Origin of the sequence: Dactylosporangium sp. CA-152071, from assembly GCF_050936335.1 — a bacterium.
GTDB lineage: Bacteria > Actinomycetota > Actinomycetes > Mycobacteriales > Micromonosporaceae > Dactylosporangium > Dactylosporangium maewongense.
In genome coordinates this window covers 670,523-782,394 of the sequence record NZ_JBNJMZ010000002.1, presented here as the reverse complement: position 1 = coordinate 782,394, position 111,872 = coordinate 670,523, and the positions used below count along the sequence as shown (strand labels likewise).

Annotated in this window: 103 protein-coding genes and 2 pseudogenes (2 of these 105 running past the window's edge); 62 read left to right on the top strand and 43 right to left on the bottom strand. The window is 73.7% G+C overall.

From position 1 onward, the window contains the following. A protein-coding gene (locus ACQEVZ_RS43775) for a PLP-dependent aminotransferase family protein (protein ID WP_344505238.1) crosses the window boundary here: on the top strand, positions 1-238 show its final stretch. Its footprint begins 1,178 nt before the window's first position; only the last 238 of its 1,416 coding nucleotides appear in the window; its start codon lies beyond the left edge, outside the window; the stop codon is at positions 236-238. 40 nt (positions 239-278) lie between these two features. Then, positions 279-2,087, top strand: a complete 1,809-nt coding sequence (locus ACQEVZ_RS43770) for a DUF6461 domain-containing protein (RefSeq protein ID WP_433378988.1) — start codon at positions 279-281, stop codon at positions 2,085-2,087. Between the two features lie 289 nt (positions 2,088-2,376). Here the strand turns inward: ACQEVZ_RS43770 and ACQEVZ_RS43765 are convergent, their stop codons facing one another. From ACQEVZ_RS43765 to ACQEVZ_RS43755, 3 genes are all read right to left on the bottom strand, one after another. Further along, positions 2,377-3,474, bottom strand: a complete 1,098-nt coding sequence (locus ACQEVZ_RS43765; RefSeq protein WP_433378985.1) for a hypothetical protein — start codon at positions 3,472-3,474, stop codon at positions 2,377-2,379. Between the two features lie 75 nt (positions 3,475-3,549). Further along, entirely contained in the window at positions 3,550-3,819 is a 270-nt protein-coding gene (locus ACQEVZ_RS43760; RefSeq protein WP_433378982.1) for a hypothetical protein, read from the bottom strand. Positions 3,820-4,010: 191 nt separating this feature from the next. After that, positions 4,011-5,795: a putative bifunctional diguanylate cyclase/phosphodiesterase gene (locus tag ACQEVZ_RS43755; RefSeq protein ID WP_433378979.1), complete on the bottom strand. Its 1,785-nt coding sequence runs from the start codon at positions 5,793-5,795 to the stop codon at positions 4,011-4,013. 254 nt (positions 5,796-6,049) lie between these two features. On the opposite strand from ACQEVZ_RS43755, the gene rph reads away from it, so the two are divergent. The 4 genes from rph to ACQEVZ_RS43735 all read left to right on the top strand — a co-directional run bounded on the left by rph (position 6,050) and on the right by ACQEVZ_RS43735 (position 11,837). Continuing rightward, positions 6,050-8,593, top strand: coding sequence for a rifamycin-inactivating phosphotransferase (gene rph, locus ACQEVZ_RS43750; RefSeq protein ID WP_433378976.1), 2,544 nt, complete (start codon positions 6,050-6,052; stop codon positions 8,591-8,593). A gap of 58 nt (positions 8,594-8,651) precedes the next feature. Then, entirely contained in the window at positions 8,652-10,001 is a 1,350-nt protein-coding gene (locus ACQEVZ_RS43745; protein ID WP_433378973.1) for an FAD-binding oxidoreductase, read from the top strand. A 69-nt stretch (positions 10,002-10,070) separates the two neighbouring features. Further along, positions 10,071-10,748, top strand: coding sequence for a GNAT family N-acetyltransferase (locus ACQEVZ_RS43740; protein WP_433378970.1), 678 nt, complete (start codon positions 10,071-10,073; stop codon positions 10,746-10,748). A 264-nt stretch (positions 10,749-11,012) separates the two neighbouring features. Further along, complete coding sequence (locus tag ACQEVZ_RS43735) at positions 11,013-11,837, top strand: hypothetical protein (protein WP_433378967.1); 825 nt, start codon at positions 11,013-11,015, stop codon at positions 11,835-11,837. Here the strand turns inward: ACQEVZ_RS43735 and ACQEVZ_RS43730 are convergent. Next, complete coding sequence (locus ACQEVZ_RS43730) at positions 11,807-12,412, bottom strand: hypothetical protein (RefSeq protein ID WP_433378964.1); 606 nt, start codon at positions 12,410-12,412, stop codon at positions 11,807-11,809. The genes ACQEVZ_RS43735 and ACQEVZ_RS43730 overlap by 31 nt on opposite strands. Between ACQEVZ_RS43730 and ACQEVZ_RS43725 the strand changes: the two genes are divergently transcribed. The 5 genes from ACQEVZ_RS43725 to ACQEVZ_RS43705 all read left to right on the top strand — a co-directional run bounded on the left by ACQEVZ_RS43725 (position 12,375) and on the right by ACQEVZ_RS43705 (position 15,784). Beyond that, positions 12,375-12,602 carry a hypothetical protein gene (locus ACQEVZ_RS43725; protein WP_433378961.1) on the top strand — a complete coding sequence of 76 codons (228 nt, stop codon included), beginning with the start codon at positions 12,375-12,377 and terminating at the stop codon, positions 12,600-12,602. The genes ACQEVZ_RS43730 and ACQEVZ_RS43725 overlap by 38 nt on opposite strands. Before the next feature lie 99 nt (positions 12,603-12,701). Beyond that, the gene (locus ACQEVZ_RS43720) at positions 12,702-13,364 is read left to right on the top strand and encodes a DUF4097 family beta strand repeat-containing protein (RefSeq protein ID WP_433378958.1); all 663 of its coding nucleotides are present in this window, start codon (positions 12,702-12,704) and stop codon (positions 13,362-13,364) included. A gap of 33 nt (positions 13,365-13,397) precedes the next feature. Beyond that, positions 13,398-14,363 (top strand): ATP-binding cassette domain-containing protein, encoded by a 966-nt coding sequence (locus ACQEVZ_RS43715; RefSeq protein WP_433378955.1) that lies wholly within the window; start codon positions 13,398-13,400, stop codon positions 14,361-14,363. Continuing rightward, positions 14,363-15,139: an ABC transporter permease gene (locus ACQEVZ_RS43710; protein WP_433378952.1), complete on the top strand. Its 777-nt coding sequence runs from the start codon at positions 14,363-14,365 to the stop codon at positions 15,137-15,139. Before ACQEVZ_RS43715 ends, ACQEVZ_RS43710 begins: the two co-directional genes overlap by 1 nt. 3 nt (positions 15,140-15,142) lie before the next feature. Further along, positions 15,143-15,784, top strand: a complete 642-nt coding sequence (locus ACQEVZ_RS43705) for an ATP-binding cassette domain-containing protein (protein WP_433378949.1) — start codon at positions 15,143-15,145, stop codon at positions 15,782-15,784. A 65-nt stretch (positions 15,785-15,849) separates the two neighbouring features. Here ACQEVZ_RS43705 and ACQEVZ_RS43700 read toward each other — a convergent pair whose 3' ends face one another. After that, a complete protein-coding gene (locus tag ACQEVZ_RS43700; RefSeq protein WP_433378946.1) occupies positions 15,850-18,903 on the bottom strand; it encodes a BTAD domain-containing putative transcriptional regulator in 3,054 nt (1,017 codons plus the stop codon). 9 nt (positions 18,904-18,912) lie between these two features. Beyond that, a complete protein-coding gene (locus ACQEVZ_RS43695) occupies positions 18,913-19,068 on the bottom strand; it encodes a hypothetical protein (protein WP_433378943.1) in 156 nt (51 codons plus the stop codon). Positions 19,069-19,230: 162 nt separating this feature from the next. On the opposite strand from ACQEVZ_RS43695, the gene ACQEVZ_RS43690 reads away from it, so the two are divergent. The 5 genes from ACQEVZ_RS43690 (at position 19,231) to ACQEVZ_RS43670 (ending at position 23,368) form a co-directional block, all read left to right on the top strand. Further along, positions 19,231-20,382: a hypothetical protein gene (locus ACQEVZ_RS43690; protein ID WP_433378941.1), complete on the top strand. Its 1,152-nt coding sequence runs from the start codon at positions 19,231-19,233 to the stop codon at positions 20,380-20,382. A 121-nt stretch (positions 20,383-20,503) separates the two neighbouring features. Then, positions 20,504-20,914 carry an ATP-binding protein gene (locus tag ACQEVZ_RS43685; protein WP_344505210.1) on the top strand — a complete coding sequence of 137 codons (411 nt, stop codon included), beginning with the start codon at positions 20,504-20,506 and terminating at the stop codon, positions 20,912-20,914. Positions 20,915-20,945: 31 nt separating this feature from the next. Beyond that, positions 20,946-21,872 carry a GIY-YIG nuclease family protein gene (locus tag ACQEVZ_RS43680; protein ID WP_433378937.1) on the top strand — a complete coding sequence of 309 codons (927 nt, stop codon included), beginning with the start codon at positions 20,946-20,948 and terminating at the stop codon, positions 21,870-21,872. Further along, positions 21,872-22,342, top strand: coding sequence for a hypothetical protein (locus ACQEVZ_RS43675; RefSeq protein WP_433378934.1), 471 nt, complete (start codon positions 21,872-21,874; stop codon positions 22,340-22,342). Before ACQEVZ_RS43680 ends, ACQEVZ_RS43675 begins: the two co-directional genes overlap by 1 nt. Before the next feature lie 171 nt (positions 22,343-22,513). Next, the gene (locus ACQEVZ_RS43670) at positions 22,514-23,368 is read left to right on the top strand and encodes a formate/nitrite transporter family protein (RefSeq protein WP_344505205.1); all 855 of its coding nucleotides are present in this window, start codon (positions 22,514-22,516) and stop codon (positions 23,366-23,368) included. Here ACQEVZ_RS43670 and ACQEVZ_RS43665 read toward each other — a convergent pair whose 3' ends face one another. Beyond that, positions 23,369-24,838: a hypothetical protein gene (locus ACQEVZ_RS43665; RefSeq protein WP_433378930.1), complete on the bottom strand. Its 1,470-nt coding sequence runs from the start codon at positions 24,836-24,838 to the stop codon at positions 23,369-23,371. A 9-nt stretch (positions 24,839-24,847) separates the two neighbouring features. Here ACQEVZ_RS43665 and ACQEVZ_RS43660 point away from each other — a divergent pair, with 9 nt between their 5' ends. Continuing rightward, a complete protein-coding gene (locus ACQEVZ_RS43660; protein WP_433378927.1) occupies positions 24,848-25,207 on the top strand; it encodes a helix-turn-helix domain-containing protein in 360 nt (119 codons plus the stop codon). Positions 25,208-25,288: 81 nt separating this feature from the next. On the opposite strand, the gene ACQEVZ_RS43655 is transcribed toward ACQEVZ_RS43660, so the two are convergent. The 3 genes from ACQEVZ_RS43655 to ACQEVZ_RS43645 all read right to left on the bottom strand — a co-directional run bounded on the left by ACQEVZ_RS43655 (position 25,289) and on the right by ACQEVZ_RS43645 (position 29,319). Further along, positions 25,289-26,758 (bottom strand): glycosyl hydrolase family 18 protein, encoded by a 1,470-nt coding sequence (locus ACQEVZ_RS43655; protein ID WP_433378924.1) that lies wholly within the window; start codon positions 26,756-26,758, stop codon positions 25,289-25,291. Positions 26,759-26,869: 111 nt separating this feature from the next. After that, complete coding sequence (locus ACQEVZ_RS43650) at positions 26,870-27,790, bottom strand: hypothetical protein (protein ID WP_433378921.1); 921 nt, start codon at positions 27,788-27,790, stop codon at positions 26,870-26,872. Positions 27,791-27,843: 53 nt separating this feature from the next. After that, positions 27,844-29,319 carry an ankyrin repeat domain-containing protein gene (locus ACQEVZ_RS43645; RefSeq protein ID WP_433378918.1) on the bottom strand — a complete coding sequence of 492 codons (1,476 nt, stop codon included), beginning with the start codon at positions 29,317-29,319 and terminating at the stop codon, positions 27,844-27,846. Positions 29,320-29,420: 101 nt separating this feature from the next. Here ACQEVZ_RS43645 and ACQEVZ_RS43640 point away from each other — a divergent pair, with 101 nt between their 5' ends. Both ACQEVZ_RS43640 and ACQEVZ_RS43635 read left to right on the top strand, forming a co-directional pair. Beyond that, positions 29,421-30,449, top strand: coding sequence for a Gfo/Idh/MocA family protein (locus ACQEVZ_RS43640; protein ID WP_433378915.1), 1,029 nt, complete (start codon positions 29,421-29,423; stop codon positions 30,447-30,449). A 93-nt stretch (positions 30,450-30,542) separates the two neighbouring features. Next, positions 30,543-32,666 (top strand): MMPL family transporter, encoded by a 2,124-nt coding sequence (locus tag ACQEVZ_RS43635; protein WP_433378912.1) that lies wholly within the window; start codon positions 30,543-30,545, stop codon positions 32,664-32,666. 43 nt (positions 32,667-32,709) lie between these two features. Here ACQEVZ_RS43635 and ACQEVZ_RS43630 read toward each other — a convergent pair whose 3' ends face one another. Both ACQEVZ_RS43630 and ACQEVZ_RS43625 read right to left on the bottom strand, forming a co-directional pair. Beyond that, complete coding sequence (locus tag ACQEVZ_RS43630) at positions 32,710-33,384, bottom strand: 2OG-Fe(II) oxygenase (protein ID WP_433378909.1); 675 nt, start codon at positions 33,382-33,384, stop codon at positions 32,710-32,712. Next, the gene (locus tag ACQEVZ_RS43625; RefSeq protein ID WP_433378906.1) at positions 33,381-34,193 is read right to left on the bottom strand and encodes a hypothetical protein; all 813 of its coding nucleotides are present in this window, start codon (positions 34,191-34,193) and stop codon (positions 33,381-33,383) included. Before ACQEVZ_RS43625 ends, ACQEVZ_RS43630 begins: the two co-directional genes overlap by 4 nt. Before the next feature lie 278 nt (positions 34,194-34,471). Between ACQEVZ_RS43625 and ACQEVZ_RS43620 the strand changes: the two genes are divergently transcribed. The 3 genes from ACQEVZ_RS43620 to ACQEVZ_RS43610 all read left to right on the top strand — a co-directional run bounded on the left by ACQEVZ_RS43620 (position 34,472) and on the right by ACQEVZ_RS43610 (position 38,542). Then, a complete protein-coding gene (locus ACQEVZ_RS43620; protein WP_433378903.1) occupies positions 34,472-36,637 on the top strand; it encodes an MMPL family transporter in 2,166 nt (721 codons plus the stop codon). A 64-nt stretch (positions 36,638-36,701) separates the two neighbouring features. Beyond that, on the top strand, positions 36,702-37,874 hold the full coding sequence (locus ACQEVZ_RS43615; protein ID WP_433378900.1) for a sensor histidine kinase: 1,173 nt from the start codon (positions 36,702-36,704) through the stop codon (positions 37,872-37,874). Then, complete coding sequence (locus ACQEVZ_RS43610) at positions 37,871-38,542, top strand: response regulator transcription factor (RefSeq protein ID WP_354897167.1); 672 nt, start codon at positions 37,871-37,873, stop codon at positions 38,540-38,542. The genes ACQEVZ_RS43615 and ACQEVZ_RS43610 overlap by 4 nt, the downstream gene beginning before the upstream one ends. Here ACQEVZ_RS43610 and ACQEVZ_RS43605 read toward each other — a convergent pair. The 4 genes and pseudogenes from ACQEVZ_RS43605 to ACQEVZ_RS43590 all read right to left on the bottom strand — a co-directional run. Beyond that, positions 38,539-39,507 carry a serine hydrolase domain-containing protein gene (locus ACQEVZ_RS43605; protein WP_433378896.1) on the bottom strand — a complete coding sequence of 323 codons (969 nt, stop codon included), beginning with the start codon at positions 39,505-39,507 and terminating at the stop codon, positions 38,539-38,541. The genes ACQEVZ_RS43610 and ACQEVZ_RS43605 overlap by 4 nt on opposite strands. 137 nt (positions 39,508-39,644) lie before the next feature. Then, complete coding sequence (locus tag ACQEVZ_RS43600; protein ID WP_433378892.1) at positions 39,645-40,439, bottom strand: alpha/beta hydrolase fold domain-containing protein; 795 nt, start codon at positions 40,437-40,439, stop codon at positions 39,645-39,647. 40 nt (positions 40,440-40,479) lie between these two features. Then, entirely contained in the window at positions 40,480-40,605 is a 126-nt protein-coding gene (locus tag ACQEVZ_RS43595) for a hypothetical protein (RefSeq protein ID WP_433378889.1), read from the bottom strand. Positions 40,606-40,703: 98 nt separating this feature from the next. Beyond that, a pseudogene (locus tag ACQEVZ_RS43590) lies at positions 40,704-41,030 on the bottom strand (nidogen-like domain-containing protein); the annotation flags it as partial. A gap of 64 nt (positions 41,031-41,094) precedes the next feature. Between ACQEVZ_RS43590 and ACQEVZ_RS43585 the strand changes: the two are divergent. Next, a complete protein-coding gene (locus ACQEVZ_RS43585; protein WP_433378886.1) occupies positions 41,095-41,772 on the top strand; it encodes a hypothetical protein in 678 nt (225 codons plus the stop codon). Positions 41,773-41,848: 76 nt separating this feature from the next. After that, entirely contained in the window at positions 41,849-43,111 is a 1,263-nt protein-coding gene (locus tag ACQEVZ_RS43580) for an ammonium transporter (RefSeq protein WP_433378883.1), read from the top strand. A 92-nt stretch (positions 43,112-43,203) separates the two neighbouring features. Here the strand turns inward: ACQEVZ_RS43580 and ACQEVZ_RS43575 are convergent, their stop codons facing one another. Continuing rightward, positions 43,204-43,905 (bottom strand): TetR/AcrR family transcriptional regulator, encoded by a 702-nt coding sequence (locus tag ACQEVZ_RS43575; RefSeq protein ID WP_433378880.1) that lies wholly within the window; start codon positions 43,903-43,905, stop codon positions 43,204-43,206. Positions 43,906-43,972: 67 nt separating this feature from the next. On the opposite strand from ACQEVZ_RS43575, the gene ACQEVZ_RS43570 reads away from it, so the two are divergent. The 5 genes from ACQEVZ_RS43570 to ACQEVZ_RS43550 all read left to right on the top strand — a co-directional run bounded on the left by ACQEVZ_RS43570 (position 43,973) and on the right by ACQEVZ_RS43550 (position 51,173). Further along, a complete protein-coding gene (locus ACQEVZ_RS43570) occupies positions 43,973-45,184 on the top strand; it encodes an FAD-dependent monooxygenase (RefSeq protein ID WP_433378877.1) in 1,212 nt (403 codons plus the stop codon). Between the two features lie 62 nt (positions 45,185-45,246). Then, positions 45,247-47,076, top strand: a complete 1,830-nt coding sequence (locus ACQEVZ_RS43565; RefSeq protein WP_433378874.1) for a glycoside hydrolase family 15 protein — start codon at positions 45,247-45,249, stop codon at positions 47,074-47,076. Further along, positions 47,076-48,416, top strand: a complete 1,341-nt coding sequence (locus ACQEVZ_RS43560) for a glucose-6-phosphate dehydrogenase (RefSeq protein ID WP_433378871.1) — start codon at positions 47,076-47,078, stop codon at positions 48,414-48,416. Before ACQEVZ_RS43565 ends, ACQEVZ_RS43560 begins: the two co-directional genes overlap by 1 nt. A 2-nt stretch (positions 48,417-48,418) precedes the next feature. Then, positions 48,419-50,158: an IlvD/Edd family dehydratase gene (locus ACQEVZ_RS43555; RefSeq protein WP_433378868.1), complete on the top strand. Its 1,740-nt coding sequence runs from the start codon at positions 48,419-48,421 to the stop codon at positions 50,156-50,158. After that, positions 50,145-51,173 carry a C-terminal binding protein gene (locus ACQEVZ_RS43550; protein ID WP_433378865.1) on the top strand — a complete coding sequence of 343 codons (1,029 nt, stop codon included), beginning with the start codon at positions 50,145-50,147 and terminating at the stop codon, positions 51,171-51,173. Before ACQEVZ_RS43555 ends, ACQEVZ_RS43550 begins: the two co-directional genes overlap by 14 nt. A 49-nt stretch (positions 51,174-51,222) precedes the next feature. On the opposite strand, the gene ACQEVZ_RS43545 is transcribed toward ACQEVZ_RS43550, so the two are convergent. Then, positions 51,223-51,900 (bottom strand): response regulator transcription factor, encoded by a 678-nt coding sequence (locus ACQEVZ_RS43545; RefSeq protein WP_344505172.1) that lies wholly within the window; start codon positions 51,898-51,900, stop codon positions 51,223-51,225. Further along, positions 51,897-53,057, bottom strand: a complete 1,161-nt coding sequence (locus tag ACQEVZ_RS43540; RefSeq protein ID WP_433378861.1) for a sensor histidine kinase — start codon at positions 53,055-53,057, stop codon at positions 51,897-51,899. The genes ACQEVZ_RS43545 and ACQEVZ_RS43540 overlap by 4 nt, the downstream gene beginning before the upstream one ends. Positions 53,058-53,188: 131 nt before the next feature. Between ACQEVZ_RS43540 and ACQEVZ_RS43535 the strand changes: the two genes are divergently transcribed. Together ACQEVZ_RS43535 and ACQEVZ_RS43530 are read left to right on the top strand one after the other, a co-directional pair. Continuing rightward, positions 53,189-54,100: an ABC transporter ATP-binding protein gene (locus ACQEVZ_RS43535; protein ID WP_425552296.1), complete on the top strand. Its 912-nt coding sequence runs from the start codon at positions 53,189-53,191 to the stop codon at positions 54,098-54,100. Continuing rightward, a complete protein-coding gene (locus ACQEVZ_RS43530) occupies positions 54,097-54,945 on the top strand; it encodes an ABC transporter permease (protein ID WP_344505169.1) in 849 nt (282 codons plus the stop codon). The genes ACQEVZ_RS43535 and ACQEVZ_RS43530 overlap by 4 nt, the downstream gene beginning before the upstream one ends. 99 nt (positions 54,946-55,044) lie before the next feature. Here the strand turns inward: ACQEVZ_RS43530 and ACQEVZ_RS43525 are convergent, their stop codons facing one another. Next, positions 55,045-55,698 carry a peptidoglycan recognition protein family protein gene (locus ACQEVZ_RS43525; RefSeq protein WP_433378856.1) on the bottom strand — a complete coding sequence of 218 codons (654 nt, stop codon included), beginning with the start codon at positions 55,696-55,698 and terminating at the stop codon, positions 55,045-55,047. Positions 55,699-55,911: 213 nt separating this feature from the next. On the opposite strand from ACQEVZ_RS43525, the gene ACQEVZ_RS43520 reads away from it, so the two are divergent. Beyond that, positions 55,912-56,631, top strand: coding sequence for a lysozyme (locus ACQEVZ_RS43520; protein ID WP_354897196.1), 720 nt, complete (start codon positions 55,912-55,914; stop codon positions 56,629-56,631). 337 nt (positions 56,632-56,968) lie between these two features. On the opposite strand, the gene ACQEVZ_RS43515 is transcribed toward ACQEVZ_RS43520, so the two are convergent. Next, positions 56,969-57,304: a hypothetical protein gene (locus ACQEVZ_RS43515; protein WP_433378853.1), complete on the bottom strand. Its 336-nt coding sequence runs from the start codon at positions 57,302-57,304 to the stop codon at positions 56,969-56,971. A gap of 161 nt (positions 57,305-57,465) precedes the next feature. Between ACQEVZ_RS43515 and ACQEVZ_RS43510 the strand changes: the two genes are divergently transcribed. The 3 genes from ACQEVZ_RS43510 to ACQEVZ_RS43500 all read left to right on the top strand — a co-directional run bounded on the left by ACQEVZ_RS43510 (position 57,466) and on the right by ACQEVZ_RS43500 (position 63,155). Next, the gene (locus ACQEVZ_RS43510; RefSeq protein ID WP_433378850.1) at positions 57,466-61,152 is read left to right on the top strand and encodes a hypothetical protein; all 3,687 of its coding nucleotides are present in this window, start codon (positions 57,466-57,468) and stop codon (positions 61,150-61,152) included. Next, positions 61,149-61,877, top strand: coding sequence for a DUF1963 domain-containing protein (locus ACQEVZ_RS43505; RefSeq protein WP_433378847.1), 729 nt, complete (start codon positions 61,149-61,151; stop codon positions 61,875-61,877). Before ACQEVZ_RS43510 ends, ACQEVZ_RS43505 begins: the two co-directional genes overlap by 4 nt. 93 nt (positions 61,878-61,970) lie before the next feature. After that, positions 61,971-63,155 carry a hypothetical protein gene (locus ACQEVZ_RS43500; protein WP_433378844.1) on the top strand — a complete coding sequence of 395 codons (1,185 nt, stop codon included), beginning with the start codon at positions 61,971-61,973 and terminating at the stop codon, positions 63,153-63,155. On the opposite strand, the gene ACQEVZ_RS43495 is transcribed toward ACQEVZ_RS43500, so the two are convergent. Then, entirely contained in the window at positions 63,052-63,621 is a 570-nt protein-coding gene (locus ACQEVZ_RS43495; protein ID WP_433378841.1) for a dihydrofolate reductase family protein, read from the bottom strand. The genes ACQEVZ_RS43500 and ACQEVZ_RS43495 overlap by 104 nt on opposite strands. Before the next feature lie 222 nt (positions 63,622-63,843). On the opposite strand from ACQEVZ_RS43495, the gene ACQEVZ_RS43490 reads away from it, so the two are divergent. Together ACQEVZ_RS43490 and ACQEVZ_RS43485 are read left to right on the top strand one after the other, a co-directional pair. Then, positions 63,844-65,502 (top strand): ABC transporter transmembrane domain-containing protein, encoded by a 1,659-nt coding sequence (locus ACQEVZ_RS43490; RefSeq protein ID WP_433378838.1) that lies wholly within the window; start codon positions 63,844-63,846, stop codon positions 65,500-65,502. Then, positions 65,499-67,205, top strand: coding sequence for an ABC transporter ATP-binding protein (locus ACQEVZ_RS43485; RefSeq protein ID WP_354897213.1), 1,707 nt, complete (start codon positions 65,499-65,501; stop codon positions 67,203-67,205). Before ACQEVZ_RS43490 ends, ACQEVZ_RS43485 begins: the two co-directional genes overlap by 4 nt. A gap of 159 nt (positions 67,206-67,364) precedes the next feature. Here the strand turns inward: ACQEVZ_RS43485 and ACQEVZ_RS43480 are convergent, their stop codons facing one another. The 4 genes from ACQEVZ_RS43480 to ACQEVZ_RS43465 form a co-directional block, all read right to left on the bottom strand. Further along, positions 67,365-68,327 (bottom strand): hypothetical protein, encoded by a 963-nt coding sequence (locus tag ACQEVZ_RS43480; protein ID WP_433378835.1) that lies wholly within the window; start codon positions 68,325-68,327, stop codon positions 67,365-67,367. A gap of 85 nt (positions 68,328-68,412) precedes the next feature. Beyond that, complete coding sequence (locus ACQEVZ_RS43475) at positions 68,413-69,489, bottom strand: GNAT family N-acetyltransferase (protein WP_433378832.1); 1,077 nt, start codon at positions 69,487-69,489, stop codon at positions 68,413-68,415. After that, complete coding sequence (locus tag ACQEVZ_RS43470; protein WP_344505158.1) at positions 69,486-69,938, bottom strand: DUF4188 domain-containing protein; 453 nt, start codon at positions 69,936-69,938, stop codon at positions 69,486-69,488. Before ACQEVZ_RS43470 ends, ACQEVZ_RS43475 begins: the two co-directional genes overlap by 4 nt. Then, complete coding sequence (locus tag ACQEVZ_RS43465) at positions 69,935-71,461, bottom strand: phenylacetate--CoA ligase family protein (RefSeq protein ID WP_433378828.1); 1,527 nt, start codon at positions 71,459-71,461, stop codon at positions 69,935-69,937. Before ACQEVZ_RS43465 ends, ACQEVZ_RS43470 begins: the two co-directional genes overlap by 4 nt. Positions 71,462-71,571: 110 nt before the next feature. Between ACQEVZ_RS43465 and ACQEVZ_RS43460 the strand changes: the two genes are divergently transcribed. The 3 genes from ACQEVZ_RS43460 to ACQEVZ_RS43450 are packed head-to-tail and all read left to right on the top strand — an operon-like array spanning position 71,572 to position 74,666. Beyond that, positions 71,572-73,182, top strand: coding sequence for an amidohydrolase family protein (locus tag ACQEVZ_RS43460; RefSeq protein WP_433378825.1), 1,611 nt, complete (start codon positions 71,572-71,574; stop codon positions 73,180-73,182). A 39-nt stretch (positions 73,183-73,221) separates the two neighbouring features. After that, on the top strand, positions 73,222-74,007 hold the full coding sequence (locus ACQEVZ_RS43455) for a hypothetical protein (RefSeq protein WP_433378822.1): 786 nt from the start codon (positions 73,222-73,224) through the stop codon (positions 74,005-74,007). Beyond that, positions 74,004-74,666 carry a tyrosine-protein phosphatase gene (locus ACQEVZ_RS43450; RefSeq protein WP_433378819.1) on the top strand — a complete coding sequence of 221 codons (663 nt, stop codon included), beginning with the start codon at positions 74,004-74,006 and terminating at the stop codon, positions 74,664-74,666. Before ACQEVZ_RS43455 ends, ACQEVZ_RS43450 begins: the two co-directional genes overlap by 4 nt. On the opposite strand, the gene ACQEVZ_RS43445 is transcribed toward ACQEVZ_RS43450, so the two are convergent. Then, on the bottom strand, positions 74,622-75,164 hold the full coding sequence (locus tag ACQEVZ_RS43445) for a MarR family winged helix-turn-helix transcriptional regulator (protein ID WP_433378816.1): 543 nt from the start codon (positions 75,162-75,164) through the stop codon (positions 74,622-74,624). The two genes, ACQEVZ_RS43450 and ACQEVZ_RS43445, sit on opposite strands and share 45 nt — an antisense overlap. A 60-nt stretch (positions 75,165-75,224) precedes the next feature. On the opposite strand from ACQEVZ_RS43445, the gene ACQEVZ_RS43440 reads away from it, so the two are divergent. Next, on the top strand, positions 75,225-76,040 hold the full coding sequence (locus ACQEVZ_RS43440) for an LLM class flavin-dependent oxidoreductase (protein WP_433378813.1): 816 nt from the start codon (positions 75,225-75,227) through the stop codon (positions 76,038-76,040). Here ACQEVZ_RS43440 and ACQEVZ_RS43435 read toward each other — a convergent pair. Together ACQEVZ_RS43435 and ACQEVZ_RS43430 are read right to left on the bottom strand one after the other, a co-directional pair. Then, the gene (locus ACQEVZ_RS43435) at positions 76,037-76,834 is read right to left on the bottom strand and encodes an SDR family oxidoreductase (RefSeq protein ID WP_433378810.1); all 798 of its coding nucleotides are present in this window, start codon (positions 76,832-76,834) and stop codon (positions 76,037-76,039) included. The genes ACQEVZ_RS43440 and ACQEVZ_RS43435 overlap by 4 nt on opposite strands. 18 nt (positions 76,835-76,852) lie before the next feature. Then, positions 76,853-77,689 (bottom strand): alpha/beta fold hydrolase, encoded by an 837-nt coding sequence (locus tag ACQEVZ_RS43430; protein ID WP_433378807.1) that lies wholly within the window; start codon positions 77,687-77,689, stop codon positions 76,853-76,855. Positions 77,690-77,745: 56 nt separating this feature from the next. On the opposite strand from ACQEVZ_RS43430, the gene ACQEVZ_RS43425 reads away from it, so the two are divergent. The 3 genes and pseudogenes from ACQEVZ_RS43425 to ACQEVZ_RS43415 all read left to right on the top strand — a co-directional run. Beyond that, positions 77,746-78,348 (top strand): TetR/AcrR family transcriptional regulator, encoded by a 603-nt coding sequence (locus ACQEVZ_RS43425; RefSeq protein WP_344505149.1) that lies wholly within the window; start codon positions 77,746-77,748, stop codon positions 78,346-78,348. Between the two features lies 1 nt (position 78,349). Next, the gene (locus ACQEVZ_RS43420) at positions 78,350-79,624 is read left to right on the top strand and encodes a lanthionine synthetase LanC family protein (RefSeq protein WP_433378804.1); all 1,275 of its coding nucleotides are present in this window, start codon (positions 78,350-78,352) and stop codon (positions 79,622-79,624) included. A gap of 81 nt (positions 79,625-79,705) precedes the next feature. Then, positions 79,706-79,804 (top strand): annotated as a pseudogene (locus ACQEVZ_RS43415) (hypothetical protein); the annotation flags it as partial. A 48-nt stretch (positions 79,805-79,852) separates the two neighbouring features. Here ACQEVZ_RS43415 and ACQEVZ_RS43410 read toward each other — a convergent pair. Continuing rightward, the gene (locus ACQEVZ_RS43410; protein ID WP_433378801.1) at positions 79,853-80,221 is read right to left on the bottom strand and encodes a hypothetical protein; all 369 of its coding nucleotides are present in this window, start codon (positions 80,219-80,221) and stop codon (positions 79,853-79,855) included. Between ACQEVZ_RS43410 and ACQEVZ_RS43405 the strand changes: the two genes are divergently transcribed. Further along, the gene (locus ACQEVZ_RS43405) at positions 80,211-81,101 is read left to right on the top strand and encodes a CapA family protein (protein WP_433378798.1); all 891 of its coding nucleotides are present in this window, start codon (positions 80,211-80,213) and stop codon (positions 81,099-81,101) included. The two genes, ACQEVZ_RS43410 and ACQEVZ_RS43405, sit on opposite strands and share 11 nt — an antisense overlap. Before the next feature lie 27 nt (positions 81,102-81,128). On the opposite strand, the gene ACQEVZ_RS43400 is transcribed toward ACQEVZ_RS43405, so the two are convergent. After that, entirely contained in the window at positions 81,129-82,187 is a 1,059-nt protein-coding gene (locus tag ACQEVZ_RS43400; protein ID WP_433378795.1) for a hypothetical protein, read from the bottom strand. Positions 82,188-82,351: 164 nt separating this feature from the next. On the opposite strand from ACQEVZ_RS43400, the gene ACQEVZ_RS43395 reads away from it, so the two are divergent. Together ACQEVZ_RS43395 and ACQEVZ_RS43390 are read left to right on the top strand one after the other, a co-directional pair. Beyond that, positions 82,352-83,578 (top strand): ROK family protein, encoded by a 1,227-nt coding sequence (locus ACQEVZ_RS43395; RefSeq protein WP_433378792.1) that lies wholly within the window; start codon positions 82,352-82,354, stop codon positions 83,576-83,578. 47 nt (positions 83,579-83,625) lie between these two features. After that, on the top strand, positions 83,626-84,114 hold the full coding sequence (locus ACQEVZ_RS43390; RefSeq protein ID WP_433378789.1) for an LGFP repeat-containing protein: 489 nt from the start codon (positions 83,626-83,628) through the stop codon (positions 84,112-84,114). On the opposite strand, the gene ACQEVZ_RS43385 is transcribed toward ACQEVZ_RS43390, so the two are convergent. Further along, entirely contained in the window at positions 84,111-85,778 is a 1,668-nt protein-coding gene (locus tag ACQEVZ_RS43385) for a right-handed parallel beta-helix repeat-containing protein (RefSeq protein ID WP_433378786.1), read from the bottom strand. The two genes, ACQEVZ_RS43390 and ACQEVZ_RS43385, sit on opposite strands and share 4 nt — an antisense overlap. Positions 85,779-85,886: 108 nt before the next feature. Between ACQEVZ_RS43385 and ACQEVZ_RS43380 the strand changes: the two genes are divergently transcribed. The 5 genes from ACQEVZ_RS43380 to ACQEVZ_RS43360 all read left to right on the top strand — a co-directional run bounded on the left by ACQEVZ_RS43380 (position 85,887) and on the right by ACQEVZ_RS43360 (position 91,892). Continuing rightward, on the top strand, positions 85,887-87,773 hold the full coding sequence (locus tag ACQEVZ_RS43380; protein WP_433378783.1) for a HAMP domain-containing protein: 1,887 nt from the start codon (positions 85,887-85,889) through the stop codon (positions 87,771-87,773). Positions 87,774-87,921: 148 nt separating this feature from the next. Beyond that, positions 87,922-88,602, top strand: a complete 681-nt coding sequence (locus ACQEVZ_RS43375; protein ID WP_433378780.1) for a hypothetical protein — start codon at positions 87,922-87,924, stop codon at positions 88,600-88,602. An 11-nt stretch (positions 88,603-88,613) separates the two neighbouring features. Further along, complete coding sequence (locus tag ACQEVZ_RS43370) at positions 88,614-89,630, top strand: NAD-dependent epimerase/dehydratase family protein (RefSeq protein WP_433378777.1); 1,017 nt, start codon at positions 88,614-88,616, stop codon at positions 89,628-89,630. A 31-nt stretch (positions 89,631-89,661) separates the two neighbouring features. Next, positions 89,662-90,642: a glycosyltransferase family 2 protein gene (locus tag ACQEVZ_RS43365; RefSeq protein ID WP_433378774.1), complete on the top strand. Its 981-nt coding sequence runs from the start codon at positions 89,662-89,664 to the stop codon at positions 90,640-90,642. Then, positions 90,639-91,892 (top strand): ATP-grasp domain-containing protein, encoded by a 1,254-nt coding sequence (locus ACQEVZ_RS43360; protein WP_433378771.1) that lies wholly within the window; start codon positions 90,639-90,641, stop codon positions 91,890-91,892. Before ACQEVZ_RS43365 ends, ACQEVZ_RS43360 begins: the two co-directional genes overlap by 4 nt. On the opposite strand, the gene ACQEVZ_RS43355 is transcribed toward ACQEVZ_RS43360, so the two are convergent. Genes ACQEVZ_RS43355 through ACQEVZ_RS43340 form a run of 4 tightly spaced genes read right to left on the bottom strand, consistent with a single transcriptional unit; the run spans position 91,853 to position 95,901 of the window. Further along, positions 91,853-92,746 (bottom strand): hypothetical protein, encoded by an 894-nt coding sequence (locus ACQEVZ_RS43355; RefSeq protein WP_433378768.1) that lies wholly within the window; start codon positions 92,744-92,746, stop codon positions 91,853-91,855. The two genes, ACQEVZ_RS43360 and ACQEVZ_RS43355, sit on opposite strands and share 40 nt — an antisense overlap. Continuing rightward, positions 92,743-93,330: an RNA polymerase sigma factor gene (locus ACQEVZ_RS43350; RefSeq protein ID WP_433378765.1), complete on the bottom strand. Its 588-nt coding sequence runs from the start codon at positions 93,328-93,330 to the stop codon at positions 92,743-92,745. Before ACQEVZ_RS43350 ends, ACQEVZ_RS43355 begins: the two co-directional genes overlap by 4 nt. Before the next feature lie 50 nt (positions 93,331-93,380). Further along, entirely contained in the window at positions 93,381-94,670 is a 1,290-nt protein-coding gene (locus tag ACQEVZ_RS43345; RefSeq protein ID WP_344505132.1) for a phenylacetate--CoA ligase family protein, read from the bottom strand. Further along, positions 94,657-95,901: a hypothetical protein gene (locus ACQEVZ_RS43340; RefSeq protein ID WP_433378760.1), complete on the bottom strand. Its 1,245-nt coding sequence runs from the start codon at positions 95,899-95,901 to the stop codon at positions 94,657-94,659. The genes ACQEVZ_RS43345 and ACQEVZ_RS43340 overlap by 14 nt, the downstream gene beginning before the upstream one ends. Positions 95,902-96,090: 189 nt before the next feature. On the opposite strand from ACQEVZ_RS43340, the gene ACQEVZ_RS43335 reads away from it, so the two are divergent. Then, positions 96,091-96,231 (top strand): hypothetical protein, encoded by a 141-nt coding sequence (locus tag ACQEVZ_RS43335; protein ID WP_433378757.1) that lies wholly within the window; start codon positions 96,091-96,093, stop codon positions 96,229-96,231. Positions 96,232-96,309: 78 nt separating this feature from the next. Here ACQEVZ_RS43335 and ACQEVZ_RS43330 read toward each other — a convergent pair whose 3' ends face one another. The 3 genes from ACQEVZ_RS43330 to ACQEVZ_RS43320 all read right to left on the bottom strand — a co-directional run bounded on the left by ACQEVZ_RS43330 (position 96,310) and on the right by ACQEVZ_RS43320 (position 101,383). Next, entirely contained in the window at positions 96,310-96,825 is a 516-nt protein-coding gene (locus ACQEVZ_RS43330; protein WP_433378755.1) for an SMI1/KNR4 family protein, read from the bottom strand. Positions 96,826-97,054: 229 nt separating this feature from the next. Beyond that, positions 97,055-100,615, bottom strand: coding sequence for a BTAD domain-containing putative transcriptional regulator (locus ACQEVZ_RS43325; RefSeq protein WP_433378752.1), 3,561 nt, complete (start codon positions 100,613-100,615; stop codon positions 97,055-97,057). A gap of 162 nt (positions 100,616-100,777) precedes the next feature. Then, positions 100,778-101,383 (bottom strand): VOC family protein, encoded by a 606-nt coding sequence (locus tag ACQEVZ_RS43320; RefSeq protein WP_433378749.1) that lies wholly within the window; start codon positions 101,381-101,383, stop codon positions 100,778-100,780. A gap of 224 nt (positions 101,384-101,607) precedes the next feature. Between ACQEVZ_RS43320 and ACQEVZ_RS43315 the strand changes: the two genes are divergently transcribed. The 3 genes from ACQEVZ_RS43315 to ACQEVZ_RS43305 all read left to right on the top strand — a co-directional run bounded on the left by ACQEVZ_RS43315 (position 101,608) and on the right by ACQEVZ_RS43305 (position 103,352). Continuing rightward, entirely contained in the window at positions 101,608-102,327 is a 720-nt protein-coding gene (locus ACQEVZ_RS43315) for a winged helix-turn-helix transcriptional regulator (RefSeq protein ID WP_344505127.1), read from the top strand. A 71-nt stretch (positions 102,328-102,398) separates the two neighbouring features. Continuing rightward, positions 102,399-102,749 (top strand): DoxX family protein, encoded by a 351-nt coding sequence (locus ACQEVZ_RS43310; protein ID WP_433378746.1) that lies wholly within the window; start codon positions 102,399-102,401, stop codon positions 102,747-102,749. 129 nt (positions 102,750-102,878) lie between these two features. Beyond that, positions 102,879-103,352: a hypothetical protein gene (locus ACQEVZ_RS43305; RefSeq protein WP_433378743.1), complete on the top strand. Its 474-nt coding sequence runs from the start codon at positions 102,879-102,881 to the stop codon at positions 103,350-103,352. 20 nt (positions 103,353-103,372) lie between these two features. On the opposite strand, the gene ACQEVZ_RS43300 is transcribed toward ACQEVZ_RS43305, so the two are convergent. Both ACQEVZ_RS43300 and ACQEVZ_RS43295 read right to left on the bottom strand, forming a co-directional pair. After that, positions 103,373-103,885, bottom strand: coding sequence for a hypothetical protein (locus ACQEVZ_RS43300; RefSeq protein ID WP_433378740.1), 513 nt, complete (start codon positions 103,883-103,885; stop codon positions 103,373-103,375). Between the two features lie 83 nt (positions 103,886-103,968). After that, positions 103,969-105,141 carry a cellulose binding domain-containing protein gene (locus tag ACQEVZ_RS43295; RefSeq protein ID WP_433378737.1) on the bottom strand — a complete coding sequence of 391 codons (1,173 nt, stop codon included), beginning with the start codon at positions 105,139-105,141 and terminating at the stop codon, positions 103,969-103,971. A gap of 129 nt (positions 105,142-105,270) precedes the next feature. Between ACQEVZ_RS43295 and ACQEVZ_RS43290 the strand changes: the two genes are divergently transcribed. The 3 genes from ACQEVZ_RS43290 to ACQEVZ_RS43280 all read left to right on the top strand — a co-directional run bounded on the left by ACQEVZ_RS43290 (position 105,271) and on the right by ACQEVZ_RS43280 (position 107,751). Then, on the top strand, positions 105,271-105,924 hold the full coding sequence (locus ACQEVZ_RS43290) for a hypothetical protein (RefSeq protein WP_433378734.1): 654 nt from the start codon (positions 105,271-105,273) through the stop codon (positions 105,922-105,924). 82 nt (positions 105,925-106,006) lie between these two features. Then, positions 106,007-106,366 carry a PadR family transcriptional regulator gene (locus ACQEVZ_RS43285; RefSeq protein ID WP_344505121.1) on the top strand — a complete coding sequence of 120 codons (360 nt, stop codon included), beginning with the start codon at positions 106,007-106,009 and terminating at the stop codon, positions 106,364-106,366. Further along, positions 106,363-107,751 (top strand): permease prefix domain 1-containing protein, encoded by a 1,389-nt coding sequence (locus ACQEVZ_RS43280; protein ID WP_354897309.1) that lies wholly within the window; start codon positions 106,363-106,365, stop codon positions 107,749-107,751. The genes ACQEVZ_RS43285 and ACQEVZ_RS43280 overlap by 4 nt, the downstream gene beginning before the upstream one ends. On the opposite strand, the gene ACQEVZ_RS43275 is transcribed toward ACQEVZ_RS43280, so the two are convergent. Then, complete coding sequence (locus tag ACQEVZ_RS43275; protein WP_433378730.1) at positions 107,744-108,502, bottom strand: sensor histidine kinase; 759 nt, start codon at positions 108,500-108,502, stop codon at positions 107,744-107,746. The two genes, ACQEVZ_RS43280 and ACQEVZ_RS43275, sit on opposite strands and share 8 nt — an antisense overlap. A 705-nt stretch (positions 108,503-109,207) precedes the next feature. After that, a complete protein-coding gene (locus ACQEVZ_RS43270) occupies positions 109,208-109,606 on the bottom strand; it encodes a winged helix-turn-helix domain-containing protein (protein ID WP_433378727.1) in 399 nt (132 codons plus the stop codon). Between the two features lie 154 nt (positions 109,607-109,760). On the opposite strand from ACQEVZ_RS43270, the gene ACQEVZ_RS43265 reads away from it, so the two are divergent. The 3 genes in view from ACQEVZ_RS43265 to ACQEVZ_RS43255 are tightly spaced (at most 5 nt apart) and all read left to right on the top strand, a layout consistent with a single transcriptional unit that may run on beyond the window. Next, a complete protein-coding gene (locus ACQEVZ_RS43265; RefSeq protein WP_433378724.1) occupies positions 109,761-110,816 on the top strand; it encodes an ABC transporter ATP-binding protein in 1,056 nt (351 codons plus the stop codon). Then, complete coding sequence (locus ACQEVZ_RS43260; protein ID WP_433378721.1) at positions 110,813-111,718, top strand: ABC transporter permease; 906 nt, start codon at positions 110,813-110,815, stop codon at positions 111,716-111,718. Before ACQEVZ_RS43265 ends, ACQEVZ_RS43260 begins: the two co-directional genes overlap by 4 nt. A gap of 5 nt (positions 111,719-111,723) precedes the next feature. Next, positions 111,724-111,872, top strand: partial view of a hypothetical protein gene (locus ACQEVZ_RS43255; RefSeq protein WP_433378718.1) — the beginning only. The gene runs 325 nt beyond the window's last position; the window shows 149 of its 474 coding nt (coding positions 1-149); the start codon lies at positions 111,724-111,726; its stop codon lies off the right edge, out of view.

Genomic DNA, 111,872 nt, shown 5'->3' with positions numbered 1-111,872 from the left:
GCTGCCCGCGCAGGCCGGGCTGCACCTCACCGTCGTCGGCCCCGGCACCCCGCCGGACGCCGCCTTCGACGGCCTGGCGGAGGACCACGGCATCCTGCTGAGCTCGCTGCGCCGCACGTACCAGCGCCGGCACCCACGGGACGGGTTCCTCGTCGGCTTCGGTGGCCTGCCGACCGCCGACGTCACCCCGGCGATCACCGGGCTGTGTGCGTGGCTGTCCGGGGAGCGGCCGCGCTGAATCGCCTGCGGCCGGGCGGTCCGCGGGGCACAGTGGAGCTGTGGTCGCAGGGGTCGAGCAGGTGCTGCCGCTCGACTTCTGTGTCACGTTGGTCCGCGGCGCGGGGCCGGACGAGGTCATCGGCATCCTCGGCGGGGCCGACCCCGTCCCGATCGTGTCCGCGCAGACGGCGCTGCTGGCCGAGGACGCCGTGCGGGAGCGGGTCGACGAGCACGGGGTCCCGCACCCCAGCGACCTCATGTACGTCGTCGCGACGCGGCTCGGCGACTGGACGATGGTCATCGAACCCAACGGGTACCTGTGCACGGACCGCGACGTGGTGCGGGCGCTGTCCGCGGCCGGCGAGCTGGTGTCGTTCTACTACAACGAGAACACCACGCCGAGCTTCACGTGGGCGGCCGGCGGCAGGGAGCTGGTGTACTTCAACCCGGGGTACCCGGACGAGCCCTACGGCGCCGAGCCCGGGCGGCTCGACGGGCTGCTCACCGAGCTGGGCTTCACGTTCGGCGGCTACGGCGATGACCCCGACGAGGACGACGACGACTTCGACGCGGACTTCCAGGAGCGGACGTTCGCATTGATGGAGCGGATGACCGGCGTGCGGTGGGACGCCGAGCACCTGCACGCCGCGACCTTCCGCTGCGCCGGCGTCGGCGGGCCGGGCAGCCAGGTCGCGGCCGAGCCCTGGTACGCGGAGGTGCGGGAGGCGCTCGAGGCGTACGTGGCGGACCCGGGCGACTGGACCGGCGAGGACTTCGAGGGGTGGGGCCGGCGCGGGGTCACCGACCGGCGGGTCAGGGCGCTGGGATCGGCCGGGCCGGCGGTCTACGACGAGGACCGTGCCATGGCCATGGCCATCGCATTCGCCCCGGCCGAGCTGATCGGGCGCATCTTCATGTGGGCGTGGGAGCGGCCGTTCCGCGCCGCCGGGCTGGTGGACGAGCCGTGGTTCGGGCGGGTCCGGGACCTCGTCCACCGCGGCGAGCCGGTGCCGGCGCAGGACGTGCAGGTCGTCGAGCAGGCCCTCGACCCCTACCTGGCGACGACCGTGTTCCTGCCGTTCCGCCAGGACCGCGCGCATCGCGCCAACATCGCCCGGGGGCTGGTGGTGCAGTGGGACTCCGTCAATCCGGCGGCGGACCTGTGCTGGCAGTTCGCCAGGACCGGCGCGGCCGACGGCAGGCCGATGCCGCAGCTGTTCGCGGACCTGTGGCGGGACTTCCCCGAGCTGCGCGACGTCGTGATCCCGCAACCGCAACCGCCGCCGCGGGAGCGGGACGCCGTGCGCCGCAAGCGGGAGGCGCGGGAGCGCGACGCCGAGCGGTGGCGGCTGGAGGACCTGCGCAACACGTGGGGTGGGCGGATCCCCGCCGACCCGCGGCTGCTCGAGCCTGACGTGCAGTCCGCCACGCTCGGCCTGGTCCCGCACGACCGTGACCTCATCGACCGGATCGCCGAGGCCGGGCCCCGGACGCAGCGCGCGATGGCGGCGTGGGCGGCGCGGTACTGCTGCACCCGGTCCGGCATGATCGCCGAGGACTGGGTCGAGGCGGGCGTCACCGCCCTCGAACGCGGCGCGCCGCCACCGCCGTGGTTCACCGACTTCGACGCCGCGTTCGCCCGCTGGCGCGACGTGCCGGTGGAGAGCATCACGCACCGGTTGAGCGTGTCGTTCGGCGACCATGCGCCGCCACCGATCGACCCGGCGGTCTTCGCGCTGCAGGCGGTCGTCATGGCCCGCGACGACGACCCGCTGATCGCGGCCATGGCCACCGTCCGCGACGCGATGCACCTCGGCGACCCGGCGGCGACGAGCGCCGCCTTCCGGGCGGCGTTCGACCTTCCGTAGGGCGTCTACGAGGGCTTGTTGGCGATCGCCGTGCCGTTGTCGAGGCGGTTGTTCGTCCAGACGTTGCCGGGGCGGCTCGGGTCCCAGTCGCCGATCGGCCCGTACAGCGCGCAGCGTGAAGTGGCCCCGGCTTGCCGTCCGGCCGAACGCCCACGTAGACCGCCACGGCAACCCCCACCGCGGCGAGCGCACCGAGAGCCACGACCAGCCGCGTCCGGGATGGCATCGCCCGATCGTAATGTCCGGCAACCTCCCGCGGTGTCCCGTCAGAAGGGCCGGCGGCCGGACCTCACCGGTCGGCACCTCCGGTCAGGTCGGCGAACGCGCGCAGGCGGAGCCGCGCGGCCACGTCGGCGGCGAACCAGTGGAAGAAGTCGCCGGCCGGGTCGAGGCCCGCGCGGACCGCGTCGCACCAGTCGGCCCGGTCGAGCACCGTGAGGTACTGCTCCGCGACCCGGTCACGCTGCTCGGCGGTGCACCCGCACCGGTCCGGGGGCTTGCTCGTCAGGTGGTCGACGATGATCGCGGCGTCGACGTACCGGCTCACCGTCGGCGTCTGCCGGGCGAGGTGCCCCGCATGAGCGGCCAGGACGGCAGGTGCCGGTGGGTAGTGATCGAGGGTCAGGCCCATGCCATCGCAGTCGGCCATGACCGCCAGGAGCCGGCCGGTGTGGTCGACCAGGTCGTCGTCGACGTCCGCACCGGTGATCGCCTCGTGCAGGTGGGCCGCGGTGGCGACCTTGCCGGCGAAGTAGCCGTTGAGGAAGTCGCCGTCGCAGGCTCGGCGCAGCAGCCAGGACCGGGAGGAGGTGCCGCCGCCGCGGCACAGTGCCTCGACGACGTAGACCCGGCCCCAGCCCGCGACCCGCTCGGCCAGCCACAGCAGCGCCTCCCCGCCCCCGCGGCGTTGCAGCGCCTCGGCGGCCAGCGCCCCGAACTGGTTCGACAGCAGGCCGATGGTCTGGACGAGCGGGATGTCGTCCTCCGTCCAGTCCGAGGCGAGCAGCGCCAGCCCGACCGTCGCGGCGCACCGGTCCGTGCTGTGCCGCACGAGCCACCGGCCGGTCTGCCGCACCCGGTCCCGGTCCGCGCGCAGCGCCGCGGCGGCGATGTGCTCGTTGCGGTGGATCGGCACGTGGACGTCGTGAAACGCGCCGGCGAGCTCGCCCGGCGGTGCACCGGCCCTGGCGAAGTGCCGGTCGAGGATGGCGGCGACATCGACGCCGTCGAATCGCCGATCCTCGTGAGACTCGGGTCGCGGCCCGTGCCGGTGGGGTCCATCGTCCGGATACGGTTCGCCGTCACGGGGCAGGACACCGTCCGGATGCTGCCGGTGCAGACGCAGCGCGTGGGCGAAGAGCGGTCCGGGCTCGGTCGTCTCGCTCACCGGCGGACGGAGGACTCGATTCTCGCGATCATGGCGACGATTATGCCACCACCACACGCGTGATCGTGACGTCCGTCAACCGCCCGCGGTGTCCCGCTTCTCCGTGGGTTGCTGCTGGTTGATCGCGTTGATCGCAGCGTGGAACTGCAGCCAGGTCGGGTCGTGCTCGTCGGCCTCGGTCACGGTGGCGAGGTCCTCGGCGGCCCAGGTGCGCCGTCCGTCGCTGCGGAGCAGGGCGGTCCGCAGGTCGGCGTCCGCGGGCAGCAGGTCGGTGGCGGTCCGGAACTCCTCGACCTCCCCGTCGACGACCCGAGCTCGCGGAGCTCTCCGCCGTCCACCCGCCACACGCGCACCGCCGCCCGCGCCGAGTCCAGCCCGGCGACCAGCGGCAACCGGGGATGACACACGAGCCGCTCCACGAAAGACACGCCGCGACGCTAGCGCCCACAGGTTGTGCTGCACTGAACGTGCGGTGACGTCGATACCGGCGGACGACGGCCTGACGATTCGCGCCGCCGCGAGCGAGCGGCGGCGGGTCAGACGCGGTGGCGGCCGGCGGTGGCGGGGCGGGCGGCCGGCTCGGCCGGGATGCTGGCGACGCCGCGGGGGCGGGCGCCGGTGCGGAGCAGGGCGGTGAGGTGCTCGGCGGGGGCGGGCAGGCCGAGGTGGTAGCCCTGCGCGAACCGGACGCCGAGCTGCCGCAGCGCCTCCAGCTGCTCGTCGGCCTCGACGCCCTCGGCGGTGACGTCGATGCCGACGCTGCGGCCCAGGTCGCCGAGGAGCTTGACGACGGCGAAGTCGCTGCGGTTGTCGAGCATGCCCGCGACGAACGAACGGTCGATCTTCACGCCGGTGACGGGCAGGGCGGAGAGGTTGCGCAGGGTCGCGGAGCCGGCGCCCATGTCGTCCAGGACGATGCCGACGCCGGTGTCGCGCAGGTCCCGCAGCCGGCCGGCGGCGTCCTGCAGCTGGGCGAAGTCCGCGGACTCGGGCAGCTCGACCCGCAGCCGGCTGGGCGCGGAGCCGTTGCGGCGCAACGAGTCCAGCACGAGCGAGGTGAGCTCGGCGGCGCCGAGCGTGTCGATGGTGAGGTTGACGTTGACGCACCGTGGCGCCCGGTCGCCGAGCAGCGCGTCCCACCGTGCGACGTCGGCGCAGGCGCGGTCGAGCACCCAGCGGTCCAGCTGCGGCAGTTGCCGCAGCCGGCGCAGCTCCGGCAGGAACCGGTCCGGCGTCAGCAGCCCCCGTAGCGGGTGCTGCCAGCGGACGAGCGCCTCCACCGACCAGACCCGCCCGTCGTCGATGCCGATGATCGGCTGGTAGAACAGCCGCAGCTCGCCCCGGTCCATCGCGGCGAGCACGTCGTCGTCGCGGCCGTCGGTGAGCGCCCCGACGCCGTGGACCGTCTGGACGCGGTCGGCGCCGGCCTGCTTCGCGCGGTACATCGCGGCGTCGGCCTCCCGCAGCAGGGTCGCCCCGTCGGCGCCTGGCCCGGCCACCGCGACCCCGACGCTGGCCGTGCTGTGCGCGCCTGCGGGCAGCGCCGGATCGGTCGCGGCGACGGCCCGGCGGAACCGCTCGCCGAGCGCGAGCGCCGCATGGTCCTGGCGCGGGCCGGCGACGCGGGTGAGCACCGCGAACTCGTCGCCGCCGAGCCGTGCGACGACGCTGCCGGGGTCGGCGGCGGCGGTGAGCCGGTGCGCGACGGAGACGATCAGCCGGTCGCCGACCGTGTGCCCGAGCGTGTCGTTGACGTGCTTCATGCGGTCTAGGTCGAGGTACACGACGGCGAGGCCGGTCTGGTCGCCGTCGCGGCAGGCGGCGGTCAGCCGGTGCAGGAACCGCGCCCGGTTCGCCAGGCCGCTCAGCGGGTCGCGGATCGCCTGGACCGCCATGAGCGCGGCGAGCGTCTCGTACAGCCGTGCCGCGGACACCCGCGCGAGCCGGCCGTCGGGGCGGCGGACCAGCACGTCGTCGTAGCGGCGCACCTGGTCCCGGCGGCTCACCTGCTCGCACACGTCGGCGACGAGCGCGGTCTCCTCGACGATCATCGGGGCGGGGTCGGCGGTCCGCCCGGCCGGGGTCCTCGCCCACAGCGCCCGCCCGTACCCGAACGGGCCCGACATCAGCTGGGCGAAGCGGCTGCGGCTGATGAGCCCGATGCCGCCGTCGAGGTACATGACCGCGACGCTGTGCAGCGACGGGTCCGCGCGGAACATCAGGTCGAGGTCCTCGCACCGCATGGTGGACTCGACAACGCCGACCGGCCGCGCGAGTGGCCCGACCGTGTCGGACGGCATGGCGGCATCCCCGTGATCCACGCCGTCAATCATCAGCGAGCAAACCCGTGGCACCAAGGGCTGTACTCGCCGGTAATCGGCCTGTCACCTGCTATTCAACCGGCGCAGCGGCCCGCATGCGGACGGCCACCGACGGTGCTCGGAAGCGGGCCCGGAAACAACGAAAGGCAAGGAGATAACCCCTCGCCACTCTTAACGTATACCGCACCGGGGGTCTTGCGGCAAGACCCGGGTCCTGGCGCAGAATCGTCGGCCGGAGCGAGGGGGGATTCGGAATGCCCGAGCAGTACGTGCTGGGTCTGGACGAGGTCGACGAGGCGAGCATCGATGCGGTCGGTGGTAAGGGCGCGCACCTGGGCGCGCTGATGAGGATCGGCGGCGTCCGCGTGCCGCCCGGCTTCTGCGTCACCACGGCCGCTTTCCAGCGGGTGATGGCGGCGGTACCGTCGCCGGACCCGGCGGCGCCGAACGCGCGGATCCGTCGCACGATCGAGGACGCCGCGATCCCGGACGACGTGGCGGCCGCGATCACCACCGCCCTTGGACGGTTCGGCGCGCAGGTGACGTTCGCCGTCCGGTCCAGCGCGACCGCCGAGGACCTGCCGTCCGCGTCGTTCGCCGGCCAGCAGGACACCTACCTCAACGTGCCCGCCGCCGAGGTGCTGCGGCACGTCAGCCGGTGCTGGGCGTCGCTGTTCACCGACCGCGCCGTGCTGTACCGGCGACGCAACGGCATCCCGGACGGCGCGGCGCACATGGCGGTGGTGGTCCAGCGGATGGTCCTGCCGGAGGCGTCCGGCGTCATGTTCACCGCCGATCCCGTCACCGGCGACCGGCGGTCCGTCTGCGTCGAGGCGGTCAACGGACTCGGCGAGGCGCTCGTGTCCGGTCTGGTGAACGCCGACTCGTACACGGTGCGCGGCGGGACGATCGTCGCCAGGAGGATCGGCGTCAAGCGGCTCGCCGTCGACCCCGCGCCGGCGGGCGGCACGTCAGAACGGGAGATCGACCCCGACGAGCAGGCCCTGCCCGCGCTCAGCGACGCGCAGGTCGTGCGGCTGGCGGAGCTCGGCCGGCGGATCGAGGCGCACTTCGGCCGCCCGCAGGACATCGAGTGGTGCCTGGCCGGCGACGACCTGCACGTCGTGCAGAGCCGGCCGATCACCACGCTGTTCCCGATCCCGGCGACCACCGACGGGGCCAACCACGTGTACCTCTCCGTCGGCCACCAGCAGATGATGACCGACGCGATGAAGCCGCTCGGGCTCTCGTTCTGGCAGATGACGACCCCCGCGCCGATGGCGGAGGCCGGCGGCCGGCTGTTCGTCGACGTGACCGCGCGGGTCGCCGCGCCGGCCGGCCGGGCCGCGCTGCTGGAGATGATCGGCAGGTCCGACCCGCTGACCGGCGACGCGCTGCGGACCGTCCTGGACCGCGACGGGTACATCGCGACGGCGCCGGACGGGACGGCCCCGCCCCTGCTGCCGACCGGCGCCACGCCGGAGGAGCTCCCGACCGACCCGGCCGTCGTCGTCGACCTGATCGCGCAGCACCAGGCCTCGATCGCCGAACTGCGGGAGGCCATCCGCCCGCTGTCAGGGACGGCGCTGCTCGACTTCGTCCAGGCCGACCTCCAGGAGCTGCGGCGGCTCCTGTTCGACCGGCGCAGCCACCAGGTGTTCATGTCGGCGATGGAGGCCGCCTGGTGGCTCAACGAGCACCTCGAGACGTGGCTGGGGGAGAAGAACGCGTCCGACCCGCTGACCCAGTCCGTGCCGCACAACGTCACGTCGGAGATGGGCCTGGCGCTGCTGGACGTCGCCGACGTGATCCGCCCGCACCCGGACCTGGTGGCCTACCTGGAGCACGCCGAGTTCTCGTTGGAGGACATGGCGAAGCTGCCCGGCGGTCCCGAGGCGCGCGACGCCATCGAGGCGTGGCTCGACATGTACGGGATGCGCTGCGCCGGCGAGATCGACATCACCCGCCCGCGGTGGAGCGAGGAGCCCGCGACCCTCGTGCCCGTGATCCTCGGCAACGTCAGGAACTTCGCGCCGGGCGCCGCCGCCCGGCGCTTCGAGGAGGGCCGGCGGGACGCCCTCGCGAAGGAGCAGGAGCTGCTGGAGCGCCTGCGCGCCCTCCCGGACGGCGCCGCGAAGGCCGGCGAGACCAAGCAGAAGATCGACCGGGTGCGGACGTTCATCGGGTACCGCGAATACCCGAAGTACGGGATGGTCAGCCGCTACTTCATCTACAAGCAGGCGCTGCTGGAGGAGGCCGGCCGCCTCGTCCGCGCCGGAGTGCTCCGCGACCGCGACGACGTCTACCACCTGCGCTTCGACGAGCTGCACGAGGTCGTGCGCACCGGCCACGCCGACGCGTCGCTGATCGACCGCCGCAGGGAGGAGTTCCGCTCGTACGCGACGCTCACCCCACCCCGCGTGCTCACCTCGGACGGCGAGGCGATCACCGGCGCGTACCGCCGCGACGACGTCCCGGCGGGCGCGCTGGCGGGACTGCCGGTGTCCGCGGGCGTCGTCGAGGGCCGCGCCCGCGTCGTGCTGGACCTCGCGCACGCCGACCTCGAACCGGGCGACATCCTCGTCACCGCCTACACGGACCCGAGCTGGACCCCGCTGTTCGTGGCGATCGCCGGACTGGTCACCGAGGTCGGCGGCCAGATGACCCACGGCGCCGTCATCGCCCGCGAATACGGCCTGCCAGCGGTCGTCGCCGTCGTCGGCGCCACCACCGCCATCGAGGACGGCCGGCGCATCCGCGTCGACGGCACCGACGGCTACGTCGAGATCCTGTCCTGAGGCCGGGTGCCCGATTCGTTCAAGCGCCGTCCCCGCCTGCCGTCGTACCGTCGCGGCCATGACGCAGACGACGGCGGCCGGCTGGGCGGCGCTCGCCCGGGACGCGGACGAGGTGGCGCTGCCGGGGTCCGCTCGGTTCGAGACGCTGCGGCGGCCGGCCGACCCACGGTTCCACCACGTGCGGCCCCTCGCGGTGGTGCGGTGCGGCACGCCGGCGGCCGTCGCCGCGACGGTCGCGTTCGTCCGGGAGGAGGGACTGCCCGCCGTCCTGCGCGGCGGCGGGCACGACTTCGCGGGCCGCTCCACCACCACCGGCGTGGTCATCGACCTGGCGCCGATGCGCGCGGTGGCGGTGGGCGACGGCACGGTCCGCGTCGGCGCGGGGGCGACCCTCGCCGGCGTGTACGACGCGCTCGACGGGACCGGCCAGACGATCCCGGCCGGCTGCGGCCCGGGCGTCGGCATCGCCGGCCTGACCCTCGGCGGCGGGCTCGGCGTCCTCGGCCGCCTGCACGGCCTCACCTGCGACCGGCTGCGCGCCGCGGAGGTGGTCCTCGCCGACGGCCGGGTCGTCACCTGCGACGAGCGCACCCACGCCGACCTGTTCTGGGCGCTGCGCGGCGGGACCGGCCGGTTCGGCGCCGTCACCGCGCTGACGTTCGCCACGGTGCCCGCACCGCCGATGCTCGGCTTCCGGCTGACCTGGCCGCTGCGTCACGCGGCCGCCGTCGTGCGGGCGTGGCAGGCGTGGGCGCCGTCGGCACCCGACGAGCTCGCCGCCAGCCTGCACCTCACCGTGCCCGCGGACCCCGCCCTGCCACCCGCCGCGTCGGTGGTGGGCACGATGGCGGGCCCGCCGGCCGCGGCGGACGCCGTCCTCGACGAGTGCGTCGCGCTGGTCGGCGCCGCGCCCGCGTCCGACGAGCGGCGGGCGGCGTCGCACCGCGAGACGAAGCGGCTGCTGGCCGCCGGCGCGGACCACACCGGCCGGCACACGTTCAGCAGGTCGGGCTTCTTCGCCCGCCCGCTGCCCGGCGCGGCGGTCGACGCGCTGCTCCGGCAGCTGACGGAGGGCCGCCGCCCGGGACAGTCGCGGACCCTGGACCTCATGCCGATGGGCGGCGCCTACAACCGCGTCGCGCCGCACGCCACCGCGTTCGTCCACCGCGCCGAACGGTTCCTGCTGCACCACGTCGCCACCGCCGACCCGGGCGACGCACCCGAGGCGCTGCGGTGGCTGGACGGCTCCTACCGGCTGCCCGCGCCGTGGCGGTCCGGTGGCGTGTATCAGAACTTCCCCGACCCGGACCTGCCCGACGCCGCCGAGGCGTACTTCGGCGCCAACCTGCCCCGGCTGCGGGCCGTCAAGGCGGCGTACGACCCGGACGGGTGCTTCGGGACCCTGTAGATCACGGTGCCGGGTGCTCACCGTGGATCGCGGGCCTGACAGGATGATCGTCCACGACGAGGGGGCGACATGGTGGAAGTACTCGACGATCCGGTGGGGCAGTCGCTGCGCGGCGCGCACGCGCACCTGGCCCGGCGGGTGGGCGACGCCGCGACGTACCAGGAGGGCGTCTCGACGTTCGTGGCGGTGCCCGTGCGGCCGACGGCGGCCGACTGGGACGACCTGGCGCGGCTGCTGGGCAGCGGCGGGTTCGCCGACCTGTTCAGCGCCGACGTCACGCCGCCGGCGTCGTGGGAGCCGGTGTTCGAGCTGGACGGGTTCCAGATGGTCCTCGACCGGGCGGAGCCGGAAGCTCCCGCCGATGGGGTGGTGGAGCTCGGCCCGGGCGACGTCGAGGAGATGCTGGCGCTCACCGAGCAGGCGCGGCCCGGGCCGTTCTGGGCGCGGACCGCCGAGCTCGGGGCGTTTCACGGCGTGCGCGAGGACGGCGCGCTGGTCGCCATGGCCGGCGAGCGGCTCCGGCCGCCGGGGTGGACCGAGATCAGCGCCGTGTGCACCGCCCCGAGCGCCCGCGGCCGTGGCCTCGCCGCGCGCGTGACGAGGGCGGCCATCGGCCGGATCACCGGCCGTGGCGAGCGCCCGTTCCTGCACGTCGCGTCGAGCAACACCGGCGCGATCCGGGTGTACGAACGGCTCGGCTTCGTGGTCCGCCGGCCCGTCCGGTTCCACGGCTACCGCGTGCCCTGAGCGTGTACCGCGCCGTGTACCCCCGCGGCGGCGGGACGGGCATCCGCCGGTGCGGCATCGCCCGGTCGCGATGTTCCAGACATCCACCGCCGTCGCGGTGGGCGGCGCGCGCCGGTCGGCCGCGCCGGCGAGCCGTGGGGGCGGGCCGCCCGAGCGATGGGGCGGGGCGCCCGAGCCGGGCGGGCGCCGGGTGGTGGCCCGTCGCCCGATGACCGTCCGCAACCGCCGTGCCACGCTCGGCTCACCAGCGGACGGGAGACGGCGATGTCGGGTTCACCGGGAAGCGTCAGGAACGGCACGGACAGCTTCAGCATCTGGCGGGTGCCCAACTTCTTCTTCCAGCCCCGCGGCCTGTACCTCGGCGGGCTCGACGAGGCGATCGGCGGGCTGAACCGGCTGCGCTCGCTGCTGGGCCTCGCGACCCTCGTCGTCGTCGCGATCGTCTACCAGGGCTTCGGCCGGGTCGTGAGCGCGCCGTACCAGCCGGGACAGGCCAAGCCCGAGGCCTCCAACGCCGTCGTCAACGGCCGCGTCTACACGTTCGCCGCCGCCGAGGACCGGCTCGGCGAGATCGCGCTGTCCACGATCCTGACCGCCGTGGCGGGCATCGGGGTGTCCGTGGTGGTGAGCCTGGCCCTCGTCGTGGCCGCGCGGAGGGGCGCCCGGCTCGCCACCGCCCGCCAGCTGCTGTGGCCGATCGGCACGGTGGTGGTCTTCGTGGCCTACTTCTGGAGCTTCAGCGTCGCGTTCCCCTGGCTGGACGCCCGCCTGCCCGGCATCGTGAACTTCCTGATCCTGATCCTGCCGGTGATCTGGTTCTTCAAGTCGATCTGGCTGGTCGTCACCGGCCTCTTCCGCGCCGACGACGGGCATCCGCTGCTGGCGCCGATCACCTCGACGATCACCGCCTGGATCTTCGGTGTGCTGGCCGTGCGCGGGGCGCAGCCGGTGGGGATGCCGCACCCGGTCTGGCTGGTCACGGTGCTCGGCGGGCCGCTGTCGATCACGGTCGTCGCCTGGATCGCGACGCGGCGGCTGAAGCGGCTGTACCCGGAGAGCTACCCGTTCCGCGACGGCCCGCTGGCGTGAGCAGGCTGCCCGCTGGCACCGGCGGAGCGGGGCGGTGCTGAGGGTGTGGCGGCGCGGCGGGTGCGCAGGAGGGCCCAGCCGACGAGGGCGGCGGCGGCCGTCGTCAGCGTCAGGCCGGCGACGGTGACCGCCCCGTCGAACTGGGCGGTCTGCGCGGCGCTCCAGTGCGGGGCGGTGATGGTGCCGGTGAAGAGGGCGGCGAGGATCGTGCAGGTGACAGCGATGCCCGCGCCGGAGGTCACCTCGGTGGCGGTGTCGGTGAGGGCCACCCCGATCGTGGTGCGCTCCGGCGGCAGGCCGCGCAGCACGTTCACGCCGGCGACGACGCCGGCGACGCGCAGGCCCGCGGCGACCAGTACCAGCGCGGCGGCGACGAACACGTAGCCGGCGCCGTGCAGGAGGGTGAAGACGGCGAGCCCGGCCACGACCGAGGTGGCGCTGATCCAGGCGGCCCGCTCGAGGCCGGCCCGCCGCACGAACGGGTCGACGAACAGCCCGCCGGCGATCAGCCCGGCTGCGCACCGGCTCGCCCTGGAGATGAGCGACCGGCAGGCCACCGCGCTCGCCGCCGCCATCGCCGAGACCTCCGGCGTCGCGCCGGAGGTCGCCCGCCTGCAGGGGATCGCCCTCGCCGGCGTCTTCCAGATCCTCATCAGCGAGTCCGGGCGCCGCACCCGCGACGGCGAGTCGCCCGCTGACATCGCTGACGCGCCGTATCCGCAGGTGGACGGCCTCCTGGCCGAGCTGGACCGCTGGCCGAGGTAGCCGGGATCTGCGCGCTGTCAGTGCGCTGTCAGCGGGGCTCGCGATGGTCCTTGTGCACGCCAGAACGGCGGGCACACGGACCAGGGAAGCGAGCCCACCATGCAGACGTTCGACACCCCCGCCCCCATCTCCGCCGTCCTCGACATCCCCGCCGGCCGCGTGCGGTTCATCGCCGGCGACCGCGCCGACACGACCGTCGAGGTGCTGCCGGCCGACGCCGCCAAGGGCCGCGACGTCAAGATCGCCGAGCGGACGACCGTCGAGTACGCCGACGGCGTCCTGCGGATCGAGGCCGACGCCGGGCACCAGATCCTCGGGGCGTCCGGCTCCGTCGACGTGACCGTCCAGCTGCCGGCCGGGTCCCGGCTCGAGGTGAAGGCGGCCAGCGCCGACCTGCGGGCCGCCGGCCGGTTCGGCGACGTCGCCTACGACGGCGCGCACGGCGCGGTCGACCTCGAGGAGGTCGGCAGCGTCCGGCTCACCACGCTCGCCGGCGACGTCAGCGTCGGCCGCCTCAACGGCCCCGCACAGATCAGCACCGCCAAGGGCGACATCCGCATCACCGAGGCCGTCCGCGGCGAGGTCGTGCTGCGCACCCAGGCCGGCGACGTGACGGTCGGCGCCGCGCCGGGCGTGTCCGCCGCCCTGGACGCCGGCACCAGCCACGGCCGCATCCACAACGCGCTGAGGAACACCGGCACCGCCGACCTGACCATCCGCGCCACCACCGCCACCGGCGACATCGCCGCCCACAGCCTGTAGAGGCGTCCACAGCCTGTAGAAGGAGCCACCACCATGACGAACCTGGCCATCGCGGCGCACGGACTGCGCAAGTCCTACGGCGACAAGCTCGTGCTCGGCGGCGTCGACCTCGAGGTCCCCGCCGGCACGATCTTCTCCCTGCTCGGACCGAACGGCGCCGGCAAGACCACCGCCGTCAAGATCCTCTCCACGCTCGTCTCGCCCGGCCCGGGCTCCGGCGGCATCCGGATCGGCGGACACGACCTCGCCGCCGACCCGCAGGCCGTGCGCGCCGCGATCGGCGTCACCGGCCAGTTCTCCGCCGTCGACGCTCTGATCACCGGCGAGGAGAACATGCTGCTCATGGCGGACCTGCACCACCTGTCCAAGCGCGACGGCCGCCGGACCGCCGCGCAGCTGCTGGAGCGGTTCGCGCTCACCGACGCGGCGCAGAAGCCCGCCTCCACCTACTCCGGCGGCATGAAGCGCCGCCTCGACCTCGCCATGACCCTGGTCGGCCACCCTCGGGTCATCTTCCTCGACGAGCCCACCACCGGCCTCGACCCGCGCAGCCGGCACAACATGTGGCAGATCATCCGGGAGCTCGTCGGCGACGGCGCCACCGTCTTCCTCACCACCCAGTACCTGGAGGAGGCCGACCAGCTCGCCGACCGGATCGCGGTGCTGCACGGCGGGAAGATCGTCGCCGAGGGCACCGCCGACGAGCTGAAGCGGCTCGTCCCCGGCGGGCACGTCCGGCTCCGCTTCACCGACCCGGTCGCCTACCAGGCGGCGGGCCTGGCGCTGCTCGACGCCGCCCGCGACGACGAGTCCCTCGCGCTGCAGATCGCGAGCGACGGCAGCCAGCGGGACCTCCGGTCCATCCTCGACCGGCTCGACGCCGCCGACGTCGAGGCCGACGAGCTGACCGTCCACACGCCCGACCTCGACGACGTGTTCTTCGCCCTGACCGGCGACGCCCGCACCAGCGCCCACACCACCAACAAGGAGACTGTGTGATGAACGCCTTCGCCGTCCGGGACTCCGGCACGATGCTGCGCCGCAACCTGCTGCACGCGCGCCGCTACCCGTCGCTGACCCTGAACCTGCTGCTCACCCCGATCATGCTGCTGTTGCTGTTCGTGTACATCTTCGGCGACGTCATGGGCGCCGGCATCGGCGGCGGCCGCTCGGAGTACATCGCCTACCTGCTGCCCGGCCTGCTGCTGATGACCATCGGCAGCACCGTCATCGGCACCGCGGTCTCCGTCTCCAACGACATGACCGAGGGCATCATCGCCCGCTTCCGCACGATGGCGATCCACCGCGGCGCCGTCCTCATCGGCCACGTCATCAGCAGCGTCCTGCAGTCGGTGGCGAGCGTGGTGCTCGTCGGTGCCGTCGGCGTGGCGATCGGCTTCCGGTCCACGGACGCCTCGGTCCTGGAGTGGCTGGCCGCGTTCGGGCTGCTGGTGCTCTTCGCCCTGGCGGTCACCTGGATCGCGGTCGGGATGGGCCTGATCAGCCCGAGCGCCGAGGCGGCCAGCAACAACGCGCTGCCGCTGATCCTGCTGCCGCTGCTGTCCAGCGCGTTCGTGCCGATCCACGCCATGCCCGGCTGGTTCCAGCCGATCGCGAAGTACCAGCCGTTCACGCCGGCCATCGAGACCCTCCGCGGCCTGCTGCTCGGCACCGGCATCGGCTACAACGGGTGGCTGGCGGTCGGCTGGTGCGCCGGGCTCGCGGTGCTCGGCTACTTCTGGTCGACCTCGAAGTTCAACGGCGACGCGCAGTAAGCGATGCGGTACGCGATCGAGGCCGGCGGTCTGGTCAAACGGTTCGGGGACGCGGTGGCGCTGGACGGGGTGGACCTGCGGGTCACCGCCGGACAGGTCACCGCCGTCCTCGGCCCCGCCGGGGCGGGCAAGACGACCCTCCTGGCAGTGCTGGCGGCGTCGGTACGACCTGACGCCGGCTGGACGAAGACGGCCACGCCGGTCCGGCTGCTCGACGAGCCCGCCGACGACCCCGCCGATGACCCCGCCGATGACCTGGACCGGGCCGGCACGGTGCTGTTCACGACGCGGGACCCCGCGCAGGCCGAGCGGTGCGCCGACCGGATCGTGGTCCTGGACCGGGGCCGCGTGCTCGCGGAAGGCCGGCCGGGGGAGCTGCGGCGGCGCGTCGGCGGCCAGATCCTGCACGTCCACCCGTCGGTGCCCGCAGACACGGACGCGATCACCCGGATCCTCACCGAGCTGACCGGCGCCGTCCCGGCCCGCGACGCCGGCGGCCTGCTCACCGTGCCGGCCACCGACCCGATGCTGCTGTCGGCGCTGGTGCGGCGGCTGGACGCGGCCGGCGTCACCGCCGACGAGCTGGGCCTGCGCCGGCCCACCCTCGACGAGGTCCTCGCCGCGCTCACCGGGTCGCCGGAATGACCTCCCGCGACCGCCGGATAGCCGGTGTTTCGGCCGGTGTTTCGGCCGGTGTTTCAGGCGGTGTTTCAGCCGGTGGCGAGGGCGACGACCCGGGCGATCGCGTCGGGTCGCGGCGTGCCGGCGCCGCGCCGGAACGCCTCGGCGTAGCCCTCGTCGCCGAGCCGGGCGGTCAGCCGGTCGGCGAGGGCGCGCAGCTCGGGCTCGCCGTGGTCGAACTCGCCGCGGATCGCCTCGCTCATGCCGAGCGCCGCGGCAGCGTCCCCGGGGCGGTCCCGCAGCGCGAGGAGCCCGGCGAGCAGCTCGGCCGCCCACGCCAGACCGGCGCTGTAGCCCTGCGCGACGAGCGACGCGACCGCCTCGGGCAGCAGCGCCGCGGCCGGCGTCACGTCCCCCTCGGCGAGACGGTTCTCCAACCGGGTGCTGACGATGAGGTCGCGGGCCAGTGGCTCGGGGATGGCGCCGCGCCGCACCAGCGCCTCCAGCTCGTCGAGGGTCCGGTCGGCCTGCGCGAGGTCGCCGGCGAGGCGGTGCACGTTGGCGAGGCCGACCAGGATGTTGACCTCCATCCGGCGGTGGCCGCGCTCGCGGGCCCGGCGCTGCGCGGCCCTGATGTCGCGCAGCGCGCCGTCGATGTCCCCGCTGCGCCGGCGTTCCCGGGCCAGCCGCGCCCGGCTCAGGTACAGGTAGTCCTCGACGCCGAGCTCGGAGCTGAGCACGACGGCCCGCTCGAACGCGGCGATCGCCGGGCCGTGCTCGCGCCGCAGCGAGTGGTCGCGGCCCAGCGGCAGCAGGCTCAGCACGAGCCCCCACCGGTCGCCGACCGCCTCGAACCCTTCGAGGGCGGCCCGCCGGGACGCGGCGCCGGAGCGCAGGTCGCCCTCCTCGGTGAGCAGGAAGTCCTTCGCCCAGTGCGCGCTCGCCCGGATCCACGGGTCGGGCGAGTCCAGCGCCTCGAGCAGGTCGGACTCCTCGGTGGTGTGCGCCAGCTGCGTCATGCGCATCAGCGGCCGCGCGGGGTGGAACTCGCGGGCGCCGGCCGAGTCGACGTCCATGCTGGCCCGCACCACCCCGAACGCCGTCCGGGCCTGCTGCGGCAGCGCGCCGCCGTAGCGCAGGTACGTCTCGAACTGGGCCGTCATGCCGCTCATGCCCCAGTACCAGAACATCGCGCCGACGAACCGCTCGGCCGTCGCCGTGTCGCCGGCGTCCACGGCCAGCCGTAGCGCGTGCGCGAGGTTGTCGTGCTCGGCGTCGAAGACCGCGATCGCCGCGAGCTGGTCCCGGGTGCGCAGCAGCGGGTCGTGCTCCTCGGCGAGGTCCCGGTAGTAGCGGCAGAACCGCTCGCCGATGTCGTCGCCCTCCTGGCGGGTCAGCGCGTACGCGCGGACCGTCTCCAGCATCCGGTACCGGTCGCCGGACCGTCCGGCGATCGACTTCTCCACCAGCGCGTCGAGCACGTAGAAGATGTCGCGGGCGGGCAGCGTACCGTCGGCGCAGACCGCTTCCAGGGCCGCCGTGGTCGCGCCGCCGGGGAAGGTCGCCAGCCGGCGGGCGAGGACCCGCTCCGGCTCCTCGAGCAGGTCCCAGCTCCATTCGACGACGGCGAGGAGGGTGCGCTGGCGGGGGAGCGCGGACCGGCTGCCGGAGCTGAGCAGGCGGAACCGGTCGTCGAGCCGCCGGGCGATCTGGTCCACGCTCATCGACCGCAGCTTCGCGGCGGCGAGCTCCAGCGCGAGCGGCATCCCGTCGAGCCGCCAGCAGATCTCCACCACGTGGTCGACCGTCGACTCGTCGAGCGCGAACCCGGGCCGCACCGTGGCCGCGCGGTCCACGAAGAGCCGCACCGCCGCCGCCCGGGCGGCCTCCTCGGGCTCCACCGAGTCGCGGGGCACGTCGAGGGGCCCGAGGTGGCACAGCGCCTCACCGGTGATGGCGAGGGGCTCGCGGCTGGTGGCGAGGATCCGCAGCCGCGGCAGCCGGGCCAGGAGGTGGTCGACGAGCTCGGCGGCGGCGTCGACGAGGTGCTCGCAGTTGTCCAGCAGCATCACGGCGTCGCCGACGTCGAGCAGCTCCACGACCCGGTCCAGGGTGGTGTGGCCGCCCTCGTAGAGCCGGCCGTCTGAGGCGTTGAGGGCGGCGACGACGGCGTCGGCGAGGTGGTCGGGGTCGCTGACCGCGGCGAGCGACACGAACCACACCCGAGCTCGTCCGCCCCTCGCGGCCTCCAGCACCAGCCGCGTCTTGCCGGCGCCGCCGGGACCGACGACGGTGACGAGCCGGTTGGCGTCCAGGAGCGCGGCGAGCTGCGCCAGCTCCGCGTCCCGGCCGACGAAGCTGGTGAGCTGCGCCGGCAGCCGGCTCGGCGCGACCGTCTCGGCCCGCTTGGCCGGCTGCTCCATCTCGCCGCGCAGCAGCGCCAGGTGCAGCTCCTTCAGCGCGGCGCCCGGGTCGACGCCGAGCTCGTCGCCGAGCCGTCCGCGGATCTCCTCGTACACGGCGAGGGCGTCGCTCTGGCGGCCGGTCGCGGCCAGGGCCTGCATCCGCAGTCCGGCGAGGCGCTCGCTCAGCGGGTGCTCGGCGGCCAGGGCGCCCAGCCGCGGCAGCACCTCGGCGGGCCGGCCCAGCTCCAGCTCCGCCTCGAACAGGTCCGTGGCGACGTCCCGCCGGCGCTCGTGCAGCCCGGCGGCGACGGTCCGCGCGAACGGCGCGTCCTGCAGGTCCGTCAGCGCCGCGCCCCGCCACAGGCCGAGCGCCGCGTCGAGGGTGACGGCCGCCTGCGCGGGCGCTTCCCGCCGGCCCTGCGCGGCGAGGTCCTCGAACCGGTGCGCGTCGACGTCCTCCCGCCGCACCGTCAGCCGGTATCCGCCGGCGACGAGCTCCACGCCGCCGGCGTCGCCCAGCGCGCGCCGCAGCCGGGACACGAGCCCCTGCAGCGCGGCCGCCGCCCCGGCCGGCGCGTCCTCGCCCCACAGGTCGTCGATCAGCAGCTCCGCCGACACCGGCCGGCCCGCCTCGAGCGCCAGCCGGGCGAGCAGCATCCGCAGCCGCACCCCGGCGATCTCCACCGGCGCCCCGGTCTGCGTATGGACCTCAAGTGGGCCAAGGACGGCAATTCGCACGGCGCAAAGCTAACCAGACCGCGCCTCGTCGATGCCGTGAGGTGCGCACAGCACGCTCCGCAGCGCGGCGGGCACGGGGCGTTTGCCGGAGCCGTCGGGGGCGACGGTGACATACACGATCTTCGCGGCGCAGGTCTCGACGCCGTCGCGGCGGACGCCTTCCACGGCATGACGAACGCGTCCATGACGGACGATCCTGCCGCATGCCCGCGCCCGGCGGGTGACCGCAGGCCCGCGCGCCGCCGGCGGAGTGCCGCCCGTCACGACGGGGCGGTCGGCGAGGTGGCGATGTGTTACAAAAGGCGTCCGACGGGGGGAGGGCACGGCATGCGCCGTCAGTTCGTGGTGCTCGCAGCGGTGGTGATCGGCCTGGCGGGCTGTGGTTCGGGCGGGGGCTCGAAGGCGTCGCAGGGCGCGTCGTCCTCGCCGTCGCCGCAGCCGCCGCCGAAGGTCGCGGGCAAGCTGCTCGTCACGACGACCGGCGGGCTGAAGCTGCTCACCCAGGAGGCCGACGGGCACCTGTCGATCGCGCCCTTCGACGTGCCGCGCTCCTCCGACTTCGAATACGAGGTCACCGCCGACCACAAGACGTTCGTCTACCGCAGCGGCAAGGTCGTGACCGCCCGCACCATCGCCGACGGCAGCGAGCGCAAGGTCGCCGGGGACGCGTCGACCAACAAGCTGTGCCTGCGCACCTCGCCGGACAGCAAGCGGGTCTCGTACCTGCGCGGCGAGGAGCTCGTCGTCGCCGACTTCGCCGGCAAGGTGACCGTCGTCGACAAGGTCAAGTCGGCGAAGTACACGCTGGGCGCGACGACGGTGACGGCCACGACCGAGCTGGACTGCGGCGAGTGGCTGGACGACACGCACCTGAAGTTCGACCGGCGCAAGAGCCTCCCGGACAGCATCTCGGTCGACATCACCGCCACGGCGCCCGTCATCAAGGCCGACACCACGACGGTCGCGGTGCTCGGCGGCAAGACCCCGAAGCTGGTGGACTCGCCGAGCATGTGGCACCCCACCGCCGAGTGCGGCAAGCGGGTCGCGGCCACGGCCGGCTCCACCAAGGACGCGCTGCACCTGCGGGAGCGCACCGGCGACGCCGAGCTGAGCAAGGCCGGCACCTTCACCGGCTCCGACATCGCGCTCGCCGGCGCCACCGGCGGCACCCACAGCGTGCTCTTCGTCCCCGGCAGCTGCCGTCCGCTGCTGTACACCATGGAGAAGCGCACGTTCCAGTCCATCGACCCCGCGACGCGGGCGATCGGCGCCGAGCCGACCGTCACCCTGCCCGACGGCGGCATCGACGTCCGCCTGTACGACGACCCGCAGACCTGGCAGCCGGTGAAGGACGCCGAGGTGCTCGCCGCGGTCGTCGACAAGCAGATCGTCATCGTGGATCTCGCCGCCCGGACCGCGAAGCTGGTCCCGGCGGACGGCCTGGACGCCTCCGCCCGGGTCATGGCCTGGCTGCCCTGACCGCAGCAGGCTTTTTCCGCCCCCGACCCGGCGACGAACCGGCCGTCGCGATCGTTGGCCGTTACGGGTGGGCGTTCATGGGGTACCCCGTGCGGCATCCGGACGAGGCGGGAGCGAGCTCATGACCGACGCGGTGCATCTGCAGATGTCGCTGGATCTGCCGCGGGAGTCGGCACGGGTGGGGCAGACCCGCCGCATGCTGGACGGTGCCCTGGCCGGGGCGGGTGTCGAGCAGGATTGCCGCGACGACATCCGGCTGGCGCTGACCGAGGCGTGCACCAACGTCATCGAGCACGCCGGCCTCGCCACGACGTACCACGTCGATGTCAGCGTGGACGGCGACCGCTGCGTGATCGAGGTGACGGACGACGGCGGCGGCTTCGACCCGGCCGGCGTGCGGCCCGGCGACCTGTGGTCGGACTCGGGGCGGGGGCTGCAGCTGGTCGCGGCCGTGGTGGACGGGCTCGACGTCGTGTCGGTCGACGGGACCGGGACGCTGCTGCGCTTCACCAAGCAGCTCACCTGGCGGTGACCGCCCAGCTGGGGACCGTAGGATGCCGGGCGTGACGACGGCGGTGCGGGCGGCGGTGGCGAGCCTGCCGAAGACGCCCGGTGTGTACCGGTTCCGCGACGAGAGCGGCAAGGTCCTGTACATCGGGCGCGCCACCGACCTGCGGCAGCGGGTCGGCTCGTACTGGTCGGACCTGCGCGGCAGGCGGCACCTCAAGCGGATGGTGACGCAGATCGTGCGGGTCGAGGCGGTCGTGTGCGACTCGGTGCACGAGGCGGCCTGGCTGGAGCGCAACCTGCTGGAGCGCTCGAAGCCGCGCTGGAACCGGATCCGCGGCGGCCTGGAGGTGCCGATCTACCTGCGCCTCGACCACCGCGGCGGGGTGCCGCGGCTCGTCGTCGACTACGGACCCTTCACACCCGATGTGCAGGACGTGTTCGGCCCGTACCTGGGCGGGACGAAGGCGCGGCTGGCGCTCAACGGGCTGGGCCGGGTGCTGCCGCTCGGGTACACCGGCGACCGGCTCACCGGCTCGGAGCGCGACATGGCCCGCATCCGCGGGGTCGACGCCGCCGACCGCGACACCCTCGTCGCCACCACGGCCGGGGTGCTGCGGCGGGAGCGGGCCGCGATCGACGCGGTGCGGGAGCTGCTCACGCGGCAGCGGGACCGGGCGTCGGAGGGTCTCGCGTTCGAGGTCGCACAGCGTGTACAGGAGGAGCTCGAGGCGATCGACTGGCTCGTCGCGGAGCAGAAGGTGACGGTCGACGGCGCCGCCGACTGTGAGGTGTACGGCTGGGCCGACGACCTCCTGGTCCGCTTCCACGTCAAGGGCGGCCGGCTGTGCACCTGGACGCAGCGCGACTGCCGGGAGGCCAACGCGCGGCGGTTCCTGGAGCGGACGCCGCAGGCCTGGGCGCCGTTCGCGGCCCGCAGCGCCGAGCTGGCGAGCCGGCTGGCCGTCGCGCACGCCCGCTGATGGACCGGCCGCGCTTCCAGGATCCGCAGGTCAGCCTGTACGAGCTGGCGGCGGACGACATCCTGGTGGGGTGCCCGCGCTGCGGCGGCCGCGCCGTGAATGCCGCACGGCCCACCGGGAGCCGGTGGGTTGCGTCGTGGCCGCGCCGGCTGACGTGCGCCGCCTGCGGCTACGCCGCCGCGTGGGAGCCGGCCGGGGCGACCTCCGTGTGGGGCGGCCCGGTCGACCCGTTCTTCGGCGGGCCGCTGTGGTTGCGCGCCGAGTGCTGCGGCGGGCGGGTCCTGTGGGCGTTCAACCGCCGGCACCTGGACATTCTCGGCGGCTTCGTCGGCGCGAAGCTGCGCGAGCGCGGCCCCGGCACGGGCGGGTTGACGCTGGTCGCGCGGCTGCCGGCCTGGATGACGGCGGCGAAGCACCGCGCGGAGATCCCGCGCGCCGTCGACCGGCTCCGGGCGACGCTGGAGGACTGACGTCGCACTGGGTGTGCGCCGTCTGTGAGCGCGACGTGACCCGGGGCTTTCGAGCGCGCAACATGTTGGTAACAGGTACTCCGCAGACTCGACCCGCACCGGAAACGTCCGAGCAATCAAGCCTGCGGCGCCCCCTGATCCATCCCTGAGCCGCCCCGGAGGAGCAACGCTGTGTCGTATGTGACCCCACCTGAACTCGCCAAGAAGATGATCGACGCCGGTGAGGCGAAGGTCTTCATGTCCACCCGGGACACGCTGATCCGGGCGTACATGGCGGGTGCGATCCTCTGCCTCGCCGCCGCGTTCGCGGTCACGGTCACCGTGCAGACCGGCCAGCCGATCGTCGGGGCCCTGCTCTTCCCGGTCGGGTTCTGCCTGCTGTATCTGCTGGGCTTCGACCTGCTCACCGGCGTGTTCACGCTGGTGCCCCTCGCGCTGATCGACAAGCGGCCCGGGGTGCGCTTACGCGGTGTGCTGCGCAACTGGGGGCTGGTCTTCGTCGGCAACTTCGCCGGCGCGCTGACCGTCGCCGTGATGATGGCGGTGATCTTCACCTACGCGTTCACGGTCGAGCCGAACGCCGTCGGCCAGGCGCTCGGCAAGATCGGTGAGAGCCGGACGGTCGGCTACGCCGACCACGGTGCCGCGGGCATGCTCACCCTCTTCATCCGCGGCGTCCTGTGCAACTGGATGGTCTCGACCGGCGTCGTCGCCGCGATGATCTCCAGCAGCGTGTCCGGCAAGGTCATCGGCATGTGGATGCCGATCCTGGTCTTCTTCTACATGGGCTTCGAGCACTCCATCGTCAACATGTTCCTCTTCCCGTCCGGGCTGATGCTCGGCGGCGACTTCTCGATCGCGGACTACTTCATCTGGAACGAGATCCCGACCGTCATCGGCAACCTCGTCGGCGGCATCACGTTCGTCGGCCTCACCGTCTACTCGACGCACGCCCGCACCGGCGCCTCCCGCCGCGCGCCCGTCGCCGAGCAGGCGGCCGAGGAGGCGCCGGTCCTCGTCAAGTAGCTACGGGTACCCGCCGAACGAGTGGCCGCCACCACCCATGCTGCTCGGCCAGGTGGTGACGTGCACACCCGACCGGTAGCGCTCCGGGGGCGGCTCGTAAGGCGGCCACGGATCGTCGCGCCCGTTGCGCTCGGCGACGGTCCGGAAGTGCTCGTGCTCGTACGGGTGGCGCCGCTCGGCCAGGGCGGCGCGCAGCTTCGTGCCGTCGGGGTCCTCCCGGTCGTACCGGTCGAACTGCTCGGTGAGGAACAGCAGCGGGAGCAGGGCACGCTCGTCGTCCTCGGGCAGGTAGCCCGCGTCGACGACGGCCGCGACCGCCTCCGGCTCCAGCTTCACCGCACGGGCCAGGACCCCCCGGCGCATCCACAGGCGGCGGAGGTCCTGCAGCGAGTCGCCGGTCCCGGCGCCGAGGTCGCGCAGGGACCGGCGGACCGCCGCGGCGACGTCCTCGGGAGGGTCGGTGTCCAGGAGCGCCAGCACCAGGCCGACGACGGTGTCCTCCCTGATCTCCGGCTTGTCGAGGGCGCACGCCAGCTGCAGGACCCGCCCGTCGGGGTCGTGCTCGCGGTACGCGTCGAACTGGCGGGTGAGCAGCAGCAGGCCGGACGTCCAGGCGGGCCGGTAGCCGGCGTCGCGGGCCGCGGCGGCCGCCTCGGGGTTGCCGAGGACCGCCTGGTCGCACACCACCGCGACGGCCTTCGGCGACGTGAACCCGCGCAGCGCGCGGCGGCACAGGTCGAGGGCGTCCTCGGGCAGATCGGTGCCGGCGTACTCGACGAGGCGCGCGGCGAGCGCCCCCTGGTCGAACGCGGGCAGCAGGTCCGGCCGCTGCTTCAGCACCGCGAGCAGCGCCAGGTCGACGTCGCCGGGGTCGGCGGGCGGGCGGGGCAGCTCGGGGTTGGCCAGGACGATGCGCAGCAGCGCACCCTGCTCGCCGAGCCACATGTCCTGCCGCGCGTCCCGCCCGGCCGGCGCGGTGCCGATGAACCGGTGGCCCGGCCGCGCGTACGGCCGGACCGCGACCTCCAGGGCGTCCAGCAGTCCGGGCTGGTCCGTGCCCGCCAGCAGGTCCGCCAGCCGTTGCCGCAGCCGCTCGTGCGGGAACCCGACGGCGGCCTCGACGATGCTCTGGACATACGGGTCGCCCAGGTACACGCCGCTCGGCGGGTCCGCGGCGGTCTGCGGCAGGCACGCGGTCAGCCGGACCTGCGGCCGGTAGGCCGAGGTGGGGTCCGGCTCGAGCAGGAACTCCAGCACCGGGGCGACCCGCGCCGGCCGCTCGTGGTTGCCGAACCGGAACGACGCCGCGCTGAGCAGGAACCACGCCCCGCGCCACACCTTCTCGCGGTCGTCCCCGCCGGCGGCCCACCACCGCTCGACCCGCTCCCGCGCCCGGCGGTCGCCCTCGTACACCGCGGCGGACAATGCGTGCCGGACCCGGTCCTGCCTGCTCGATCGACGGAACACCATCGTCCCATCATGCTATCCCCGCGGCCGCCGCGCCCCGCGGACGTGCTTTACCGGGCCGCCATTCATCGGCATGCTTGGATGATGGACGACGCCGTCAAGTTGGGGGCACTGCGCAGGCGGCTGGCCGAGGAACTGATGGAAGCCCATCGGGAGGCCGGGGAACCTTCGTACAGTGTGATCGCGGGACAGGTCGGGATCTCGAAGTCGACCGTGTTCCGGGTGCTGAACGGGATCGGTGAGCGGTCGCCGAAGTGGCACCACGTCGACGACATGCTCGAGGTCTTCGGGCGCAGCGACCGGGAGGTCGAGCGGCTGCGCGCGCTGTGGGTCGAGATCCGCGCGCTGGAGAAGGCCGCCGGACCGTCGTGACGGGCCGGAAAGCGGCCGCGCCGCCGCAGCCCGGGACCGGCTGCGGCGGCGCGACGTTGGTCAGGCGAGACCGTTCAGGCGTCAGGCGAGACCGTTCTTGATGGCGGTGATGAGCTCGCCGTTGCTGGTGTCGCCGGAGAACTCCCAGAAGAAGGCTCCGCCGAGGCCCTGCTGCTTGGCGTAGGTCATCTTCCCCGCGATGGTGGCCGGGGTGTCGTAGCCCCACCAGTTGCTGCCGCACTTGGCGTAGGCGGTGCCGCCGGCGGTGCCGGTGGCCGGGCAGGAGTTCTTCAGGACCTTGTAGTCCTCGATGCCCTGCTCGTACGTGCCGGGCGCCGGGCCGGTCGCGGTGCCGCCCGGGCCGGCCTGGGTGACGCCGGTCCAGCCGCGGCCGTAGAAGCCGATGCCGAGGAGCATCTTGCTGGCCGGGACGCCCTTGGACTTGAGCTTCTGGATCGCCGCGTCGGACCAGAAGCCCTGCGTCGGGATGCCCGAGTAGGAGTTCAGCGGCGAGTGCGGGGCCGTCGGGCCCTGCGGGCTGAAGGCGCCGTAGTAGTCGTAGGTCATCGGGAAGACCAGGTTCAGCTTGGAGATGCCGGCGGCGTAGTCGGCGGCGTCGAGCTTGCCGCCGTTGGAGCCGTCGGCCGAGATCGCCGAGGTGACCAGGAAGTTCTGCCCGAACTTGTTGCGCAGCGCCGTGATGACGTTGTTGTAGCTGGCCGGGCCGCTGGAGTCGCAGCTGAGGCCACAGGCGTTCGGGTACTCCCAGTCGATGTCGATGCCGTCGAAGACGTCGGCCCAGCGGGGGTCCTTGACCAGGTTGTAGCAGGAGTTCGCGAAGCCGGTCGGGTTCGCCGCCGCCTGCGTGAAGCCGCCGGACCAGGTCCAGCCGCCGAACGACCAGATCACCTTGATGTTCGGGTACAGCCGCTTGAGCTTGCGCAGCTGGTTGAAGTTGCCGCGCAGCGCGCCGGTGTCCCAGGTGTCCGCGACGCCGTCGACCGAGTCGGCCGCGGTGTACGCCTTGTCGTAGTCGGCGTACGAGTCACCGATGGAGCACTGCCCGCCGCTGGTGTTGCCGAAGGCGTACAGGATGTGGGTCAGCTTCGCCGCCGAGCCACTGGTGACGATGTTCTTCACGTGGTAGTTGCGGGCGTAGACGCCCCACTCGGCGAAGTAGCCGACGACGTTCTTGCCGCCGGGCGGCGGCGGCGAGGTGGGCGGCTGCGACGTCGGCGGCTGCGACGTCGGCGGCTTCGAGGTCGGCGGCGGGGTGGTCGGGTCGGTCCCGCCACCGCAGACCCCGTTGTCGGCCCACACGCCCCACTGGCCGCTGGCGGTCGGCACCTCGTTCGTGGTCCACCACTTGGCGGTGTAGTTGTGGCTCTGGTACGAGACGACGTTGTCCTTGACGTAGACGGCCGACGCGCTCCATGCCGGAGCGCATGCGGCGGCGGCGTTTGCCTGGACCAGTGGCACGATAGCGGTCGCTCCGGCCACGGCGGCGACGACGGCCCCGACCAGGAGGACCTGGCGAAGGGATCGTTTCACGTTCACCTCACCAACAGTTAGGAAACTTTGTTAAAAGCGTGTTGAGACGGTAGACACATCAACAACCGTCAGTCAAGACGGCGATCGATTTCGGCACGCCGCGGCCCGGGGTCAGGGCAGGGACAGCACGATGCGGTCGACCGACGGCGCGTGCCCGTCGGGGTTGGCGACCGAGATGGTGTTGCCGCCCGCGCGGAGCTGGACCTTCAGCGTCGACGCGGTGCAGCACGTCGAGCCGCCGTCGAGCGTGACCCGCTGCGGGTCGCGGCCGTCGACCGTGACGACGGCGGTCCTGGTGCGCTCATTGTCGATGTTCACGTGGTAGAGCTTCAGCGTGTACGCGCCGGCGACCGGGACGTCGACGTTGTTGAAGCGCAGCACGCCGTCGCCGGCGCGGCTGCCCCAGTCGCCGAGATTGCGCACGATCGAGCCGCCCGAGGCGCCGGGGTAGCGGTCCACCCACGCCGAGCCGCCGAGCGTGTTGCCGGGCGCCTCGGCCTCGAACGAGACCGGCCCGAATTTCGGCGGCGGGGACGTCGTCCGCGCGGCGGCCGGGGACGGCGACGCGGGCGCGGCCTCCGACGGCGTGGCCGGCGCGGGGTCCGGCGTCAGGGACGGCGCGTCGGTGGGTGACGGGGCCGGCGCGGGCAGGCCGACCGGCGGGGTGACGGGAGCGGGATCGTCGTCGCCGAAGTACGCCGCCACGGCCAGGATCACCAGCAGCGACACGGCCGCGGCGACGCCGGCCACGATCAGCCGCGACCGCCAGAACACCCACAGCCCGCGCAGTTCCGACGGTTCGTCGGCGACGTGCCAGCCGTCGCGGTCCGGCGCCGCGGCCCAGTCCGCCGCGTCGCCCGGCGTCTCATCTACAGGGACGGGCTCGTCCTGGATTATGGGAACGGGAGTGGCTGCGTCGGCCGGTTCGGGGCGGAAGGTCCCACCGGCCGCGGGACGGTCCGGATCGGCGCCGAGCCCGGCGAGCCACGGGGGCACGCGCAGCGGTTCGGCGTCTCCGTCGCCATCCGTCATGGACCACGAAGATAGTCACCCCGGTGCCCCTTCGCCAGCCGGGAGACGCGCCGTCATGCCCGCAGCACGGCCGCCGCCTCGGGGGTGCCGGCCAGGTCCGCGGGGCGCTGCCCGCGGTGGTTCACCGCCCGCGGGTCGGCGCCGGCCCGCAGCAGCGCCTCGACCAGGTCGGCGGCAGCGTCCGACGACGACCTCGCCGCCGCGTGCAGCGGTGTGTCGCCGGCGTTGGTCCGGGCGTGCACGTCCAGGCCGAGGGCGAGCAGGCGGGGCAGCATCCGCGCGTGGTCGAGCGAGCCCAGGGCGTGCAGGAGCGTGCCGCCGCCCCGGTCCGCGGCCGGCGGGAACCCGTCGCCGAGCAGCCGCAGGACGCCGTCGGTGTCGCCGTACGCCACCCGCTGCCAGAGCTCGTCGTGCAGGTCCTGGACCGGCGGCGGCAGCAGCCCGGAGTCCGACCGGCTGCCGGTCCGCCAGCCCAGCAGGACGCCGGCGCAGCCCTCCGCCGGTCCGCCGAGCGCGGCCAGGGCCTCCTCGCGGGCCAGGTCCCGCGGGTCGTGGTCCAGCGGGTGCCACTGGCCGTCGCGGGCGGCCAGCCGGTGGACCCGCCCGCCGCACTCCACCGGCACGACGGCGGGCACCGGCGGCCCGTGCCTCGGCGGCGACTGTGGACGGCCGGGCAGGAGCGCGTCGTGGACGAGCGGATGCAGGGCGTCGGGATCGATGAGGCCGTGGCGGACGAGCTCGGCGTCGAGCGGCTCCTGCCAGTCCGAGATCTGCAGCAGCGGCGCGTGTCGCGGCGGAGGCCCGGCGACGATCGTCGGCCGCTCCCTGAGGTCCAGCCAGCCCTCGCCCAGGTCGACCGTCCCGCCGGGGCTGCCGTGCCGGTGCAGCAGGGCGCGGGCGGCCGGCACCAGCCTCGACCAGACCAGCGGGTGGCTCGCCAGGCTGTCGTCCGACCCCTGCTCGGCCAGGCCGGTGGCGTCGATCCCGGCGGCCGCGGCGGCTTCCCGCTGCCGGCCGGTCGCGTGCGGGCAGGCCGCGTCGGTGCTGACCGGCTCCGGCCCGCACAGCCCGCGCAGCCCGGGCGCCTGCCGGACGTCCCACAGGTGGCGGTCGACCAGCGGGGCGACGGGGGAGACGCCGCCGAAGCGCAGCCGCAACAGCCGCCGGCCGCCGCTCCTCGGCCCCGAGGCCAGCAGGATGCCGAGCCCGCCGGCGAGCCGGGTCAGCGGGACGGGGCGGCTGGCGGCCGGCCACGAGTGGTGGCCGTGCAGCGGCTCGTGCCAGCGCAGCAGGTCGGGCGCCAGGTGCCGCAGGTCGTCCTCGACCGCGGCGGCGACCTCGCGGCCGTGCTCCCGCTCGACCGCGCGCAGGTCGAGGTCCGGCGTCACATGCGCGGCGGCGCAGGCCCGGCGCCAGTCCCCGGCGAGCCGGCGTTCGGTCGCCGCGTCGATCATGGCGGGCGGCACCCCGTACCGCCGGTGCCGCAGCCACCTGCGCACGGTCTGCGCGCTGGGCGGCATGGCGGACATCGGCGCTCCCGGGGTGGTGGACGGCCACCAACGCTATCGCGTCGGGTCCGGATCTTCGTCGTGTAGCTTCGGGGAGGACCACACCCGACGTGAGGACGACCGTGAGCACTGCACTGCCCACCGCGCGCACCGCGGACCCCCAGGACGCGCCGCCGATCAGGTGGGGCGTCATCGCGCCCGGCTGGATCGCCGACCAGTTCGCGGGCGCCGTCCACCGGCACTCGAAGTCGCGGGTGGTCGCCGCCGGCTCCAGCTCGCTGCAGCGCGCCGAGGAGTTCATGGCCCGGCACGGTGGCGGCCGCGCCTACGGCTCCTACGAGGCGCTCGTCGCCGACCCCGACATCGACGCCGTCTACGTCGCGTCGCCGCACAGCCACCACCACGAGCAGACCCTCCTCGCGCTGCGCGCCGGCAAGCCGGTCCTGGTCGAGAAGGCGTTCACGCAGAACGCGGCCCAGGCGGCGGAGCTCATCGAGCTGGCGCGCGGCTCGGGGCTGCTGCTGATGGAGGCGATGTGGAGCCGCTTCCTGCCGCACTACGACGTCGTGCGGCAGCTGCTCGCCGACGGCGCGCTCGGCGACGTGCAGACGGTGATCGGCGACCACGGCCAGCACTTCGACATCCCGCCGACGCACCGGCTGCTCAACCCGGCCCTCGCCGGCGGCGCCCTGCTCGACCTCGGCATCTACCCCGTCTCGTTCACCTCGTTCGTCCTCGGCGCCCCCGAGGAGATCCAGGCGACCGGCACCATGACCACGACCAGCGTCGACGCCCAGGTCTCCGCGGTCCTGCGGACCGGCAGCGCGCACGGCATCGTCTCCACCACCCAGACGGCCGCGTCACCGACCACCGCGAGCATCTCGGGCACCGCCGCCCGGATCGAGCTCGCCGGCCCGTTCTACCAGCCGCAGGCCGTCCGCCTCACCACCGTCGCCGGCGACGTCAGCGAGTCCGCCCCACCCGCGATCACCGGCCACGAGGGCCTCGTCCACCAGGCGGCCCACTTCGCCGACCTGCTCACCGCGGGCGCCACCGACTCGCCGTTGCTGCCCCTCGCCGAAACCCTGACGATCATGCAGACCCTCGACGAGATCCGCCGCCAGATCGGCCTGACCTACCCCAACGAGTGACCCGGCTGCCGAACCGGCACTCCGGCGGCGCCGTTCGCTGATCGCCGACCCCACCCGAGCAACCTTCCGCGCCGTCTGGCAGGTTTCTGCTCCATGGGTTTCATGGCGGGGCTGGGCGGCTGGTGCTTCCGGAACCGGTGGTGGGTGCTCGGGGCGTGGCTGGTCGCGGTGATCGGCGGGGTCCTGGCGGCGGGGCCGCTGCTGGACGCGATCTCCGAGACCAACAGCGTGCGCAAGAAGGTCGAGTCGATCGAGGCGTACGACCTGATCGGCACCGCCGAGGACTCGTCCGGGCAGGTCGTCGGGCTGGTGGACGCCGTCGACCCGAAGGCGGAGGACGTGCGGGCGGCCGTCGACGCGGCCGCCGGGCGGCTGCGCGGGGTCGAGCACGTGCGCAAGGTCGACGCGACGGCGGTGTCGGCCGACGGCCGGGCGCTGCTCGTGGTGGCCACGCTGGAGAAGGTCGACAAGCCGACCCGCAACGCCGCCGTCGACAAGGTCGAGGCCGAGCTCGACCGGCTACGCGGCGAGCTGCCCGCGGGTGCCGCGGTCCGGGTCGGCGGGTCCGCGACGATCAGCCGGGACGCCGGGCGGACCCTCGACGGCGACCGGAGCCGCGCCGAGCTGCTGTCGCTGCCGTTGACGCTCGTCGTGCTCGTCATCGTGTTCGGCGGCCTCATCGCGGCCGGGGTGCCGGTGCTCGCCGCGGTCGTGTCCGTCGCCGCCGTCTTCCCCGTCCTGTACGTGTTCACCACGTTCACCGACGTGGACTCCAACGCGCTGACCGTGGCGTCGCTGCTCGGGCTGGGGCTGTCCGTCGACTACGGGCTGCTGCTCGTGGCCCGCTACCGCGAGGAACTGGCCGCCGGGTTCGAACCCGGCGACGCGATCGGCCGGGCCTGGGCGACCGCCGGGCGCACCATCCTGTTCAGCGCCCTCACCGTCGCCGCCGCGCTCGCCGGGCTCCTCGCCTTCTCGGTGCGGCAGCTGACCGCGCTCGGCGCCGCCGGTGTGTCGATCGCGCTGGTCGCGATGCTGGTGTCGCTGACGTTCACGGCGGCACTCATCGGCCTGGCCCGCAAGCGGCTGAAACCGGCCCGCCGCGCCCGGCGGGACGAGGCCGGGCGCGGGTTCTTCGCCGCCCTCGCCGCGCTGGTGCAGCGCCGGGCGGCGCTCGTCGCCGTGGTCACCGCGGCGCTGCTGCTCGCCGCCGGCCTGCCGCTGCTGTCGGCGACCGTGAAGCTGCCAGGCCTCGAGGGTTTCCCACGCAGCATCGAGTCGGTGCGGGTCGCCGACGAGCTCAAGACCCGGTTCGGCCGGGCGTTCGCCCCGACGCTCACGGTCGTCGCCCGGACCGGCGCCGCGGAGCTCGACGCCTACGCCGCCCGCTGGTCCGGCGATCCGGTCGTCGGCAAGGTGCAGCCGGCGAAGCCCGTCGGTGACGGCCTCGCCGCCGTCGAGCTGAGCCTGCGCGGCGGGGCGCAGGACGACGCCGCCCAGGAGCTCGTGCTGCGGTTGCGCGCGGACCGGCCCGCCGGGGTGCAGTCCTGGGTGACCGGTGACGCCGCGGTGCTGGTGGACCTCGTCGACCTCATCGTCGACGACCTGCCGCTCGCGCTGGGCATCACCCTCACCGCCATGCTCGTGCTGCTGTTCGCCATGACGGGTTCGCTGGTCGTGCCGGTGAAGGCGATCCTCGCCAACGTCGTCTCCCTCGGCGCGACTCTCGGCGTCATGGTCGCCGTGTTCGAGCACGGCTGGCTCGCCGGCGTCCTCGGCACGCTCACCGTCGGCGGTCTCGACCCGTTCGTCGTGGTCATCCTCTTCGCGTTCGCGTTCGCCCTCTCCATGGACTACGAGGTGTTCCTCCTCGGCCGCGTCAAGGAGTACGTCGACGGCGGCGACGACACCGACACCGCCGTCCGCCGCGGCCTGCAGCACACCGGCCGCGTCATCACGTCCGCCGCGCTGCTCATGGTCATCGTGTTCGGCTGCTTCGCGGCGGCGCAGATGGGCAGCATCGAGCAGATCGGCCTCGGCCTGACCACCGCCGTGCTCATCGACGCGACCGTGGTGCGCTGCCTGCTCGTGCCGGCGACGATGACGCTGCTCGGGCGGTGGAACTGGTGGGCGCCGGGTCCGCTGCGTCGCCTGCACCAGCGGGTCGGCCTGAAGGAGACGACGCTGCCGGAACGGGAACCGGTGATGAGCGCCTGAGCCGGCGCCCGGACAGCTGCCCGTCGGGGCCGGAGCGCCTGAGTCAGCGGCCGAACAGCTGCTCGTCGAGCCCGGAGGGCCGGATCGTCTCCGGGCACGACGGGGAGTAGTAGTTCATCGTGAGCACGGCGCGCACGGCGTCGTCGCGGCGCAGCGGCTCGACGTAGTGGGCGTGCCGGCGGGCGTCGAAGAAGTACAGCTGGCCCGCCGACGGGTAGATCCGCATGGCGTCCGCGTCGACGCCGGCGACGTCCCGGGCGGCGCGGTCGCGGGCGACGACGAGGCCGCCGCCGGTCTCCTCGGTGCACGACGTCAGGTACAGCAGCCCCTGCATGGGGTTGCTGTCGACGTGGCACGGGTACCGCATCGTGATCCCCTGCTGGATGTTGAGGCTCAGCGCGCGGTTGTCGCTGCTGGTCTCCTCCAGCTTCTCCTCCGCGGTCCGCTCGCCGAGCTGCTTGAACCAGCCGCTGTACAGGTCGAAGGTCCACGGCGCGGCCCGGCGCAGCACCTCGCCGTCGACGCTGTGCATCGGGATCTCGGCGTCGGGGACCTCCCGGGCGGTGGACATGGTGGGCCGGAAGACGCGCCGGACGGCGTGCTCGCGGGCCACGTCGAGCAGCGCCGCGTCCCAGCCGTCGGGCAGCAGGTGCCCGACGTCGTACACGTGCCAGTGGAAGGGCAGGTCCTGCGGCGGCTGCCAGGCGGTGCCGGTCATCGGTGGGTCCCTCCGTATGCCTGTTGCTTGGCCATCGACTCATGGTGGTCCTGCACGGCCTGCCACAGCCGGGGGAAGCGCATGTGCGCGACGAACCGGTCGAGCACGCCGACGGACCGCCCGGTCAGGCTGAGCGGAGCGGTGCCGTCGTCGAGGGTCGGGTGGCCGCCGAGGCGGGCCCACACCATCCGCTGGTGCTCCTGCTGCCAGCCGAGCATCGCGTCGTCGAGGTCCAGCATCTCCAGCGCGACCGCCCGCAGGTCCGGGTGGGCCTCGCCGGCGTCCAGCAGCTCCGCCTCCGACGCCACGCCGGCGGACTCCATCGCAGCGCAGAAGCAGCGCCACAGATGCCGGCACGCCTTGTGCAGGTTGCGCATACCGGGTGAGTCCAGGCCGCTGCCGCCGTCCGGGAGCGTCGCCCGGATCTGCAGGAACTCGGTCTGCGGAATGCCGGACCGGACCTGGCCGAGATGGGTGACCGTCAGCCGCTGCAACTCCGTCGCGCGGCGCACCAGGCGGTGCGCGGACCGGTGATCCCCGGCGCGCAGATCATCTGCGGCGCGGACGATGTCGAAATGCATGTTGTACCAGAGCAGTTCCGCGGTGAGATGCAGCGTCTGGAACAGCAGGAAATCGGGGTGCGGCATTTCCGGCAGCGGGCGCAATGCCCTGACCGCGTCGGTGAACCGCACCACTTCGTCATATGCGGTCGGCCCGCCGACGGCGAAGACCGGCCCGGACATTCCGTGCTCATGCTGGTTGTCGCCGGCCATATAAACGGTCCGCTCCGTTTCTACCGCATGAAGCAATACGCCGTTGACGCGTATTTAACAAGCATCACTTGATGCATTTCCGGGCGTCACGCTACCGAGTTTTAGTGACGAGTGTCAATGACCGGATACTGCGTCCGCATGACCTTGGACTCGGGGAACCGGTTCGGATTACGTAGCCGGCCGCCCGGATGCACACGACGACACGGGACACCCGAGGACGGCATCGTCAAGGCTTCCAGAAGATCCGGATTGGAGACCTCGTGGCGGCGATGTTGGCTCGGCTCGGCCGTTGGTGCTTCAGACGCCGGGGACCGGTGGTCCTCGCCTGGCTGGCCGTCCTCGCGGGGGTGGTCGTCGCGGGGCTGACCGCGCCGCCGGCCCCCGACGACGACTTCTCCGTGCCCGGCGTCGAGTCGCAGCTGGCGTTCGACGTGCTGCGGGAGCGGTTCCCCGGGATCACGGCCGACGCCGGCGGCGCGACCGTGGTGTTCGTGGCGCCGGCGGGCCGGCAGGTGACGGACGAGCCCTACCGGGCGGCCGTCGAGGCGGCGGCCCGGCGGCTCGGCGGCGGCGGCCAGGTGGCGATGGCCGGCGACCCGTTCGAGGACGGCGCGGTCAGCGGCGACGGCTCGGCGGCGTATGTCAACGTCACCTACACCGTCACGGCCGCGCGGGTCAGCGCCGCCAGCCGCGCGGAGCTCGCCGCGGCGGCCCGCGAGGCCAGGGTCTCCGGGCTCACGGTCGAGGCCGGCGGCAGCGCACTGGAAGGGGAGGGCGGCGGCCCGGCGGGCACCGCGGAGCTCGTCGCCGTCGCCCTCGCGGCGGTCGTCCTGCTGATCACCCTGGGGTCCCTGGCGGCGGCGGGCCTGTCGCTGCTGACCGCGCTGCTCGGGGTCGCGGTGAGCATGCTGTCGATCCTCGCCCTCAGTCACGCGTTCGGGCTGTCCGCGACCACCGGCACGCTCGCCCTCATGCTCGGCCTCGCGGTCGGCATCGACTACGCGCTGTTCGTCGTGACGCGGTACCGCGAGGAGCGCGCCCGCGGGCTGCCCGCCGAGGAGGCGGTGTTCCTCGCCGCCGGCACCGCCGGGTCCGCGGTCGCCTTCGCCGGCCTGACCGTCGTGATCGCCCTGGCGGGCCTGGCGGTGGTGGGCATCCCGATGCTGACCAAGATGGGCCTGACCGCCGTCGGTGCGGTGTCGGCGGCGGTACTGGTGGCGCTGACCCTCGTCCCCGCCGTCCTCGGGTTCGCCCCGGAGCGGGTCCTGTCCCGCGCCGCCCGCCGCGCCCCCGCGACGGCCTCAACCGGCCACGGCGGCCCCGCGACGGTCGAGGCCGGACGCGGCGGCGCGAGGTGGGCCCGGTTCGTGCTGCGCCGCCCGGTCGCCGTGCTGCTCGCCGGGGTGGCGCTGCTCGGCGCCCTCGCCGTGCCCGCCGCAGGGCTGCGGCTCGGCATGCCGGGCGACGAGGCCCGGCCGGCGACGACCACGCAGCGCCGCGCGTACGACGCCCTCGCGACCGCGTTCGGGCCGGGTTTCAACGGCCCGCTGATGTTCGTCGTGGACGCCAAGGGCGCGCCCGACCCGCAGGCCGCGGTCGCCGCGGTCGCCGGCCGGGTCGCCGCGACGGCCGGGATCGTGTCCGTGTCGCCGCCGCACTTCAACGACGCCGGCGACACCGCGATCCTCGACGCCGTGCCGTCCACCGCCCCGACCGACGCCGCGACCAAGGACCTCGTCCGCGACCTGCGCGCCGCCCGGACCCGGCTGGCCGCCGGCACCGGCGCGACGTTCCAGGTCACCGGCACGACCGCGGTCAACATCGACCTGGCCGGCAAGATCCAGGGCGCGCTGCTGCCGTACCTGGCCACCGTCGTCGGTCTCGCCGTGCTGGTGCTGCTCGTCGTGTTCCGGTCGATCCTGGTCCCCGTCAAGGCGGCGCTCGGGTTCCTGCTCTCCGTGCTGGCCGCGCTCGGCGTCCTGGTGCTGGTGTTCCAGCGGGGCTTCGCCGCCGACCTGCTCGGCGTCGCGCAGACCGGCCCCGTCATGAGCGCGGTGCCGATCTTCCTGATCGGGATCGTGTTCGGGCTGGCCATGGACTACGAGGTGTTCCTCGTGTCGCGGATGCGGGAGGCGTACGTCCACGGCGAGGCGCCGCACCAGGCGATCGGGACCGGGTTCCGGCACAGCGCCCGCGTCGTCGTCGCCGCCGCACTGATCATGATGGCGGTCTTCGGCGGGTTCATCAGCGAACAGGACCAGTTCATCAAGATGATCGGGCTCAGCCTGGCCAGCGCCGTGCTCTTCGACGCGTTCGTCGTCCGGATGGCGATCGTCCCCGCGGCCCTGGCGCTGCTCGGTCACCGCGCCTGGTGGCTGCCGCGCCGCCTGGACCGGATCCTGCCGAAGGTCGACGTCGAGGGCGAGCGCCTCACCCGCGACCCGGTCACGCCGGAGCTGGTGTCCAGTCACGAACGGTGAACCCGGACCGGGCCCGTCCCGGCCCGGGAGATACTCGACGTCGGTGGCACGATGAGGAGCGCGGATGGTCAGCCTGGAGTACGCGGAGCGGCATCCGCGGCTGACCGACGGCGTCATCGCGGTCGCGCTGCTGGCCGGCGCGGTCCTCGGCGCGCACCTCGTCGGCCCGGGCGAGGGCCGCGCCGAGCACGTCTGGGTCGCCGACGTGCTGGCCGGGCTCGCCTGCCTGGCGCTGCTCAGGGCGCGGGAGCACCCGCGGGCCACGGTCGTCGTCACCGCCGCCTGCGCCGTCGTGCTGGGTGGCCTCGGCTACCTGCTGACCCCGCTGCTGCTGGCGCCGGTGATGGTCGCGCTGTACTGGCTGGCCGCCTCGACCTCGTCGCGGACGGCGTGGACCTACGGCGGCGTGACGACCGCGCTGGTCGTGTGCGCCGCCGTCGGCGTCGACCACCTCGACGGGACGGTGCTGCTGCGGGTCATCGGGCCCGCGCTGTGGCTGCTGCTGCCCCTGTCGATGGGCAGCCGGTCCCGGCTGCGCCGCGCCTACCTCGACGCGGTCCACGCCCGCGCCGAGCACGCCGAGCGGACCCGCGAGGAGGAGGCGCGGCTGCGGGTCACCGAGGAGCGCATGCGCATCGCCCGCGACCTGCACGACGTCGTCGCCCACCACATGGCCGTCGCCAACGCGCAGGCCGGCACGGCGGCGCACCTCCTCGACGGCGACCCGGCCCTCACCCGGAAGCTCCTCGCCGACCTGCAGGTCACCACCTCGTCGGTCATGCTCGACCTGCGGCACACCGTCGGCGTCCTGCGCCAGGCCGGCGACGCCGACCCCCTCGAGCCCACGCCCGGGCTCGCCCGGCTGCCGGAGCTGCTGGAGGTGTGCGGGTCGGCGGGGCTCACCGTCGACCTCGCGGTCGAGGGCGAGCCGCGCCCCCTGCCGCCCGGCGCCGACCTGACCGCCTACCGGATCATCCAGGAGGCCCTGACCAACGCCACGAAGTACGCGGCGCCGGCGACCGCCCGCGTGCGCCTGCGGTACACCGGCGGCACCCTCACCATCACGGTCGCCAACGCCACCCGTACCGGCGGGAAGGCAGCGGCCGGCGCGGGCTTCGGCATCGTCGGGATGCGCGAGCGGGCCCACGCCATCGGCGGTGACCTGCGGGTCAGCGACGGCGGTGGCGGGTTCGAGGTCGTGACCACCCTTCCGCTGCGGGCCCGGGAGGCGCCGTGACCATCCGCGTCCTGCTCGCCGACGACCAGGCGCTCCTGCGCGGCACGTTCCGGCTGCTGATCGACTCCTGCCCGGACCTGTCGGTGGTGGCCGAGGCCGCCGACGGTGCCGCCGCCGTCGAGCTCACCCGCCGGCACCACCCCGACGTGGTCGTGATGGACGTGCGGATGCCCGGCACCGACGGCCTGGCCGCCACCGAGGCCATCTGCGCCGACCCGGCCCTCGCCGGCACCAGGGTGCTGATCCTCACCACCTTCGAGAACGACGAGCACGTCGCCCGGGCCCTGCGCGCCGGCGCCAGCGGGTTCCTCGGCAAGTACGTCACCACCGACACGCTGCTGGAGGCGATCCGCGCCGTCGCGGCGGGCGACAGCCTGCTGTCCCCGGGAGCGACCAAGGCCCTGATCGCGCAGTTCCTCGCCGCCCCGCGGCCGGTGCCCGTCGTCACGCCCGAGCTCCGGGACCTGACGAACCGTGAGCTGGAGGTCATGAAGCTGGCCGCCGACGGCCGGTCCAACGACGAGATCGCCGCCGAGCTGCGCCTCAGCGTCCTCACCGTCCGCACGCACGTGCAGCGGGCCATGACCAAGCTCGGCGCCCGCGACCGGGCCCAGCTGGTCGTCCTGGCGTACAAGAACGGCCTCGTCCCACCGTCCGCGCCGGGTTAGCGCCCCATCGCGTCCGCGACGGTCGTCAGCAGCTCGTCGCACCACGCGGCGAACGGCTCGCGGGGCGTGCGGACCGGGTGGATGCGGTTGCTCAGCACCACCACGCCGTAACCGCGGGCGGGCTCGAGCCAGATCCGGTTGCCGACGAACCCCGACATGCCGTAGCCGTCCGCGCCCGCGCGGGGCCCGCCCAGCCCCCGGGTGGGCGCGAGCCACCAGCCGAGGCCGAAGCGCTCCCCGCCGCCCTCCGCCCAGCACTCGCGCACCGACCGGTGCAGCGCCGGGGTGCTCACCCGCTCGCACAGCCAGTCCTGCCCGATCCGGGCCACCTGCCCGATCGTCCCGAACGCGCCCGCGTGCCCGGCGACGCCACCCATCGCCGCGGCGTTCTCGTCGTGGACCTCGCCGCAGATCAGCCGGCCCCGCCAGGCGCACCGCTCGGTGGCGACCGCGGGTCCGGGCAGGGGCGCGTACCGCAGACCGTGGCGCCCGGCCGCCTCGGTCAGCGGCCGGCCGGTGAGCGCCTCGACCATCGCGCCGAGGACGATGAAGTTCACGTCGCTGTACACGGCCCCGGCGCCGACGGTCCGCCTCCGCAGCGCCGCCGCCACGACGTCGGCGCCCTCCCTGAAGAACGGGACGGTGGCGGGCAACCCGGCGTCGTAGCTGAGCAGCTGTGCGATGGTCGCGCCGGCGAACGGCGCGTGCCGCGCGCCCGGCCACGCGGCGCCCAGCGGCTCGTCCAGCCCGATCCGCCGGCGGGCCACCAGGTCCAGGACCGCGGGGACCGTCACGAGGACCTTGGTGAGGCTCGCCAGGTCCCACCAGTCGTGCCGGGTGGCGGGCCGGCCGGTCTCCAGGTCGGCGACCCCGTGCACGACCTCTTCCAGCTGCGCGTCCCGGGTGAACACGGCCACCGCGACGGCCGGCATCGGCGCCTGCCGCACGAGCGCGTCAATGGTCATCGCTCGAGTCTGCCTCGCCTCGGACGCGACGGGCGTCGTGCCCGCGCGGCCGCCCGGCCGCGTCACTGCAGTGCGTCGGCATGGACGACACTGCCGGGCCCGACGTCTGCGGTGCCGCGGGCCGGATGTGGCGGCCGTCAGCGCAGGACGTCGTCGAGGAAGTCGGCGCCGGCCTCGGTGAGGGTGCCGACCTCGACGGTGGCGCCGGTGAAGACGTGGCCGGCGCCGTCGACGGGGAGGACGTCGCAGCGGACACCCTGGGCGCGCAGCGCCTCGGCGAAGCCGGTGGCCTCCGCGAACGGGACGGTCTCGTCGTCGGTGCCGTGGACGAGCAGGAACGGCGGCGCGGCCGGGTGGACGTTGTGCAGCGGACTGGCGTGCCGGGCGAACGCCTGCCGCTCCGCCAGGGGGCCGCCGAGCAGGATCGCCGGGAACATGAACGGGTCGTCCTGGCGCGGGACCGTGGAGAGGTCGGCCGGGGCGTACCAGAGGATGACGGCCTGGATCGCGGTGTCGCCGGTGCCGGTGAGGGCCGCGACCGCCGCGATCTGGCCGCCGGCGGACTCGCCGAGCACGGCGAAACGGGCCGGGTCGAGGCGCAGCGTGGCGGCGTGGTGGCGCAGCCAGCGGACGGCGGCCTCGACGTCGGCCTGCTGCGCCGGGTAGGTGGCCTCGAGGGCGAGGCGGTAGTCGACGTCCGCGACGGCGTAGCCGCGGGCCACCATCCGCTCGTGGAACCGCTGGTCGACCGTCCACACGCGGCTGCCGGTCATCCAGCCGCCGCCGTGGATCCACAGCACCACGGGAAACGGGCCGTCGCCGGGCGGCACGTGCAGGTCCAGGTGCAGCGGCCGGTACCCGAGCGGCGTGGAGACCACGCAGTTGGCGTGGGTGAGCGTCTTGCGGGGTTCGGGCACGGGATGGAAGGTCACGGCGCCTACCCTACGAGAACGCGTCGCGGCGGCGCTGACCCTACGAGAACACACCGAGGGCCGCGGCGATGCCGACGGCGACGACCGCGCCACCGGCGAGCTCGCGGCGCCAGGTCTGCTCGCGCTCCTCGCCCTCGCGGCCGAACAGCTCGACGAGCGAGAACACCAGGCCCGGCAGGGACAGCAGGACGAAGCCGTTGACGATCCGCGCCGCCGGGTCTGCGCGCCGGGCGCGCTCGGCTGCCCGCCGCGGACCCGGTGCACGTACCGACCGCCGGAACTTTGCACCAACCCGGTGCCGGTGTTGGCGTCGACCAGGGCGCCGGCGACCCCCGAGCCCGGGTACACGTAGGTGAAGGTGCCGTTGGAGTAGCCGACGGTCAGCCCGCCGGCCGGCTCGTATGCCAGCCGGTCGTAGTTCATGACGATGTCGAAGTTCCCGGCGCCGGTGTCCGACCGGTCGACGAGGACCAACTGCGAGCTGTTGAGCCGGTCCGAGCCGTTGTTGTAGTAGCCGACGTCGACCCAGTTCACGCAGTAGGCGGACCGCCCGGCGTACGTGCCGGGCGGTTGCCACCGTCGGGCGTCGATCCGCCGGACCCGCTCACCCGCGCGGGGTGATGATCATCGGCGGCCCGCATCCGACGCTGGCGCAGTGAGTCTGAGCGATTTCGAGCGGGAGCGCCTGTTGACGGATGCACTCATGTACGAGGGGCAACAGCACTGGCTGCACTACCGGCACATCGAGCAGGAGCGCAACCAGTTCCTGGGGTACTTCTTCACGCTGCTCGTCGCGATCGTCGGGTTCTTCGTGGCGATCAGCGCGCAGATGGCGAACTGGGAGGACGTCGCGGTCGGGGTTTCCTCCATGGCCTGGGCGCTGGGCCTGGTCAGCCTGCTGATCCTCGCCAGCGTGCGGAAGTTCGGCGCGGCGCTGCGGGCGTACGACCGGGACATCGCCCGCATCCGGGCGTCCCTGTTCGCCGCCGCCGACGGGAAGCGGACCCATCTGGCGACGGACCGGGTCACCGTAGGGGGCGGGGTACGGCCCACGACGCTGCACCGGATGTTCGATCCCCAGTTCACGGCGGAGGCGATCGTCGGCACGACCATCGCGGTGGCGTTCGGTGTGCAGGTCGTCGTGGCGGCCGGCACCCTGCTGTCCGACTCCTTCACGGTCACGCAGCAAGCGTTCGCGTGCGGCCTCGTGCTCGCCAGCGTCGCCGGCGCCGTGGCCGCGGTCCGGCTCTGGATGCAGCCCGGGGAGACCTACCAGGCAGGTCGGGGGTGTGACGGCGGAAACATGTTCGAAACGCGGACGTACAACGGGTGAAACGCATCGCCGCGACGCTGCATGCCACGCGATCAACGGCGATCACGGACCACACCCGAAGAGAGAGGGTCCGTCGATGCCGGAGGGGTTCAGCTCGGGCGACACCGCCTGGTTGCTGGTGAGCGCGGCGCTGGTGCTGCTGATGGTGCCGGGGCTGGCGCTGTTCTACGGCGCCATGGTGCGCATCAAGAGCGCCCTCAACATGCTCATGATGTCGTTCGCCTGCCTCGCCGTCGTCACCGTCGTGTGGGTCGTCGCCGGCTACTCGCTCGCGTTCGGCAAGGACACCGCCGGCGGCCTCATCGGGTCCCTGGAGCACGTGGGCATGGCCGGGATCGGCCCCACCGACCTCACCGGCTCGGTGCCGACCATGGCGTTCGCGGGTTTCCAGCTGATGTTCGCCATCATCACCGCGGCACTGCTGAGCGGGGCGATCGCCGACCGTGCCAAGTTCGGCGCCTGGGTGGGGTTCGTCGCGCTGTGGGTGCTGCTGGTGTACGTCCCGATCGCGCACTGGGTGTTCGGCGGCGGCTGGATCGCCACCCACCTGCGCATCCTGGACCTGGCCGGCGGCACCGTCGTGGAGGTCAACTCCGGTGCGTCCGCGCTCGCCCTCGCCCTGGTGCTCGGGCCGCGGCTGGGCTTCCGCACCGAGGCCATGCGGCCGCACAGCCTCCCGCTGGTGATCCTCGGGGCCGGGCTGCTGTGGTTCGGCTGGTTCGGGTTCAACGCCGGCTCCGCGCTGACCACCGGCGGCGTCGCCTCGACCGCGTTCCTCAACACGCAGGTCGCCGGCGCCGCCGCGGTCGGCGGCTGGCTGATCGTCGAACGCTGGCGCGACGGGCACCCGACCACCCTCGGCGCGGCCTCGGGCGCGGTCGCCGGCCTGGTCGGGATCACGCCGTCGTGCGGCTCCGTCAACCCGCTCGGCGCCCTCGTCATCGGCGCCGTCGCCGGCGTGGCCTGCTGCTACGCCGTCGGCCTCAAGTACAAGCTGGGCTACGACGACTCGCTCGACGTCGTCGGGGTGCACGGCGTCGGCGGCCTCATCGGCACGGTGCTCATCGGGGTCCTCGCGACCGCGGTGGTCACCGGCGGTGAGGACGGCCTCGTGTTCGGTGGCGGCGCCGGTCTGCTCGGCCGGCAGGCGCTCGCGGTGCTGGTCGTCGCCGTCTACGCGTTCGGCGCCACCTGGCTCGTCGCGAAGGCCGTCGACCGCACCGTCGGCTTCCGGGTCGCCCCGGAGCACGAGCGCGGCGGCCTCGACCTGGTCATCCACGCCGAGAGCGCCTACGAGCAGCACCCCACCACCGGCGGGCGGATCAGCCACCTCGCATAGCCCAGGGGTCCATCGCGCCGCGCGGAGCCTTCAAGGACCGCGCGGCGACGGCCGTCCACTGTGGACGGCACAGTGCTCCGCCGGCGAGCGGTTCAGCGTCGGCGGCTGTCGATGAGCATGCCGACGCCGTCGAGGATGCGGGCGAGGCCGAAGTCGAGCGCCTGATCCTGCCCCCCGGTCCTCCGGATCGAGGCGAGGGCGGCGGTCACCGCCGGGAACCGGTCCTCCCGCCCGGCGAGCACGGCCTGCATCGGCCCGCCCAGCTCGCTCTCCAGCCCGTCCGGCGCGGACGCCGCCGACATCTGCTGGGCCAGGTTGCGGACGTGGCCGCTGAGCGTGGCCGCCACGTCGAGCATCTCGCCGCCGTGCAGCCCGGTGCCGGTCAGGGCGGCGACCGCGCGCTCCAGCCAGGTCAGCTCGCAGGGGCCGAGCACGCGCGCGCCCACGGCGGCCTCCAGCGTCCACGGGTGCTCGCGGAACCGCGTGAACAGCGCCTTCGCCCAGGCGTCGAGGGTCTCCCGCCAGTCCGCGCCCGGCACCGGGTCCGGCGGCGCGCCGACGGCGGTGTCGAGCATCAGGGCCACCAGCTCGGTCTTGCCGGGGACGTACCGGTACAGCGCCATCTTCGTCACGCCCAGGCTCTCGGCGACGCGCTGCATCGTGGTCGCCGCCAGCCCGTCGGCGTCGGCCGCGGCGATCCCCGCACCGGCGATGGCCGCCAGCGTCAGCGTCGGCCTCGGCCCCCGCCGCGGCGGCTCCGCCGGCTCCCACAGCAACGTCACCAGATCTCGCATGGTTGCCTTCCTCTCGAAACTGTGTCTAGCATACTCTGTATCCGACGGACACAGTTTGGAGAATGCCATGTCCACCACCACGCTTCGTTCCCTCCGTGTGCTCGTCAGCGGTGCCGGGGTCGCCGGGCCCGCCCTGGCGCTCCGCCTCGCCGAGCACGGCGCCCAGGTCACCGTCGTGGAGGTCGCACCCCGGCTGCGCAGCAGCGGCTTCGCCGTCGACTTCCGCGGCCCGACCCACATGGCCGTCCTGGAGCGGCTCGGCGTCCTGGCCGAGCTGCGCGCACGCCAGACCCACGGCGGCGCCATGACCTGCGTCGACGAGGACGACCGGGAGATCTTCACGCTGCCCGCCGCGTTCGCCGGGGGTGACCTGGAGGTGTTCCGGCGGGACCTGTCGCGCGTCCTGTACGACCGCGCCGCGGACCGGGTCGAGTACCTGTTCGGTGACACCGTCACCGGCCTGGACGACACCGGATCCGAGGTCCGGGTCCAGTTCCGGGCGGCCGGCACCCGGGCCTTCGACCTCGTCGTCGGGGCCGACGGCATGCACTCGGCCGTCCGCCGGCTCGTGTTCGGTCCCGAGCAGGACTTCGTCCACCGGCTCGGCTACCACATCGCCGGATGGGAGCTGCCGAACACGTTCGGGGCGGCGGCCGGCGCGAGCCGCTACTTCACCGTGCCCGGCCGGACGGCGAGCATCTCGGCCGACCCGCACGACCCCTCCCGCGCCACCGCGCTGGTGGTCTTCCGTACCGGCGACGCACCGGGCGACGCGGACGGCGGCGGGGACGTCGACTGGCACGACCAGGACGCGCAGAAGAAGCTCGTCGCGCACGTGTTCGCCGGCCTGCCCTGGCACGTGCCGGCCCTGCTCGACGCGCTGCCGGACGCCCCCGACCTGTACTTCGACGCCATCGCCCGGGTCAGCGCCCCGAGCTGGACGCGCGGGCGGATCGCGCTGCTCGGCGACGCCGCCTGGGGCGTCACCCTCGGCGGCATGGGCGTGGGGACGGGCCTCGTCGGCGCCCACGTCCTCGCCGGTGAGCTCGCCGCCGCCCGGGGCGACCACCGGACCGCGCTCGCCGCCTACGAGCAGCGCATGCGCGCATACGCGGGACGGTGGCAGAAGGGCGCCAACCCCGGCCGGTTCCTGGCGCCCGCCACCGGCTGGGGGCTCGCCCTGCGCAACCGGCTCTTCGCCACCAGACTGGTGCAGCGGTCCATGGTCAGCGGCACGAAGCGCCTGGCCACCGACGCCGCCCTCCCCACCTACCCGTGACGTTACGGGTCGCCGCGGGCGGGTAGTGCGGCGCCGGAACCACACAGCCCTGGAGGCAGGACATGGTGGAGGCCGAGCCGGCGTTCCGGCCGGTGCGCCCGCGGGACGGATTTCCGGCACTGGAGGATCTCGGGCTGATCGGGGACGGCGCGACCGCCGCCCTCGTCGGGCTCGACGGCGGCGTCGTCTGGCTGTGCGTGCCCGGCTTCGACGCGGATCCGCTGTTCTGCGGGCTGCTGGACCGCACCGGCGGCGGACGCTTCGAGGTGGCGCCGGACGGTGTGGTCGAGGCGCGGCAGCGGTACCTGGGCGACACCGGCGTCCTCGTGACCGAGCTGCGGACCGCGACCGGGCTGGTGCGGCTGACCGACGCCCTCGCCCTGCGCTCCGGCGCGGACCTCGCCGACGACACCCCCGCCGACCGGGGTGAGCTGGTGCGGCTCGTCGAGGTGCTGGACGGCACCGCCGAGGTGCGGGTCGACCTGGAGCCGCACGGCGGCGCCATCGCCCGGGCCGCGCTCGGCGGGCTGGAGATCCAGGCGGCGCTGCTGCCCGGCGTGCGGCTGCACCTGCGGTCCAGCCACCCGCTCAACGGCGGGCTGCGCAACCGGTACACCATGCGCGGCGGCGACCGGATGGAGCTGGTGCTGTCGTGGGGGCGGGTCCACCGCCACCACCGCCTCGACGCCGGCGAGAGCCTCGAACAGACGGCCGCGGCGTGGCGGCGCTGGATGACCGGCTTCGACTACGCCGGGCCGCAGGAGGCGCTGGTCCGCCGGGCCGCCGTCACGCTCAAACTCTGCGACCACTGGGTCAACGGCTCGATCGTGGCGGCGCCGACGTCCTCGCTGCCGGCGCCGGTCGGCGGCGTGCGCAACTGGGACTACCGGTACACCTGGATCCGCGACGCCGCGTTCGCCGTCTTCGCGATGCGCCGCATCGGCTTCGGCGGGGAGGCCGACGCGTTCCTCGGCTGGGTCCTGGACGCGTTCGAGCAGAGCCGCCGGCCGAGGATCATGTACACGCCGGCCGGCGGGCCCGTGCCCGACGAACGGGTCGACCCGGGACTGCGCGGCTACCGCGACTCCGCGCCGGTCCGCTGGGGCAACGGCGCCGCCGACCAGCGCCAGCACGACGTCTACGGCGAGATCCTCGACTGCGCCGACCAGTGGTCCCGGGCCGGCGGCCGGGTCGAGCCCGGGCTCTGGGACGGCCTCGCCGGCCTCGCCGACGCCGCCGCCCGCACGTGGCGGCAGCCCGACCAGGGCATCTGGGAGGTCCGCAACGAGGGGCACGTCCACACCTACTCCGCGGCCATGTGCCAGGTGGCGCTCGAACGGGCGGCCGGCATGGCCGAGCGGCTCGACCTGCCCGGACCGGCGCCGCGGTGGCGGGCGACCGCCGACAAGATCCGCCGGTCGATCCTCGAGGACGCCTGGGACGACGGCGCGCAGACCATCACCGAGCACCTCGGCGACGGTGGCGGGGTCGACGCGAGCCTGCTCGCCCTGCCGCTGCGACGGGTGATCCCGGCCGACCACCCGCGGATGGTGGCGACCACCAGGGCCGTCACCGAACGGCTCGGCGCCGGCGGCGGGCTGCTGCACCGGTACCGCCACGACGAGTCCCCCGACGGGATCCCCGGCGACGAGGGCGCGTTCCTGCTGTGCAGCTTCTGGCTCGTCGACAACCTCACCGGCCAGGGCCGCCTGGAGGAGGCCGCCGCGCTCTACGCGTCGCTGTGCGACCGGGCCAGCCCGCTCGGGCTGCTGCCCGAACAGATCGACCCGGCGACCGGCGAGTTCGCCGGCAACTTCCCGCAGGCGTTCAGCCACATCGGCGTGATCGCCAGCGGGGTCAACCTGTCCCGAGCCATGGCGGGAGTCTCGTGATGCTTGGTGAGCTCGTGATCCTCGGCGCGACCGGGGACCTGACCGCCCGGTTCCTGCTGCCGGCTCTCGGCGCGCTGCGCTCCGGCGGGCACCTCGGCGACGGGTTCCGGGTCACCTGCGTCGGCCGGGAGGACTGGACCGGCGACGCCTTCCACGCGTGGGCGGCCGAGCAGCTCGACCGGCACGCCCACGACATCCCGCCGGACCGCCGGCGCGAGGTGGTGGCCGCCTCCCGGTACCACCGGGCCGACGTCACCGACGCTCACGCCCTCGCCCCCGTGATCCCGCACGACCGGCCCGTCGCCGCGTACCTCGCGCTGCCGCCGTCCATCTTCGCGGCCACGGTGTCGGCACTGCACGCGGCTGGGACCGCGAACGGCAGCACCGTCGTGCTGGAGAAGCCGTTCGGCGAGAGCCTCGACGACGCCATCGAGCTCAACCGGCTGTTGTCGCGGCTGTACCCCGAGCGCAGCATCTTCCGCGTCGACCACTTCCTGGCGATGGGCACGGTCCTCAACCTGCTCGGGGTCCGGCTCGCCAACCGGGTCCTCGAACCGCTCTGGAGCAGCGCCCACATCGAACGCGTCGACATCGTCTGGGATGAGTCCCTCGCCCTGGAAGGCCGGGCCGGCTACTACGACGGCGTCGGCGCGCTCAAGGACATGCTGCAGAACCACCTGCTGCAGCTGCTGTGCCTGGTCGCGATGGAGCCGCCGATCAGCCTCGGCGACCGGGACCTGCGCGACCGCAAGATGGACGTCCTGCGCTCGATCCGCCCGCTGACCCTGCACGACGCCGCCGAACGGTCGCGGCGGGCCAGGTACACCGCCGGCGGGGGAGTGCCCGCCTACGTCGACGAGCCGGGCGTCGACCCGATGCATCGCACCGAGACGTTCGCGGAGCTACGGCTGGAGATCGACAACTGGCGGTGGCGCGACACGACCTTCCGGCTGCGGACCGGCAAGGCGCTGCGCACCGCCCGGCAGGAGGTCGCGATCCACTTCCGGGAGGTGCCGCACCTGCCGTTCGCCGGCGCCGTCCAGGCGGTGCCCAACGTGCTGCGCTTCGGCCTCGAGCCGGAGTCGGTGTCGTTGCACCTGACCGGCACCACGACCAGCGGCGACGTGCTCACCCCGCTGACCCTCGCCGCCACGCCCGCGCCCGCGCACCTGCCGCCGTACGGGCGGCTGCTGCTCGACGTGCTCAACCGCGACCCGGCGCTGTCGATCCGCGCCGACGAGGCCGAGCAGTCGTGGCGGGTGGTCACGCCCGTGCTGGAGGCCTGGGCCAAGGACCTCGTGCCGCTGTCGGAGTACCCGGCCTTCGCCTGGGAGGTGTGACCGTGGACCTGCGCAGCCGGCAGTGGTGGGACAACCCCGCCAACCCCGACATGACCGCGCTGTACCTGGAGCGGTACCTGAACTTCGGCCTCACCCGTGCCGAGCTCCAGTCCGGCCGGCCGGTCATCGGCATCGCGCAGACCGGCAGCGACCTGGTGCCCTGCAACCGGCACCACGTCGAGCTGGCCGACCGGGTCCGCGACGGGATCCGCGACGCCGGCGGCATCCCCCTGGAGTTTCCGGTGCACCCGCTGCAGGAGACCGGCAAACGCCCCACCGCCGCCCTCGACCGCAACCTCGCCTACCTGGGTCTGGTCGAGGTCCTGTACGGGTACCCGCTCGACGGGGTCGTGCTCACCACCGGCTGCGACAAGACGACCGGGTCGTGCCTCATGGCGGCCGCGACCGTCAACCTGCCCGCGATCGTGCTCTCGGGCGGGCCGATGCTCAACGGGTACATCGGCGGCGAACGCGCGGGGTCGGGCCTCGTCATCTGGCAGTCGCGCCGGCTCCTCGCCGCCGGGAAGATCGACTACGCCGAGTTCATGGACCGGGTGGCGTGCTCCGCGCCTAGCGTCGGGCACTGCAACACGATGGGCACCGCCTTGTCGATGAACAGCATCGCCGAGGCGCTCGGCATGTCGCTGCCCGGCTGCGCGGCGATCCCGGCGCCCTACCGGGAGCGGGGACAGATCGCGTACGACACCGGGCGCCGCGCGGTGGACCTCGTCAGGGACGACGTCACGCCGCGCTCCATCATGACCCGGGAGGCGTTCGAGAACGCGATCGCCGTCACCGCCGCCATCGCGGGCTCCACGAACTGCCCCATCCACCTCAACGCGATCGCCCGCCACACCGGGGTCGACCTGACGAACGACGACTGGGAGGCCGTCGGCGGAGGCGTGCCGGTCCTCGTCAACTGCGCCCCGGCCGGCACCTACCTCGGCGAGGACTTCCACCGCGCCGGCGGCATCCCGGCCGTGCTCCACACGCTGCTCGCCGCCGGGCGCCTGCACCCCGACGCTCTCTGTGTGAACGGCCGGACGATCGCCGAGAACGCCGCCCCCTCCTCGGACCCGTCGGTGATCGCCACCTCGGTCGACGACGCGTTCTCGCCGCGCGGCGGCTTCCTCGTGCTGCACGGCAACCTCTTCCGCTCGGCGATGATGAAGATGTCGGTGGCCACGTCGGCCTTCCTGCCCGCACCCACGGTGACGTGGCGCGCGGTCGTCTTCGAAGGGCCCGAGGACTACCACCGGCGCATCGACGACCCGTCGCTGGACATCGACGAGGGCTGCCTGCTCGTCGTGCGCAACACCGGGCCGATCGGCTACCCCGGGTCCGCCGAGGTGGTGAACATGCAACCGCCCGCCGCCCTCATCATGCGGGGCGTCCAGGCGCTCGCGACGCTCGGCGACGGCCGGCAGAGCGGCACGTCCGACGCCCCGTCGATCCTCAACGCCAGCCCGGAGGCCGCGATCGGCGGCAACCTGGCGATCCTGCGCACCGGCGACCGGGTCACCCTCGACATGCCCACCCGCCGGCTGGACGCCGAGCTCACCGACGAGGAGATCGAAGAGCGGTGGAGCGGCTACGTGCCGCCGCCGCGCGTCGACCAGACGCCCTGGCAGGAGCTCTTCCGGGCACACACCGGCCAGATGGACACCGGCAGCTGCCTGGACTTCGCCGTCGAGTATCAGGACATCGTGCACACGAAAGGACTGCCCCGTGACTCCCACTGACTTCGCCCCCGGCGCCTCGGGTGCATCGGGCACGATCATGATCGCGGACTCCGACTTCGGCGACGTCTCGATCGAGCGCGACATCGCCTCCTCGGCCGGCTTCCGCCTGGAATCGCGCCAGTGCAGGACCGAGGAGGACGTCATCCGTTACGGCCGATCCGCCGACGGCATCCTCACGCAGTACGCCCACATCGGCGCGACCGCCATGGCGCACCTGCCCAACTGCCGCGTCATCGCCCGCTACGGCACCGGCGTCGACATCGTGGACGTCGACGCCGCCACCCGTCTCGGCATCCAGGTCACCAACGCCCCGAACGACTGGTGCGCCGACGAGGTCGCCGACCACGCCATCGCCCTCTGGCTGTCCGCTGTGCGCAACATCGTCTCGTACTCGGAAGCGACCCGCGCCGGCACCTGGCAGTGGCAGTCCGGCGCACCGATCTGGCGCCTGCGCGGCCGCGTCTTCGGCATCCTGGGCTTCGGCGCCATCGCCCAGCTGATCGCCGACCGTGCCCGCCCGTTCGGCGTCGAGCTCATCAGCCACGACCCGTTCGTGGAAGCCGAGGTCCTGCGCGCCGCCGGGGTCCGCCCGGTCGCATTCGACGAGCTCGTCGCCGACTCCGACTACCTCGTCATCCAGGCCCCGCTGACCCCGCACACCCACCACCTCTTCGACGAGGCGACCCTCGCCCGCATGAAGCCGACCGCCGTCCTCGTCAACACCGCCCGCGGCCCCATCGTTTCCGACACGGCCCTGGCCCACGCCCTCACCAACCACACCATCGCCGCGGCCGCCCTCGACGACCTGGAGGAGGAGCCGGCCAAGCAGCGCGACTGGCATCCGGACAACCCCCTCCTGCACCTGCCGAACGCCATCGTCACCCCGCACGCCGCCTATTACTCCGAACAGTCCATGCGCGCCGTCCGCACCCTCGCCACCGAGGAGGCCGTCCGCGTCCTGACCGGCCGGCCCCCGCACTCTCCGGTCAACACCCTGGGCCCCAACGAACTGTGAACCCGGCTCCGGCGGTGGTGAGACTGCGTGGAGAACCGAACCCGGGATCTCAGCGCTGGGGCGCGACCAGCCCGGCGTCGTACGCGGCGATCACCAGCTGCAATCGGTCCCGGGCACCGAGCTTGGTCAGCAAGCGCGCCACGTGCGCCTTCGCGGTGGCGACGCTGACCACCAGCTCGGCGGCGATCTCGCCGTTGGACAGGCCGCGGCCGACCAGTGTCAGCACCTCCCGCTCCCGCTCGGTCACACCGGTGAGCACCGGGCGCGGGCGGGCCGGTGTGGGCCGACCGGCGAACTCGGCGATCAGCCGGCGCGTGACGCTCGGTGCGAGCAGCGCGTCGCCGGCAGCCACCACCCGGACCGCCCCGAGGATCTCCTCCAGCGCCATGTCCTTGACCAGGAAACCGCTCGCCCCGGCCCGCAACGCGCCATAGACGTACTCGTCATCGTCGAACGTGGTCAGCACCAGCACCCGGGTCGCCCCGCCGGCCGCGGTGATCCTCCGGGTGGCATCGATGCCGTCCATGCCCGGCATTCGGATGTCCATGAGCACCACGTCCGGCCGGAACTGACGAACCAGTCCCACCGCCTCCGCGCCGTCCGACGCCTCGCCCACCACCGCCATGCCGGGCGTGTCGTCGATGAGCACCCGCAGGCCCGCGCGGATCAGCGGCTGGTCGTCGGCGAGCACGACCCGTACGTGCACGGCGCCGCCCGGCGCGTTCACGCGACCCCCGCCGGCGTCGGGAGCCGAGCGAATACCCGGAAGCCTCCGCCCGGGCACGGACCCGCGCTGAGCTCTCCACCGAGCATCGCGGCCCGCTCCCGCAAGCCGGCGAGCCCGAAGCCCGGGGCCGCCACCGCGTCGCCGTGTCCCGGGCCGTCGTCGGCCACCTCGACCGACAGGTCCCGCTCGCCATAGTCCACGGTCACCCGGCAACGGGCGGCGCCGGCGTGGCGTACCACGTTCGTCAGCGCTTCCTGCACGATCCGGTACGCCGACAGTTCGATCTCCGGTGGCAGCAACCGCTGCTCGCCGCGCCGGGAGAGCTCCACCTGCACCCCGGCATCCGCAGTGGACTCCGCGAGCCGGTCGAGGTCCGCCAGACCCGGCGCCGGGTCCCGAGGCGGCACGTCCCCCGTGGCGTCCGGACCGGCCCCGCCAGCCGGGCGGCGCAGCGACACGAGCGTGCGGCGCAGCCCGGCGAGGGTCTCCCGGCTGGTCGCCTCGATCGTGCGAAGCGCCAGGCGGGCCTCGTCCGGCCGGCTGTCGATGACCCGGGCACCCATGCCGGCCTGGATGGCGATGATCCCGACGCTGTGCGCGACCATGTCGTGCAGTTCGCGGGCGATGTGCAACCGCTCCGCTGTCACCGCCCGCTCGGTCGCCTGCGCCGCGATCGCGGCCGCGTGCTCGCGGCGCTGCCGCGCCGAGTTGCCGATCGCCCACGCGGCCACCCCGGTCAGCGCGACGATCGCCACGGTGCTGCGGTAGAGCTGGTCACCGGTGGCGTAGTAGCCCACCGCGGCGACCTGAACGGCGACGACCATCGCGGCCGCGGCCAGCGACACCCGTCGCGGCCGGGCCGCCGCCGTCACCGCCAGCGCCACGTCCACCGCGAGGACCTGACTGTATGCGACCCCCCATACATGCGCGGTCACCGTGACCAGCCACGAACCGGCCAGCATCAGCGCCAGCACCGGTAACGGGTACCGCCGCAGCAAGCCGGTCGGCAGCAGCAGTGCCAGCATCGGCAGCAGCGTCCCCCGGTACGCCGGCACCATGGTCAGCAGCACGACCGGGTACGCCGCCGCGCCGCACCAGGCCAGCACCGTCCAGGCGAGCGAGGCGGGCGGGCGCGCCGGCGATCCGGGGTCGGGCATGCCGCGATGCTATGCGAGGCGGCGGCGCCCGGCATCGGCCTGCGGGCGTACGCCCACGGGCTACCCCTGCGCCGGCCGTTGTGTGCCGCGGCCCGATGCCCGGAGCAGGACCACCCGGCACGGTGAACAGCGTGATCGAACTACGCCACCTCACCAAGCGGTACGGCCGCACCACCGCGGTCGACGACCTCACCTGTACCATCGGGCCCGGCCACGTCACCGGCTTCCTCGGCCCCAACGGCGCCGGCAAATCCACCACGCTCCGGCTGATCCTCGGCCTGCACGAGCCGAGCGGCGGGACCGTCACCGTGAACCGGGTCCGCTTCCGGGACCACGCGCGAGGGCTACGCCACGTCGGCGCGCTGCTCGACGCCGGCGACGTGCACGGCGGACGCAGCGCCACCGCGCACCTCACCGCGCTCGCCGTCAGCAACCGCATTCCCCGCCGCCGGGTGGCCGAGGTGCTCGCCGAGGTCGGCTTGAGCGCCGCGGCCCGGCGCCGGGTCGGCGGGTACTCCCTGGGCATGAAGCAGCGGCTCGGCATCGCGGCCGCGCTGCTCGGCGACCCGCCCGTGCTGCTGTTCGACGAGCCGTTCAACGGCCTGGACCCTGAAGGGGTGCGCTGGGTGCGGGAGCTGTTCGGCCGGCTCGCCGCGCAGGGGCGGACCGTGTTCGTCTCCAGTCACCTGATGAGCGAAATGGAGCACACCGCCGACCGGCTGGTCGTCATCGGCCGGGGACGCCTGATCGCCGAAGAGCGCTTGGCCGACTTCGCCGCCCGCAGCGCCAACCCTAGCGTCACCGTACGTACGTCCGCCCCGGCCGCGCTCGGGGCGGCGCTGGCGGGGGCCGGCGGCGCGGTCGACACCGACGGCACCGGCACCCTAACGGTGACCGGCCTGGCCGCAGAGCGAATCGGCGAGCTCGCCGCCGCCCGGGGCATCGCCGTGCACGAGCTGTACACCCGCACGTCATCATTGGAGGAGGCGTTCATGCGGCTCACCGCCGACAGCGTGGAGTACCAGGCCGGGGAGGAGCGATGACCGCCCTGCGCACCCGGACGGCCTCGCCCACCGCCCGGCCGGCGGAGACGGAACCGCGCGCCCGCTTCGCCGACCTGCTCGCCGCGGAGTGGATCAAATTCTGGTCACTGCGCTCCACGGCCGGCGGCCTGGCGCTGATCGCGGTGCTGATCGTCGGCTCGGCCGTGCAGCAAGCGATGTACGACCGGGACAACTGGGGCCGGTGGAGTCCCGAGGAACGGGCCGCGTTCTACCCGCTGCGCGACGCGTTCGTCCACAACTCGTACCTGGTAGCCATGCTGGCCGCCGGCGCGATCGGGGCGGTGACCCTGGTCAGCGAATACGGCAGCGGCCTCATCCGCACCACATTCGCCGCGGTGCCCGCCCGGCGTTCCCTGCTCGCGGCCAAAGCTTGCGTCCTGGCCGGCGTCATGTCCGCCCTCGGCGCGCTCATCGCGGTCTCGGCGTTCCTCGCCAGCCAGGCCATCCTGGCCGACCACCACGCCGGGCTGTCGATCCGCCATCCCGGCGTACCCCGGGCGATCACAGGCTGCGCGCTGCTGCTGCCGGTCTGCGCGCTGGTCGGCATGGGCATCGCCGCACTGCTGCGCCACCCCGCCAGCACGATCGTCACCACCACTGGGGTCCTGCTGTTCCTGCCCCTGTTCTTCAGCCCGGAACATCGGTGGAGCCGGGAAGCACGAAACACCATGCCACTCGTGGCCTACGACCGGCTGACGGACATCAACCCGCACCCATGGGGCCTGTACCCGCCGAGCCTGGCCGAGGCGTGGGCCGTGTTCGCCGCCTGGCCGCTCATCGCGCTGCTGATCGGGCTGGCCGTCGTGCACCGCCGGGACGTCTGACGCCGGCCGGCGAGTGCGGGGATGCACGGTGGAAGCCGGCGAAGAACCGGGGCCGGACCTGGTGCCACCCCGTGATGCGGGACCAGGCGCAATCAGGGGTCAGGGGCGGGCGGCCACGGCGGAGCGGAGCTCCGGGAGGCGGGCGTGGAGCAGGCCTGGGCACTGGGTGTTGTTGAAGTCCTTGTGGCCGTAGATCTCGGTGGCGGGGATGCCGTACTGGTGGCAGGTGAACGCGCAGAAGGCGATCAGGCTCGACCACAGCGCGGCCGGGGGTTGTTCGGTGAGGTAGGTGCCCTCGTTCTCGATGCCGATGGCCTGGTCGTTCTGGCCGACGCAGTGGGCGCCCTGGACCATGGTCTGGCTGTGCAGCAGCGCGTACAGGCTGCCGTGGCGGCCCTCGGTGAGCCAGCCGCCGCGGCTGTTGGTGAAGTGCTGGCCGCTGTCGATCCAGCCGTTGCCGTCCATGTGCAGGTCCTGGATCTCGCGGGAGGCGGCGAAGGCGTGCGCTTGGGACGTGTCGGTCGAGTTGGCCAGCGCCGTGTGGTGCACGATGATCTTGTTCGGGCGGTGCTGGACGATGGTGAGCGGGCCGGCCGGTGGGCGGGCTCCCCAGGAGCCGCAGCTGTCGATCGACGGCTGGTCGGGTGCGGCCGGCGCCGCGCCGGCGGAAGGGTCGGCGACGGTCAGCAGCGCCGCGGCGCCGCCGAGCAGGACGGCGCCGCGCAGGGCGTCGCGACGGGTGAGACGGGCCATGGCGCGAGCCTCCCGGGAACGTCGGTGCTAACTTACCGGATCCATAGAAGTTCGTAAACTTCCTGCATCGCGGCACATTACACCTGCTCAGCGCGCTGTGTCCATCGAAGTCTGTCACGACAAATTTAGATGGATACCTATTGAAAGTTTCCCACCACCGTGAGCTAATCGGCGAAGCTATCTGCCACCCCCCGGAGCAAGGAGGCACACATCGTGTCCAAGAGAGCCCTGGCGGCACTGTCCCTGGCGGCCGCCCTCGTCACCACGGTCCTCACCGGCAGCCCGGCCTCTGCCGCCACCGTCACCTACGGCCAGGACGTCTCGGGCCATCAGGGCAACGTCAACTGGGCGGCGCAGTGGAACGCCGGCTCGCGGTTCGCGTACGTCAAGGCGACCGAGGGCACCTACTACACGAACCCGTACTTCGCCCAGCAGTACAACGGCTCGTACAACATCGGCATGATCCGGGGCGCCTACCACTTCGCGATCCCGAACGGCGGCGGCGGGGCCGCGCAGGCCGACTACTTCGTCGCGCACGGCGGGGGCTGGTCCAAGGACGGCAAGACGCTGCCCGGCGCGCTGGACATCGAGTACAACCCTTACGGCGCAACGTGTTACGGGCTGTCGCAGGCGAGCATGGTGAGCTGGATCCGCGCGTTCCTCAACCAGTACCACACCAGGACCGGCCGCTGGGCGACCATCTACACGACGACCGACTGGTGGGTCACCTGCACCGGCAACTACAGCGGCTTCTGGGCCAACTCGCCGCTGTGGCTCGCCCGGTACAGCAGCAGCCCCGGCACTCTGCCCGCCGGCGCGCCGACGTGGTCGTTCTGGCAGTACTCGAGCACCGGCCCGTTCGCCGGCGACTCGAACCAGTGGAACGGCGCCCTCGACCGGCTCAAGGTCCTGGCCTGCAACGGCCCCTGCTGAGCCCCGCGCCCGCGCACGGCACGAACGCCGGCGCCTGACAGCACCGCACCTGCGCCGAGCCACCGCGTCACAGCGGCAGAGGATCTCCTCGCCGCAGCGGGGCTCGGCGCAGGCCCGCATCAGCCCGAGGACGCGCACCGACGTCCCGTCCAGCGAGTCCGCAGACGGTGCGACCGGCGTGGACGGTGCGACCGGTCCCCGCCCGCGGGACCTGCGGGCGGGGACCGGCCTGGAGGGGGAGTAATGCCTCAGCCGGGGCGGACGCCCGTGCCGTCCCTGTGGTGACGGCCCGGCGCTCGCCGGCATGCCGGGCGCCGTTACAACGGAACGGTCCTCCTCACGGATGGGTCGCCTTCAGGACACCCTTGTAATAGACCTCGACACCGCCGGACTTGTACGACGTGCCCAGCGTGCAGCGCGCGTAGGAGCCCCGGGTGTCGCCGGCCCAGCGGAACGGGCCGTAGTACGGCTTGCTGCCGCTGGACTGGGCGGCGCACTTCACGAAGCCGCGGTACTGCCAGTCCGGTCCGTTGCCATCACACCAGCCCCCGTATTGCTGCGGATGACACTCACCGATCCAGCCCTGATCGGCGTGCGCGGTGGCACCCCCTGCCACCGTGAGCGCGGCGGCCGCGGCCACCGCGACGCACGCCCCTGCGATCCGTCGAATCATCGACACCTTCCTTCCCGGTGGACGGCAATGCCCTGGTCGGCGGGTTGCCTTGCCTCGTCCACCATGGACGGTGCGGGAATTGACCGACAGTGCACCGGGCGCCGGACAAACAACGCCGGACAACCCGCGGTATCGTGCTGACCCCAGATCGCGGAGGTGCAATGGTGGGCCGACCCGAGAAGCCGGTGGATCCTCAGGCCGGTCCGGTGCAGCGACTCGCGTGGCAGCTGCGGCAGCTGCGCGAGCAGGCCGGCAGCCCGAGCTACCGGACCCTGGCCCGCCGGGCCCACTACTCGGCCAGCACGCTCGCCGAGGCGGCGAAGGGCGACCGGCTGCCGTCGCGGGAGGTCACCGTCGCCTACGCCGAGGCGTGCGGCGGCGACCCCACCGAGTGGAACGCCCGCTGGGAGGCCGCCGCGGCGGACCGGCCGGCGCGGACCGCGCAGGTCGAGGAGCACTGCCCGTACCGGGGACTCGCGGCCTTCCAGCCGGAGCAGGCCGAGTGGTTCTTCGGCCGGGCCGAGCTTGTCGAACGGCTCCGGGCGAAGATCGACCGGCTGCCGGTCGTCGGCGTGTTCGGGGCGTCCGGCAGCGGCAAGTCCTCCCTGCTGCGGGCCGGCCTGATCGGCGCCCTGCCGAAGACGTGGCGCACGATGCTGATGACCCCGACCGAACACCCCCTCGACGCGTTGTCCGACCTGGTCACGAAGTTGTCCGGTGCCGACCGGCACCGCGTCCGGGAGGAGCTCGGCAGCGACCGGGGCGCCCTGGACGTCGCCGTGCGCGGCGCGCTCGCGGCCGCGCCGCCGGACACCCGGGCACTGCTCGTCGTCGACCAGTTCGAGGAGGTGTTCACGCTGTGCGCCGACCCGGACGAGCGCCGCACGTTCATCGCCGCGCTGCTGGACGCCGCCCGCGGCGAGGACCGCCGCACGACGGTCGTGCTGGGCGTGCGCGCGGACTTCCTCGCGCACCTGAGCCGGCACGCGGACCTCGTCGACGCGCTGCGCGACGAGGCGCAGCTGCTCGTCGGGCCGGTGACCGGCGGTGAACTGCGGGAGATCATCACCCGGCCTGCCGCGCTGGCCGGGCTGAGCGTCGAACCGGACCTGGTCACCACGGTCCTCGCGGACGCGGCCGACGAGCCCGGCGCGCTGCCGCTCGTCTCGCACGCGCTGCTGGAGACCTGGCAGCGCCGCGACGGCGCCACCCTCACCCTCGCCGCGTACCACGCCGGGGGCGGGGTCCGCGGCGCGATCGCGCAGACCGCGGAGCGGGTCCACGCCGGCCTCGACCCGGCCGAGCAGGCGGCGACCCGCCGGATCTTCCAGCGGCTCACCGCCCTCGGCGACGGCACCGAGGACACCCGCCGGCCGATCGCCCGCGCCGAGCTCGACGGCGTCGCCGACCCGGGCGTCACCGCCGTGGTCCTGCACGAGCTCACCGACGCCCGCCTGGTCGTCCTCGGCGACGGCACCGTCGAGGTCGCGCACGAGGCCCTGATCCGGGCCTGGCCGCGGCTGCACCGCTGGCTCACCGACGACCGCGCCGCGCTCGTCGCGCACCGGCGGCTCACCGACGCCGCACACACGTGGCGGACGCTGCACCGTGACAGCGGCGCCCTGTACCGGGGGGCGCAGCTCGCCGCCGCGCAGGGCCTGACCGGGCTCAACCAGCTGGAGTCGGCGTTCCTCAGGGAGAGCAACGACCTGGCCGAGGCCGAGCAGGCCGGGGTCCGGCGGCAGGCGCGCCGGCTCAAGCGGCTCGTCGCCGGCATGGCCGTGCTCCTGGTGCTCGCCGTGCTCGGCGGCGCCGTCGCCACCCGGCAGCGCCAGGACGCGCGCCGGCAGCAGGTGGCGACGCTGGCCGAGGAGGTGTCCCTGCGCTCCCGGTCGCTGCTGGCCACCGACCCCGAGCTCGCCGGCCTGCTCGCGGTCGAGGCGGAGCGCCTGCACTCGACCACCGAGTCCCGCGGCGCCGTGCTCAGCGCCGCCGTGGCACCACGCCGGCGCGAGCTCAACGTCGGCGGGCCGTCGATCTACGCCGTCGCGTTCGACCCCGGCCGCACGCTGCTCGCCTCCGCCGCCGGCGACGGCACGATCGGCCTGTGGGACCCCGTCCGCGGCACCCGCACCGGCACGCTGACCGGGCACACGGGGCGGGCGGCGAGCGTCGCGTTCAGCGGCGACGGGACCCGCCTCGCATCGGTCGGGATCGACGGCGCCAAGGGCTCGGTCATCGTCTGGGACACCGCCACCCGGCGGCAGCTGCACCGCTTCGACGCCGACGGCCTCGGCTCGGCGATGGCGTTCAGCCCCGACGGCATGACCGTCGCCGTGGCCAAGGGCGCAACCATCGCGCTGTTCCACGTCGGTACCGGCGGCACCACCGTCCTCTCCGGACTGGGGCACGCCGTGGCGTCGGTGGCCTTCAGCCACGACGGGTCGCTGCTCGCCGCCGCCGGCGGTCAGGCGCCCAAGGTGTGGGACGTGGCCGCGGGCACCGTCGTGGCCGAACTGCCCACGCCGCACGTGTTCTCCGTCGCGTTCGCCGGGGAGGGGTTCACCCTGGCCGCCTCCTCTGAGGACCGGGGCGTCACCATGTGGGACGTCACCGGCGGGCGGGCCGCGGCCCTGCCGGGGCTGCCGGGCAACGGCGGATACTCGTGGGCCATCTCCGCACCGGCCGGCGGCCGGCTCGCCGTCGCCGACGAGAACGGCGCCATCACCGTCTGGGACCTGCGCAGCCGCGAACCCCTCGAGACGCTGCAGGACCGCGGCCGCACCGAGACGGTCACCGTCGTGTTGAGCCGGGACGGCACCTACCTGGCCTCCGCCGGCTTCAACGGCACGATCGTGGTGCACGACCTCGCCGCCCGGCCGTTCGGCGCGTTCACCGCCCGGGTGCACGACGTCAAGGTCAGCCCCGACGGCACCACCGTCGCGTCCGCCGGCAGCGACGGGACGGTCCGGCTGTGGGACACCGCCGGGAAGGCGTCGACCGTCCTGAGTGGACACGGCGACGAGGTCCAGGCCGTCGCGTTCCACCCGGGCGGACAGATCCTCGCCGCCGTCACCCGTACCAACACCGTCACCATCTGGGACGTCCGGCCGGGCAAACCCGTGACGGCGCCGCTGCGCACCAACGGGTCGGGGGTCACCACCGACCTCGCCTTCGACCCCACCGGCGGGTTCCTCGCCGCGGCGACCCTCGGCCCCTCGATGTGGGACGTGCGCGACGTCGGCGCGCCGGTCGACCGCACCGCGTCGCTCGACCCGCGGATCGTCACGTCGCTGGTGTTCACCCCCGATGGCCGCCGCCTGGTCGGCGCGAGCGCCGGCGGCTATGTCAACACGTGGGACACCGCGACCGGACGCCTGCTGAGCCGGGTCAACACCGGGCAGAGCGCGGTGCAGGACATCGCCGTCAGCCCCGACGGCGGCCTGCTCGCGACGGCGGGCGACACCCGGACCGTCAAGCTGTGGGACACCGCGACCGGCCGGGAGCTCGCCGTCCTCAGTGGACACACCGCGCCGGTGCAGGTGCTCGCCTTCGACCGGGACGGCCGCCGGCTCGCGTCCGCGGGCGACGACCACTCCGTCATCGTGTGGGACGTCGCCGGCCGGCGGCCCGTCGCCACCCTGACCGGTCACACCGCGCGGGTGCGCGGGCTCGCGTTCACCGCGGCCGGCACGCTCGTCTCCGGCGCCGAGGACGGCCGGATCGTCAGCTGGTCGTTCGACGTCGCCGCGGCGCGGGACCGCATCTGCGCCGGCCGCGCGCTGACCCGGCAGGAGTGGGCCACGCACCTGCCGTCGGCCCCGTTCCGCCCGACCTGCGGCCGGTGAGCACTCGGAGGGCAGGCCTGGACGCCGAGCTGGATCCGTCGATCGTCGCGGCGGTCCTGGCCCTCGCACGGCCCGCGCTGGAGCTGGCGGTGCTCGAGGATTGGGAGCACGAGGACGACGAGATCGCCGACGGCGGCCGGTACGCCGGCAGCTACGGCGGACTGCCGCGCCTTCCGCCCGGCGTCGACTGGCCGGCCGTCGGCGGCGAGCCGCTCACCCTCCTCGCCCAGCTGCGCTGCGACGCCCTCGCCGGCCTGCTGGGCGCGGAGTGGACGCTGCCCCGCGACGGCCTGCTGCTGTTCTTCGCCGCGGTCTGGCGCGACGAGCCCGACGCTGGCAGGGTGCTCCACGTGCCCGACGCAGCGCCGGTACAGCAGGCGCCAGAACACGCGGAGGTCGTCCCGGCGCAGCCGCTCGGCGCGTGGCCGGTCCGGTCCGTGCCGGAGCTCGACGACCCGGCGCTGCGCACCCTGCTGCACGCGACGGGCCCGGCGCTCATCGACGTGCTCCGGGCGCTCGCACCGGAACACACCCCGCACCAGGTCCTGGGCCGGCTCGGCGACGGCTACCACCCGCAGCGGCCCGGCACCAGGCCGCTGCTCCAGCTGGAGGGCGAGGAAGGCACCGCGTGGGGCGAGCTGGTGCGGCTGGCGTTCGTGGTCCCCGACGACGACCTGCGGCAAGGCCGGCTCGACCGGGTCCGGATGACCTACGAGGTAGCCTGACCGCTCGCCGGCCTCGCATCGCCGGGGTTGCCATCGCGGCGCAAGTCGGGTGCGCGCATTCAGGTGCCGGCCGGACCGCCGATCGTGCCCGGCGTGACCGCCGACCATCGCGCCCCGCTGCGCCACGTCGCCGCCACCTTCGGTGTCACGGCCGCGGGCGCGCTCTGGTACGTGCTGTGGACGGTCACCGGCATCGGCCCGGCCACCGTGTCCTACCTGCCGCTGCCCCTCGCCGCGGCCGGCGCCGCCGCGGCGGTGCTCGACCTGCTGCGCCGCGCCCCGCTCACCCCGCCGGCCGTCCGGTTCTGGCGGCTGATGCTGGTCGCGTTCGGCCTCGTCGGCGCCGGGTACACGGTCCTCGCCGTCGCCGGGTTCCGCGACACGTCGATCCTGCCGCCGATGCCGCTGCCGGCGGCAGCCCTCGCCGGCGCCGGCTTCCTCACCGCGATGTGGGCGATGGTGCGGGTCCCGCTCGGCATCGCCAGCGCCGGCGAACGCTGGCGGCAGTGGCTGGACCGCGCGATCGCCTTCCTCGGCTGCGGCACCGTCCTGTTCCACTTCGGCCTGGCCCCGGTGATGACCGCGGCCACGCCGTGGAGCACGCAGACCATCGTCCTGCTGGGGTTGTCGCTCGCGCTCGCCGCCGGCGGCATCACCAAGGTCGCATACATCCGCGGCGGCCCGATCGACCGGTCCGCGCTGCGTCTGATCGGCTCGACCGGCCTGACCGGCGCCGTCGTCGCGCTGCTGCTCATCCACGGCGGCGACGCCGGCTCCGTCGCGGACCAGGCGGTGGTCATGCCGTTCGCGGCGGTGCTCGGCGCCCTCGCCGTGCGCCGCCAGTGGCAGCACGCCGCCGCCGGACGTGGCCGCGCCGGGGCGTGGCTGCCCTACCTGGCCGTCGCCGCCGTCGACGTGCCGCTCATCGCCGTCATCCCCGGCGAGCTGACCACGGCCGACCGGTTGGTGATCGCGGCGTCGGTACTGGTGACAGGCCTGGTCACCGTCCGGCAGTTCGTCGCGTTCCGGGAGAACGCGCGACTGCTCGCCGACAAGCGCGCCTCCCAGGAACGCCTCGAGCACGACGTCCTGACCCTCCTCGGCGACGAGTGCTCGCCGTTGCGCGATCAGCGAATCCTGAGAGGCGGCGGCCAACGTGCCAGGACGAGTCGCGTCAGGCCGTTGCTCGCGTGGGCCGGTATCGCAGGGCGATCACCCCCGACCGGAACTCGTGGCGGTCCACGAGCTCGAGCTGGATGCGTTCGCGCAGGCCGGTGAGCAATGTCGGTCCGTGTCCGGCGAGGACCGGCTGTACAACGAACACGTATTCGTCGATCAGTCCCAGATCTGCCAACGCCAGGGGGAGTGTCACGCCACCCATGAACAGGCCTTCGCCTGGCTCCTGCTTGAGCCGTTGAACGGCTTGCTCCAGGTCGCCTCGGACCAGCTCGGCGTTCCAGTCGACCCCGTTCAGCGTGCTCGACACGACGTACTTCTTCGCCCGGTCGATGGTCTCGGCGAACGGGATCTGCCACGCGCCCATCCAGTCAGGCCAGGTGCCCGTGGCCGGCTGCCGCCACGCCGACTCCATCATCTCGTAGGTCACCCGGCCGAAGAGCAGGGCGTCGGCTCGTTGCATCTCAGCGGTCCAGTACCGCATCGACTCCTCGTCCGGGGCGATCCCTGCCTCGTGATGGCAGCAGCCGTCGAGTGTGACGTTGATCGAGTATCGAAGTGGTCTCATCTCGTTGCTCTCCCTTGATCCGCGCAGCGCGTTTTCACCGGTCCGTACTCAGACGACTGTCGGCGCCATTTCTCATCGGTGCCCGATCCCACCTCCTTAACACCGTCCGTAGACCGAGCGCGCGACCGGCGTCCGCTGTGGGCGTTGCGGTGGGTGGGATATCGCTGACCGCGAACGTCTCGGGCGGGCGGCGTACGGGGTGCATGGGGCAGCATGGGAGGGATGGAGGTCGGGGGGTCCGCGGGGTTTCTGGTCCGGCTCGGGTGGCAGATCAGGGGCAGGGTCGCGCTCGGGGCGATGTTCGGGTCGCTGTGGTTCATGGGGCTGGCGTTCATGCCGTTCCTGATCTCGCAGGCGATCGACAGGGGGTTGCAGTCGCGGCGGCCGGTGGCGCTGGCGGGGTGGGCCGGGGCGGTGCTGGTGGTGGGGGTGGCGAGCGCGGGGCTGGGGATCATGCGGCACCGGAGCATGACGAAGTTGCGGATGACGGCGGCGTTGCGGACGGCGGATCTGATCATGACGCATGCGACGCGACTGGGGGCGGCGCTGCCGCGCGGGGTCACGGCGGGGGAGGTCGTCACGATCGGCATCTCCGACGTGTGGACGATCGGGCGGGCGATGAACGTCGGTGGGGTCGGGGTGGCGTCGACGCTGGCGTACACGGTGGTGGCGGTGCTGCTGGCCCGGACGTCGGGGACGCTTGCCGTGGTGGTGCTCGCCGGGGTGCCGGTGCTCGTGCTGCTCGTCGGGCCGTTGCTGCGGCGCACGCAGCGGGCCGGGCTGCGGTACCGGGACCGGCAGGGTGAGCTCAACGCGCGGCTGGTCGACGTGCTGGGCGGGCTGCGGATCCTCAACGGCCTCGGCGGCAAGGACGTCTACCACGGGCGCTACCAGGTCGGGTCCGCGCTGCTGCGGGACCAGGGCTACCGGGTCGGCGGCCCGTCCAGCTGGATCGGCGCGCTCGGCGGCGGGCTGCCGGTGGTGTTCCTCGGGCTCGTCGTGTGGCTCGCCGCGCGGCAGGCCGCGGCGGGGGAGCTCACGGCCGGTGAGTTGGTCGCGGTCTACGGGTACACCGCCATGCTCGTGATCCCCGTCGATGTGATGATCTTCTGTGCGTTCGATGCGACGCGGGGGCTCGTCGCGGCGCGGCGGGTGGTGGACTTCCTGAAGCTGCCCGTCGACGACCCGGGCGGGAAGGCCGCGCCGGACGGGCCGGCCACGCTGCGGGACCCGGAGTCCGGGGTGGTCGTGGAGCCGGACCGGCTGACCGCGCTGGCAGGGGCGCGACCCGAGGAGTCGGCGGCGGTGATCGACCGGCTCGGGCGGTACGGGCCGACCGACGTCACCTGGGGGGACCGGCGGCTCGCCGAGATCGCGCAGGCCGAGGTGCGGGCCCGGATCCTGGTCGCCGAGCACGACGCGGACCTGTTCGCGGGGCCGCTGCGGGAGGTGGTCGCCGGGCGTGACGAGCCCGACGACGACCTGGTCAGCGCGGCGATCCGGACCGCGGTCGCGCACGACGTCGCCGCCGAGCTGGACCGCAGGGTCGAGTGGGGCGGGCGGAACCTGTCCGGCGGGCAGCGGCAGCGGGTGCGGCTCGCCCGCGCCGTCCACGCCGACCCGGAGCTGCTGCTGGTCGTCGAGCCGACGTCCGCGGTCGACGCGCACACCGAGGCGGCGATCGCGGAGCGGTTCACGGCCGCGCGGGCCGGGCGTGGCACCGTCGTGGCCACCACGTCGCCGGTGCTGCTGGACCACGCCGACGTGGTGCACTACCTCGTCGACGGCAGGGTCGCCGCATCCGGTACGCACCGCGCGCTCCTCGCCGCCCAACCGGGCTACCGTGCCCTGGTGACCCGCGCGTTCGGCGACGACGCATGACGACGACCCTGCCGATCGCCGGCCAGCGGGTGGTCGGGCGGGCGGCGCTGCGGCTGATCGCGGCCGACAAGCCGTCCGTCGTCGCGATCCTCGTGCTCAACTCCCTGGCGGCGGTCGCCGGGCTCGGCGCGCCATGGCTGCTCGGCCGGATCGTCGACACGGTGACCGGCAAGGGCGGCGCCGTCGACCGGCTCGCGCTCGCGGTGCTGGCGTGTGCCGTCGCGCAGCTGCTGCTCACCCGGTTCGCGCTCGCGATCGCGTACCGGTTCGGCGAGCGTACAGCGTTTCGCATCCGGGAGGACTTCCTCCGGCGCGCCCTCGCCCTGCCGGCGGCCGTCGTCGAGCGGGTGCCGGCAGGTGACCTCGCCGCGCGGGGCACCACCGACATCGACGCGGTCGCGTCGACACTGCGCGACGTGCTGCCGGGCATGACCGTCGGCGCCGTGCAGATCGTGTTCATCTGCTCGGCGCTGCTGGTGATCAACCCGCTGCTCGGTGTGGTCGGCGTGCTCGGGCTGTCGGGGATCTGGTTCGTCACGAGGTGGTACCTGCGCCGGGCCCGCACCGCGTACCTCGCGGAAGGGGCGGCCAACTCGGTGCTCGCCGACGAGCTGAGCGCCACCACGGCCGGTGCCCGCACGATCGAGGCGTTCGCGCTGCGGGAGCGCCGCCTCGCCGCCGGGCACGCCGCGATCGCCGAGACCCACCGCACCCGCCTGGCGACGCTCGGGCTGCGCACGGTGTTCTTCCCGCTCGTGGAGACGTCGTATGCGGTGCCGGTGGTCCTCGTGCTGCTGGTCGGCGGCATGCTGTCGATCGGGGGCCGGGTCAGCCTCGGCACGGTCGTGGCCGCCGTCCTCTACCTGCGGCAGCTCGTCGGCCCGCTGGACAGCATCCTCATCTGGATCGAGCAGCTGCAGAGCAGCAGCGCGTCGTTCGCCCGCGTCGAAGGCCTCGCCGCGATCCCGGCGGCGGCCCCGGCCGCGACGGAGGCGCCCCGGGACGACCGGATCGAGGTGCGCGGCGTGCGGTACGCGTACGAGCCCGGACATGACGTCCTGCACGGCGTCGACCTCACCATCCGCCCCGGTGAACGGCTCGCGATCGTCGGCCTGTCCGGCGCCGGGAAGTCGACGCTGGGCATGCTCGTCGCGGGCGTGGACCGCCCCACCGCCGGCACCGTCACCGTCGGCGGCGTCCCGATCGCCGACCTGCCACCGGACGAGCTGCGCCGGCAGGTCGTGCTCGTGACGCAGGAGCACCACGTGTTCCGCGAGTCGCTGCGCGACAACCTCATCGTGGCCGCCCCCGACGAGGAGCTTCACGAGGCGCTGAAGACCGTCGGCGCCGACTGGGCCGACGACCTCGACCGTGACCTGGCGCTGCACCCGCTGGACGGCGCCCAGGCCCAGCAGGTCGCGCTGGCGCGGGTGGTGCTGTCGGACCCGCACACCGTGATCCTCGACGAGGCCACCGCGCTGCTGGATCCGACGGCCGCCCGGACGGCGGAGCGGGCCCTCGCCGCGGTGCTGCACGAGCGGACCGTCATCGCGATCGCGCACCGCCTGCAGACGGCGCACGACGCCGACCGGGTCGCGGTGATGGAGGACGGCCGGATCATCGAGCTCGGCACCCACGACGAGCTCGTCGCCGCCGGCGGCCCCTACGCCGCCCTCTGGCACTCCTGGCACGACGGCGTGTGAGGCGCGCCAGCGTGTGAGGCGCGACGGCGTCTGATGTTGGGCGGCGTGTGATGCTGGGCGGCATGACCGTCAGCGACGACGCGGACCGCCGGCTCGTCGCGGCCGGCCAGCAGACCCTGATCCGGATCGCCGCGGCACCCAGCGAGCCGGCTCAGCGTTCTACGCCGACGGGATACGGGCCGAGCGGACCGGCGGCTGGAGCGGCCGGCCGGTGCGGAACACGGCGAGGGGTGCCTCGTCGGGCGCGAGGCCGAGGCGCTCGGCGAGCCGGGTGCCGGTGGCCGTGCAGTCCAGGAGCTGGCTCAGCGGGTGGACGGCGAGGCCGCGCTCCGACAGCGCCAGCCACACCCGCACGAGGGCGCGCCCGTGCTCGATCACCTCTTCCGGGGTGACGGCGCTGCCGACGAGGACGAGGACGCTGCCGTCGTACCGCAGCAGACCCTTCGACGCGGCGGCCAGCAGCGCGGGGCCGCCGAGCCGGCGGGTGACCCGGTAGGCGCGCGGCCCGATCATCGCGGCCAGCCCGGACGCCTCGACGCGGGACATTGCCATCGCGCGGTCCGTGAGGCCGTCGAGCCGGTACCGCGGATGCTTCGGCGACAGGCGCATCCACTCCCGCAGCTCGGCGACGACGGCGGGGGTGCCGAACATCCACCGGTCCGCCGCCGCGAGCGGCTTGACGAGCGAACGGCTGGGCAGCTGCCGCAGGTCGGCGCCGAGCCCGGCCAGCGCGGCGAGCGTCGCGGTGTCCAGGGTTCCGGGCGCGTACCCGCCCCGCGCGCAGCCGCGCTGCCGCACCGACGCGAGGGTGAAGGGCGTCTCGTACACCGCGGAATCCGGCACCAGGCGGGCGGCCCGCAGCGAGGCGCGGTCGACGGACACCGACGCCCGCACCGGCAGGCCCGCGTCCGCCGCGACGATCAGGCAGGTCTCGATGAACGCGCCGAGGGAGAGGAACAGGTCCCGCCGCGTCGGGTCCGAGTCGGGCAGCGCGCGCGAAGGGTCCCAGTGCACGTCGACGGATTCGTCGCCGTACCGCAGGACCCACGGCTGCGTGTTGTGCGCGCTCGGCGCCCGCCGGCAGTCGTCCTCAAGCGCTTTCAAGTCCGAGACCCAGGTCATGCCGTCACCTCCGCTGCGCTCCGGCGCCGGCCTGACCGAAAGACTGCGCCCATGATTCGCAGCCCTCCGCTGCGCTCCGGCCCGCTCATGCCACCGCCCGTTCGTAGAAGGTGTAGCCGTGCAGCGGGCGGCCGCCCATCCGCCGGTACTGCGCCGCGGACGCCGGGTTGTCGCGCTCCACGTAGGTGCTGCGCAGCGTGCGGTAGCCGCCGGCGCGCAGCCCCCGGTACAGCTCGCGGGACAGCAGCGTCAGGTAGCCGCGGCCCTGCTCGTCGGGGACGGTGCCCTTGATGATGAGGACGGCGTCGCGGCGGTAGCGGTTGCGGGTGGCGAGCAGGCGCAGCTGGTTGAGCACGCCGAGCCGGCCGCCGACCTTCATGAAGAACTCCGACACGTCGGGCACGGTGACGATGAACGCGACGGGCCGGCCGGCCTTCTCCAGCCACAGCAGCAGCGCCTCGTCGAGCAGGAACGACAGCCCGTCGGTCTGCTTCGCCAGCTCGTCGGCGTCGATCTCGGTGTAGTAGCCGAGCTGCGCGAACGACGCGTTGAGCATCTCCCGGAGGATCGGCAGCTGCGCCTTGAACCGGCGGCGGGAGCCGTGCCGCACCACGAGGTCCTCGGCGGCGATCCGCGCGTCGTCGAAGGCGAACTCGCCGCCCGCGCCGACGTCGCACAGCCACGTGTCGGCCTCGAACCGGCGGGTGAAGCCGTGCCGCTCGTACGAGACGGGGTAGTGCGGCGGGTTCCAGGCGGAGTCGATGAAGCCGCGCTCGTCGTAGCCCGACGTGATGACGCCGCCGGTCTGGTTGGGCAGCAGCCCGACCGGGCCGAACAGCGCCTCCGTGTCGCGGCCGCGCTCCGCGACCAGATCGAACAGCGCCGAGGCCGCGGCATCGTCGGCGAACTCGGTGAGGCCGAAGAGCTGGTGCCGCCGGCCGAGCTTCGCGTCGAACTTCGCGTTGCGGTGGACGCAGGTGCGGCCGACCACGGCGCCCGAGTCGTCGCGGGCGAGGAACAGCTCGGCACCGTCGCCGGTGAAGCCCGCGATGACCGAGTCCGCGAGGGGCACGTACCGGTCCCGCGGGTGCAGCCGCAGCGGCAGGTCGCAGAACGCGCGGAGCCCGGCCCGGCCGGTCACGGGCTCGATGTGGACGGTCACGACGCCGGCCGGTGCACGGCTGGGCCGTCCGTCTCGCGGGACAGCGGCGTGTAGGTCTCGATGTGCGCCATCGTATTGCCCTCGGCGCGCCAGACGCCGTTGGTGTAGCCGCTCTCCTCGGCGTTGTAGAGCCGGATGTAGCCGCCGGTGGCGTTGCGGGTGCCGTTGTCGGTGATCCAGCACATGAGGTCGCGGTGGTGTTTGGTGCGCGCGAACTGCAGCAGCGCGTCCCGGTCGCGGAAGAACGCGATGGTGCCGAGCGTGAACGGCCACTGCCAGTAGACGGTGTGCCAGCAGTACCCGGGCAGCCGCTTCATCTGGCGCACCATCTTGAACCAGGTGAACGTGAGGATGAAGATCGAGTGCGGGCCGCGGTAGCGGGTGGCGCCGACGAACATCGCGGTCGCCTGCCCGACCGGTGGCACCTTCGAGAAGTCGGTGGTCCTCATGCGGCGCTCCTGGCCAGGTAGACGTTTTTGATCTTGCCGTTGCTGGCGGCGAACGGTCCGGCGCCGTGCTCGTGGACGCGCACGCGCAGGTCCGCCGCGCTGGGGTCCTCGGCGAGGGACTCGGCGAAGTCGCGGCTGACCTCGGCGAGGTAGCGCACCACGCCGCGCCGGCACACGTCGGCCAGCTCCTCCTGTTGCCGCTGCGTCAGGTGTACGGCCTCGCGCAGCTGGATGTGGATCACCGGGCGGCTCTCGAGGTCGGTGTGCTCCTCGAGCGTGAGGCAGAAGCTCTGGATCTGGTGGGCGAGGGGGTTGTCCTGGTACAGGCCGTTCTCCACGTCCTGCGGGTAGATGTTCGCGCCCATGTACGAGATCGTGCTGTCCTTCCGCCCGAACAGGAACAGCAGCGGCAGCTTCATCCGGTCGCCCTCGAACGCGCGCTGCATCTCGGCGTCCTTGCCCACGATGCTGGTCAGCTCCGCGTAGGACATCAGCTTGCCCTCGTCGCCGATGTTGTAGCGCACCTTCGGGTTGAGCACCGCGGTCGTGTTGATGGTGCAGAGGATCTCGCCGTCGGCGGTGGTCTCCAGATAGGTCTCGAGCGGGTTGTACTGGAAGATCATCGGCAGCCGGTGCTCGTCGGCGCCGAGCAGCGCCTCCCGCAGCGCCTGGTCGGTGCGCAGGCGGCGGCGCAGCCACACCGTCAGGTCGGTCTCGCCGCCCATGCCGATCGTCAGGTCGCTGGCGCCGTAGCCGGAGCGCACCTTCGTGAAGCGCTGCTCCAGGTAGTCGCGCAGCGCCTCGGTCATGCCCTCGCCGCCGACCAGCGCGGACAGCTTGTAGGGCGCCCAGTCGAAGCCGACCGCGTCCATCTTGTCCAGCAGGTGCTTCAGGAACGGCGGGTAGGCGGTGATGACGTAGTCGAAGCCGGGCCCGAAGTGCCGCAGCGTGTCGATGATCTTGTCGAGGTCGGGCCCGGTGTTCTTCACCATCGCGACGCGGGCCATCGCGATGCCGGTGTTGGTGCCGGTCGCCCACGCGCCCATCGAGTAGGCGTTGATGACGAACCGCCGCTTCGACGGAAACACCAGCGTGGTGTAGCCGGCGAGGTTCTTGTGCACCGTCCCGAGCTCTTTCTTGCTGCGGATCCAGTTGTACGGCTGGCCCGACGACCCCGACGACTCGTCGACGACGCTGCCGGCGATCTCGATCCGGCCGTGCCAGCAGCGCTGCTCCTCCGGGTACGCCTTCACGTAGGTCAGCTTCGCGGTCGGCGGGTAGGACGTCAGGTCGAACCAGCGGAACCGCCAGTCGTTGCGGCGCAGGAAGTCGCCGTACGCGGGCACGTCGATCGCCGCGAACTGGCACGTCATCCACGCGTGCAGGCGGGCGAACCGGGCCATCCACGGCCGGTAGTTGCGGGCCATCAGCCGCCACACCGCCGGGTGCACCCGGTAGATCGCGTACAGCCAGGTCAGCCCGAAGCTGCTGATCCGAAGCACCCATTGGCGCACGAACGTCACGACTGTTCCCTTCCTCCCTGACCATCCACACGGACCGGTTACATCCTCGGCTGCCGGCCGTCGTGGCGCCTGAGCCGTCCTACTCGCATCCGGGTAAGTATTGTTGCCGCATGGCCGGGACACTCATGACCGGAGCGACGATCTGGGCCGGCCCGACCTGCACCCCGCAGCCTGGCTGGCTGCTGGTCACCGGCGACAGGATCACCGCCACCGGCGCGCACGACACACCGCCCCCGCCGGCGGACACCATGATCGACGTCGCAGGGTGTCACATTCTGCCCGGGTTCGTCGACACACACCTGCACGCCACCGTTGTCGGGTGGCAGACGCTCGGCGTCGACGGCTCCGCCTGGACCTCGCTGCCCGCGGCGCTCGCCGCGATCGGGGCGGCGGCCGCGGCCGACCCGCACGCGCCCTGGCTGCTGGTTTGGAACGCCCGGCCGTTCCGGTGGCCGCAGCGGCGCCTGCCGACCGCCGCCGAGCTCGACGCCGTCGCGCCCGGCCGTCAGATATTGGTCAGCGGCGTCGACGTCCACCGCGGCACCGTGTCCTCCCAGGCGATGCGGGCGCTCGGCATCACCACGCGGCGGGCCCAGGACGGCGACGTGAGCCTCGACCGCCGGGGCCGGCCGACCGGGGAGATCTGGGAGCAGGCCTACGGCGAGGCCCTCGCCCGCGCGCTCGCCTCCGCCCCCGGCGACCCGGTCGCGCTGACCCGCCGGGCCCTCGACCGGTGCGTGTCGCTGGGCATCACGCACGCGCACGAGGCGTACGTCCCGCCGCAGCACCATGAGCGGATGCTGGGCCTCGCGGCGCCCGGCTCGCCGCGGCTGTCGTGGGCGGTCGGTGCCGGCGAAGGGCTGCTCAGCCCCCTGGAAGGGCCGTCGGTCGCGCCGGACGGCGACTACGGGGCGAGCGGGCGCGAGGCGAAGCTGTTCCTCGACGGCGGCGACCGGTGCGCCGTCTGCATGCCGGCCCGCGCGCTCGGCCGGCTCACCTGGCAGGCTGTCAAGGAGACCGTCGCCGCCCGGCACCCGGGCCCGCTGCGCGACGCGATGCGCCGGCGCACCACCGTACAAGGGCGGACACTGCGACTGGAGTACCTGCGGTACTCGGACCGGGAGCTCGCCGACCTGCTGTCCGCGTACCTGTCGGCGGGGCTGCGGCCGCGGATGCACGCGCTCGGCAACCTCGCCGTGCGGCAGGCCGCGACCGCCCTGCGCGCCGTGGGAGCCCCCGCTGGCGCCGCCGTCATCGACCACCTGGTGCTCCTCGACCCGGCGGCCGTCGACCTGGTCGCGGCGAGCGGGGCGTGGGCGACGGTGCAGCCCGGCTTCCTCACCACGTTCGGCCCGCAGATCGTCGACGGCGGCACCGACCGCTTCCTGACGGTCGTCGGCGGGCGGTCGCTGCTGGACGCGGGCGTGCCGCTGACCCTCGCCTCCGACCACCCGGCGGGGCCGCTCGACCCGCTCGGTAACCTCAGGCTCGCGGTGCGGCGGCCGATCCAGCCGGCCCAGGCGCTGACCCCGGCGGAGGCGGTGCGGGCGCTGACCGTGACGGCGGCCGCGTCCCTCGGCGCGCCGGGCGCCGGCGGCCTCGCCGCGGGGGAGACCGCCGACCTGGCGATCTGCGACGGCGACCCGTTCGACCCCGCGACCCGCGTCACCCAGACCTGGATCTCCGGCCGCCGCGTTTGGCCCGCGGCCGCCACCGGGTAAGTTGCTCCGATCGACGGGTTCGCACTGGGAGACCACGGATTGACCGAGGCGCTGACGCCGCGCTGGCAGGAGGCCGACGAGGCGGTGCATTCGCTGGTCGCCGTCCTGGTGGCGGAGGCCGCCCGGACCGCGGACCGCAGCGCCCGCAAACGCCCCCGCGGCCGGACGCGGTCGAAGAGCACCCGCCGGCACATCGCCGAGGTCGTCCGCGCCCACAAGCTCGCGCCGGGGCTGCGGGTGGACCGGAACATGGTCGCGGCGCTGATGCTGGGCCACCGCGACCTCATCAGCAACCCGGTCCTCGTCGTGGCGGTCGCCCAGGCCTGCGGCATCATCACCGGCCGGAAGCTGGCGCCGAAGCGGGCCGCCCGGCTGCGGGCGGCCAGCGTCCGGGTCGGGAAGCTCATCGCCCGCGCGAACGCCGAGACGATCCGCGTGCCCGCACCCCGGCCCGCTCCGGTCCCGCCCGCGCCTTCGGTTCCGTCCGCGCCTTCGGCTGAGGTTGCGCCTGTACTCGACGTTGCGCCTGTGCCTGACGCAGCCGCGCCGGTGCCGGGGGCCGCGTCCGTCCCCGAGTCCGCGCCCGTACCGCACGACACGCCAGTGCCGCACGTCGTGCCGGTGCCGGAGCCCGTGCCCGTGCCCGGGGCCGCGCCGGTCAAGGTCGAGGCCCGGCCGTCCGCGAGGAGGGCGTCGCGAGCCGCGGCGAGGGTGGCGGCACGGAAGCGCCGCCACCGCCGCCAGCGGGCCCGGCGGAGGTGGCTCCTCGTGGTCGGCGCGCTGCTGGTGCTGGTCGCCGCCGTCCTCGTCGGCCTGGCGTCATGAGGTTCACCCCGCTGCCGTGGCCCGGGCTGCGCAACGCCCGCGACCTCGGCGGCCTGCCGGCCGCGGACGGCGGTCAGGTCCGGCACGGCGCCGTGGTGCGCGCCGACTCGCCGCACCGGCTCACCCCCGACGGCGTGGCCGCGCTGCGGGCGCACGGCGTCACCCGCATCATCGACCTGCGCAGCGCCGACGAGGCGGAACTGCGGCCGAACGTCCTGGCCGCCGACCCGATGTACCGGCTGGTCCCGTTCACCGACCCCGACGACGACCCCGCCGACGAGCTGTCGGACCTGGCTGGCATCGACGAGCTGTACCGCTGCCGCATCGCCGGCGACGCCCGGCGCATCACCGACGCGGTCGCCGCCGTCGCCGACGCCCCGCCCGGCGCGGTCCTTGTGCACTGCCAGGCGGGCCAGGACCGCACCGGCATGCTCGTCGCCCTGCTGCTCCGCGTCGCCGCCGTGCCCGACGACGTCATCGTCGCCGACTACACGTTCTCGTCGGTGTGCTGGGAGTCGCCGGGCGAGTGCGAGCCCGAGTCGATCCAGGCGGTGCTGGACCTCGTCGACGAGCGGTGGGGCGGCGCCGAGGGCTACCTGCTCGCCCACGGCCTGTCACCCGACCGTCTCGCCGCCCTCCGGAGCAGGCTGCGCGACTGACCCGCCCGCCGACCGGCGGCGGCGTGGGGGAGTGGGCGGCGTCGCGTCGGTGAGGTGGGCGAGGACCTTGTCGGCGATGCGGCCCAGCGCGGCGACGTCGGCCTCGTCGAGGACGTCGATGAAGTGGCGGCGGACCGAGGTGACGTGGTGGACGGCGGCGTCCTGGACCGTGGCCCAGCCGTGGTCGGTGAGGATGACCGTGGCACTGCGCCCGTCGGCGGTGGAGGGGCCGCGGGCGACCAGGCCGCGCTGCTCCATGCGGCTGACCTGGTGGGACAGGCGGCTCGTCGACCAGCGGATCGAGGCGGCCAGCTCGCCGAGGGGGAGGCGCCGGTCGGGGGCCTCGGAGACCGCGGTCAGCACGTCGTAGTCGGCGTCGGACAGGCCCGAGTCGGCGCCGAGGTCGCGGGTGAGCTGGAGGTCGAGGAGGCCGCGCATGCGCCGGTACCCGCGCCAGGTGTGCATCTCGGCGTCGGTGAGCCAGCGCGGTTCCGTCATGCCGCCAAGCCTAGGCGATCTGCTTGACGTGTCAAACTAAAGCGAGCTAGCGTGCATGACATGTCAAGCATCAGGGTTGGGGTCGACGTGCCCGCGTCGACGGCGGTGGACCCGGTCGCGGCGGCCCGCGCCGCCGAGGCGCTCGGGTATGACTTCGTGTCCACGTCCGACCATCCGAGCGGCACCGATCCGAGCCACGAGAGCTGGACGATGCTCGCGTGGATGGCGGCGCACACCGAGCGGATCGGGGTCATGCCCAGGGTGCTCGGGGTGCCGTACCGGCGGCCCGCCATGGTCGCCAAGATGGCCGAGACCCTCGACCGGCTCAGCGGCGGCCGGCTGATCCTGGGGCTCGGCGGCGGCTCGTCCGACGAGGAGTTCCGCGCGTTCGGCATCGACGTGCCGTCGCCACGCGACAAGGTCGACGGCCTCGCGGAGGCGATCGAGATCATCCGTGGCCTCTGGACCGGGCCCGCCACCACGTACACCGGCCGCATCCATCGCGTCGCCGCCGCGCCGATGGAGCCGAAGCCGGACCGCCGGATCCCGATCTGGCTCGGGACGTTCGGGCCCCGCGCCCTCGACGTGACGGGGCGGCTGGCCGACGGGTGGATGCCGTCGCTGGGGTACGCGTCCCTCGAGGCGCTCCCCGCGATGCGCGACCGGGTCCTGGCCGCGGCGGAGCGGGCGGGGCGCTCGCCCGAGGACATCACCTGCGCCCTCAACGTCGAGGTGCGGGCCGGCGACGACACGGCGGACCGGCTGCGGGCGCTCGTCGCGATGGGCTTCACGGTGCTCAACCTGAAGGTGCCCGGCCCGGACCGGGACGAGCAGGTGGAGCGCCTCGCCCTCGAGGTGCTGCCGCAGCTGCGCTAACGGCGCAGGTCATGGCGGCGGTGGGTGGCCTTCGACACGAGCGAGGACGGCATGAGGCGGCGCAGCGGGAAGACGACCGGCGCGTTGCTGCCGACGGCGTAGAACGCCTTCGGCCGTGGCGCCTCGACGGCCTTGACGATGGTGGCGGCGACCCGCGCGGCCGGCACGCCCTTGTGCTCGTTGCGGTCGAGGGCGGCCAGCATCCGCTCGAAGTCCGCACGGTGCGGGGAGTCGTCGGCGACGTACTTCGTGCGGCGCTCGCTGATGCCGGTGCTGATCGAGCCGGGCTCGACGGTCGTCAGCCAGACGTCGAACGGTGAGTACTCGTGCCGCGCCCCCTCCGCGAAGCCTTTCAGGGCGGCCTTCGACGCCACGTACGACGACCGGTACGCCAGCGGGAAGGACGCGAGCATCGACCCGACCATCACGACCCGGCCGTGCCGGCGCGCCCGCATGCCGGGCAGGAGCAGCTGGGCGAGCCGGACGGGCCCGAGGACGTTGACCTGGAACAGCCGGCGCAGCGCGTCGGCGGGGAGGTCCTCGAACGGGCCGGACTGGCTCTCCCCGGCGTTGTTGACCAGCACGTCGACCTGGCCGGCGGCCGCGGCGAGGGCCTCGATGGACGCGTCGTCCTCGAGATCGAGCGGCAGGAGCTCGACGCCCTCGGGCGGGTCCTGCACGGACGCGGGGTGGCGGCTGGTGCCGACGACGCGGTAGCCGCGCGCGGCGAGGGCGGCGGCGGTCGCCTTGCCGATGCCCGACGATGCCCCGGTGACCAGCGCGGTGCGATGCATCGCTGCACCATATCGCCGTCAGGCGGCGAGGGCGATCTCGGCCGCGACCCGGTCCGGCTCGTCGAGGGGCAGGAACGTGCGACCGCCCGCGACCTCGACGAGGTCGGCGTCGGGGAACGCGTCGCGCAGCCGCCGGGCGAGGCTCAGCTTGAAGAACAGGTCGGCGTCGCCCCAGACGAGGCGGACCGGCTTGGTGAAGGTGTGCAGCCGGGTCGAGACGTCGAGCAGCTCCGCGGGCGAGATCCCGCACAGGAACGCGGCGGTGTCGCGACGGATCGCCGCGTCGGCGCGCAGTGGGGCGACCCAGCGGGCGGTCAGGGCGGCGTCGAGGGGGTCCCGGGCCAGCCCGCCGTAGCCGGCGATGGAGTGGCGCAGGGCCTTCGCCCGTACCGACGCCGCCAACATGCGCAGCCGAGCGGGCCGCCGACCGGCCTTGACGAGCAGGCCGATGGGCGCCGGAGGGAACTGGTCGAACGCGTCGCAGTTGGTCAGGACCAGCCGCCCGATGCGCTCGTGCCCGGCGTCGATGAGGAACTGGCAGATCGCGCCGCCGGTGTCGTTGCCGACGAGCGTGACGCCGGTCAGGTCGAGCGCGGCGATGAAGTCGCCGAGGAGCGCCGCGATGCCCCGCGGGGTGAGGTCGGTCCCGGGCGGCCACGGCACGCGGTGCGACCCGAGCGGCAGGTCCGGCGCGTAGCTGCGGATGCCGCGGGCGGCGAGCGCGTTGGCGGTGCGGGTCCACAGCTCGGCGTTGACGAGCAGGCCGTGGACGAGCACGACCGGCGGCAGCGCGCTGTCCTCCGGGCCGGTCACGCGGTATTCGATGCGCCCCTGCGGGATGTCGACGGCGGGCATGGCGCCTCCTCGCGATATGTTCAGTGCATGGCACAAGAAACATACGTACTGTCTGTATGAAAAGCAACCGCCGAACCCAGGAGCAGCGTTCGGAGGCGACCCGGGCCGCCCTCATCCAGGCGGCCAGGCCGCTCTTCGCCGCGTCCGGCTTCGCCGCCGTGGGCACCGAGGCGATCGTCCGCGCCGCCGGCGTCACGCGTGGCGCGATGTACCACCAGTTCGCCGACAAGACCGACCTCTTCGCCGCGGTGTTCGAGGCGGTCGAGGCGGACCTGACCCGCCGCATCGACGACGCGGTGGGCGGCAGCGGGCTGACCGACCCGATCGCCCTCATGCGCCTCGGCGCGGCGACCTGGCTGGACGCGTGCGCCGAGCCGGAGGTGCAGCGCATCGTGCTGATCGAGGCGCCGTCGGTCCTCGGCTGGGCCCGCTGGCGGGAGATCAGCCTCCGGTACGGCATGGGCCTCGTGCAGAGCCTGGTCAGCTACGCGATCTCGGTCGGCCGGATCGCCGAGCAGCCACCGGAGCCGCTGTCGCACGTGCTCATCGGCGCCCTCGACGAGGCGGCGCTCTACCTGTCGCAGGCCGCGGACCCGGTGCGGGCCCGCGCGGACATCGGCGCGGTGCTCGACCGCGTCATCGACTCCCTGGCGGTGTGACGTGACCTCCTATCAGGAGCTCGGCGAGGCCGCCTGGGCGTGGACGCTCGCCCAGGTCGGCACCGACGACGACGGCCCGGTGCTGCCCGGGCCGGACCGCGACCGCGAGACGGTGTACGCGGGCGTGCCCGGCCTGGCGCCCGTCCTCGCCGAGCTGCGCCTGCACCGGCCGCTGACCGGCGCCGAGGCGGCGCTCGCGGACGGGATCGTCGCGCGCGTGACGGCCGGCGTCCCGGACCGGGTCGAGCCGTCGCTGTACGACGGCCTCGCCGGCGACGTCACGGTGCTGCGCCTGCTCGCGCCCGGCTCGGAGCGGATCGCGCTGGAGCGGCTCGCGCACCTGCGCACCCCGGACGGCTGGGAGACGACGTTCGACATCAGGCCCGGCAGCCGTGCGCCGCTGACCGACGTCGTCATGGGCACCGCCGGGATCGTGCACGCCGCCACGTGGGCCGGCGGCGACCTCGCCGACGCCATCATGACCACGGGCGGCGAGGCCCTGCTGCGGGCCGCCGAGCCGACGGTCCACGGGCTCGACTGGCGGATGTGGCCGGGGTACCGCTCCAGCAACCCCAACTTCTCGCACGGCACAGCCGGCGTCGCCGCCGCCCTCGCGGTGGCCGGCCGGGCGCTGGACCGGGCCGACTTCGTCGACGCGGCGCGGCGCGGCGGCGAGCACCTGGCCGCGATCGCGGACCTGTCCGGCGACGGGTTCGCCGTCGAGCACACGATCCCGCGGTCGCAACGGGAGGTGGAGCCCGTCACGTACAACTGGTGCCACGGCCCGGCGGGCACCTCACAGCTCTTCCCGGCCCTCGCCGTCGCCGGCATTCCCGAGGTCGGCGGCTTCCCGGTCGACGACCTGCGCCGCCGCTGCCTGCACTCCGTCCTCACCTCCGGCGTCCCGGCCCGCCTGCGCCCCGGCTTCTGGGACAACGACGGCCGCTGCTGCGGCACCGCCGGCGTCGGCGACATCCTCCTCGACGCCGCCCAGTCCACTTCGGACGTTTCGCTGCTCGCGGCCGCCCGCACGATGGCCGACGCGTTGGCGGAGCGCGCGCTGTTCGACGAGGCGGGCGCCCACTGGCGGTTCGTCGAGCACCGCCAGGACCCGCCGCTGCTGCCGCCGAACCCCACCTGGATGCAGGGCTCGGCCGGCATCGCCGCATTCCTGCTCCGCCTCGCCCGCGTCGACCGCGACGGCCTCACCGCCCCCGCCGTCGACCGCCCCGACCAGTGGTGGACCGTCCCGCCGGCGGTGCGGGCCGCCTCGTGAACCCGCCGCGCCGCCGAGGCGGCCTGCATAGGGCTCACCGCCGCGCTGCACGACCGGCACCCGTTCCTGCTCGCCGCCCAGATGAACCTGGCGGTGATCCTGTATGAGACCGGCCGCGTCGAGGAGGCGGTTGCCCTCGCGCTTCGGGTTGCCGACCTGACCGCCGACGGGCTCGGCGTCAGGCACCCCGACGCCCTGCGGGCCCGCGCCAACGCCTCCCTCATGGACTCACCCATGGGCGTCGACCCGCAGGTCCTCGCCGACCTCGATGCGGCTCTCGGCGACCGGCACCCAGTAGTGAAGGCGGTGCAGGAGGACAGGCTCCTGCACCGCCTCCTGGACCCGCACCCGTTCCAGGCCGGACGGGCGCCGGGCTCGTACGCTGAGCGCCGTGAAGGCGGTGGCAGTGGTGGCGGCGGTGCTCGCGGGGTCGGCCTTGCTCGCCGGGTGCGGTGCGGAACCGCCGCCGGCGCCCATGTCGCCGTCGGCCGGTCCGTCGACCGGTCCGTCGGTGGGGCCCGAGTCGCCATCGGGGCCCGCGTCGCCGGCGGTGCCGGTGGAGCTGACGCTCGCGTTCGGTGGGGATGTGCACTTCACCGAGCGGACCGCCGGGCTGTTGAAGGACCCGGCGACCGCGGTCGGGCCGATGGCCGAGGTGCTGTCGGCGGCCGACCTCGCCGTGGTCAACCTGGAGACGGCGGTCACCACGCGGGGGACGCCGGAGCCGAAGGAGTTCCACTTCAGGGCGCCCGTCGCGGCGTACGACGCGGTCAAGGCAGCCGGGATCGACGCCGTCTCGATCGCGAACAACCACGCGCTCGACTACGGCAGGGTCGGGTTCGCCGACACGTTGGACGGTGCGGCCGCGAAGGGCATGCCGGTGTTCGGGGGCGGGCGGACGATCGACGAGGCCTATGCGCCGCTCATCCTGACCGCGCGCGGGGTGCGGGTGGCGATCGTCGGCTTCAGCCAGATCCACACCCTCGCGGAGAGCTGGAAGGCCGGGCCCGCGACGCCCGGGATCGCCCTCGCGTGGGACGTGCCGCGGGCCGTCGCCGCGGTGAAGGCCGCGCGCGAGCGGGCCGACTTCGTGGTCGTGTTCAACCACTGGGGCACGGAGCGCGAGTCGTGCCCGAACGACAACCAGAAGACCTTCGCCGCCGCGCTCGCCGAGGCCGGCGCCGACATGATCATCGGGGCGCACGCGCACGTGCTGCAGGGCGACGGGTGGCTCGGGCGGACCTACGTCGCCTACGGGCTCGGGAACTTCGTCTGGTACGTGGGGTCCGCCGACACCGGGGTGCTCAAGGTGCGGGTGCGCGGCCGGGACGTGGTCGGGGCGGAGCTGGTCCCGGCGGTCGTGTCCGGCACCGGCCAGCCGAAGCCGCTCACCGGTACATCGGCCGCCGCCGCGACCAAGCGCTTCGCCGACCTGCGGCGCTGCACCGGGCTGGCGCCCGCCCCGCCCGCGGCCTGAACGACGGCCGGGGCGGGCACCAGGGTTTCAGACCGCCGCGTTGGCGCTGACGAGGAAGCCGGTGTTCACCCGGGCGCCGCCGCTGTCGTAGCAGGCGACGTCGCGCACGATCGTGTCCGTGGCGCTGTGCACCCACGGCGCGAGCAGGTTGCAGAACTCCGACGTGCCGCCGGACGCGGTCACCTGGACGGTGTCGGGCAGCCCGACCAGCCGCGGGAACGTGACGAGCGACAGCCCGACGCCGGCGCCCATGAGCGTGTTGACGCCGAAGCCGGCCTGCGAGTTGAAGTTCGTCGACGGCGGGCCGACCGGCGGGCGGAACCACAGGTAGCCGAAGTAGCGCGGCGGCCAGCCCGCGCCCCACAGCGACTGGTTGTACTGGTAGGACAGCGTGAACCGGGTCTTGAACGGCGCGCCGGTCGACGTGAAGCAGGCGACGTACGCGACCTGGCCGGCGGGGCTCGACGTCCAGTTGCGCACCTTGCACCGCGCCGGGGTGCTGTTGACGGCCGTCACCTGCAGGCTGCCGTCGATCGGGCCGGCGGTGCTGAGGCCGGGCAGCTTGACCTCGTAGACGCCGCCGCCGAGCGGGGTGACGCCGTTGACGGCGCCGGAGGAGTTGAACTGGTCGACCATGGTCCCGGTCGCGTCGTTCCAGTCCACGTAGCCGAACCGGCCGTTGATCGCGCTGCTGATGGGGGCGGAGCTGCTGTCGAACAGGGCGGTGAAGGCCGTCGCCACGAGCGCGCCGCCGGGCTGGGAGCACTGCACGACGACGATCTCGTCGGTGCCGGACGGGCCCCACTTGACCGCCTGGCAGAAGCGCGGCCCGGAGTTGATCGCGGTGACGTGCACGACGCCGCCCTTGGCGGCCTGACCGGGGAACTTGATCGTGTAGATGCCGACCGGACCGGGGGAGACGCTGGTCGCCGCCGGCCACGTGCCCGACGGGACGGTGGCGGCGCCGTTCCACAGCACGAACCCGACCGCGTCGGGCAGCGCCGCGGCGGCGGGCGAGACGGCGCCGAAGACGGCGGTGAGCGTGGTGACCAGGGCGATGAGCAGGGCGGGAAGCTTCCTGCGCATGTTGACCCTCCTCCTGGCGGAAAGGAGTGGACAGGACACCGCGAACGCAATCACATCCATCAATATCTCGGGAGTGATCAGACGCTATGCCGACAGTGCCGTTCCGGCGGCTCCGGCCCGACCCGAGGAGCCGGGTCGCGGCCCGTGGAGGCACGATGGTGGCCATGGACCTTGGGGGCGTGGCGCCGGCGCATGAGACGACGGACCAGCTGGCGGTGCGCCGCGCCAACCTGAGCCGGACGCTGCGCCACATCCGCGCCAACGGGCCGAGGTCGCGCGCGGCGATCGCCGCGGCCACCGGGCTGCACAAGACGACCGTGTCGAGCCTCGTGGAGGAGCTGCTCAGCCGGCGGCTGGTCCGCGAGACCGGGCTCGAACGCTCCGGCACCGCCGGCCGTCCGGGCCGGGTGGTGGCGCTGTCACCGGAGCTGGGCGCGGTCGGCATCGAGATCAACGTCGACTACCTGGCGGTCCACGCCTGCGACCTCACCGGCCGGACCGTCGTCGAGCGGCGGGTCGGGTTCGACGCGCGGCGCCGCGACGTCGAGGGGTGCCTGGACGACCTGGCGGCGGCCGCCGACCGTACCCTCGCCGAGCTCGCCGACCACGGCGTGACCCCGGTCGGCCTGACCGTCGCGGTCCCCGGCCTGGTCGACGTCGCGCGCGGCGTGGTGGTCGTGGCGCCGAACCTCGGCTGGCACGACGTGCCCGTCGTGTCCCGTCTCGCCGCCGGCCTCGACCCCGCGCTGCAGGTGGGGGTGGACAACGACGCGAACCTGGCGGCCCTGGCCGAGTACACGTGGGGTGTCGCCGCAGGCACCGCCGACCTCGTCTACCTGACCGGCTCGGTCGGCGTCGGCGGCGGGGCGATCGTCGACGGCCGGCTGCTGCGCGGCGCCGACGGGTTCTCCGGCGAGATCGGCCACCTGCCCGTCGAGCCCGTCGGCGACCCGTGCGGCTGCGGCCGGACCGGCTGCTGGGAGACCAAGGTCGGCCTCGCCGAGCTGGTCCGCCGGATCACGCCCGAGTTCGCATACGGCCTCGGCGACGGCCCCGTCCCCGACCCCCGCGAACGCATCGCCGAGGTGCGCCGCCGGCTCGACGCCCGCGACCAGGCGGCCCTGGAGGCGGTCGCCGGGATCGGCCGCTGGCTCGGCCACGGCGGCGCGATCCTGGTCAACCTGTTCAACCCGCGGGTGGTCGTGCTCGGCGGCTACTTCGCCGACCTGGCCGACCACCTGATCCCCGCCGCGCAGGCCCAGCTCACCCGCCTCGCCATGGCCTCCCCGGCCGCCCGCTGCCACTTCGTCGCGTCCAACCTCGGCTTCACCGCCGCCGCCCGCGGCGGCGCCGGTGCCGTCATCGAGCGGATGATCGAAGCCCCCACCTGAGCAGAACGCCGGTCGATCGCGGCATCGCCGGCTGTCACAATGTCCGGATGACGGGCCTCCCCGGTGCTCAGGGCGTCCAGGACGGCGACCACGACGTCCAGTGGGACTTCTGGTGGCACGACCGGCACATCGACGCGGCGACGCCGGCGGCGCTGTCCGCCGAACGCGTCCGCGAGCAGCACGTCGCCGGCGCCGCGATCGGGGCGTTGTACGAGCGGATGCACGGCACGACGGGCTGGCTGGGCCTCCCGACGTCCCGTGAGATCGACGCCCGGGCGGAGCCGGTCGAGGAGTGGTGCTGCTACGCCACGTTCGAGGGCGGGGCGATCTACTGGAAGAGCGCCCACGGCGCCGTCGCGGTGTCGAGGGTCGTGGCGGACCTGCTGGCAGGCGATGCCGGACTGGCCCGGAAGCTCGGCTTCCCGGTCGCCGCCGAGCGGCCGATGCTGCACGACGTCGACGACGGGGTGCAGCACTTCGAGCACGGGGTGGTGACGATCCGCGGCGGTGTGGCCGAGGCGTGGGTCCGGCCTTAGGACGGCGGGTCGAGGCCGAGGTTGCGGTACCAGACGCCACCCGCGGGCGGGGTCGTGAAGGCGGTCGCGGCGACGGTGTTGCCCTCGAGGTCGTTGTCGTGGACGCGGGGTGACATGCAGGTGCCGTGGGCGGTGGTGCGCAGGCCGTGCGTCTGGGTCCGGTGCCCGCCGCGGTCCCACACCCGGTTGTCCCGGATCGTCGGCGTGTCGGTGCGGGCCCCGAGGGTGATGCCGGCCCGCACCGGCGGCGCGTCCGGCAGCCGGTACGCGGTGCCTTGCCGCGGCGTGGCCTCCGGCCAGGCGGTGGCCGCGCCGGGGCGGACCGGCGCGAGGACGAGCTCGGTCGCGGTGTTGGCCACGACCACGGCCCGCTGCGAGCCCGCGGCGACCATCTTGCCGGCCTGCCCGTCCGGCACCCAGCCGGCCGACGCGTCGCGCACCGACAGCCGCTCGTACACGACGGACGCACCGCCACCGGTGGACGCGGGCGACACCTGGCGGCCGTTGCCGCGGACCCGGTTCCCGGCGATGCAGGCGTCCACGACGGGGGAGTCGACGAACACGCCGTCGAGGGCGTTGCCCCAGATGTCGTTGCCGGTGACGGTGATGTCCGCGCACGAGTGGTCGGCGTCGCCGGGCAGGGGCGGGACGCCGCGGACCGACGGTCCGAGGTTGTGCTGCCAGTACCCGTAGCGGCCGTTGCGACTGATGCGGTTGCCTTCCACGGTGTACGGGCCGGGCGTGTTGCCGATCGCGACGCCGTCCCACACGTTGCCGTCGATGACGCAGCCGGTGGCGATGCCGCCGCGTCCGGCGACGGACGACGTGCCGAGCGCCGAGACGTCGAAGCCCGCCTGATGGTTGGCGGTCATCGTGCACGCCGACACGACGAGCCCGTCGGCGCCCCAGTCGGAGATGCCGAAGCGGTTGCCTTCCGCGTGGCAGCCGACGACGCGGATGCCACGCGGCGGGGTCCAGTGCCACTTCTGCAGCTCGAAGAAGATGCCGCTGGTGCCGTTGCCGACGGTCGTGCACGCGGTGACGGCGAGCCGCTCGGTGTCGCCCCAGCCGCCGATCCCGATGCCGATGCCGGCGCCACCCTCCTCCTCGCCGTTGTTCAGCCGGCCGCAGCGCACGGCGCGGACGGCGTCCACGACGGTGTCCTGCAGGAAGTCGCAGCCGAACCCGGTCGCGCCGGTGTCGTGGATGTACAGGTCGTGGAATCGGCCCCGCAGCACGTACTGCAGGAACAACCCCTTGGCCGCCACGTCGTAGGCGGGCAGGGTGACGCCCGAGCCGTCGATCTCGAAGTGCGCGAAGGTGCAGTCGGCGAGGTGGTTGTCGCGGCCCGCGCCGTGCTCCCGGGTGGTGAAGACGGCGAGCGGGGTCGGCCCCGTCGGCCGGGACGGGTTGGCCAGCAGGAACCGGGTGGCGCCCGGCCCCGCACCGATGAGCGACACGCCGCTGCGCCACCTGATGCCTTCGTCGTGGATGGCGTACGCCCCCGCCGGGCAGACGATGGTGCGGGGCTGGCCGTCCTCGGCGTAGGCGGCGCCGAGGCTGTCGACGAGCGCGGCGAGCGCCGGCCGGTCGTCGGTGATCGCGTCCCCGGCGAGCCCGTGCGTCCTGGCGTCGGCGACGAGTGGTTCGGCGATCCGTGTCACCGCGGTCGCCTACCCACCTGACCGTGCGCAAACGTGGTCGGCCCGCCCAGGCGTGAGCGGCACCGCAACGGGCATGGAGTGAGGGCGTCGCAGCGGGCAGGAGTGGGCATGAGTGGGGCGAAGGGTGGGCTCATCCGCCGGATGGTGCTGGCGACGTGCGTGCTGGTGGTGTTCGTCGGCGGGGCGTTCGCGACGCTGCTGGTGTCGATCGGCGAGAACCGGGAGACCGCCCGCCTGTCCCAGCGCTCGCACGAGCTGTTCGCCGCCGCCGACCAGGTCAACCGGCACGCCGTCGAGCTCCGCGCGGCCCAGGAGGCCTACTCGCTGTCCGGCGACAGCGAGTTCCTCGACAGGTGGCAGACGGCGCACACCGCCCTGGTCGAGGCGAACCAGCACCTCGAGGGGCTCGCCACCACCGACACCCAGCGGGAGCAGGCGCGGCAGATCACGCGGACCAGCACGGCGTTCGCCGACGAGGTCTCGCGGCCCGCGGTGGAAGCGGCGAAGCGCGGCGATCCCGGCGCAAGGGCGGCGCCGGTGCTGCTGGAAGGGGACCGCCGCATCGAGCAGCTGCACGCCGACCTCGGCACACTGCGGGCGACGGAGCGGGACGCCCTCAAGGCCCGCGACTCGAAGACCGTGGCGACGGCCAACCGGGAGATGATCGCGATCATCGCGGGGATCGCCGGGTCGGCGCTCGCCATCGCGCTCGTCGGCGGCTATCAGACCCGCCTGCTGGTGCAGCCGATCCGCCGGGCCGCCGCGATGGCCGACCGGCTCGCCGGCGGCGCCCTGGGCACCCGCATGCCGGAGACCGGCAAGGCGGAGATCGGCCGGCTGGAGCGGTCGTTCAACGTGATGGCGGCGGCGCTGCAGCACAGCGTCGGGACGCAGTCGGCGCTGCGGCGGGTCGCCACCCTCGTCGCCCGCGGCGGCACCCCGGGTGAGGTGCTGGCGGCGGTCGTGGAGGAACTGGGGCAGCTCGTCGGCACGGACGCGGCACGGATCGTGCGGTTCGAGGCCGACGGCACCGCGACCGTCGTCGCGGCCTGGGGTGCTCCGGACCCGGAGATGCCGGTCGGCGCGCGCGTGTCCCTGGACGGTGACAGCGCCACCAGCATCGTCCACCGCACCGGGCGGCCCGCCCGGATGAGCAGTTACGAGGGAGCGTCGGGGTCGCTCGTCGTCCATGCGCGGGAGCGCGGCGCGCACGCGTCCGTCAGCGCCCCGATCAGCGTCGCCGGCGGCCTGTGGGGCGCGGTGACGGTGTTCGCGATGGGGGACCGGCCGATGCCCACGGACGCTGAGGAACGCCTCGCGGCGTCCACCGACCTCATCGGCACCGCCGTCGCCAACGCCCAGGCCCACGACGACCTCGCCGCGTCGCGGACCCGGGTGGTGCTCGCCACCGACGAGGCCCGCCGGCGCATCGAACGCGACCTGCACGACGGCGTCCAGCAGCGGCTGCTGTCACTCGGCCTCGACGTCCGCCGGATCCAGCACACCGTGTCGGCGCGGCAGCCCGAGCTGCGCGCGGAGCTGTCGGAGGTGGTGGACGGGATCAACGGGACCGTCGACGACGTGCGGGAGATCTCGCGGGGCGTGCACCCGGCGATCCTGACCGAGGGCGGCCTGAAGCCGGCGCTGAAGGCGCTCGCCCGGCGGTCCGCGGTCGATGTGGACGTCGACCTCGACCTGGCGGACCGGCTGCCCGGACCGGTCGAGGTCGCCGCGTACTACGTGGTCGCCGAGGCCCTCGCCAACGCCGCGAAGTACGCGTGCGCCACCCGCATCGAGGTGCGCGGGGCGGTGCGGGACGGCCGGCTCGACGTGTCGGTCCGCGACGACGGCGTCGGCGGCGCCGACCCGGGCCGCGGATCGGGGCTCGTCGGGCTCGCCGACCGCGTCGAGGCGCTCGGCGGCACGATCCGGGTCGACAGCCCCGCGGGCCGCGGCACCCATTTGCGGGTACAGCTGCCGCTTTTGCACACCTGAATGCTCCTTAACCCACTTCGTGCACCCCTTTCCCGCTCCCTCGATCATTGCCGCGTGTCAATATCATCTCTGTGACGGCAATGACGCTCACGTATGCTTCGGGCTGTTCGGGCCACGCGTCCCTCACCCGATCGGGGAGTAACTGCCGATGAGTCAGGTCCTCCGCCGTAACGCGGCGTTTCTCGTCCTGGCGGCGCTCGCCGCCGCCAGCGCCGCCGTGGTGTGGTTCGTCCTGCCGCACGACCGCGAGGTCAAGTCCCTCGCGATCTTCCTGTTCAAGCTGCTGCCGTTCGTCTTCGCCGCGGAGGCGATCGCCCGCCTCGACGTCGAGCTGGCCCGGCGGCTGCACGTGGTGCGGATCCTGATCCCGGCCGCGTTCTGCGTGTTCTTCCTCTACTTCGTGCCGAAGATCTTCTTCTACCTGGACGATTTCCCGACCGTCTATTACCACATTCTCGTGCTGACCCCGATCGTCATCATGTCGCTCACCCTCGCGTACCGGCTCGGCGGCGGCACACCCGGCAACGTCCGCCGGATCGCCTACGCGATGCTGCTCATCATGGTCTCCGGCCTGGAGGACCTGGCGTTCCTGACGGTCAACGACCACACCGACCCGCAGTGGGCGACCATCCCCGACGTGTGGACCTGGGCGTCGCACATGACGGTGTTCCTCGGCCACCCGCCGACCAAGTACGAGGCGTACGCCTTCATCGCCGTCCACGTCGTCCTCGTCATCCTCGTGCTGACCGCGCCCGACCGGTGGTTCCGCCTCGGCCGGGCGAAAGGTGACGCGCAGGCGCCGGCAGCGACGCAGTCCACCAGCGTGTGAGGAGACGCGCCATGCCGACAGCGACGTCGCTGGTCACCGGGGGCGCCGGGTTCATCGGCGCGAACGTGACCCGTTGCCTGCTCGCCGGTGGCCACCGCGTCGTCGTCCTCGACGACCTCAGCGGCGGATCGCCGTACAACGTCCCCGAAGGCGCCGTCTTCCGGCGCGGCAGCGTCTGCGACCCGGCCGTCGTCGACACGCTCTTCGCCGAGTTCGGGTTCGACTACGTGTTCCACTTCGCCGCGTACGCCGCCGAAGGGCTCAGCCACTTCATCAAACGGTTCAACTACACCAACAACGTGCTCGGCAGCGTCACCCTCATCAACGCCGCCGTCAACGCGGGCACCGTCCGCTGCTTCGTGTTCACCTCGTCGATCGCCGTCTACGGCAGCAACCAGGTGCCGATGAGCGAGGAGCTGGTGCCGGCGCCGGAGGACCCGTACGGCATCGCGAAGCTCGCCGTCGAGCAGGAGCTGCGGGTCACCCACGACATGTTCGGGCTGCCGTACGTCATCTTCCGGCCGCACAACGTCTACGGCGAATACCAGAACATCGGCGACCGGTACCGCAACGTCATCGGCATCTTCATGAACCAGGCGCTGCGGGGTGAGCCGTTCACCGTGTTCGGCGACGGCGAGCAGGTCCGCGCCTTCACCCACATCAGCGACGTCGCGCCGGTCGTCGCCCGGTCCGTGACCACCCCGGCCGCCTACAACGAGACGTTCAACATCGGCGGCGACAGCGTCTACTCGCTCAACGCGCTCGCCCGCGCGACCGCCGCCGCGATGGACGTGCCGCTGCGGGTCACGCACCTGCCCGCCCGCAACGAGGTCCGGCACGCGTACGCCGACCACACCAAGGTGCGCAAGTGCTTCGGCCTGGATGAGGGCGAGGTGCCCCTCGAGGCCGGACTCGCGGCCATGGCGGCCTGGGTGCGCGGGCAGGGGCCGCGCGAGCCGTCGGTGTTCGACGCGATCGAGGTGCGGCGCAACCTGCCACCGTCATGGCGGGCCGTGCTGCGCGACTGAGGTCATTGTCCGAGGTGTACGGGGAGGTCGCATGCGTGAGATCCCACGGCAACGGTCCGGCGAGCCGGCGCCCGCTTCGCTGACCGCGTTCATCCCGTGCTTCAACGAGGAGGGGCAGGTCGACGAGGTCCACGCGACCATCGACGCCGAGCTGTCCGGCTACCCGGGGCTGGAGATCCTGTTCGTCGACGACGGCTCCACCGACGGCACCCTCGCCAAGGTGAAGGCCCTCGCCGCCCGGGACCCGAGGGTGCGGTACGTGTCGTTCTCCCGCAACTTCGGCCTCGAGGCCGCGCACGGCGCCGGGTTCCGCTACGCCGGCGGCGAATGGGTCGTGCAGCTCGACGCCGACCTGCAGTCACCGCCGGCCGAGGCGCCGAAGCTCATCGCGAAGGCACTCGAAGGCTACGACGTGGTGTACGGGATCCGCCGCGAGCGGCACGACCCGCTCTTCCGCCGCCTCGGATCCGCGGCGCAGCAGCGCCTCGCGCAGCGGCTCTTCGGCGTCGACCTCGTCTACGGCTCGTCGGTGTTCCGGGTCGTGCGCGCCGCCGTCGCCCGCCGCGCCGTCGACATACGCCTGGCCACCCCGTACTTCGTCGCGACGATGCCGCTGCTCGGGGCCCGCTGGGCGACCGTCGACGTCGCGCACCGGCAGCGGCAGGACGGCGGGTCGCGGTGGGCGGTGTGGCGGCTGTTCTCGCACAGCGCCGAGCTGTTCTTCGGCTTCTCGCTGCGCCCCCTGGTGTGGCTGTACGCGGCGGTCGCCTGCGCGGTGCCGGTCGTGATCGCCGCGGGACGGCCGGGCGCGGTGGCAGGGGAGGTGGTGCTGCTCGCCGCCGTCGGGATCCTCGCCGCCTATGTGCACCGTCTCGTGCGCGGCTCGGTGCGGCCCAGGCTGTACTACGTGCGGGAGGCCAACATTCCCATCGAGCCGGGGGACATGCTGTACGCGGCACCCCCGGGGTCAGCCGTCTCCGGCCGTCTCGCTGAGACGGAGGCCGCGCGATGATGCTCATTCTGGGGGCGAGCGAGGACCAGCTGCCCGTCTACCTCGAGGCCCGCCGCCGCGGCATCCCGACCATCGGCGTCGACATGCGCACCGACCGGCCCGCGTACCCGTACGCCGACGTGTGGCTGCCGGTCAGCATCAAGGACCACGAGGGGATCGTCGCCGCGCTCGACGGGCGCCGCCCGACCGCCGTCGTCGCCGCGGCCAGCGAGGCCGGCCTGTGGACCTGGCACGAGCTCAGCCACCGCTACCGCCTGCCGTTCCGGTTCCCGGCCGCCGCGGCCCGCGCGTCGCTGGACAAGGCCGCCTTCCACGACGTCGTGCGGGCGACCGGCGTCCCCGGCTACCACTGGCGGCGCAGCGCCGACCGGGCCGTCCTGACCGCCGCCGCGCACGACATCGGCTTCCCCGTCGTCGTCAAGCCACCGGACACCTCCGGCAGCAAGGGCATCACCCTCGTCTCGCACGCTTCGGAGCTGCCCGGCGCGTTCGACTACGCCGCCCGCTTCACCGCCCCCGGCGGGCCGCTGCTCGTCGAGGAGTTCGTGTCGGGCCGCAACCTCACCGTCGACGTGTTCATGCGGGCCGGACGGGTCGCGTTCGCCGGCATCACCGAGAAGCGGATGGTGCCCGGCCCGCGCTTCGTCATCGGCGGGCACGCCGCACCCGCCACCATCGGTCTCGCCGTCCGCGGCCGGCTCGTCACCGCGGCCGGCCGGCTGTGCCGCGCGATCGACCTGTTCGACGGCCCCGCCAACTTCGACGTCATCCTCCGCGCCGACGGCTCGTTCGCCGTCCTGGAAGCCAACGCCCGCCTGTGCGGCAACGCCTTCCCGTTGCTGATGCGGCACATGTACGGCGTGGACACCGTCGCCGCCCTGGTCTCGATGGTCCTCGGCGAGCCGTTCAACCTCACCCCGACCCAGGAGCACGCGGGCATCATCCACGTGCTGGCCTCGCCGCTGCCCGGCGACGCGATCCTCACCGCGGTCCGCGGCGTCACGGAGGCCCGGCAGCTGCCCGGTGTCGTGTGCTGCGAGGTGTACGCGGAGCCGGGCGCGACCGTCCACCCGTTCGACCAGGCCGCGAACAAGATCGGCTACCTCGTCGTCACCGGCCCCGACCCGGCCACCGCCCAGGTCCGCCTGGACGCGGCCCTCGCCGTGCTCCGGCTGGAGTTCACGGCGAGGGTCCCGGTCGGCCAGCTGGGTCAGTCGACGAGCGTGGTCGTCCACAGCGAGAGCGAGTAGGTGCTGCCGCCCCCGGTCATCGCGCCGACGATCCGGGCGTGCTCGCCGAGGACCAGCCGGTGGGTCTGGTCGCCCTTGACGGTGATGGTGAGGGTCCCGTGCCCGACGTCGTCGATGGTCTCGTTGCCGAGCGTGACGCCCGGCAGGCCGGTCAGGATGCGCAGCAGCGCCGACCGCAGCGCCGGAGGGGTGATCACGTCGGCGGTGCGGGCGAGGTCGCTCACCAGGTTCCAGGCGAACCAGGCCCGCACCTCGTCCGTGCAGCCGCCGGGCGGGCACGGCGCGTCGAGCAGCATCGTGCGCAGCCGGCCGGGGTCGGCGGCGAGGCCGGCCAGGAACTGGGGCGTCGGCTGGCGCAGCGACGGGCCGTCCTTGGCGAACGTGGTCCGTTGCTGCTGCACGTACTCGGCGGCGGCGGTGGTCAGGATCAGCCCCTCGGCTTCGTACAGCGACGTCTCGGTCCGGCGGATCCCGTTGTCGAAGTGGCGTACCTCCGACCTGATGTGCTGCCCCGCACGGACCTCGGGCGTCGGCGGGCCGGTCAGCGCCAGCCGGATCAGCACGTCGACCGGGCTCACCGACGGCTCAGCGAAGGCCGGCTGGCTCGGCGTGCGCGCGCCTCCGGGGCGCGGCGGAGCCGTGTCGGTGCCGCGGGCGACGAGCGCGACGGCGACGACCAGGCCCACGACGACGACGCCGGCGAGCGCGGGCACCCACGACCGCACCGGTGAGCGCCGCGCGGCCCGCTCGCCGGTGCCGGCGAGCGCCCGAGCCCGGGCGCGGGCCAGGTCGGCCGGCGGGTCGAACCGGGCCCGGAGCGCGCGGATCTCATCGATGTCACGAAGGTCGTTCACGGTGTGCTCCCATCGTCAGTGCTGGCGTCGGGGTCGGACGGAAGGTCGATCGCGGCGCGGACGCTCGCCCGGGCCCGGCTGAGCGCGGACCGCACCGAGCCGATCGGGATGTCGAGCGCCACGGCGATCTCGGCATAGGACAGCTCGGCGATCGCGAACAGCAGCAGGACGTCACGCTGCCGGCGCGGCAGCGCGGCGAGAGCGCCGGCGAGCCGGCGGCCGGTCCTGGTCGCGTCGACCCGTTCCGCGCTGCGGGTGTCGTGCGAGTCGACAACCCCCGTCACACCGCCGAACGGGTCGACACCGACCCTGGCCAGGGCCCGGTAGGCCCGCACCTCGTCCCGCCGGTGCCGGCGCAGCAGGTTGGTCGCGATGCCGTACAGCCAGGCGAGGGGCTCGCCGGGCCCGGCGATGCGGTCCCGGTGCCGGTGCGCGACCAGGAACACCTCGGCGACGAGGTCCTCGGCGGCGACCGGGCCGACGCGGTGGGCGCAGTACCGGTAGACACGCTCGCTGTATGCGTCGAACAAGGCCGCCACATCCGGTGGCGAGACGTCACGCGCCCCGGTCGTCAGTGCGTTCATGCCCTGTTTCTGCCCGCAGTGCCCGTGCCGGTTCCCCTGCCGCTGCTCCGTCAGGCCGCGGCCGACCGGTTGACGGCGACCGCGGGCGCGTACTCGCTCTGCACGAGCTGGCCCTTGCCGCCGGCGGTGAGCGGGATCCGGTCGCTGAGCCGCATCTCCAGCGGCAGGTCGCCGCCGGCCCGTTCCCGCAACGTCCGCGCGGTGCCGGCCAGGACGGTCTCGGCGGGCAGCGTGCCGTCCGGCACCACATGGACGCGGATCGTCCCGGCCGCGTCCTGCCGCACGAACATCTCCGCGACGCCCGGCTCGTACATCGCGACCCCCAGGAACACGTCGCCGAAGACCTTCCGGCCGTCCGGCAGGACCACGGCGTCGTTCATCCGTCCGCTGGTCAGCTTCAAGGTGCGGAACCGGCGGCCGCACGCGCACGGGTCCGGCTGGATCGCGCCGAGGTCGCCGAGCGCGTACCGGACCAGCGGCATCGCGCGCTCGCCGAACGCGGTCACCACCACCTGCCCCTCCTCGCCGTCGGGCAGCACGGTCCCGTCCTCGGCGACGATCTCGACGAGTACGCGGTCCTCGGCCAGGTGCGCCCCGCCGCGGTGGCACTCGAACGAGATGTTCAGCGTCTCGTACGCGGAGTACTCGTCGCGGACCGGCACCCCGAGGCGCTCCTCCAGCATGGCCCGGCACGCCGGCACGAGCAGCTCCGACTCCGTCAGCACCAGCCGCAGGTCCTTGCGCAGCGCGGCCCGCTGCTCCTCGGTCATCGTCCGCACCAGCTCGCGCAGGTGCACGGGGTAGCCGATCAGCACCTTCGGTCGGTACGCCAGCAGCCCGGCGACCCAGTCGGCCGGCGGCGTCGTGGTCAGGATGACGTGCCGGCGGAACAGGCCCACCTTCTCCACCAGGCGGCCCGGCATCGGGAACGGCTTGAGGTGCGCGAGCCGGTCCCAGGGCAGGTAGCGGCGGGTCGCGAAGAACCGGCGGACGCACGCGGCCATGTGGTAGTCGTGCGCGTTCATGTCGTGCCAGCCGGTGACCCGGTGCCCGGTGGTGCCGCTGCTGGAGAACTCCACGCATCCGCCCGTGTCGACACCGTCCGCGACGAACTCCCGGTTGGGCGTGGCGCGCATGATCGCCTTGGTCAGCAGCGGCAACCGGGCCAGGTCCTCGATACCGGCAACCTGCGGCAGCCTGCCACGGTAGTACGGCACGTGCGCGTTCGCGTGGGCGAGGAACCGGTTCAGCCGGCGCAGCTGGAACCGCCGCAGCCCTGACCGGGTGCCGTACTGCCGCAGCAGCGTCACCGGCACGTACGCCATCTCACGCAGCAACATGGACGTCCTCCTCGACGGGGGTGCGGCGGGCCGGCCGGGCGCGCTTCCCCAGCCGGACGTGGAGCGTGGCGGCCTGCGCGATCTCCGCGGCGGCGAGTGCGATCAGCAGCCCGACGCCGCCGGTGTACGGCACGGCGACGAGCCCGGTGACCGCCGCGGCGGCCAGGCCCATGGCGGCGGCCAGGCCGGTGATCCGGGGTGACCGCGCGTCGGAGTTCTCCACCAGGTAGCCGGCGAAGATGGTCGCCACCAGCATCGGGGTCCGGGCGGCGAACAGCACCGCCCACAGCACCACACCCTGGCGGGCGTCGGTGGCGGACACCAGTACACCTGCTGCGGCGACATACGCGAGGTCCGCGGCGATCACCCAGCGCGTGATCCGCCGGGCCGCGTCCCTGCCTGCCGCGCCGCGGGCGCCGAGCAGCCGCACCGACGCCCACGGGGTGTAGACCCGCAGCAGGTACAGCAGGAAGTTGATCCCGGCGGACCAGACGACGTCGACGGCGACGAGCGGCCCGACCTGCTCCTTCCACGCCGACACCGTCAGCAGCGCCACCAGAACGCCGGTGCACAGGTACATGCACACCTCGGGGCCGCCCATCAGCGCCACCGTGCACCAGATCCGCCGCAGGAACGCCGGCCGGTGCCTGATGGCGAGCGACGGCCGGCCGAGCCGCACCAGCAGCAGCAGGCACAGCACGGTCTCGGTGCCGACGAGCGTGGCGACGTACCCGAGCGGCCCGAGCCCGAGCGCGACCAGGCCGAGCAGCACCCCCTGCACGACGGTCAGCAGGAAGAACGCCCGGGCGTCGTACCACGGCCGGCCCACCGCCCGATGCAGCCCCACCAGCAGCAGCAACGTCCCGGTCATCGTGCACAGCGCCGCGACACCCACAAACACCGCGACCGGCCCGCCCGGCGCGACGAGCGCGGCGACCACGAACGCGACGAGCGGCGGCACCGGCAGCACCCACAGCAGCGCGACGGCGGCACGGAGGATGAGCGGGCCGGTCCGCGGCGCCCGCGGCAGCAGCTTCAGAACCGTCTTCTCGGGTCCGGAGACGAGCAACGCGACGACCCACGAGAAGATGGCGACGGCGCCCGCGTAGGTCGCGTACCGCTCGGTGCCCCACAGCGGCAGCAGCGCGACGGTCGCCACCAGCTGCGCGGCCCGGTACGCCCCACGGCCCGCGAGCAACGAGACGACGGTCCGCACCCCGATCCGCTCCATCCCGTCCAGTCTCCACACCCCATGGGCATCCGTCTATGCGGGCCGGGTGTCCACTCTCGCGGCGCTCGCCCCGTCGCCGCTCGTCGCTAGGGGGCTGGTTGAGATCCCAGGTGGAGCTGTTCGAGGCGATCCGGCGCGACGCGCGCCGTGAAGCGCTCTCGGATCCGCGCGCTGGCTGAGCGGCATGGTGTGCATCGGCGCACCGTGCGGGAGGCGCTGCGCTCGGCGCTCGTCGAGGCCGCCGGCGGCAAGCAACTCACCCAGACCATCGCCCGCTACGGCCGCGTCGACCTCCTCTACATCGACGAACTCGGGTACCTGGAGCTCTGACCGGTCTCCTTCGAAGACCAGTCGCTGCACGCTTGTAGTCGGCTCGACCCACGACCCTCGGCCGGACCCGCCGCAGGCTCACTCGGGGAAGGCGGCGGACGCTGTCAGACGCTCGACGAACGCACGAAAGTCGGGTGCGAGCAGGAGTTCGTGGTTCATCTCGTTGTCGATCCACACAACCGAGGGGCTGCCTGTCGGTCCACACTTCCGGTAATCGAGGGCGATCCAGCAGTGCCCGTCACCGCTGAGCAGGACGACCGGTGACGGAAGCCCCCATTCCTGCACCAGATACGGGGTGTCGAGCAGCGTCATGGTCTCGGCCTGCCCGCCCAGGCCGATCCCATACAGGCGTTCAAAGGGGACATGATCGTCTGCATAGAAATTCGTCTCGGCAGGGCACGCATCCCACGAATCGGCGATCACACCGCCGTTCTGGAGCCGAAGCAGTCGCAGGAGATCAGGCGGCAACGTGACATCGAGGTGTCGCTCCGCGGCGACGACCAGTTCGTCCGTCAGCGGCGGCAGCCGGAGACGCTCACTGTCCGGGTGCCAGAAACTCGCCGCGACCTGTTCGAACGACCCCACGCCGATCATGATCTCATCCGCGACGATTCCGCGTCGCCGGTGTCAGTCAGTCGACGGCTCATGCGCGGCAGCTGCCCAGGTGGGGCCGGGGTTGGCCAATGTGCACTGTCACACGCATCGCCACGCATCTGTTCACCGCCGGCCGACGCGTCGCAGCATCACAGCGGCGCTGACGGCACCTGCGGGCGCCTACGACCGTCCCGACGGGGCCGCCCGTGACCTCACAGCCATCAGCCGCCTATACGGCGTGCGCGGTGTTCGACGTGTGCCTGCCGCCCTCGGCAATTTCGGGATTGTCATTACCGGTAATCGCGGTCTTCGCGCGGGCGACCGGTGCGTCGGGGTGGCCGAGCGCGTCGAGCAGCGCGGCGGCGCGCAGCCAGGCGGTGCGGGCCTCGGCGGTCCGGCCGAGCGCGGCGTACGTGTCGCCCAGGTGGCCCGTCACGACCGCCTCCTGGTAGCGGTCGCCGTGCTCACGCAGCAGGGCCGCGGCGCGCCGGTAGCAGCCGACCGCCTCGTCGGGCATGCCGCTGCGGTGCCGGGAGTACGCCAGAGTATCCCACGTGATGCCCTCGCCGTGCCGGTCGCCGAGCCGGCGGTGCAGCTCGATCGCCTGGGCGCAGCAGGCGAGCGCCTGCTCGTGCTCCCCGAGGTGTGCGAGGTGCCAGCCGAGCGCGTTGAGGGTCTGCGCGCGCCCGTGGTCGTGGCCGGCCGCCTCGAACATCGCCAGGGCCCGCCGGTCGTCCGCCAGCGCCCGGCCGGGCTCGCCCTGCCACGCCGACACCCGGGCCAGCCCCCGGAACGCGAACCCCTGCCCGGCCAGGTCCCCGAGCCGCCGCGACGCCGCGAGCGCCGCCCGCAGCTGGTCCCGCGCCTGGTCGAAGCAGCGCAGCCAGGTGTACGCCCGGGCCAGCCCCCGCAGCGAGTGCGCGATCGCGGCGTCGTCGCCGAGCCGCTGCGCCGACCGCAGCGCGGTGCGGTGCACGTCGGCCTGGGCGTGCCAGTCGCCGCGCTGGTCGAGCACGTACACCAGGGCCCACGCCAGCTGCCACGCGTGCCGGTCGAACCCGGCGCCGGCCGCGTACCGAATTGCGGACGCCAGCACCTGGTCCTCCGCCGCGAACCACGCCAGCGCCGCCCGCCGGTCCGGGCACGTCCGCGCCTCGACTCCGGGCAGCGGGTCCCGCAACGGCTCCAGCCGCAGCGCCGCCGCACACGCCTGCCGCACGTAGCGGTCGAGCAGCCGCTCCACCGCCGGCCGCGCGCCGTCGGTCCCGGCGGCGAGCTCCATCCCGTACAGGCGGACCAGGTCATGCATCCGGAACCGCCCGGGCGTCTCCTCGGCGAGGAGGTTCGCGTCGAGCAGTTCCCGGACCGCGGGCCGCAGCGCCTCCGGCCCGCACCCGCTCATGCTGGCCGCCGCCCCCGCACCGATGTCGGGCCCGGGCGCGAGGCTCAGCCGCCCGAACAGCGCGCCCGCCGCCGCCGACAGGTGCCGCACCGACCCGGCGATGGCCGCGCGCAGGCTGACGGCAAGGTCCCCGGCATCGAGCGCGTCGAGCCGGGTCCGCCGGGCCCGCAGCTCGTTCACGAGCGTGGCGAGCCGGCAGTGCGGGTCGGTGGCAGCCCGCGCCGCGACAATTCCCAATGCCAGGGGCAGCCCGCCGCACAGGGGCAGCAACGCCCGGACCGCCTCCGGCTCGGCCTCGGCGCGCGCCGCCCCGAGCCGCGCCCGTAGGAGTTCGGCCGCGTCCGGATCGGTCATGCAGTCGAGCGTGACCGGATGCGCGCCGTGCGCTGCGACGAGCCCGGTCAGCCGCCGCCTGCTGGTCACCAGCACCGCGACCGTCGGCGTCCCCGGCAACAGCGGCACCACCTGCGCGCTGTCGTGAGCGTTGTCCAGCAGCACCAGCATCCGCCGGTGCGCCACCAGCCTCCGGTACAGCATCGCCTGCTCGTCCGCCCCCGCCGGCAGCGCATCCGCGGCAACCCCGAGCGCGGTGAGGAACATCCGGGTCGCGACCGACGGGCACAGCGGCTCCCCGGCCGGATCGAACCCGCGCAGGTTCACGTACAACTGCCCGTCGGGAAACATCCGCCGGTGCTCATGCGCCCACCGCAACGCCAACCACGTCTTGCCGATCCCGCCGGCCCCACCGATGACGACAATCCCCCTGGTCGCGTTCGCCGCGTCGGTACCGTCATCGCCGGCCTCACCGAGGTCACCCCCTCGGGTAGCGCCCCGCAACGCCGTCGTCAGCTCCGCAAGCTGCGCCTGTCGCCCACTGAACACCCCCGGCGACCCCAACACCCCCGGCACGCTCGCAACCCCGAGCCCCGCAGGCAATACCTGAATCCCGCGCCCATCCTGCACGCTGACCGCGTCCCGCGTGCTCGACGCCCCGCGCCCCTCGTGCAGGTCGACCGCCGCGGTCGTGCTCGCAACCCCGCGCCCACCGTGCGGCCCGACCGTTGCCGCCGTGCTCGACCCACCAGCTGCGGTCGACCGGTTCGCTGCGCCCGGCCCGGCGTCGGTGGCAGACCCGCTGGCGGTGGTTGATCCGTCGGCTGTGGTCGACCGGTCTGTCCCGTCGGCTGCGCTTGATCCGTTGGCCCTGTTTGACCTGTCGGCTGCACTTGATCCATCGCCTGCGTTTGTCCTGTTGGCCGCGCTTGATCCGTCGGCTGTGCGCGTTTCGCCGGTTGTGCTCGATCCGCGGGTTGTGCTCGATTCGCCTGCTGCGGCCGACCCGCTCAGGGGGCCCTGCCGGCTGGGGCTGCCGTCCACGTCCGTCGGACCCTGTGCGGCCGGGCGGTCCGCCGCGTCGTTGACCGCCCCCGCTGCCGGTATGCATGGTCCGGGCTCGTCCACCTGTATGGTCGGGGTGCCGGGTGCCTCCGTTGCGAGCGGAGTGCTCCGGGAATTCCGCCTGACCGGCAGGTGGGCGGTGGGTTGCTGATTGCTGGTTACGGCAAAGCCGTTGGCGGCGGGCGTCTGCGGGTCATTACCGATTACTGGATTGCTGGTAATGGCAATGGTGGAAAGCGGTGGGGACAGGGCAGGGTCGGCCTGCAGGATCTGGCGGTGCAGGCGGCGCAGCTGTTCGCCGGGCTCGATGCCGAGCTGGCCGGCCAGCTGCCGGCGCAGCACATCGTAGCGGCCGAGCGCCTCGCCGCGGCGGCCGCAGCGGTACAGCGCCAGCATCGCCGACGCCGTGATCGCCTCGTCGAGCGGGTCTGCGTCCGCGCGGTCGAGCAAGCCGTCGACGACCGACGCGTGCCGTCCGAGCCGCAGTGCGAGATCGTCCCGGCGCTGTTCGGCGGTCCGCCGCCGGCGGTGGAGGTCGCGGCGGACCGAGCTCAGCCAGGGGGTGTCGAGGCAGCCGAATGCGTCGCCGGTCCACAGGCGTAGCGCCTCGTCGAGCAGCGAGGCCGCCGCCGGGACGTCGTCGGTGCCGGCCGCGCGGCGGACGAGCTCGTCGAACAAGTGCAGGTCCACGGCGAGCGGGTCGATCTGCACCACGTACCCGGACGGCCGGCGCACGACCGTCCACCCACCGGGCGCCAGGCTCTGCCGTAGCCGCGACACGTAGCTGTACAGCGCCTCCCGCGGGTGGCGGGGGAGCCGGTCGCCCCACGCGCGGTCCAGCAGCACGTCGGCGGGGACCGGGCGCCCGGGCTCGACCAGCAGCGCCGCCAGCACGCACCGCTGCCGCTCGTGCCCGATGTCGACGTCCACGGCCTCGCCGCGTTCGCCGTCGGTCCACGCCCCGACGTCGCCCAGCAACCGGATTCGCATCACCCGCATTCACCTCCCGTTGCCATGACGCACGTGCATCTCGGCCTTGCGGGAGCCCTGTGTCGAGAAGCCGACGGGGTTCAATCGGCCGCGGCCGGCGCGGCGGCGGTCACACCGCCGAACCGGCGCCGGCCACGAGCGCGGCGAACGCCCGGTCTGCCGTCAGGCGTCGAGACCGGCGGAGCGGGCCATGTGGGCGGCGTACCAGGACGGCCAGTCGTCGTCGTGGTGGCCGAGCTCCTTCTCGTACACGCCGTGCGCGGTGGCCGCGTCCCGCAGCGCCTGCTCGACCTCGGCGACCGACTCGTACACGACGTGGCTGACCCGACCGGGCTGCCGGGAGGTGACCTCCTGCAGCACGAACGCGTTGCCGTCGGGGTCCTCGAAGGACAGGAACGAGCCGTACGACTGCCGCTGCGGATGCGGTCCCGCGACCCGGGCCGTCGTGCCCGCGTGATGGAACACCCCACCCGCGTCGTGGAACACCTCGCTCACCGCGACCCCGCGCGCCACCAGGTCGTCGTGCGCGGCCACGATGTCGTCGACGACCAGGTGCACGCCCTCCGCCGACCCGGGCGCCGCGTCCGTCACGCCGGACCCGACGATGATCGACGCCGCCGAGCCGGGCGGGGTGAAGTGCACCACCCGGAACCCTTCCGGCCCGCTGAAGTCGACGTCCTCCCGGAACCCGATCCGCGTGTAGAACTCCTTCGCCCGGTCCACGTCCGAAACCGGCAGCACCACGATTTCGAGCTTGTAGTCGACCATCTGTCCGCTCCTTCTTGCCGTACCCCCGCGATGCCCCGCGGCATCTGCTGAAGACTGTCGCGCGGAAGCACCCGTGGTCGCCCCAGTGGAGGACCCTGGCAGGCACCCGGGTCAGCCCCCGTGCACACCCGCGGCGGGCGGCAGGGCGGAAGTCCGGAACGGAACTGCGACATGTCGGGCGTTCGGAGACAGGCCCGAAACAATGATGGGGGACGCTGCATGGCGTGGAGATCCTGGTGGTGACGGGTATGCAGCCGGTGGGGCGGGTGTTGCCGGCGTTGGACCTGCTGACGCACGGTCGGCGGGTCGCGGGATACGACGTGCAGGCGTGCCTCACCGGGACCGAGCCGGACGTGGTGCTGGTCGACGCGCGCCGGCAGCTGGCGGAGGCGCGGGCCTTCTGCCGGGCGGTGCGCGGTTCGGCGGTGCGGACGCCGGTCGTCTTGGTGGTCGAGGAGGCGGGGCTGGTCGCCGTAGCCGCCGACTGGGGCTTCGACGACGTGGTGCTGGCCGGCGCGGGACCGGCCGAGATCGACGCGCGGCTGCGGCTCGTGACGCAGGCGGCGGCGGTCGCGGCGAAGGCGGCCACGAGCGTGATCACGGCGGGTGCGCTGCACATCGACCCCGACACGTACGCGGCGAAGCTCAAGGGCCGGGCGCTGGACCTCACGTACAAGGAGTTCGAGCTGCTGCGGTTCCTGGCGCGGCACCCCGGCCGGGTCTACACCCGTGACCAGTTGCTGCGGGAGGTTTGGGGGTTCGACTATTTCGGCGGCCACCGGACCGTCGACGTCCACGTGCGGCGCCTGCGGGCGAAGCTCGGCAGCGAGTACGAGTCGATGATCGGCACCGTGCGCCAGGTCGGCTACACCCTGGTCCTGCCGCCCCGCCCCGAGCTCGAGCCGCTGGCCGAGCAGACGGAGCCGGTGTTACAGCGGGCCTGACCCGGTAGGACTGTGCGGTGGGTCACATCGGAGCGCGTCACGTTCCGGTGGGGCGGCACGTCTGACAGCGCATGTTCGCAACCTATGTCACGCTCACGATCGTCGCCGCGTTCTTCAGCGGGAGCGCCGCCGTCACGTACCTCATCGGCCACGACTACCCGAAGGCCCAGGCGGAGATGAAGCGCCTGCCGCAGTCCTGGGTGCCGCGGCTGGGAGCGACCCTCGCCGCCGGTTCGCTGGGGCTGCTCGCCGGGTTCGCGGTGCCGATCGTCGGGACCCTGGCCGCGGCCGGCCTGGTGCTGTACTTCACCGGGGCGCTGATCGCGCACCTGCGGGTCGGGTCGCGGCAGCTCGTCGGGTGGGCGGTGTTCTTCGTGACGATGGTGACCACGCTCGTCGTGAACGTGGCCTACCACTGGTGACCGGCGGCGCCATGGTCCGCACACCATGAGCGCGCCACCCACTCTCACCACCTCCAGCGTATGGCGGCCCGCGACCATCCGACGACCGAACGCGAAACACCTTTGCCGCGGCCGGGTACGGTGCCCCGCATGGGGATGTACCTCGTCGACGTCCGGCCGGGGAACTGGGAGTACGCGGCGCAGCTCGACCGGGCGCTCGCGGAGCGGGGGCTCGGTGCGTACCAGGGGCCGAGCCAGGAGGGAGCGGACCGCTTCGAGGAGAAGCTGTCGCCGCCGATGGACGGCTTCGCCGACCTGTGCGAGCGGCACGGCGCCACGGACGTGCTGGAGGCCGCCCTGTTCGTGCCGGTGCCGTTCGACGGGCTGATCACCCTGCCGGTCGGCAACGCGTACGACGACGAGCGCACGGTGGTGCTCAGCTCGCACCGGCTCCGGGACCTGGTGGCGCCGCTCGTCGCCGACGTCCGGCTGCCGTCGCCCCTGCCGCGCGGCCCGCTCGCGCTCGTCACCGGCATCGACGATCCGGTTGCGTTCTATGTGGCGATGTACCAGCAGGCGGCCGAGCACTCGCTGCGGCACGGCTGCCCGCTCACGTACATCTGAGGCCTCCCGACCGGCCCAGGTCATGGGCGGGCGGCTCCGGCGGCGGGCCGTTCGTCCTGGTTCCGGGCCTCGATCGCCGCGACGGTGCTGCGCAGCGCCTTGCGCAGCTGCCCCTTGGCGACGCTGCCGAGCAGGACGCCGATGATCCGGCCCTTGAGGTTCCTGCCCTCGCGGACCACGACCGCGTCGACGGCGGTGGTGCCGTCAGGGCGCCTGGTCAGCGTGTACGTGTGGCCCGACGCGCCGCCCCACACGTTGGAGTCGGTGGTCCGCATCGTCACACGGTGCGGGTCGGACCAGTCGTAGCGCAGGCGTTCCCACACGCCGCCCGAGCCCTCGGTGACGTCGGCGTGGTCGGGGCCGAGCTCGTGCACCTTCAGGTACTCGTCGGAGCTGGCGGGGAACAGCCGCTGGCGGCCCGGGCCGAAGTCGGTGAGCCCGGCGACGAACTGCTCCGGCGTTGCGGTGGTGGTCTCGCTGAGGTGGATGGTGGACATGTCGCGCTCCTGTTCGTCGGCTGCCGACAACTGCATCGGCTGACGACAGCGTGCCCGGCCCGGGTGGTCCTTCGGACCCGTGGAACACCCGGGCCGGCACACTGGTGACGCCGGACCGCTCAGGCGAACGCGCAGGTGACCGCCGGCGCGGGGTTCGTGGTGGTCCAGCTCGCGATGAACCCGAACGACGTGGACCCGCCGGCCGGCAGCGCACCGTTGTAGGCGGCGTTACGTGCCGTGGCGACCGCGCCCGCCTGCGTGACGGTGGCGTTCCAGGCCTGGCTGACCTGCTGCCCGCCGCTGAACGTGAGCGTCGCCGTCCACGCCGAGGACGCCGCCGCCGACGCGTTCCGGACGGTGACCTCACCCTGGAACGCGCCGCTCCACTGTGACACCAGCTTGTACTCGGCGACGCACTTCGCGCCGCCGGCAGAGGGCGACCCGGACGGCGAGGTGGACGGCGACCGGGACGCGGAGGCCGACGCCGAGGGCGACCGCGACGCGGAGGCCGACGGTGACACCGACCGGGACGGTGACGGCGAGGCCGACCGGGAACCGGACGGTGACGGCGTGACGCCCGAGAGGACCTGCGTCACGGCCGGGAACCAGCGGTCGGCCATCTTCTGGAAGCCGGCGTCGTTGGGGTGCACGCCGTCGCCGGTGTCCGTGGCCGCGTCGAACCCGGTCCACAGGTCCGCGACGACGATCGGCGACTGCGCGGTCGTCAGCCCCGCCGCCCACCCGGGGATCGCCGCGTTCAGCGCGACCACGTCCGCCGGGCACGTCGCGCACGCCGACGCGCTCATCGGGATGATCTGCGCGACCACGATCCGCACCGCCGGGTTCTGCGCCCGCATCTGGCCGACCAGCTTCGTGAACGCGGCCAGCTTCGTGGCGGTCGGGATGTACCCGCCCCACATGTCGTTCGTGCCGAGATGCATCAGCACGACGTCGGGCCGGGCCGCGGCCAGCCACGGCGGCAGCTGGTTGTTGTCGGCGATCCCGGTCGCCGAGAACCCGCCGTGACCTTCGTGGTCGAAGTCGTAGGCGTACCCGGGATTGCACCCGCCGCCGTCGGACACACCGCCGACGAAGTCGATGTTGGTGTATCCGCTGGTCTGCAGCCGGTGCCACAGCTTGGCCCGCCAGCACCCCGGACCGGCGGTGATCGAGTCGCCGAGCGGCATGACCCGCACGGCCGCCGCCGCCGACACGGCCGGACGGGCAACGACGAAGGACGCCGCGACGAGGAACGCGGCGAGGGTGGCGTACATGATGGAACGCAGCGACATGAGAGCACACTTCCTAGGCAAGACGGACGTGCAACAGCACCTGCCCGGCTCCCATGGCATCGCGCGCCGTCGATGCTACCGCACCCTGCCCTCGCGTCATCGTCCGCGGCGCCGGTACGGTGTGCCGCCATGGGCGCTCTCGGGCTGCACCTCGGCCTCACGATCCCGCCGGCCTCCGGCGACGCACTGCTCCGCGACGTCTGGGACGTCCTCGCCGGCCGGATGGCCCGCCTCGCCGACACCGCGCCCAGCGAGGAGATCCTCGCGTACTACCTGGCGTTCCAGTCCTCGGACGGCCTCGCCGACGGCACCTGGTCCGCCACCGCCGGCGCCCTGCAGTTCGCCTTCACCGACGCCGCCGGCGTGTGCGTCGTGGAGATGTACGCCTGCCACCACTGGACGTCCCTGACCGTCCTGGACCGGTGGCCCGCCCTGACCGCCCTGGCCGCCGACCACGGCACGGACCTGGTCCCGCCGTTCGCCACGGACGCGGAGACGGCATTGCGCGAAACCCTTGCGGGCGGCGCCGACCGGGTCTTCTTCCACCACTTCACCGACGAGCACCACGAACGCCTCGGTCACGCCCTGACGGCCGAAGCTCCACAGGACGACCACGAACTGCGCTTCTACGCCCTCGACGAGGCGACCCGCGCCCTGAAGGACACCGGCGCCGACCGCCGGCGCCTCACCGACCTCATCACCACCGGCCGGTGCGCCTGCGACGTCTGCCAGAACCTGCGTTACTTCCGCGACCTGCCCCGCGCCCGCGGCCAGCACGAGTAGCAACCCACCGTCACGCCATTGTGGACGGTTCTACCTAGCAGTACTATGCATCATACTTCTAGGGTATCCAGGGGTGGTCCCGGTGAAAGTGGCGAAGGACCTTGTCGCGGCGTCGGCGACGCCGATGGTGCTCGGGATTCTCGCTGAGGGCGACAGCTACGGCTACGCCATCCTCAAGCGGATCAACGAGCTGTCCGGCGGGGAGCTGGACTGGACCGAAGGGCTGCTGTACCCGTTGCTGCACCGCCTCGAACGGCTCGGGCACGTCGAGTCGAACTGGAAGGCGGTGACCGGCGAGCGGCGGCGCAAGTACTACCGGATCACCGAGCAGGGGCTCGCGGAGCTGGCGGAGCAGCGGCGGCAATGGGACACCGTCGTCGACGCGTTGCGGGAAATCTGGCGGGCCCCGCTGGCCGTCGCACCGGTGGAGTGCCCGTCATGACCGACTTCGAAGCGCTGGACCAGCCTGACGAGGCCCTGGAAGCGCAGATCGCGCAGTGGCGGGAGTACGTCGAACGGCGGCGCGAACTGAAGACCGCCGACGCCGATGAGCTCGAGGACCACCTCCGCGGATCCGTCGACGAGCTGGTCGAGGCCGGGTTGAGCGGCGACGAGGCCTTCCTGGTCGCGGTCAAGCGGATGGGCAGCCTCGACGAGCTGTCCCGCGAGTTCGCCCGGGAGCACTCCGAGCGGCTGTGGAAGCAGCTGGTGCTGACCGGCCCGGACGGCGGTGCGGCCGCGGGCGAGACGGGGTCGCGGAAGACGCTGTGGGTGATGGCCGGCTGCGCGGCCGGGGCGGCGGCGACGTTCAAGCTGCCGGAGCTGTTCGGGGCCGACCTCGACGAGGACGGCCTGTTCTACGCGACGAACATCAGCCTGTTCGCGCTGCCGTGGCTCGCCGGGTTCCTCGCCTGGCGGCGGCGCGCCCGGCCGGGGCTGATCGCGCTGATCGCCGCGCTGTTCGTGCTCGGCGCGGTCGCCGCCAACGTCTACCCGCTGGACGAGGGGTCCCAGTCGCTGGTCATCACCGCCATCCACCTGCCCATCGCGCTCTGGCTGGTCGTCGGGCTGGCGTACGTGGCGGACGACTGGCGCTCGACCCGCCGGCACATGGACTTCATCCGGTTCACCGGCGAGATCGTCATCTACTTCGTGCTCATCGCGCTCGGCGGCGTGGTGATGGTCGCGTTCATGGTCGGCACGTTCAAGGCGATCGGCGTGCAGCCGGAGCGGTTCATCGTCGAGTGGCTGGTCCCGTGCGGCGCGATGGCGTCGGTCGTCGTGGCCGGGTGGCTCGTCGAGGCGAAGCAGAGCGTCGTGGAGAACATCGCGCCGGTGCTGACCCGGCTGTTCACGCCGCTGTTCACGGCCGTGCTGGTCGCGTTCCTGGTCGCCGTGGGGGTGACCGCGGCCCGCATCGACGTGGAGCGTGAGGCGCTGATCCTGTTCGACCTGCTGCTGGTCGTGGTGCTGGGGCTGCTGCTGTACTCGATCTCGGCGCGGGACCCGCTCGCCCCGCCCGGGCTGTTCGACAAGCTGCAGCTCGCGCTGGTCGTGAGCGCCCTGGCCATCGACGCGCTGGTGCTGATCGAGATCACCGGTCGGGTCACCGAGTTCGGCACCACGCCCAACAAGGCCGCGGCGCTCGGCGAGAACGTGATCCTGCTGGTCAACCTGGCCTGGTCGGCGCACCTGCTGCTGCGGTTCATCCGGCGGCAGGGCCGGTTCGCGGCGCTGGAGCTGTGGCAGACCCGCTTCCTGCCGGTGTACGCGGCCTGGGCGTGGGCCGTGGTCCTGATCTTCCCGCCGGCGTTCGCCTTCATGTAAGGGCGTGGTCCGCGCTTGGTTCGGGTGCCGCGGGGAGCAGCACGGTGACCGTGGTGCCGGCGCCGGGATGGGTGCACGGGACCCCGGTGGGCTGCGGGTGATGGTGTTCTGCGCCGGAACACCAGCGCAGCCACCCGCCGTGCGCGGTGACGATGGCGTCGACGAGGGACAGGCCGAGTCCGGTGCCGGGGGTGGTGCGGGCGGCGTCGGCACGGGCGAAGCGCTCCGCGGCGTGCGGCAGGAACTCGGCCGGCATGCCGGGGCCGGCGTCGTGGACTGTGAGCCGCACCCAGCCGTCGGTCGCGGAGACGGCGACGGTGACAGGTGCCGCGCCGTGGCGCAGGGCGTTGTCGAGCAGGTTGGTGAGGATGCGGTCGACGCGGCCCGGGTCGATGCGGACCGGCGGCGCGGGGCCGAGGTCGGTGCGCACGGCATCGTCGGTGAGGCCGGCGGCGGCGCGGTGCCGCCGGACGGCCGGCGCGACCGTGCGAGCGAGGTCGGTCGGCGGGGCGCCCGCCGCGGGTGCGGGCTGCACGCCGACGTCCAGGAGGGAGTCGGCGAGGGCGATGAGCCCGGCGGTGTCCGCGGCGGCGGCACGCAGCGCCTCCTCCAGCTCGGCGGCGGGGCGCGGACGCCGCAGGGCCAGCTCCAGCTCGGCGGCGAGCAGGGTGAGCGGCGTACGCAGCTCGTGGCTGGCGTCGCTGACGAAGCGCCGCTCCCGCTCCAGGGCCGCGTCCAGCGCGGTGAGCATGTCGTTGAGGGTGCGACCGAGGCGGGTGAGCTCGTCGTCGCCGGCGGGGACGTCCAGGCGGACACCGGCGGCGCGTCGGTGATGCGGGCGGCCTGGGCACGGTACCGCTCGACCGGGTCGAGCGCCGCCCGCGCGAGGCGGTAACCGACGAACGAGGCGACCGCCAGGGCCGCGAGGTTCGCGAGCGCGAGCTGGGCGATGAGCTCCCGGAGGGCCTCGTCGCGCTGGTCCCGGCGCACGGCGACCACCACGACGGCCGGCTGCCCGGCCGGCGGTGCCGGGTCCGTGGACAGCGGGGTGGCGAGGACCCGCAGCGGTTCGGGGCTGATCGGCAGCAGCGTGCCGTGATCGGCGCGGACCGGGCCGCGCCGCGCGGCCGCGACCTGCCCGGCGGTGAGCAGCGGCCGCCCGGCCAGGCCGGAGCTGGCCTGCAGGACGGTCCCGGCAGGGTCGAGGATCTCGTACAGGCCGCCCGAGACGACCGCGGGATTGCGGGGGCCGAGCGTCCCGTCGTGCAGGGCGGCCGTGACCGCGGCGCTCTCGGCGTCGAGGTCGGCGTCGAGGCGGCGGTCGAGGGCGTACTGCACCCGCAGGTACACGAACCCGCCCGCCCCGGTGAGCACGACCAGCATGGCCGCGGCGAACCCGGCGATCAGCCGGACGCGCACCGGCAGCCGCCGCCACCGCACCGACCCGGGCGCCACCTCAGCCGCCGTCCGGACGTAACCGGTAACCGGCGCCGCGCAACGTCTCGATGGCGTGCCGCCCGAACGGCTTGTCGACCTTGCCGCGCAGGGTGGCGATGTACACGTCGATGACGTTGGAACGCAGGTCGGTCTCGCCGTCCCACACCTCGTCGAGGATCTGGTACCGGGTGACACACTGGCCGGCCCGCGCCATGAGCAGCGCGAGGATGTCGAACTCCCGGGCCGACACGTCGATCTCGGTGCCGCCGCGCGCGACCCGGCGGGAAGCGGGGTCGAGGGTGAGGTCGCCCGCCGTGAGCGTGGCCGCGGCCGCGTCGGCGCTGCGCCGGTGCAGGGCCCGCAGCCGGGCGAGCAGCTGAGCGAGGCGTCGCTCGTCCTCCACCACCAGTACGCGCATGCCGCCCAGTGCATCACGCCGCCGCGGACGTTCATCCGCCTTTCATCTTCGGCGGCCTGCCGTCCGATGGCCGGGTGGTGTGCGGCCCGCATTATCTGCGGCCTGCCGTGCGGCTTCATGTCTGTTTCATGTCGCCTCCGTACCGTCGGCGGCCATGAGCGATGTGCTGGCGGTCAACGCCGTCGACCTCACCAAGACGTTCGGCCCGCTGACCGCGGTCGACCACATCAGCCTGCAGGTCGCCCAGGGCGAGGTCTACGGCGTCCTCGGCCCCAACGGTGCCGGCAAGACCACCGTGCTGCGCATGTTGTTCGGCCTCATCCGCCCCGACAGCGGCGTCCTTGAGGTGTTCGGCCGTTCCTGGCCCCGCGACGGGGTGCGGACCCTGGACGGGGTGGCCGGCTTCATCGAGAGCCCGAAGCTGTACCCCGGCCTGTCCGGACGGCGCAACCTGCAGCTCCTCGCGGGCCTCGACGGTCTGGACGGCGCGACCGCGACCCGGCGGGTCGGCGAGGTCCTCGACACCGTCGACCTGCTCGGCCGGGACCGGGAGAAGGTCCGCGGCTACTCCTTCGGCATGCGCCAGCGCCTCGGCGTGGCCGCCGCCCTGCTCCGCGCGCCCCGCCTGCTGGTCCTGGACGAGCCCGCCAACGGCCTCGATCCCGCCGGCATCCGCGACATGCGCGCCCTCGTCAAACGCCTCGCCGGAAGCGGCATGACGGTCCTGCTGTCCAGCCACGACATGGCCGAGGTCGAGCAGATCTGCGACGACGTCACCATCATGCGCACCGGCCAGGTCGTCTACCACGGCTCCATCGCCGGCCTGCGCGATCGGGCGCCGGCCCCGGCGCACCGGCTGACGACCACCGACGACGACCGCGCGGCCACCCTCGCGGGCGCCCGCGGCCTGGAGGTCGAGCCGGCCGCCGGCGGCCTCGCGGTCCGCGGCGACGAGAAGGCGCTCGACGCGCTCATCGCCGACCTCGTCGGCGCCGGGATCGGGCTGCGCGGCCTGGCGATGTCCGAGACGCCCCTGGAGGCGCTGTTCTTCATGCTCACCGAGCGCCCGCCCACCGCGCCCACCGTGTCCAGCGCGCCCACCGCGCCCACCGCGCCCACCGCGCCCACCGCGCCCACCGCGCCCACCGATCCCTCTGCGGCCACCGCCGACCAGGGCCGTCACGCCGTCACGTCCGGAGCCCGCCGATGACCCACACTGTCACCGGCCGCGACACCGCCACCGGCCACAACGCCGTCACCGTCGCGACGCACACCGCCGGCCACCACGAGCGGGCCCGCCGCCCCGGCACCCTGACCGTGCTGCGCTGGGAGGTCGCGAAGCTCGCCGCGCAGGCCCGCGCCCGCTACCTCCTGCTGGGCTGCCTGATCGTCCCGCCGGTCATCGTGGCCGTGTTCACCGGCCAGCAGCCGCCGTCGGACACCATCTACGGCCGGCACATCCACGAGAGCGGCCTCGCCGACGCGCTGCTCATCCTCGCCTTCGCCCACCAGTGGCTGCTGCCGCTGCTGGCGTCGCTGGTCGCCGGGGACATCTTCGCCAACGAGGACGGCCACGGCACCTGGAAGACCATCCTGACCCGCTCGGCGAGCCGCGGCCAGATCTTCGCCGCCAAGACGCTCACCGCCGCCGGCTTCAACCTCCTCGCGCTGCTCGTCCTCGCGGCCAGCACGATCGCGGGGAGCCTGCTCATCGTCGGCGCCCAGCCGCTGCCCGGCCTGTCGGGCCAGCTCATCCCGGCCCGGACCGCGCTGCCACTGGTCGCCGCGGCCTGGGCGACGGCGATCGCGCCGCTGCTCGGCTTCACCGCGCTGGCCCTGCTGCTGTCGGTGCTGTCGCGCAATCCCACCGCCGGGGTCGCCGCGCCGGTCGTGCTCGGCTTCGCCATGCAGCTGCTGTCCACGCTCGGCGGCCTGGACCTGGCCCGGCGGCTGCTGCTCACCACGGGCTTCGAGGCCTGGCACGGCCTGTTCACGCAGCAGCGGTTCACCGGCCCGATCGCGCAGGCCGGCGCGGTCGCTGCCGGCTGGGCCGTCGTGTGCCTGCTCATCGGCTACCTGGCGCTGCGCCGCCGCGACGTCATCGGAGGCTGACCGACATGCACCGCACCACATCGCGCATCCGCCGGCTCGGCCCGACCACGGCTGTCCTCGCCGTCGTCGCGGCCGTGTTCGCCGCCACCGCCGGCCACGGCGGCGAGGACATCACCAAGCCCCGCCTCGAACGCGCGATCGCCCCGACGTTCGC

Coding starts and splice junctions, on each gene's coding strand:
- ACQEVZ_RS43745 (WP_433378973.1), top strand. CDS start 8,652: ATGACGCAGACGACGGCGGCCGGCTGGGCGGCGCTCGCCCGGGACGCG.
- ACQEVZ_RS43365 (WP_433378774.1), top strand. CDS start 89,662: ATGCGTGAGATCCCACGGCAACGGTCCGGCGAGCCGGCGCCCGCTTCG.
- ACQEVZ_RS43630 (WP_433378909.1), bottom strand. CDS start 33,384: ATGACCGGCACCGCCTGGCAGCCGCCGCAGGACCTGCCCTTCCACTGG.
- ACQEVZ_RS43665 (WP_433378930.1), bottom strand. CDS start 24,838: ATGGTGTTCCGTCGATCGAGCAGGCAGGACCGGGTCCGGCACGCATTG.
- ACQEVZ_RS43345 (WP_344505132.1), bottom strand. CDS start 94,670: ATGTTGCTGCGTGAGATGGCGTACGTGCCGGTGACGCTGCTGCGGCAG.
- ACQEVZ_RS43510 (WP_433378850.1), top strand. CDS start 57,466: ATGGTGGGCCGACCCGAGAAGCCGGTGGATCCTCAGGCCGGTCCGGTG.
- ACQEVZ_RS43350 (WP_433378765.1), bottom strand. CDS start 93,330: ATGAACGCACTGACGACCGGGGCGCGTGACGTCTCGCCACCGGATGTG.
- ACQEVZ_RS43485 (WP_354897213.1), top strand. CDS start 65,499: ATGACGACGACCCTGCCGATCGCCGGCCAGCGGGTGGTCGGGCGGGCG.
- ACQEVZ_RS43260 (WP_433378721.1), top strand. CDS start 110,813: ATGACCCACACTGTCACCGGCCGCGACACCGCCACCGGCCACAACGCC.
- ACQEVZ_RS43395 (WP_433378792.1), top strand. CDS start 82,352: ATGGACCTTGGGGGCGTGGCGCCGGCGCATGAGACGACGGACCAGCTG.
- ACQEVZ_RS43280 (WP_354897309.1), top strand. CDS start 106,363: ATGACCGACTTCGAAGCGCTGGACCAGCCTGACGAGGCCCTGGAAGCG.
- ACQEVZ_RS43445 (WP_433378816.1), bottom strand. CDS start 75,164: ATGACGGAACCGCGCTGGCTCACCGACGCCGAGATGCACACCTGGCGC.
- ACQEVZ_RS43330 (WP_433378755.1), bottom strand. CDS start 96,825: ATGATCGGCGTGGGGTCGTTCGAACAGGTCGCGGCGAGTTTCTGGCAC.
- rph (WP_433378976.1), top strand. CDS start 6,050: ATGCCCGAGCAGTACGTGCTGGGTCTGGACGAGGTCGACGAGGCGAGC.
- ACQEVZ_RS43325 (WP_433378752.1), bottom strand. CDS start 100,615: ATGCGAATCCGGTTGCTGGGCGACGTCGGGGCGTGGACCGACGGCGAA.
- ACQEVZ_RS43525 (WP_433378856.1), bottom strand. CDS start 55,698: ATGGCCCGTCTCACCCGTCGCGACGCCCTGCGCGGCGCCGTCCTGCTC.
- ACQEVZ_RS43340 (WP_433378760.1), bottom strand. CDS start 95,901: ATGGAGCGGATCGGGGTGCGGACCGTCGTCTCGTTGCTCGCGGGCCGT.
- ACQEVZ_RS43375 (WP_433378780.1), top strand. CDS start 87,922: ATGAGTCAGGTCCTCCGCCGTAACGCGGCGTTTCTCGTCCTGGCGGCG.
- ACQEVZ_RS43725 (WP_433378961.1), top strand. CDS start 12,375: ATGAGCGACCGGCAGGCCACCGCGCTCGCCGCCGCCATCGCCGAGACC.
- ACQEVZ_RS43605 (WP_433378896.1), bottom strand. CDS start 39,507: ATGACCATTGACGCGCTCGTGCGGCAGGCGCCGATGCCGGCCGTCGCG.
- ACQEVZ_RS43390 (WP_433378789.1), top strand. CDS start 83,626: ATGACGGGCCTCCCCGGTGCTCAGGGCGTCCAGGACGGCGACCACGAC.
- ACQEVZ_RS43295 (WP_433378737.1), bottom strand. CDS start 105,141: ATGTCGCTGCGTTCCATCATGTACGCCACCCTCGCCGCGTTCCTCGTC.
- ACQEVZ_RS43735 (WP_433378967.1), top strand. CDS start 11,013: ATGTCGGGTTCACCGGGAAGCGTCAGGAACGGCACGGACAGCTTCAGC.
- ACQEVZ_RS43650 (WP_433378921.1), bottom strand. CDS start 27,790: ATGACGGATGGCGACGGAGACGCCGAACCGCTGCGCGTGCCCCCGTGG.
- ACQEVZ_RS43570 (WP_433378877.1), top strand. CDS start 43,973: ATGTCCACCACCACGCTTCGTTCCCTCCGTGTGCTCGTCAGCGGTGCC.
- ACQEVZ_RS43425 (WP_344505149.1), top strand. CDS start 77,746: ATGAAAAGCAACCGCCGAACCCAGGAGCAGCGTTCGGAGGCGACCCGG.
- ACQEVZ_RS43310 (WP_433378746.1), top strand. CDS start 102,399: ATGTTCGCAACCTATGTCACGCTCACGATCGTCGCCGCGTTCTTCAGC.
- ACQEVZ_RS43615 (WP_433378900.1), top strand. CDS start 36,702: ATGGTCAGCCTGGAGTACGCGGAGCGGCATCCGCGGCTGACCGACGGC.
- ACQEVZ_RS43265 (WP_433378724.1), top strand. CDS start 109,761: ATGAGCGATGTGCTGGCGGTCAACGCCGTCGACCTCACCAAGACGTTC.
- ACQEVZ_RS43275 (WP_433378730.1), bottom strand. CDS start 108,502: ATGCTCACCGCGCTGGACGCGGCCCTGGAGCGGGAGCGGCGCTTCGTC.
- ACQEVZ_RS43675 (WP_433378934.1), top strand. CDS start 21,872: ATGGACCGGCCGCGCTTCCAGGATCCGCAGGTCAGCCTGTACGAGCTG.
- ACQEVZ_RS43440 (WP_433378813.1), top strand. CDS start 75,225: ATGTCAAGCATCAGGGTTGGGGTCGACGTGCCCGCGTCGACGGCGGTG.
- ACQEVZ_RS43305 (WP_433378743.1), top strand. CDS start 102,879: ATGGGGATGTACCTCGTCGACGTCCGGCCGGGGAACTGGGAGTACGCG.
- ACQEVZ_RS43690 (WP_433378941.1), top strand. CDS start 19,231: ATGCGCCGTCAGTTCGTGGTGCTCGCAGCGGTGGTGATCGGCCTGGCG.
- ACQEVZ_RS43320 (WP_433378749.1), bottom strand. CDS start 101,383: ATGGTCGACTACAAGCTCGAAATCGTGGTGCTGCCGGTTTCGGACGTG.
- ACQEVZ_RS43480 (WP_433378835.1), bottom strand. CDS start 68,327: ATGACCTGGGTCTCGGACTTGAAAGCGCTTGAGGACGACTGCCGGCGG.
- ACQEVZ_RS43460 (WP_433378825.1), top strand. CDS start 71,572: ATGGCCGGGACACTCATGACCGGAGCGACGATCTGGGCCGGCCCGACC.
- ACQEVZ_RS43380 (WP_433378783.1), top strand. CDS start 85,887: ATGAGTGGGGCGAAGGGTGGGCTCATCCGCCGGATGGTGCTGGCGACG.
- ACQEVZ_RS43430 (WP_433378807.1), bottom strand. CDS start 77,689: ATGCCCGCCGTCGACATCCCGCAGGGGCGCATCGAATACCGCGTGACC.
- ACQEVZ_RS43370 (WP_433378777.1), top strand. CDS start 88,614: ATGCCGACAGCGACGTCGCTGGTCACCGGGGGCGCCGGGTTCATCGGC.
- ACQEVZ_RS43290 (WP_433378734.1), top strand. CDS start 105,271: ATGGGCGCTCTCGGGCTGCACCTCGGCCTCACGATCCCGCCGGCCTCC.
- ACQEVZ_RS43645 (WP_433378918.1), bottom strand. CDS start 29,319: ATGTCCGCCATGCCGCCCAGCGCGCAGACCGTGCGCAGGTGGCTGCGG.
- ACQEVZ_RS43490 (WP_433378838.1), top strand. CDS start 63,844: ATGGAGGTCGGGGGGTCCGCGGGGTTTCTGGTCCGGCTCGGGTGGCAG.
- ACQEVZ_RS43720 (WP_433378958.1), top strand. CDS start 12,702: ATGCAGACGTTCGACACCCCCGCCCCCATCTCCGCCGTCCTCGACATC.
- ACQEVZ_RS43530 (WP_344505169.1), top strand. CDS start 54,097: ATGACCGCCCTGCGCACCCGGACGGCCTCGCCCACCGCCCGGCCGGCG.
- ACQEVZ_RS43565 (WP_433378874.1), top strand. CDS start 45,247: ATGGTGGAGGCCGAGCCGGCGTTCCGGCCGGTGCGCCCGCGGGACGGA.
- ACQEVZ_RS43400 (WP_433378795.1), bottom strand. CDS start 82,187: ATGCGCAGGAAGCTTCCCGCCCTGCTCATCGCCCTGGTCACCACGCTC.
- ACQEVZ_RS43730 (WP_433378964.1), bottom strand. CDS start 12,412: ATGGCGGCGGCGAGCGCGGTGGCCTGCCGGTCGCTCATCTCCAGGGCG.
- ACQEVZ_RS43580 (WP_433378883.1), top strand. CDS start 41,849: ATGCCGGAGGGGTTCAGCTCGGGCGACACCGCCTGGTTGCTGGTGAGC.
- ACQEVZ_RS43660 (WP_433378927.1), top strand. CDS start 24,848: ATGCTATCCCCGCGGCCGCCGCGCCCCGCGGACGTGCTTTACCGGGCC.
- ACQEVZ_RS43685 (WP_344505210.1), top strand. CDS start 20,504: ATGACCGACGCGGTGCATCTGCAGATGTCGCTGGATCTGCCGCGGGAG.
- ACQEVZ_RS43705 (WP_433378949.1), top strand. CDS start 15,143: ATGCGGTACGCGATCGAGGCCGGCGGTCTGGTCAAACGGTTCGGGGAC.
- ACQEVZ_RS43740 (WP_433378970.1), top strand. CDS start 10,071: ATGGTGGAAGTACTCGACGATCCGGTGGGGCAGTCGCTGCGCGGCGCG.
- ACQEVZ_RS43450 (WP_433378819.1), top strand. CDS start 74,004: ATGAGGTTCACCCCGCTGCCGTGGCCCGGGCTGCGCAACGCCCGCGAC.
- ACQEVZ_RS43540 (WP_433378861.1), bottom strand. CDS start 53,057: ATGCCCGACCCCGGATCGCCGGCGCGCCCGCCCGCCTCGCTCGCCTGG.
- ACQEVZ_RS43635 (WP_433378912.1), top strand. CDS start 30,543: ATGGGTTTCATGGCGGGGCTGGGCGGCTGGTGCTTCCGGAACCGGTGG.
- ACQEVZ_RS43470 (WP_344505158.1), bottom strand. CDS start 69,938: ATGAGGACCACCGACTTCTCGAAGGTGCCACCGGTCGGGCAGGCGACC.
- ACQEVZ_RS43300 (WP_433378740.1), bottom strand. CDS start 103,885: ATGCAGTTGTCGGCAGCCGACGAACAGGAGCGCGACATGTCCACCATC.
- ACQEVZ_RS43710 (WP_433378952.1), top strand. CDS start 14,363: ATGAACGCCTTCGCCGTCCGGGACTCCGGCACGATGCTGCGCCGCAAC.
- ACQEVZ_RS43435 (WP_433378810.1), bottom strand. CDS start 76,834: ATGCATCGCACCGCGCTGGTCACCGGGGCATCGTCGGGCATCGGCAAG.
- ACQEVZ_RS43515 (WP_433378853.1), bottom strand. CDS start 57,304: ATGATTCGACGGATCGCAGGGGCGTGCGTCGCGGTGGCCGCGGCCGCC.
- ACQEVZ_RS43715 (WP_433378955.1), top strand. CDS start 13,398: ATGACGAACCTGGCCATCGCGGCGCACGGACTGCGCAAGTCCTACGGC.
- ACQEVZ_RS43360 (WP_433378771.1), top strand. CDS start 90,639: ATGATGCTCATTCTGGGGGCGAGCGAGGACCAGCTGCCCGTCTACCTC.
- ACQEVZ_RS43270 (WP_433378727.1), bottom strand. CDS start 109,606: ATGCGCGTACTGGTGGTGGAGGACGAGCGACGCCTCGCTCAGCTGCTC.
- ACQEVZ_RS43495 (WP_433378841.1), bottom strand. CDS start 63,621: ATGAGACCACTTCGATACTCGATCAACGTCACACTCGACGGCTGCTGC.
- ACQEVZ_RS43575 (WP_433378880.1), bottom strand. CDS start 43,905: ATGCGAGATCTGGTGACGTTGCTGTGGGAGCCGGCGGAGCCGCCGCGG.
- ACQEVZ_RS43560 (WP_433378871.1), top strand. CDS start 47,076: ATGCTTGGTGAGCTCGTGATCCTCGGCGCGACCGGGGACCTGACCGCC.